General features: G+C 72.3%; 60 protein-coding genes and 3 pseudogenes. 39 read left to right on the forward strand and 24 right to left on the reverse strand.

Annotated features, from left to right (window positions below; genetic code table 11):
- Window positions 1-64: 64 nt before the first annotated feature.
- Complete coding sequence (locus tag ICC28_RS21850; RefSeq protein WP_188290350.1) at window positions 65-484, reverse strand: PRC-barrel domain-containing protein; 420 nt, start codon at window positions 482-484, stop codon at window positions 65-67.
- 933 nt (window positions 485-1417) lie between these two features.
- On the opposite strand from ICC28_RS21850, the gene ICC28_RS21855 reads away from it, so the two are divergent.
- The 12 genes and pseudogenes from ICC28_RS21855 to ICC28_RS21910 all read left to right on the forward strand — a co-directional run bounded on the left by ICC28_RS21855 (window position 1418) and on the right by ICC28_RS21910 (window position 26674).
- Complete coding sequence (locus tag ICC28_RS21855; RefSeq protein ID WP_223189222.1) at window positions 1418-2749, forward strand: alpha/beta hydrolase; 1332 nt, start codon at window positions 1418-1420, stop codon at window positions 2747-2749.
- A 145-nt stretch (window positions 2750-2894) separates the two neighbouring features.
- Window positions 2895-4547 (forward strand): annotated as a pseudogene (locus tag ICC28_RS21860) (glycoside hydrolase 43 family protein); the annotation flags it as partial.
- Window positions 4548-5182: 635 nt separating this feature from the next.
- Entirely contained in the window at window positions 5183-5941 is a 759-nt protein-coding gene (locus ICC28_RS21865; RefSeq protein WP_223189223.1) for a class I SAM-dependent methyltransferase, read from the forward strand.
- Window positions 5942-6022: 81 nt separating this feature from the next.
- Window positions 6023-10162, forward strand: coding sequence for a non-ribosomal peptide synthetase (locus ICC28_RS21870; protein ID WP_188290351.1), 4140 nt, complete (start codon window positions 6023-6025; stop codon window positions 10160-10162).
- A complete protein-coding gene (locus ICC28_RS21875) occupies window positions 10159-16890 on the forward strand; it encodes a type I polyketide synthase (protein WP_188290352.1) in 6732 nt (2243 codons plus the stop codon). Before ICC28_RS21870 ends, ICC28_RS21875 begins: the two co-directional genes overlap by 4 nt.
- Before the next feature lie 56 nt (window positions 16891-16946).
- Window positions 16947-18515 (forward strand): ABC transporter substrate-binding protein, encoded by a 1569-nt coding sequence (locus ICC28_RS21880; RefSeq protein WP_188290353.1) that lies wholly within the window; start codon window positions 16947-16949, stop codon window positions 18513-18515.
- Window positions 18516-18574: 59 nt separating this feature from the next.
- Window positions 18575-19516: an ABC transporter permease gene (locus ICC28_RS21885; protein ID WP_317454058.1), complete on the forward strand. Its 942-nt coding sequence runs from the start codon at window positions 18575-18577 to the stop codon at window positions 19514-19516.
- Window positions 19516-20319, forward strand: coding sequence for an ABC transporter permease (locus ICC28_RS21890; RefSeq protein ID WP_188290355.1), 804 nt, complete (start codon window positions 19516-19518; stop codon window positions 20317-20319). The genes ICC28_RS21885 and ICC28_RS21890 overlap by 1 nt, the downstream gene beginning before the upstream one ends.
- Complete coding sequence (locus ICC28_RS21895) at window positions 20316-21836, forward strand: ABC transporter ATP-binding protein (RefSeq protein ID WP_188290356.1); 1521 nt, start codon at window positions 20316-20318, stop codon at window positions 21834-21836. Before ICC28_RS21890 ends, ICC28_RS21895 begins: the two co-directional genes overlap by 4 nt.
- A gap of 28 nt (window positions 21837-21864) precedes the next feature.
- Complete coding sequence (locus ICC28_RS21900) at window positions 21865-23259, forward strand: class I SAM-dependent methyltransferase (RefSeq protein ID WP_317454059.1); 1395 nt, start codon at window positions 21865-21867, stop codon at window positions 23257-23259.
- Window positions 23256-24671, forward strand: coding sequence for a class I SAM-dependent methyltransferase (locus tag ICC28_RS21905; RefSeq protein ID WP_188290357.1), 1416 nt, complete (start codon window positions 23256-23258; stop codon window positions 24669-24671). The genes ICC28_RS21900 and ICC28_RS21905 overlap by 4 nt, the downstream gene beginning before the upstream one ends.
- The gene (locus ICC28_RS21910) at window positions 24668-26674 is read left to right on the forward strand and encodes a phosphopantetheine-binding protein (protein WP_188290358.1); all 2007 of its coding nucleotides are present in this window, start codon (window positions 24668-24670) and stop codon (window positions 26672-26674) included. The genes ICC28_RS21905 and ICC28_RS21910 overlap by 4 nt, the downstream gene beginning before the upstream one ends.
- Window positions 26675-26852: 178 nt before the next feature.
- On the opposite strand, the gene ICC28_RS21915 is transcribed toward ICC28_RS21910, so the two are convergent.
- The gene (locus tag ICC28_RS21915) at window positions 26853-27776 is read right to left on the reverse strand and encodes an NAD(P)/FAD-dependent oxidoreductase (RefSeq protein WP_188290359.1); all 924 of its coding nucleotides are present in this window, start codon (window positions 27774-27776) and stop codon (window positions 26853-26855) included.
- 227 nt (window positions 27777-28003) lie between these two features.
- Between ICC28_RS21915 and ICC28_RS21920 the strand changes: the two genes are divergently transcribed.
- From ICC28_RS21920 to ICC28_RS21930, 3 genes are read left to right on the forward strand one after another with little or no spacing between them, the layout of a single operon-like run.
- Window positions 28004-29074 carry an aromatic ring-hydroxylating dioxygenase subunit alpha gene (locus ICC28_RS21920; RefSeq protein WP_188290360.1) on the forward strand — a complete coding sequence of 357 codons (1071 nt, stop codon included), beginning with the start codon at window positions 28004-28006 and terminating at the stop codon, window positions 29072-29074.
- A complete protein-coding gene (locus tag ICC28_RS21925) occupies window positions 29071-29226 on the forward strand; it encodes a hypothetical protein (protein WP_188290361.1) in 156 nt (51 codons plus the stop codon). Before ICC28_RS21920 ends, ICC28_RS21925 begins: the two co-directional genes overlap by 4 nt.
- The gene (locus ICC28_RS21930) at window positions 29223-30137 is read left to right on the forward strand and encodes a PDR/VanB family oxidoreductase (RefSeq protein WP_188290362.1); all 915 of its coding nucleotides are present in this window, start codon (window positions 29223-29225) and stop codon (window positions 30135-30137) included. The genes ICC28_RS21925 and ICC28_RS21930 overlap by 4 nt, the downstream gene beginning before the upstream one ends.
- Before the next feature lie 5 nt (window positions 30138-30142).
- On the opposite strand, the gene ICC28_RS21935 is transcribed toward ICC28_RS21930, so the two are convergent.
- From ICC28_RS21935 to ICC28_RS21960, 6 genes are all read right to left on the reverse strand, one after another.
- Window positions 30143-30835, reverse strand: a complete 693-nt coding sequence (locus ICC28_RS21935; protein ID WP_188290363.1) for a GntR family transcriptional regulator — start codon at window positions 30833-30835, stop codon at window positions 30143-30145.
- A 148-nt stretch (window positions 30836-30983) separates the two neighbouring features.
- Window positions 30984-31985 carry a proline racemase family protein gene (locus tag ICC28_RS21940; RefSeq protein WP_188290364.1) on the reverse strand — a complete coding sequence of 334 codons (1002 nt, stop codon included), beginning with the start codon at window positions 31983-31985 and terminating at the stop codon, window positions 30984-30986.
- An 11-nt stretch (window positions 31986-31996) separates the two neighbouring features.
- Window positions 31997-32893, reverse strand: coding sequence for a dihydrodipicolinate synthase family protein (locus ICC28_RS21945; protein ID WP_188290365.1), 897 nt, complete (start codon window positions 32891-32893; stop codon window positions 31997-31999).
- Between the two features lie 76 nt (window positions 32894-32969).
- Complete coding sequence (locus ICC28_RS21950; RefSeq protein WP_188290366.1) at window positions 32970-34328, reverse strand: NAD(P)/FAD-dependent oxidoreductase; 1359 nt, start codon at window positions 34326-34328, stop codon at window positions 32970-32972.
- The gene (locus ICC28_RS21955; RefSeq protein WP_188290367.1) at window positions 34318-34620 is read right to left on the reverse strand and encodes a (2Fe-2S)-binding protein; all 303 of its coding nucleotides are present in this window, start codon (window positions 34618-34620) and stop codon (window positions 34318-34320) included. Before ICC28_RS21955 ends, ICC28_RS21950 begins: the two co-directional genes overlap by 11 nt.
- Window positions 34617-35774: an NAD(P)/FAD-dependent oxidoreductase gene (locus ICC28_RS21960; RefSeq protein WP_188290368.1), complete on the reverse strand. Its 1158-nt coding sequence runs from the start codon at window positions 35772-35774 to the stop codon at window positions 34617-34619. Before ICC28_RS21960 ends, ICC28_RS21955 begins: the two co-directional genes overlap by 4 nt.
- A 91-nt stretch (window positions 35775-35865) precedes the next feature.
- Here ICC28_RS21960 and ICC28_RS21965 point away from each other — a divergent pair, with 91 nt between their 5' ends.
- Complete coding sequence (locus ICC28_RS21965; RefSeq protein ID WP_188290369.1) at window positions 35866-37278, forward strand: aminopeptidase P family protein; 1413 nt, start codon at window positions 35866-35868, stop codon at window positions 37276-37278.
- Between the two features lie 65 nt (window positions 37279-37343).
- On the opposite strand, the gene ICC28_RS21970 is transcribed toward ICC28_RS21965, so the two are convergent.
- Entirely contained in the window at window positions 37344-38015 is a 672-nt protein-coding gene (locus ICC28_RS21970; protein WP_188290370.1) for a hypothetical protein, read from the reverse strand.
- Window positions 38016-38229: 214 nt separating this feature from the next.
- Here ICC28_RS21970 and ICC28_RS21975 point away from each other — a divergent pair, with 214 nt between their 5' ends.
- A complete protein-coding gene (locus tag ICC28_RS21975) occupies window positions 38230-38880 on the forward strand; it encodes a helix-turn-helix domain-containing protein (RefSeq protein WP_188290371.1) in 651 nt (216 codons plus the stop codon).
- Between the two features lie 32 nt (window positions 38881-38912).
- Window positions 38913-39443 (forward strand): toxin-antitoxin system, toxin component, encoded by a 531-nt coding sequence (locus ICC28_RS21980; RefSeq protein ID WP_188290410.1) that lies wholly within the window; start codon window positions 38913-38915, stop codon window positions 39441-39443.
- Window positions 39444-39630: 187 nt separating this feature from the next.
- Here ICC28_RS21980 and ICC28_RS21985 read toward each other — a convergent pair whose 3' ends face one another.
- Window positions 39631-40653: an alpha/beta fold hydrolase gene (locus tag ICC28_RS21985; protein WP_188290372.1), complete on the reverse strand. Its 1023-nt coding sequence runs from the start codon at window positions 40651-40653 to the stop codon at window positions 39631-39633.
- Between the two features lie 220 nt (window positions 40654-40873).
- Here ICC28_RS21985 and ICC28_RS21990 point away from each other — a divergent pair, with 220 nt between their 5' ends.
- Entirely contained in the window at window positions 40874-41110 is a 237-nt protein-coding gene (locus ICC28_RS21990; RefSeq protein ID WP_188290373.1) for a hypothetical protein, read from the forward strand.
- Between the two features lie 59 nt (window positions 41111-41169).
- Here ICC28_RS21990 and ICC28_RS21995 read toward each other — a convergent pair whose 3' ends face one another.
- Together ICC28_RS21995 and ICC28_RS22000 are read right to left on the reverse strand one after the other, a co-directional pair.
- Window positions 41170-41850, reverse strand: a complete 681-nt coding sequence (locus ICC28_RS21995) for a 4'-phosphopantetheinyl transferase (protein ID WP_188290374.1) — start codon at window positions 41848-41850, stop codon at window positions 41170-41172.
- Window positions 41847-42707: a metallophosphoesterase family protein gene (locus ICC28_RS22000; RefSeq protein ID WP_188290375.1), complete on the reverse strand. Its 861-nt coding sequence runs from the start codon at window positions 42705-42707 to the stop codon at window positions 41847-41849. The genes ICC28_RS21995 and ICC28_RS22000 overlap by 4 nt, the downstream gene beginning before the upstream one ends.
- 303 nt (window positions 42708-43010) lie before the next feature.
- On the opposite strand from ICC28_RS22000, the gene ICC28_RS22005 reads away from it, so the two are divergent.
- Window positions 43011-44120, forward strand: coding sequence for an ATP-grasp domain-containing protein (locus tag ICC28_RS22005; RefSeq protein WP_188290376.1), 1110 nt, complete (start codon window positions 43011-43013; stop codon window positions 44118-44120).
- Between the two features lie 81 nt (window positions 44121-44201).
- Here the strand turns inward: ICC28_RS22005 and ICC28_RS22010 are convergent, their stop codons facing one another.
- The 4 genes from ICC28_RS22010 to ICC28_RS22025 all read right to left on the reverse strand — a co-directional run bounded on the left by ICC28_RS22010 (window position 44202) and on the right by ICC28_RS22025 (window position 50475).
- Window positions 44202-45041 carry a sulfotransferase family protein gene (locus tag ICC28_RS22010; protein ID WP_188290377.1) on the reverse strand — a complete coding sequence of 280 codons (840 nt, stop codon included), beginning with the start codon at window positions 45039-45041 and terminating at the stop codon, window positions 44202-44204.
- 207 nt (window positions 45042-45248) lie between these two features.
- Window positions 45249-48311: an alpha-mannosidase gene (locus tag ICC28_RS22015; RefSeq protein WP_188290378.1), complete on the reverse strand. Its 3063-nt coding sequence runs from the start codon at window positions 48309-48311 to the stop codon at window positions 45249-45251.
- A gap of 65 nt (window positions 48312-48376) precedes the next feature.
- A complete protein-coding gene (locus ICC28_RS22020; protein WP_188290379.1) occupies window positions 48377-49714 on the reverse strand; it encodes a 6-phospho-beta-glucosidase in 1338 nt (445 codons plus the stop codon).
- Window positions 49711-50475, reverse strand: coding sequence for a DeoR/GlpR family DNA-binding transcription regulator (locus ICC28_RS22025; protein WP_188290411.1), 765 nt, complete (start codon window positions 50473-50475; stop codon window positions 49711-49713). Before ICC28_RS22025 ends, ICC28_RS22020 begins: the two co-directional genes overlap by 4 nt.
- Before the next feature lie 128 nt (window positions 50476-50603).
- Here ICC28_RS22025 and ICC28_RS22030 point away from each other — a divergent pair, with 128 nt between their 5' ends.
- Genes ICC28_RS22030 through ICC28_RS22060 form a run of 7 tightly spaced genes read left to right on the forward strand, consistent with a single transcriptional unit; the run spans window position 50604 to window position 61369 of the window.
- Window positions 50604-51623, forward strand: a complete 1020-nt coding sequence (locus ICC28_RS22030; RefSeq protein WP_188290380.1) for a carbohydrate kinase family protein — start codon at window positions 50604-50606, stop codon at window positions 51621-51623.
- A gap of 40 nt (window positions 51624-51663) precedes the next feature.
- Entirely contained in the window at window positions 51664-52950 is a 1287-nt protein-coding gene (locus ICC28_RS22035; RefSeq protein ID WP_188290381.1) for an ABC transporter substrate-binding protein, read from the forward strand.
- Complete coding sequence (locus ICC28_RS22040; RefSeq protein WP_188290382.1) at window positions 52950-53903, forward strand: carbohydrate ABC transporter permease; 954 nt, start codon at window positions 52950-52952, stop codon at window positions 53901-53903. The genes ICC28_RS22035 and ICC28_RS22040 overlap by 1 nt, the downstream gene beginning before the upstream one ends.
- Window positions 53904-53917: 14 nt before the next feature.
- On the forward strand, window positions 53918-54772 hold the full coding sequence (locus tag ICC28_RS22045) for a carbohydrate ABC transporter permease (protein WP_188290383.1): 855 nt from the start codon (window positions 53918-53920) through the stop codon (window positions 54770-54772).
- A complete protein-coding gene (locus ICC28_RS22050) occupies window positions 54769-57795 on the forward strand; it encodes a glycoside hydrolase family 2 TIM barrel-domain containing protein (protein WP_188290384.1) in 3027 nt (1008 codons plus the stop codon). The genes ICC28_RS22045 and ICC28_RS22050 overlap by 4 nt, the downstream gene beginning before the upstream one ends.
- 33 nt (window positions 57796-57828) lie before the next feature.
- Complete coding sequence (locus ICC28_RS22055; RefSeq protein WP_188290385.1) at window positions 57829-59670, forward strand: LamG-like jellyroll fold domain-containing protein; 1842 nt, start codon at window positions 57829-57831, stop codon at window positions 59668-59670.
- A gap of 25 nt (window positions 59671-59695) precedes the next feature.
- A complete protein-coding gene (locus tag ICC28_RS22060; protein WP_188290386.1) occupies window positions 59696-61369 on the forward strand; it encodes a PHP domain-containing protein in 1674 nt (557 codons plus the stop codon).
- Between the two features lie 43 nt (window positions 61370-61412).
- On the opposite strand, the gene ICC28_RS22065 is transcribed toward ICC28_RS22060, so the two are convergent.
- From ICC28_RS22065 to ICC28_RS22080, 4 genes are read right to left on the reverse strand one after another with little or no spacing between them, the layout of a single operon-like run.
- On the reverse strand, window positions 61413-61868 hold the full coding sequence (locus tag ICC28_RS22065; RefSeq protein WP_188290387.1) for a MaoC family dehydratase: 456 nt from the start codon (window positions 61866-61868) through the stop codon (window positions 61413-61415).
- An 8-nt stretch (window positions 61869-61876) separates the two neighbouring features.
- On the reverse strand, window positions 61877-63361 hold the full coding sequence (menE, locus tag ICC28_RS22070; RefSeq protein WP_188290388.1) for an o-succinylbenzoate--CoA ligase: 1485 nt from the start codon (window positions 63359-63361) through the stop codon (window positions 61877-61879).
- A gap of 12 nt (window positions 63362-63373) precedes the next feature.
- Complete coding sequence (locus ICC28_RS22075) at window positions 63374-64249, reverse strand: amidohydrolase family protein (protein ID WP_188290389.1); 876 nt, start codon at window positions 64247-64249, stop codon at window positions 63374-63376.
- Complete coding sequence (locus ICC28_RS22080) at window positions 64249-65166, reverse strand: SDR family NAD(P)-dependent oxidoreductase (RefSeq protein WP_317454060.1); 918 nt, start codon at window positions 65164-65166, stop codon at window positions 64249-64251. The genes ICC28_RS22075 and ICC28_RS22080 overlap by 1 nt, the downstream gene beginning before the upstream one ends.
- Before the next feature lie 203 nt (window positions 65167-65369).
- Between ICC28_RS22080 and ICC28_RS22085 the strand changes: the two genes are divergently transcribed.
- From ICC28_RS22085 to ICC28_RS22095, 3 genes are all read left to right on the forward strand, one after another.
- Window positions 65370-65834, forward strand: coding sequence for a MarR family winged helix-turn-helix transcriptional regulator (locus ICC28_RS22085; RefSeq protein WP_223189229.1), 465 nt, complete (start codon window positions 65370-65372; stop codon window positions 65832-65834).
- A 145-nt stretch (window positions 65835-65979) separates the two neighbouring features.
- Window positions 65980-67350: an alpha/beta hydrolase family protein gene (locus ICC28_RS22090; protein ID WP_223189230.1), complete on the forward strand. Its 1371-nt coding sequence runs from the start codon at window positions 65980-65982 to the stop codon at window positions 67348-67350.
- On the forward strand, window positions 67347-68090 hold the full coding sequence (locus ICC28_RS22095; RefSeq protein ID WP_188290391.1) for an IclR family transcriptional regulator: 744 nt from the start codon (window positions 67347-67349) through the stop codon (window positions 68088-68090). Before ICC28_RS22090 ends, ICC28_RS22095 begins: the two co-directional genes overlap by 4 nt.
- A gap of 9 nt (window positions 68091-68099) precedes the next feature.
- Here ICC28_RS22095 and ICC28_RS22100 read toward each other — a convergent pair whose 3' ends face one another.
- Window positions 68100-69866: a sulfatase-like hydrolase/transferase gene (locus ICC28_RS22100; protein ID WP_188290392.1), complete on the reverse strand. Its 1767-nt coding sequence runs from the start codon at window positions 69864-69866 to the stop codon at window positions 68100-68102.
- Window positions 69867-70048: 182 nt separating this feature from the next.
- Here ICC28_RS22100 and ICC28_RS22105 point away from each other — a divergent pair, with 182 nt between their 5' ends.
- Window positions 70049-71344, forward strand: a complete 1296-nt coding sequence (locus ICC28_RS22105) for a sensor histidine kinase (protein ID WP_188290393.1) — start codon at window positions 70049-70051, stop codon at window positions 71342-71344.
- Entirely contained in the window at window positions 71341-72009 is a 669-nt protein-coding gene (locus ICC28_RS22110) for a response regulator (RefSeq protein ID WP_188290394.1), read from the forward strand. Before ICC28_RS22105 ends, ICC28_RS22110 begins: the two co-directional genes overlap by 4 nt.
- A gap of 94 nt (window positions 72010-72103) precedes the next feature.
- Here ICC28_RS22110 and ICC28_RS22115 read toward each other — a convergent pair.
- Window positions 72104-72507, reverse strand: a pseudogene (locus ICC28_RS22115) (VOC family protein).
- 200 nt (window positions 72508-72707) lie between these two features.
- Here ICC28_RS22115 and ICC28_RS22120 point away from each other — a divergent pair.
- A complete protein-coding gene (locus ICC28_RS22120; protein WP_188290395.1) occupies window positions 72708-74810 on the forward strand; it encodes an MMPL family transporter in 2103 nt (700 codons plus the stop codon).
- A 241-nt stretch (window positions 74811-75051) separates the two neighbouring features.
- Window positions 75052-76437, forward strand: a complete 1386-nt coding sequence (locus tag ICC28_RS22125; RefSeq protein ID WP_188290396.1) for a glycoside hydrolase family 16 protein — start codon at window positions 75052-75054, stop codon at window positions 76435-76437.
- Window positions 76438-76671: 234 nt separating this feature from the next.
- Here ICC28_RS22125 and ICC28_RS22130 read toward each other — a convergent pair whose 3' ends face one another.
- Both ICC28_RS22130 and ICC28_RS22135 read right to left on the reverse strand, forming a co-directional pair.
- Entirely contained in the window at window positions 76672-77187 is a 516-nt protein-coding gene (locus ICC28_RS22130; RefSeq protein ID WP_188290397.1) for a hypothetical protein, read from the reverse strand.
- A 180-nt stretch (window positions 77188-77367) separates the two neighbouring features.
- Complete coding sequence (locus ICC28_RS22135) at window positions 77368-78273, reverse strand: helix-turn-helix transcriptional regulator (RefSeq protein WP_188290398.1); 906 nt, start codon at window positions 78271-78273, stop codon at window positions 77368-77370.
- Window positions 78274-78433: 160 nt separating this feature from the next.
- Here ICC28_RS22135 and tkt point away from each other — a divergent pair, with 160 nt between their 5' ends.
- From tkt to ICC28_RS22160, 5 genes and pseudogenes are all read left to right on the forward strand, one after another.
- On the forward strand, window positions 78434-80509 hold the full coding sequence (gene tkt, locus ICC28_RS22140; RefSeq protein WP_188290399.1) for a transketolase: 2076 nt from the start codon (window positions 78434-78436) through the stop codon (window positions 80507-80509).
- 19 nt (window positions 80510-80528) lie between these two features.
- Window positions 80529-81722 carry a transaldolase gene (tal, locus tag ICC28_RS22145; protein ID WP_188290400.1) on the forward strand — a complete coding sequence of 398 codons (1194 nt, stop codon included), beginning with the start codon at window positions 80529-80531 and terminating at the stop codon, window positions 81720-81722.
- Window positions 81719-83272 (forward strand): glucose-6-phosphate dehydrogenase, encoded by a 1554-nt coding sequence (zwf, locus tag ICC28_RS22150; RefSeq protein ID WP_188290401.1) that lies wholly within the window; start codon window positions 81719-81721, stop codon window positions 83270-83272. The genes tal and zwf overlap by 4 nt, the downstream gene beginning before the upstream one ends.
- A complete protein-coding gene (opcA, locus tag ICC28_RS22155) occupies window positions 83269-84204 on the forward strand; it encodes a glucose-6-phosphate dehydrogenase assembly protein OpcA (protein WP_188290402.1) in 936 nt (311 codons plus the stop codon). The genes zwf and opcA overlap by 4 nt, the downstream gene beginning before the upstream one ends.
- Window positions 84197-84544 (forward strand): annotated as a pseudogene (locus tag ICC28_RS22160) (glucose-6-phosphate isomerase); the annotation flags it as partial. The gene opcA and the pseudogene ICC28_RS22160, both read left to right, overlap by 8 nt.

Consider the following 84544-nt stretch of genomic DNA (forward strand, 5'->3'; position numbering starts at 1 on the left):
CGGTGCTCAGTCGGCGTGCAGGGCCTGGCGGCGCAGGGGCGGGCGGGTGCCACGCGGGCGGTGTTCACGGGCGGTAGGGAAAGCGCGGGGGAATGTAGCCGGATCCCCAGAAGGGGGCGTAGCCGTAGTGGCTGTAGACCCGGTCGGAGTATTCGCGCTGGTCGACAAGTTCCGGATCGTACTCGGGCGCGTCGACGACGTCGTCCCGGGTACGGTCGATGCGAACCTGGTCCTCGGTCACGTCGGCCACCGCGTCGACCGGGATGTAGCTCTTCTTTTCGCCGAGGCCGAGGAAACCGCCGTACTCCATGAGGAGGAAGCGGACCTTGCGCTCCTCCTCGTCGATGATCAGGTCGCTCACCTTGCCGAGTTCGTTGCCGGAGCGGTCGGCCACTTTCCGGCCCCGTACATCCTCGTCGGCCGAGGGGATCATCTGTTGCGAATCGGAGAGCCGGGTCAGCACGGGAATGTCGCCGGTGTTCATGGAGCCTCCCTCGGACGCGTGCAGTACCGGCGCGGCCGGACGGTGCTGCCCGGGCACGCCACTCCGCCCCAGTTCCCCGCCACCACCGCCCCATGCGTGGAGTTCGGCATCAACGCTTCCGAGCGTTCGCGGCGGTACCCGCCTCCGGTCCGACGACTGCGTTCGGAATGCCCACCGTTCCGGGGACCGGAGCCCTTCCTTCCTCGTGCGGAAGAGTTTCGGACAATGAGCGGGAGGGTCGATTTCGTTGAATTTCGGAAGCAGCACGCCGAGGGAGGGCCGCTAAACCGGAATCTATCTCCCACATCGCCGGGCTCCGCTTCGAGTTTCGTTGGTATTTCGTGGGCCCTCCCGCTCTGCCTCGGGGTGCCCCATTCGAAGGTCGCTTCAGGGTCGCGCCAAGGATGTCCGTAAGGCGACACATCCGATAATTGACACCCCGCCGGCCCCAACCTACTCTCCGTTCAGTTCGGCGAACGTTGAACGATATACCGAACAATCGTCAGGCGGGCCGGTGGGACGTCCCAAGAGACGATCGCTCCGTCCGGTCCCGGCGTCGGCCAAGAGCCGCCCCGACGTCACTGGACCGCGGACGGTGGCCACCAGCACGCGTCGCTCGCCCGTACCCCTCCGCCGATCGCCGACTTCCGCACCTCGCGCCGGCGCGAACGCAGAAGAGGAATCCCATGGGTAGCCGCACACGCCGTCACACGCCGTCACAAGCCCTCACGCGTTGTCACGTGTCGCCACGCGATGTCATCGCCGCCCGGACCGGACACGCGGTCGTCGCGGCGCGTTACGGCGCCCTCCGGCATGCCCGCACGGCCCCTGGGCCCCTGGGCCCCTGGACCCCTGGACCCCTGGACCCCGGCAGACCTGCCCACCCGGAACCTCCTCCCTCCTTCACCCGCACCGTCCGACAAGGAGCACAGCATGGCCATGAACAGGCGCACCTTCCTAGGACTGGGCGCGGCCGGAGCCGTGGCCGCCGTCCATGCGTACGGCGTCCCTGCCGCAACGGCATCCCCATTAGCCCCGGCGGCCGCGCCGACCCAGCGCTTCGCCATCGGGGTGCGGGAGTACGCCTGGAGCCGCGGCAGCCGCCGGCTGACCACCCGGATCTTCTACCCCGCCACCGGCACCCCGGGCGGCAATCCCGTCGTCAACGCCCCTGTCGCGGGCGGTGTCTTCCCCATCTGCGAGTTCAGCCACGGCCTCGGCGGCAACCCGGAGAGCTACGCGCCGCTGGTCCGCCCCTTGGCCGAGGCCGGATTCGTCGTCCCCGCGCCCGTCTTCCCCACCACGTCCAGCGGCACCCCGGGCAACATCCAGGACGTCTACAACGGAAACCAGTCCAGGGACGTCTCCCAGGTCATCACGAACACCCTCGCCCTCAACACCACGGCCGGCGACCCGCTCGCCGGGCACCTCGACACCACCACCGGCGTCGGTGTCGCGGGACACTCGCTGGGCGGCATGACCACCCACGGGCTGCTGACCGCCTGGCCGGACAGCCGGGTGGTCGCCGCCGTCCCCTTCGCCTGCGTCGACATGGGCGACCCCGGCACCACGGTGCGGGCCAAGGTCCTGTTCGTCCACGGGGATCAGGACCCCATCTGCCAGTACTCCTCCGCACGCCAGGCCTACGGGGAACTGCCCGCGCCCAAGGCGTTCCTCACCCACCGCGGCACGGGCCACGACCAGTACATATGGAGCGGCTACAACCACACCCAGACCGTCGCCACCTATGTGGACTGGATGCGCTGGAGTCTCTACGCCGACACCGCCGCCCGCGACCGTCTCCCCGCCGACGCCACCTCCAACACCAGCACCACCACGTGGGAAGCCGTCCTCACTTCCCTCCCCGCCGGGCCGACGGTCGGTCTCCGTTGCCGGGCCAACAACCGGTACATCTGCGCCGAGAACGCCGGAGCCGACCCGCTCGTCGCCAACCGCACCGCCCTCGGCGACTGGGAACGCTTCGACCTGATCGACCTCGGCGCAGGCACCGTCGCACTGCGCGCCCGCGTCAACGGCCGGTACGTCTGCGCCGAGAACGCCGGCGCAGCCGCCCTCATCGCCAACCGCACCGCCGTCGGACCCTGGGAAACCTTCCAGCGCGTCAACAACACCGACGGCACCATCAGCCTGCGCGCACAGGCCAACAACCAGTACGTCAGCACCGGGACCAGCGGGACCAACCAACTCACCGCCAACCGCACGACCATCGGCCCCGCCGAGTCGTTCGACCTCGTCAACGGCTGACCACCACCCAGCAGACCGGTCGCCTTCCGTACGACGCCATTCCGTGGGAGGCCGTGCTCGTCCGAGGACCGCACACCCTGCCCGAGCCACTCACCTCCTCGGCCCGCCGGCGTTCCGCCCAGCCAACTGAAGGAGACAACCGCCCATGTCCTGGCTCAACCGTCCCCACAGCCGCAGAGGGGTGCTCGCGTCCGCGGCCGGCCTCGCCGCGGCAGCCGCGACACCGCTGGCGCACCCCACGACGGCCCGCGCCGCCACCGCGTCCGCCGCGCACCCCGGGGCAGCCGCGCCGTCCGTCGAGCCCGCCGCCACGCAGATCGCCAACCCCGTCATCTGGCAGGACTTCGCGGACATCGACATCATCCGCGTCGGCGACACCTACTACTACTCCGCCTCCACCATGCACTACTCCCCCGGAGCGCCGATCCTGCGCTCCTACGACCTGGTCAACTGGGAGTTCGCCGGCCACTCCGTACCCCGCCTGGACTTCGGCGCCAAGTACGACCTCAACGGCGGGCGCGGCTACGTCCGCGGCATCTGGGCATCGTCCCTCGCCTACCGCCCCGGCAACCGCACCTTCTACTGGCTGGGCCAGATCGACTTCGCCCGGACGTACATCTACACGGCCTCCACCGTCGAAGGGCCCTGGACCCAGCACACCACCCTGCCCACCTACTTCGACGCCGGGCTCCTCGTCGACACCGACAACACCATGTACGTGGCGTACGGCAACACCCAGATCAGCGTGGCCCAACTCTCCGCGGACGCGCGCACTCAGGTCCGCGCACAGCAGGTCTTCAGCACGCCGTCCAGCATCGGGACCCTGGAAGGCGCCCGCTTCTACAAGATCAACGGGAACTACTACATCTTCCTGACCCGCCCCGCCAACGGCCAGTACATCCTCCGGTCCACCTCCGGGCCCTTCGGCCCGTACACGCTGCGGCAGCTCCTCCTCGACCTGCCCGGCCCCATTCCCGGCGGCGGCGTCCCCCACCAGGGCGGACTCGTGCAGACCCAGAACGGCCAGTGGTACTACATGGCTTTCGTCGACGCCTACCCCGGCGGCCGCGTCCCGGTCCTGGCGCCCATCACCTGGACCGCGGACGGCTGGCCCCAACTGCAACTCGTCAACGGCGCCTGGGGCACCACCTACGCCGCCCCCGACCTGCCCCCGCCACCCCGCGAGGTCGAGCCCCTCACCGGCGTCGACACCTTCGCCGGTACCGCCCTCAAACCGAAGTGGGAGTGGAACCACAACCCCGACCCCACCAAGTACACCGTCGACAACGGACTCACCCTGCGGACCGCCACCGTCACAGGCGACCTCTACTGGGCCCGCAACACCCTCACCCACCGGATCCAGGGCCCCACCTCCACGGCCACCGTCGCACTCGACTACTCCGCGATGCGGGACGGCGACCGCACCGGACTCGCCCTGCTGCGCGACTCCTCGGCCTGGATCGGCATCAAACGCGACAACGGCGCCACCAGAGTGGTGATGGTCAACAACATCACCATGGACAGCAACTGGAACACCACCAGCACCGGCACCGAAGTCGCCGGCACCGCCGTCTCCGGCGGTCGCATATGGCTGCGCGCCACCGCCGACATCCGCCCGGGCGCCGGCCGCCAAGCCCTCTTCTCCTACAGCACCGACGGCGCCAACTACACCCGTCTCGGCCCCGGGTTCACCCTGAAGAACGACTGGCAGTTCTTCATGGGCTACCGCTTCGCCCTCTTCAACCACGCCACTCAGGCCCTCGGCGGCGCCGTACGCATCACCCGCTTCGAACTGGCCGCCCAGGCGACCGACAACCCGACGTCCGTGGTCGGTCTCCGTTGCCGGGCCAACAACCGGTACGTCTGCGCCGAGAACGCCGGAGCCGACCCGCTCGTCGCCAACCGCACCGCCCTCGGCGACTGGGAACGCTTCGACCTGATCGACCTCGGCGCAGGCACCGTCGCACTGCGCGCCCGCGTCAACGGCCGGTACGTCTGCGCCGAGAACGCCGGCGCAGCCGCCCTCATCGCCAACCGCACCGCCGTCGGACCCTGGGAAACCTTCCAGCGCGTCAACAACACCGACGGCACCATCAGCCTGCGCGCACAGGCCAACAACCAGTACGTCAGCACCGGGACCAGCGGGACCAACCAACTCACCGCCAACCGCACGACCATCGGCCCCGCCGAGTCGTTCGACCTCGTCAACGGCTGACCACCACCCAGCAGACCGGTCGAGTCACCCCGATCGCCCCGCGCTCCGGGCGGTCGCGTTCCCTGGCCCACATCCGCCGGATGTGGGCCGGCTTCGTGCTGCGCGCGCTGCGTGCCAGGGCCGCCGGGCTGCGCCTTGAGGAAGTCGGGTCTCACCAAGATCGACGCGTTCGGGGGTTGAACTCTGCAGCACTCTAGATGAAAATGACAATCGTATTTATGTACAGCCCCGGAAGGTTGACCGTGCTGGATCCGTACGAACGCTCCGCCGAGTACCTGGACCTCTTGATGGCCGGAGCCTGGCAGTCCTTTGCTCCGGCGCTGACCGGCCTGCTCCACCAGGTGAAGGCCGATGCCGGACCGGTGGTGGATCTCGGGGCCGGTACCGGCCGTGGGGTCGCCGCCATCTGCGCCGCGCTGCCGGGCGACGCGCCCGTCCTCGCGGTCGAACCCTCCGCCCCCATGCGCGCGGTGCTCCTGGCCCGCGTCCATGACGCCCCTGAACTCCGGGGCCGGGTCACGGTGCTGGCGGAGGACGCCGCACACGTCTCCCTGCCGGACGGTCTGCGAGCGATCGTCGCGCTGAACATGCTGGGCCACCTGCCTCCGGCCGAGCGGCGGGCCCTGTGGACGACGGCCGCGCGGCGGCTCGCTCCCGGCGGCGCCCTCATCGTCAATGTCAGCCCGCCCGTCAGGCCGGAGCGCGTTCCGCGCACCCGGATGGCTACGGCGACCGTGGGCGCACTGCACTACGAGGGGTGGGCGAGCGCGGAGCCCTCGGGCGACGACGAGGTCACCTGGCGGATGGACTACCGCGTGCTGCGGGACGGTCTTCCGCTGTCGGAGGTGACGGTCGACTACCGCTGGTGGGTGGCGAGCGAGAGCGAGCTGGCCGAGGAGGCCTCGGAAGCCGGACTCGTCATGCGACCCGGTGATCCCGCTCTCGGGCTCCACCTCCTCACACGCGAAGGCGAGTAGGGCCCGGCGCCCCGGCATCCGGCGCCTGAACCCTTCCCGCACGCCCCCACGTCATCCACGGATCTACGGAGCGAAGTCCGGATGAGCCAGTTCGTCCCCCCTGCCGAAGACATCCTCGCGAGCACCGTCGAGTGCGTCGCCGAAGTGCTCGGCGTGCAGAGCGACTCGATCACCCCGAGCGCACCCCTGTCGGCCCTGGGCCTGGAATCGTTCACCGCCGTCCGGCTGCGTCGCCGGATCCGTGAGCGCACCGACGCCGACCTCCCCCTCACGGCCTTCCTCGACGGCGCCACCACCGAGGACATCGCGAACCGACTGGCCGCACAGGTACGTGGAGACGCGCCGCCGGACACGAACACCCCTGAGACGACGCAGAGTTCACCGGACGACGACGCCCCGTTCCCGCTGACACCGGTCCAGGCGTCCTACTTCGTCGGCCGGGAGGAAGGGCTGCCGCTCGGCGGCGTCGCCACCTTCTACTACTACGAGTACGACCGCGTCGCCGAGGACCCCGTCGCAGATCTCCAGTGCCTGGAAGCGGCCTGGAACCGGCTGATCGCGCACCACCCGATGCTCCGCATGACCGTGGACGAACGGGGACAGCAGCGCATCCTCACCGACGTCGAGCCCTACCGGATCGGCGTCAGCGACCTTCGCGACGTCGCGCCGGAGGAGACGGACCGGGCGCTGTCCGTACTGCGCAGCGAGCGCTCCCACCAGGTGCGGCCGACCGGCACCTGGCCGCTCTTCGACCTCCATGCGGCACTGCTGCCGGACGGCAGGACACGGCTCCACGTCGGGGTGGACGTCCTCATCACGGATCTCGCGGGCTGGATGCTGCTGATGCGCCAGTGGGGGCGGCTCGTCGCCGACCCGGCCACGCGGCTTCCCCTCCCCACGACGGACTTCGCCCGTGTTCAGCGCGACCGTGCGAGCGATCCGGAATGGGCCGCGCGGCGCAGACAGGACCGTGCCTACTGGTCCGAGCGCGCCGCCGACCTTCCTCCCGCCCCACGGCTGCCCGTGCTGCGCGCGCCGGAGGACACCACGCCACCCCGGTTCGTACGGAAAGGCGCCACTCTCGACGCGCCCACCTGGGCCGCGATCCGTGCCCGCAGCGCGGAAGCCGGAGTGACACCGACCGCCACCCTGCTCGCCGCCTTCGCCGTGGTGCTCGGCCGCTGGGGAGCCGGCGAGCGGATGTGCCTCAACACCACGCTGTTCGACCGGCCCGAGACAGGGGGCGAGGCCGCTGACGTGGTCGGCGACTTCACCACCACCGCGCTCGTGGCCACGCCGCCCTTCACGCCCGGCAGTTGGGACGGGTTCAGCGGCTACGCCAGGGAGGTCAACCGCCGCTTCTGGGAAGACCTGGACCACCGTTCCGTCTCCGGGGTCGAGGTTCTCAGGGACATCGTGTCCGGCCGGGGCTCCGACTCCCCCGCCGCTCCCCGCTGTCCGGTGGTGTTCACCAGCGGGGTGGGCATCAGCGGGGATGCCGAGCCGCCCGCCGCCTGGATCGGCGAGGAGGTCTTCGGCATCTCCCAGACCCCGCAGGTGCTGCTGGACCATATCGTCTGGGACGAGGGCGGAAGGCTGCGCCTCGCCTGGGACTCCGTGGACGGGGCGTTCCCCGACGGATACGTACAGGCCCTGCTGGACGCCCATGTCCGGCTGCTGCGGCAGTTGGCGGAGAGCGCCGCGTGGCAGGACCGCACGCTGGGCTGGGACCCGGCCTTCCGTCCGCAGGAGCCGCTCGCCGTCGCACCGTTCCCGGACACCGGACCGCTGTTGCACTCCCCCGTGCAGGAGGCCGCCCACCGGTACGCGGAGCGGCCCGCCTTGTACGGGCCGTCCGGTGCCGTCACGCACGGCCGGCTCGCGGAGAACGCCGCCGCCACGGCCGCGTATCTCGCCGCGCATCAGGCAGGGCCCGGCGACCTCGTCGCCGTGGCCTGCGAGAAGGGCGTCGCGCAGATCACAGCCGTCCTCGGCGTCAGCGCTTCCGGCGCGGGCTATCTGCCCGTCGAACCGAACTGGCCCGACGCCCGGATCGCGGCCGTCTGCGAACGGGCCGGTGTCCGGCACGCGTTGGTCGGCCGCGGAGTGAAGATCAGCTGGCCGCCGGGCGTCACCGTGCACCGGCTGAACGCCGCGGGCAGGCCCGCGGGCGGTGCCGTCCCCGACACCGCGCCGGATCCGAAGACACCGAGCCCCGACGACCTCGCCTACACGATCTTCACCTCCGGGTCCACGGGCACTCCCAAGGGCGTGGAGATCCAGCACCGGGCGGCCCGGACCACCATCGACGACATCGTGGACCGGTTCGGCATCACCGCCGACGACCGCGTCCTCGCCCTGTCGGCGCTCAGCTTCGACCTCTCCGTCTTCGACATCTACGGCGTCCTGGGCGCGGGCGGCTCCCTGGTGCTGCCCGACCCCGCACGGCAGCGTGACCCGCAGCACTGGCTCGAACAGGCGGGACGTCACGGCGTCACCGTGTGGAACACCGCCCCCGCCCTCCTGGAGATGCTCGTCGAGTACGCGGAGTTCGAGCCGGAAGTCGCCGCCGAGGCCCTGCGTTCCCTCCGCCTGGTGATGCTGTCCGGCGACTGGATCCCGCTGACTCTGCCCGAACGGCTGCGCAGGCTGGCGCCGCAGGCCGAGTTCATGAGCCTGGGAGGCGCGACCGAGGCGTCGATCTGGTCCATCACCTACCCCGTGCGGCACACCGACCCGGGCTGGCGCAGCATTCCCTACGGCCGGGCACTGCGCGGTCAGTCCTTCCACGTCCTCGACGAGCAGGGTGCTCCGTGCCCCGTCGGCGAGGCGGGGGAACTGTTCATCGGAGGCGACGGGCTGGCCCGCGGCTACATCGGCGATCCCGTCCAGACCGCCGAGCGCTTCGCCCCGCACCCGGTTCTCGGGCGCCGCCTCTACCGCACGGGCGACCTGGGCAGGTGGCGGACGGACGGGAACATCGAGTTCCTCGGCCGCGCCGACCGGCAGGTGAAGATCCGGGGACACCGGATCGAGTTGGGCGAGATCGAGTCGGTGCTCGCGCGGCACCCCCGCATCCGGCAGTGCGTCGTCTCCTCCGTTCCGGGGCCGGACGGGCGGCCCCGGCTGGTCGCCCATCTGTCACCGAAGGGGACCGGCCAGGCCCCGTCGGCGGAGGAACTGTCGGGTGCGCTGCGCGAGCGGCTGCCCGAGTACATGGTTCCCAGCCGGTTCGTCGTCCTGGAGCAGTTGCCGGTCACCGCCAACGGCAAGATCGACCATGCCGCACTCGCGAACCCCTACCAGGAGAAGGAACAGGGGCAGGGGCGAGGGCAGGGGCAGGGGCAGGAGCTCGGGAGCAGGGTTCGGCCCTCGGCCGCGCAACCACCGGTCGCCGTCGAGCCGCGGCCCATCAGGGACGTAGACCACGGGCGGACGGAGGCGGGATGGGCGGCCAAGGCGCTCGACGAGGCCGCCGCGCTCGGTCTTGAGGCCGCGATCGTCCTCAGACCCGGTGGGCTCGCCCCCGACCAGGCGCTGGAGGCGACCGCGCACTGGCTGCGCCGGGTGACGGAGCTGGCCGGGCCGGGCCGCCTCGAACCACGGCTCTGTACCGGGGGACTGGCAGAGGTCGTGCACCGTGCCGCCCCCTCGGGCGACGCGGCGACCACCGGGCCGGCCCCCTCGTCCGACACCGCCGTTGCGGTCTCGGCACCCGCCCCGTCCTCGTACGACACCACCCCCGCGGTCTCCGCACCCGTCCCGTCCTCCAACACCACCGCCGCGGTCTCCGCACCCGCTCCGTCCTCGGACACCGCCGCTCCGGTCACGCCCGCCGCGCCCCACGCCGACCCTGAGCGGCACCGGGCCGTGCTCGACGCGGTCACGTCGGTTCTGGCCGACCTGACGGGGAGTCCGGTCGCGGCCGACAGCACGTTCACGGCCCTGGGCGCGACCTCGCTCACTCTGGTCCTGGCGCATCGCAGGCTGCGCGAGAGCGTCGCGCCGCGACTGGAGCTGGCCGACATGCTCGCGCATGCCGGTGTCGGCTCGCTCGCGGCCCGCATCAGCGAACTGCATCTGGCGGCCGAACCCGTCGAGCCGCCGGACGCCGGTGCCGCCCCCGGCACTCCCCCGGACTCCGGTGCCGCCGCCCTGCCGCCGCCACGCCGGGCCTCGCGGGTCGCCGCGCGTGCCCTCGCCCGGGAGACCACCCGATGAACACGTCGCGTACGGAACAGAGTTACGCCCCGGGCGCGGCGGACGGACCGCACGACGACCTGATCGCCGTGACCGCCCTCGACTGCCGCTTTCCGGGCGCCCCGAACACCGAAGCCTTCTGGGACCTCCTCGTGGCGGGGCGCAGCGGGCTGACCCGGCACACCGAGGAGGAACTCGCCGAAAGCGGTCTGCCGAACCGGCTGCGGCGCAATCCGGCGTACGTCCCGGTCAGCGGAGTCATCGACGGGCAGGATCTCTTCGACCCCGAGCCGTTCGGCCTCACCGACTCCGAGGCCGCCCTGATGGATCCCCAGCAGAGGCTGTTCCTTGAAGGGTGCTGGCGGGCGTTGGAGCGGGCCGGGCACGGTGGCGGCGCCGGGGCGGGGGCCGTCGGGGTCTTCGCCGGCAGCGCCCACAGCGACTACCTGACCCGCAACCTCGCCCTCCGGTACGCGGACTCCGCCGCCGACCCGGTGGGCAGCCTCCAGGCCGCGGTCTCCGGCGTGGCCGACTACCTGCCGCTGCACGTCGCCCATCGGCTCGCCCTGACCGGACCGGCACTCGCGGTGGGCACCGCCTGCTCCACCTCCCTCGTGGCGGTCCATCTGGCGGCGCAGTCCCTGCTCGCGGGCGAGTGCGACACGGCGCTCGCGGGAGGCTCCTCACTGATCGTTCCGCAGGGCAGGGGCTATCTCCATGTGCCCGACGGGATCTTCTCGGTGGACGGGCGGGTGCGGACGTTCTCCGCGGAGGGCACCGGGATCGTGCACAGCCAGGGGGTGGGCGTCGCCGTCCTGCGCCGCCTCGCGGACGCCCTGGCCGACGGCGATCCGGTGCTCGCCGTGCTGCACGGCTCCGCGGTGAACAACGACGGAGGGGACCGCACCGGCTTCACGGCACCGTCACCGCGCGGCCAGGCGCTCGCGGTCTCCGAGGCACTCACCGTCGCGGGCGTCACGCCGGACATGGTCAGTTACGTCGAGGCCCATGGCACCGCCACCCGGCTCGGTGACGTGGTCGAACTCGCCGCGCTGCGCAAGGTGTTCGGCGGAAGCGGTCCTGCCTGGTGTGCCCTCGGCTCCGTCAAGAGCAACATCGGGCACGCCAACGCGGCGGCCGGTATAGCCGGTTTCGCCAAGACGGTGCTCGCACTGCACCACGGCGTGCTTCCCGCCTCGCTCGGAGCACTTCCGCTGAATCCGGATCTGGAGCTGGAGCACTCCCCGTTCACCGTCCTGCACGAAGCACGCGAGTGGACCGGGCCGCGCCACGCGGGCGTCAGTTCCTTCGGCATCGGAGGCACCAACTGCCACGTGGTCCTCGGCAGCGCACCCGAGCGGGCCCCCGCTCCCGTCGACGGCCGTCCCCAGCTGGTCCTGCTGTCCGCGCACCGGGGCGAGGCCCTGGAACGCCTGGCCGACGTCACGGCCACCGCCCTGGACCGGCAGGGCACCGACGCGGCCGACGCGGCGTACACGCTGCACACCGGCCGCGGCGAGCTGCCCCACCGGACCGCGGCGGTGCTGGACGGAACCGGCCGCGCACTCGCCTCCGCTCCCCGGCGCACGATCCCGCCGACCCGGCCCAGGATCGTGCTGGCGTTCCCCGGCGGTGGCGCCCAGTACCCGGGCATGGGACGTGAACTGCTGGACGAGGAGCCGGAGTTCGCCCGCACGGTCGAGGAGTGCGCCGCGCTGTTCGACGCGCGGGACGGCGGCACAGGCCCCGGCCTTCGTACGCTGCTCGCCGCCGATCCCGCGGACGAGCGGGCCGTACGCCTGCTGCGGGATCCTGTGTACGGGCTCCCGGCCCTGTTCACCGCCTCACTCGCCACGGCCCGCACCCTGCGCTCCTGGGGCGTCGAGCCCGACGCGCTCGTCGGGCACAGCCTGGGTGAGTACGCCGCCGCCATCGTGGCCGGGGCACTCCGGCTGAGTGATGCCGTGGCCCTCGTCGACGTGCGCTCCCGCGGCATGTCCCGCACGGCGGGCGGTGGTGTGATGCTGAGCGTGGCGCTGCCCGAGGACGAGATCGCGAAGCTGCTCGCCGATCATCCGGACCTGGATCTGGCGGCGGTGAACGCGCCGCGTTCCTGCGTGGTCTCCGGCCCCGTGGCGGCGGTGGCCGCCCTGGAACTGCGTCTGACCGCCGACGGCGTCCACACCGCCCGGCTCCGCCTGGACGCGGCCGCGCACTCCCGCCTCGTCGACCCCGTGCTGCCGGAACTGCGCGCCGCCGCCGAGTCGACCGTGCCCGGCACCCCGGCGGTCCCGCTCGCCACGACGCTCACCGGGCAACTGCTCCTCTCGCCGCCGGGGGCCGAGCACTGGGTGCCCCATCTGCGGTCCGTCGTCCGGTTCTCCGACGCCCTCGTGACCGCGCTCGGCACGGGACCGGCCGCCGTCGTCCAAGTGGGCCCCGGCAGCGGCCTGTTGCAGCTCGTCCGTCAGCACGGCGCGGCGAACGTCGTCGCCACCCTGCCCACCTTCCCCGGACGCGAGGACACCCGCGGCGCACGGGCGGCCCTGCTCGCGACCGCGGGCGAGCTGTGGACGCACGGTGTCCCGCTCGACGCCGACGCCCTGCACCGGCCGGGACGGCGACGCATCGCCCTGCCGGGACTGCCCTTCGAGCGGCGCAGGCTGTGGATCGACGCGCCCGACGAGGCGCGGCCGGGCCGCGCGCCGGTGCCGTACGCGACGGCCGGGTCGGAGGAGCCCTACGAGGACGAGCCGTTCCAGGTACCGGTGTGGCATCGGACGCCGCCCGCCGACGCGCCCGGGCGGCTGGAAGGCCGATGGCTCGTCGCCGGCGCTGCCGACTCGCCGTTGACGAGCGCGGTCCGCGAGGAACTGGCGGCCGCCGGGGCCCGCCCTGTCACCCTGGAGGAGGCCGCCGCCGAGCCGTCGCTGCCCTGCGCGGGGATCGTCATGGTCGACGCGGACGGGGGCGACGCGGACGGGGACGACGCGCACGGCGACCCCGCCGCGCGTGTCACCGATATGGTGCTCCGCTACGCCCGAGTGGCCCAGGCCGCCGCCCCCTGGGCCGGCACCACCTGCTTGCTGCACCTCAGCACGGGCGCCCAGCACGTCGAGAGCGCTGACCGGCCGGTGCCGGGCGGCGCGGCGGGACTCGCCGTGCCGCGCGTCCTCGCCCAGGAGTTCCCCGGGCTGCGCTGGCGTGCCCTCGACCTCCCGGACGGTCCGGTACGCCCTGCGGATGTCCGCAAGGTGGGCGCCGAGGCGCAGGCCCTGGCCGCCGGTGAGCCGAGTGGTGCGGAGGTGGCGTACCGCGGCGGCCACCGCTGGGTCCGCGGCGTCATCCCCTGGCAGCCCCCGGCATCCGAACCGCAGCGGGGCGGCGGGACCGCTGTCGTGATCGGTGGGCTCGGTGACGTGGGCCTGGCCCTCGCGGGTCATCTCGCGCGAGGCGGTTGGCGTGTCGTGGTCACCGGCCGCGCCGGACTGGCTTCCGACCCGGCGCCGGGCAGCCCGCAGGCCGAGCGCGCCGATGCCGTACGGCGACTGCGCGAGGACGGCGTCGTCCTGGACGTACGGGCCGTCGACGCGGCGGATGCCGAGGCCACGGCCGCCCTTCTCCGGGACGTCGCCCAGCAGTACGGCCCGCTCGGCCTCGTGGTCCACGCGGCCGGTGTCGTGGCCTCGGCCGCCGTGGCCCCGCTGCGTGCCGTGGAGGAGGAGACCGTGCGGGCCCACGCCCGGGCGAAGGTGTCGGGAGCCGTGGCGCTGCGGTCCGCCCTGCGCGGACTGCCGGACGACCTGCGCCCCCGGACCGTGCTGCTGATGTCGTCGGCCACCACCTTCGTCGGCGGCCTGGGCCTCGCCCCGTACGCCGCGGCCAACCGCTTCCTCGACGCCCTCGCCGAACGGGAGGACCGGGAGGACGCGGACCGGGAGGACGGGACCCGCTGGATCAGCGTGGCCTGGGACGGCTGGCGGATCGGCCCCGGCGGCACCGAACGGGTCGTCGCCTCGCGGCATTCGATCGGTCTGCGGGACGGCATGCGTTCCGTGGACCGGCTCCTGGTGCTCGCCGAGGAGGGCCGCGCCCCGGCGTGCTTGGCCGTCTCCCCGGCGGATCTGGCCGGCCGTACCGCGGGCGTCCCGACCGTCGCACCGGGCCGGGAGCCGTCGGGCGGCACCCCGGGGCAGGGATCGTCGGCGCCCCACGGCGTCGCCGAGGAACTGCTCGCCGGTGTCTGGTCCGAACTGCTCGGCTTCCCGGTGACCGACCGCGACGCGGACTTCTTCGCGCTCGGCGGGCATTCCCTCCTGGCCACCCGCATGCTGGCGAGACTGCGCGACGAACGAGGTGTCGTCCTGCGTCTGCCGGACCTGCTGGCGCGCCCCACCATCGCGGCACTCGCTCCGCTGATCCCCGTGGGCTCCGCCGTGTCCCCGCGGTCCGGAACGCCGACCGAGCGCAGAGAACCGGCCTCCACGAGCGGCGAGTTCCCGCTGACGCGGGTCCAGCACGCCTACTGGGTCGGCGGCTCGGGCGGCTACCGGCTCGGCGACGTGCCGTGCTCGTTCCACCTGGAGTTCGACTGCCCCGGCCTGGACACGGCACGCTACGAGGAGGCGTGGAACCGGGTGATCGCCCGTCACCCGATGCTCCGCGCGGTCGTCTCCCCCGAGGGCCGCAACCGGATCCTCGACCGGGTGCCCCGCTACCGCATCCGGGTTCAGGACCTGACCGCGCTGAGCGAGGAGCAGCGCGCGCAGAAGCTGGAACGGATCCGCGCGCGCATGGTCCGCCGGGAGCCGCGTCCCGGCCGCTGGCCGCTCGTCGACATCAGGGCGGCCCGCCTGCCCGGGGACGTGGTGCGGCTGTTCGTCAATGTGGACGTGCTGGTGTGCGACACCGCGAGTTACCTGATCTGGGACCGTGAGCTGCGGGCCCTGTACGAGGACCCGCAGCTCCGGCTGCCCCCGGTGACGACGACCTTCGAGGAGTGCGTGGCCGCCCTTGAGCGGCGCGCCGAGTCCCCGGAGCGCGCTCGCGCCGCGGCCTACTGGCGGGAGCGGATCGACAGCGTGCCCGGCGCTCCCGCGCTGCCCCTGCGCACTCCGGAAGCCGATACGCGGCCCCGCTTCGGGCGGCGCAGCGCACGACTGGAACGGGACGACTGGGGCGCGCTCAAGGCGGAGGCGGCCGGGCGCGGTCTGACGCCGACCGCCGTCCTGCTCGCGGCATACGGACATGCCCTGGCCGACTGGTCGGGGCAGGACAGGTTCTCTCTCACACTGACGCTGTTCGACCGGCCGTCCGGCCTGCCCGGCGCGGACGAGGTCGTCGGCGACTTCACCTCCCTGATGCTCCACACGGTGGACCGGTCGGGCGTCACCTCCTTCGCGGATGCCGCTGCCCGTGCCCAGAGTTCCCTCTTCGAGGATCTCGACCACCGGGAGTTCTCCGCCCTGGAGTTGCTCGCGGAGAAGTCCTCCCGTACCGGACGCACCGAGTCCGTGCCCGTCGTGTTCACCAGCGCCCTGGGCCTGTCGGGGCCGCTCGGCGGCGGCCACGACCTGGACTGGGCCGGGACCCAGGTCTACGGAGTGAGCAGCACCCCGCAGACCTGGCTGGACCATCAGGTCCTCGAACAGCACGGAGCGCTGCTGCTCCAGTGGGACGTGCTGGAGAGCGAGTTGCCCGCCGAGGAGGCGGACAGGGCGTTCGCCTCGTACGTCGCCCACCTGCGCCGTCTCGCACAGGGTCCGGCCGCCTGGGAGGAACTCCGGGAGCCGGCGCAGACCGCGCATCCCCCCGCGCAGCCGCCGCGGCGTGGGCCGGCCGGCCGAACCGTCCCCGCCGACCTCGACGCCGCTCTCCTGCTGCGGGAGGGCAACGGCGACCGCCCCCTGTTCCTGGTCCACCCCTCCGGGGGCGACGTCCTCTGCTACGGCGAGCTGGCCGGGCTGCTGACGGACGGGCGTCCCATCGTGGCGCTCACCGACCCGGCGCTGACCGGAGGAGACGGCGACGGGACGATCGCCGGGATGGCCGACCGGTATCTGGCGGCCATCCGCCCGTACCAGCCCGACGGTCCCTACCTTCTGGGCGGTTGGTCCATGGGCGGCACCCTCGCCCACGCCATGGCCTGCGAGCTGGAGCGGCGGGGAGAGCGCACCGAACTCCTCGTGATGATCGACTCCAATGTGCCGGACCGCACCAGGCCGCTCGGCGGAGCGGGGCCCGACGAGGACGAGGCGATCGCGGCCGTGCGCTATCTGCGCTCGCTGGAGGCGTTCCTCGACATGGACCTCGGCCTCGGTACGGACGAGGCCGAGCGGCTGCTCGGCCTGCCCTCCCCCGATGCCCGGTCCGCGGTGGCGGCACGGCTGCGTGCGGCCGGCCTGATCGGACCGCGGGAGAGCGCCGACGTACGGCTGGGGGTCTTCGAGCGTCACCTCCACGCCCTGGGCAGCCACCGGGCGGGCACTCTCGCCTCCCCCGACACCCGGTTGCTGCTGTTCCGCGCCACCGGGCCCTCCCCCGGCAACGCCGGAGTCGGCATGGGCGTCGACGACGCCCTCGACCTCGACTGCCTGGGCTGGCGGCCCCATGTGTCCGGCCCGGTCGAGGAGGTGGCGGTCGACGGCCACCACTACTCACTCCTGACCGGACCGGCGGCGGCCCGCATCGCCGCACTGACCGACCGGACCCTCGCCGACCTGGCGGCCGGTCGGCCCCAACTCCCTTGAGCGTCGGCCCGCTTCCTGCCAACGACCCGGCCACGCCTCCCGACCCGGAAAGAACGATGAGACCCAACACCCTTCCGCGGAAGCCGCATGTCCTGCGCGCGACGCTCGCCACCGCCACCGCCGGGCTCCTGCTGCTCACCGGCTGCTCGTCGTCCGACGACGCCCAGGCCCCGGCGGCGTCCGCCGACCGGCAGCCCGTCGACGGCGGAACCCTCCGCTACGCCGTGTCCGGTTCGCCCGCCACGGCGAGCAACGATCCGCACGGCGGCCTCGGAAACGAGTCCGACGTGCTGCGCTTCGCCCTCACCTACGACGTCCTGACCCTCCCGGGCAAGGACGGCGAGCCCGCACCGCGCCTCGCCACGTCCTGGAAGCCGAACAAGGCCCTGGACCGCTGGACGTTCACGCTCCGCGACGACGCGAAGTTCACCGACGGCCGCCCGGTACGCGCCGACGACGTGCTGTACTCCCTGCGCCGCATCGCCGCCAAGGCCGCCGAGAACTACGGCCGGCTCGCCGACTTCGACATGAAGGCGTCCAGGGCGGACGGCGACCACACCGTGGTCCTGGCCACCCGCGCTCCCATGGCGCAGGCGGCCAACGCGCTCGAGTCCATCAGCTTCGTCGTGCCCGAGGGCACCACGGACAAGGACTTCACCAAGGCGGTCCCGGGCTCCGGCCCCTTCACGGTGCGCTCCTCCGGGGCGCAGACCGCCGTACTGGTCCGCAACGACGGCTGGTGGGGGCCCCGCCCGCATCTGGACCGGCTGGAGATCCAGGCCCTCGCCGACCCGCAGGCCCGCGCCAACGCGGTCCTGTCGGGCCAGGCCGACGTCGCGGGGAGCGTGAGCCCCGCCGCGGTCAAGAGCGCGGGCGACTCCGGACCGCAGGTCATACGGCGCAAGGGCGTCACCGAGTACCCGTTCATCATGCGCACGGACACGGAACCGTTCGACGATCCGAGGGTCAGGGAGGCGTTCCGTCTGGCAACGGACCGTCAGGCCCTCGTGGACACCGTCTTCCTGGGATACGGGGACATCGCCAACGACCTGCCCACCCCGTACGACCCCTCGTACCCCGACGGTCTTCCGCAACGCCGCCGCGACCTCGCGAAGGCCAAGGAGTTGCTCGAGCGGGCGGGCCACGCCGACGGACTGAACGTCACCTTGCACACCACCACCGCGTACCCCGGCATGGACACCGCGGCCACCCTCTACGCGCGCCAGCTCTCGGAGATCGGCGTGCAGGCCGAGGTCAAGGTGGAACCCGCCGACACCTACTGGACGGCCGTGTACGCCAAGAAGGCGTTCTACACGGGCTATTACGGCGGCATCTCCTTCCCCGACCTGGTGCGCGTGAGCCTGCTCTCGGCCTCCCCCACCAACGAAACCGCCTGGAAGAACGAGGAGTTCGACGCCGGCTTCACCCGGGCGATGGGAACGCTCGACACCGACCGCCGCAACGACCTCCTCGCCGGAATCCAGCGGGACCTGTGGAAGGACGGCGGATACGTCGTGTGGGGCACCGGCGACGGCCTCGACCTCGCCGCCCACGGCGTACGGGGACTGCCCACCGGTCCCGGCTTCCAGCGGATGTTCGTCGACCAGGTCTGGATGGCCAAGTGACCCTCCGCCCGTTCCTTCGCCCGTTCCTTCGCCCGTTCCTTCGGACGGTCCTGTTGACCGTGGCGGCGACGGCCGTGGTGTTCGCCGCCACCGCGCTGCTGCCCGGCGACGCGAGCGACGTCCGCGGCGCGGGACGGGCGACGGAGCAGGAACGCGCGGACGAACGGGACCGGCTCGGCCTCGACCGGCCGGCCCTCGTCCGCCATCTCGACTGGCTGTACGGTGCCGTCCGCGGCGATCTCGGCCGGTCCCTGGTCAGCGGCCGCGCCGTGGGCGACCTGCTCGCCGAGCGGCTGCCCGCCACAGCCGTCCTCGTCGCCTGCTCGCTGGCCGTCACGGCGGTGTTCACCGCTCTCGCCCTGGGCGTGACGTTCCTGCGCGGCGGGCGCGGCGGCGCGGCGGCGACCGGGCTCGCGGCGGTACCGCAGTCGGTGCACGCGGCCGTGCTCGGCACGGTCCTCGCCGGGATCCTCGGCTGGCTGCCCGCCGTGTCCCTGCTGCCGCCCGGAGGTTCACCGTTCGACGCGCCGCGGGCGCTGGTGCTGCCCGCGCTCACGCTGGCGTTGCCCTCGGCCGCGTACGCCACCGCACTCCTGCGCGGAACGCTCCTGGACACCCTGCGCCGCCCGCACGTGGACGACGCCCGCATGCGGGGCCTGCCACCCGGCCTCGTGCTCGTCCGGCACGTCCTGCCCTTCCTGCTGGTCCCGGCGCTGCGGGTGACCGCGCTCGTGGCCGGCGGGCTGATGGCGGGCACGGCTGTGGTGGAGACGATGTTCGGCTACCCCGGCACCGGAAGCCTGTTGGTGTCCGCGGTCGCCGTCCGCGACGTACCCGTCGTGCAGGCCGCCGCGCTGGCGCCGGTCGTCGTGCTGCTGCTGTGCATGCTCGTCGCCGATCGCCTCGACGCCCGTGCCGCCGTACGTCCCGCGGGACGGGCCGGGCGCGCGGACGTGGGCGGGAGCCCGGCCGTCCCGGCCGCTGCCGGAGGGAGAGCCTGATGCGCTCCTCGAGGGCCCGTTCGCTCACCCCCGCGGTGGCCGCCGTCGGGGCGACGGCCGTGCTGGTGCTGCTGGGGCGGTACGTCGCCCCGCACGACCCGCACCAGCCGGTCGGCCCGCCCTGGTCCCCGCCGGGCTCCGACGCCCTCCTCGGGACGGACAGCCTCGGCCGCGACGTGCTGTCGCGTGTGCTGTACGGGGGCACCGAACTCCTCGCCGTGTCGCTGCTGGCCGCGGTGGTGGCCGTGATCTGCGGTACCGCGCTCGGCCTGGCCGCCGGGTGGACCGGCGGGCGCGTCGCCCGCTCCGTGTTCTGGCTGTGCGACCTGCTGCTGTCCGTGCCCGCACTGGTCCTCGCCCTCGTCCTCGCCGTCACCCTGCCCGGCGGGACGGCGGTGGTGGTCGCGTCGGTGCTCAGCGGCACACCGCTCACCGCCCGGCTGGTGGCCGGTGAAGCGGCTGACCTGCGCTCCCGCGGCCATGTGCGGGCGGCCCTGGAGCGGGGCGAGACAACGGCGTCCGTTCTCGCCCGCGAGGTGCTGCCGGCCCTGCGTGGCCTGGTGACGGCCGATGCGGGGCTGCGCCTGGTGACCGCGCTGCAGATCGCCTCGGCCCTGGCCGTCCTGGGGCTCGGCCCCCAACCGCCGCAACCGGACTGGGCATTGATGCTCACCGAGAACCTTCCGGGCGCCGCGCTCAATCCGGCGGCGCTGCTCGCACCCGCCGTGCTGCTCGCGGGCTGCGCCTGGGCGCTGGCCGCCGCGGCACACCGGGCGGGGCGGGGAAAGGCGTACGTCGTATGACCTCGGTGAACGGAACCCCGGTGAGCGGGTCACCGCTGCTCACGGCGGACGGAATGACGGTGTGCCGGGGGTCGGACGGCGTCGTCGTCCTGCCGCCCACCGGTCTGCGCGTCGAGTCCGGACAGGTGGTCGTCATCACCGGCCCGTCGGGGTCGGGCAAGACGACACTGCTCCACGCCCTCCTGGACACTCTCCCGCCGGGACTGCGCCGGACAGCCGGAACCGTGCGCTGGCAGGGTACGCCCGTGACACCGGGCCGCCCCGCCCGGACATGGCGTCGTTCCCGGTGCGGCCGACTGGGCCAGGACCCCGGCGCCTCGCTCCATCCGCTGTGGCGCGTCGACCGCCTGATCGGCGAGGACCTCGCGGTAGACCGCGCCGCCAGAGCCTCGCGCGTCGCCGAGCAACTCGATCTGCTCGGCCTGCCGCCCGAAACCGCCGCGCGCCGGGCGGGCGAACTCTCCGGCGGCCAGGCCCAACGGGTCGCGCTGGCCCGCGCGTTGGCCGCGGACCCCCCGCTGCTCGTCCTGGACGAGCCGACGTCGGCCATGGACGCGGAGACGGCGTCCCTGGTGACCCGGGCCGTAGCGGCCCGGCGCGGCACGCCGGGCCGATGCGTGCTCGTGGTGACCCACGACGCGAACCTCTTCGGCGACCTGGCGGATGCAACACTCCGCGTCACGACAGCGCCCCGAAAGGGGCGCGGGGAACTGCGCGACCAGCCACACACAACCCGCAGCCGAATCGCAACCCCCACAGGGGGGTCCGGGGGCACAGCCCCCGGTTTCCTGAAGGGCCGGGATCGGGGAAAGAGAAATGCCCCGCTCACCGCCCGCGGCCTGGCACTGACCACCCCCGACGGAACAGTGCTCCTGGAAGACGGCGAGCTGGACCTGACCGAGGGCAGCGTCACCGCCGTGGTCGGCCCCTCCGGCACCGGCAAGACGACGCTCCTGCACGCACTCGTCGGACGCCGCCCCGCAACCGCCGGAACACTGTCGCTGCACGGCGCGCCGCTGCCCGCGGCCACCGAGCACCGCAGCCGCGACCAGCTGCGTGCCGTCCAGCTCGCCGGACAGAGCGCGGTCGACGAGCTCAACCCGGCCCACCGCGTGGACCGGGCCGTGGCAAGGCCGCTGTCCGTGCTGCACGGTCTGGGCCGGGACGCCGCGCTCGCCGAGGCACGGACGCTCCTCGCGGCCGTCGGACTGCCTCCCGGCAGCGCCGGGCGCCGCCCGCAGCTGCTCTCCGGTGGCCAGCGGCAGCGGGTCGTCCTCGCCCGCGCCCTGGCCGCGCGACCCGACGTCCTGCTGCTGGACGAGCCCACCGCGTCGCTCGATCCCGACACCGGCCGGTCCGTGCTCGATCTGCTCGACCGGATCCGGGAGACGGGCACCGCGATCCTGGCCGTCACCCACGACCCGGCCCTGGCCGCACACGCGGACGCCGTACTGGCGCTGCGCGACGGCCGTCTGATCCCCGTCCCCCACGCCGACCTGTCCGCCGCGCCGGCGTAACCCCGCACGCACCGAACGGAGCCTCCCCGTGCCCGATGAGACCACCGATACGACAGCCGTCGCCGAGCAGCGGATCGCCGCCCTGGCCGCCGCCCACCCCTGGGTGTCCGAGGCCCGCCTCACCCCCGACGGCGTCCTGCTGGTCACACCCCATCCGCGCGCGACGGCCGCGCTGCCCACCCCCGGTCCTCTGGTGGGCGAACACCTCGCGCACTGGGAGGAGGTGTACGAGTGGACGTACGAGACGGCCGAGGGCCGGCATGCCGGTGATCTGGACCTGTCCGGCTGGCGCGCCTCCGACACCGGAGAACCCCTGCCGACCGCCCACATGCGCGACTGGGTCGACCGTACGGTCGGGCTCGTCCTCGCCCAGGGCCCCAACCGTCTCCTCGAACTCGGCTGCGGCACCGGCCTGTTGGCACACCGACTGGCGCCCCGCCTGGAGGGCTATGTCGGTACGGACGTGGCGGCCGTGGCGGTCGACCGCCTGAGCGGCGCCGGCCTGCCCCGCGCCGCCTTCGTCCGCGCGGCCGCCCACGAGACCGAGACACCGCCGGTGCGGCAGGCGATGGAGCAGGTTTTCGGGGCCGGTGTACGACCCGACTGCGTCCTGCTCAACTCCGTCACCCAGTGCTTCCCCGACCTCGCGTACCTGAGCGCCTTCCTGCACAGTGCGCTCACCGTGGTGGAGGACGGCGGGACGGTGATCGTCGGCGACATCCGCCACGCGGGACTCCTTGAGGACCACTTCGGCCGGGTGGAACGGGCCCGCGATCCCGAGGCGGCCGACGCGGACATCGCCGCGCGGGTCGCGTCGGCCGTGGCCGAGGACCGGGAACTCTCCTTCGCCCCCGCGGCCGTGCAGCGGATCCTGGCCGCCCACTCCCGAACCGTCCGGATGAGCGTGCACGCCCGCACGATGGCGTACGACTCGGAACTCACCCGGTACCGCTACGACCTGGTGCTCCACGTCGGCCCCGCCCCGGGCACCGCGGCCGTGTCCGAGACACGCCAACTGCCGTGGCCGGGACGGGGCAGCGAGCCGCTGGCGGTCCTGCTGCGGAAGGCGCTGTCGGCCGGGCCCGTCGTGCTGCACGGCATCCCCAACGCCCTCCTCACCGACGCTCCGGACGCCGTCACGCCCCATGACCTGCGCCAGGCTCTGACCGGCACGGACGCCGCCGTGCTGCTCGACGCGGGCGACCCCCGGATGCTCGCCGTCGCCGCACCGGCCGACCGCGCCACGGCGGCGACCGCCCGCTCGCTCCGGGCACCCGTGGGACGTCTGGCCCACGAGCCGCTGCCCGCGTTCGTACAGCGTCGGCTGCCGGAAGTCCTGCGCGATCACCTGCGCCGCACGCAGCCGGGCACGGTACTGCCGAGGATCGTGGTGGACGACGCGCCCAAGGGGGCGGTCCGATGACATCCGCGCCCCTCGCCGAGGCTCTCTCCACCCTGCCCGAGGTGGGTGCCTGGCAGGTGGTGCCGGGCAGCACCGGCGACACTCTCCTCGTTGCCGGTCCGGCCGACGGCGCGGTGGACGACGCCGTACACGCCGAGGACGAGAAGGCCGTCGCGGCGGCCGCCGCCTCCGGCGACGCGGCCGTCACCGGAACCGATCTCACCGAACTCCCGCCCCTGATGCGCCTGTTGGACGAGACCGCCCTGCTGACCATGGCCCGCGTCCTGGACCGCACCCGCCTCTTCCGTACCCACGCGGGGCGCACGGCCGCCGACGTCGTGACCGCACTGGGCACCGCGCCCCGTCACGCGTGGATCGTACGGCGCTGGCTGCGCACCCTGACCGCCGAAGGGCGGCTCGGCCACGACCCGGCCACGGGCCACTACCGGGAGCTGACCGCACCCGACCGTGCGGAGTACGCCCGCGCCCGCCGCACCCTCGACGAGGCACGCGACGGCATGGGCTACCCCGAGTCCATGACCCGGTTCTTCCTCGCGGCGGCCGACCGGCTCCCGCTGCTCCTGCAGGACCGTACGAGCCTGCACGAGGTGCTCTTCCCGCAGGGAGAGACGGACACCGCCGAGGGCAACTACCGCGACAGCGCGCAGAGTCGATGGGCCAACCACGCCGCCGCCGAGCTGATCGCCCACGAGGCCCGGCGCCGGGAGGGCGGCGGCCGGCCGCTGCGCGTGCTGGAGGCAGGGGCGGGGGTGGGCGGCACGACGGAGGCGGTCCTGAGTGCTCTGGGCTCCACCCCGGTCGACTACCTCTTCACGGATGTGTCCCGGTTCTTCCTCCAGGCCGCACGGGCCCGTTTCGGCACCCAACCCGGGCTGCGCCGGGCCCTGTTCGACATCAACGCCGATCCCGTGGCGCAGGGCCTGACCCCTGCCTCTCACGACGTGATCCTCGCCGCGAACGTCCTGCACAACGCCCGCCACGTGGGCCGCGCACTCGCGGCCCTGCGCGAACTCCTGGCGCCGGACGGCCTGTTGGTGCTCGTCGAGTCCTGCAGGGAGCACTACCAGGCACTCACCTCGATGTACCTGCTGATGTCGCCGCACCCCGACGAGGAGCGCTGGTTCACCGATCTGCGGGCCGGGCAGGACCGGGTGTTCCTCACCGAGGCGGAGTGGGCGGGGCAGCTCGACGCGGCCGGGTTCCGGCCCCTGCCCGTCCTGCCGCCTGCCGGCCACCCCCTGACCGACCTGGGCCAGCACGTCGTCGCGGGCCGCCCCCGCCCGGGCCACGGCCGGCCCGATCCCGACCGGGTCGCACGGGCGCTCGCGCAGTTGCCCGGGGCCACGCGTCCCGTCCGCGTCCACGCCGTGGACCGCGTACCGTCCATCACCACCTCTGGAGCGACCAGTTGACCACCTCCGCCTCGCTTCCCGTCGTCCCCGACGACGTCGTCCGGGCCGTGCGGGGTGTCTGGGCCGACGTCCTCGACACCGACACCGCGTCCGTACCGGACGACGCCAGCTTCCTCAGCCTGGGCGGCGACTCCGTCCTCGCCGTCCGCATGGCAGCGGTGATCCGCAAGCGCCTCGGGGTGAACCTCGCCCTGTCGGACGTACGCGTCGAGCACACCGCGGCCCGTCTCGCGGCGCTCGTCCACGAGCGGGGCACCGCGGGCAGCGGCGTACCGCGCAGCCTGGACCTGGACATCGAACGGCGCGACGATCCGGAGGCGCCCTTCCCACTGCTGCCGCTCCAGCAGGGGTACTTCGTCGGCCAGCAGGACGCCTGGGAGCTGTCCTACCGTTCCGCGCACCACTACGTGGACATCGGCCTGGAGGACATCGACGGCGACGAGATCGTCGAGGCGCTCCAAGACGCGCTGGAGCGCCTGGCGGAGCACCAGTCGATGCTCCGGGCCCGCATCCTGCCCGACGGCACGCAGCGGATCCTCCCGCTCGACGATCCCGACGCCATGCCGCGGCTGCGGACGACCGATCTGGGCACCGCGGGGGAGGAGGAGATCGCCATCAAACTCGCGGAGATACGGCGGGAGATGAGCACCGAGGGCCCCGACCCCGCCGTGGGCTGCGGACTCGACATGCGGCTCACCCTGCTTCCCGGGCAGCGGGCCCGGCTGCACTCCTCCACCAGTCTGCTGATCATCGACGGCTGGTCGTCCGGCGTCTTCTACCGGGACCTTTTCGCCCTCGTCTCCGACTACAACGCCGTCCTCGCCCCGCTGGAGGTCGACTTCGGGGACTACGTCACCAGCCTGCGCGGCCTGTCCGACACCGAGCAGTGGCGTCAGGACCGGGACTGGTGGTGGGACCGTCTCGACTCCTTCCCGCTACCTCCGGCGCTGCCTCTCACGGCAGATCCGGCCGAGGTGCGGCCGGCGTTGATGGGCACGCGGCAGGCCGTGCTCGACGCCGAGCGGTGGGCCGCGCTGCGCGCCCACTGCGCCGAGCACGGTGTCACGCCGTCGGCCGCGATGTTCGCGGTGTTCTCCGCCGCCGTGGCCCGCGCCTGCGGACACCGGCGCTTCCTGCTCAACACCCTTCAACTGAACCGGCTTCCGCTGCATCCGGACGTGCCCCGCCTGGTGGGCGCCTTCTCGTCCACCACGCTCATGCCGGTCGAGCTGCCGGAGAACCCCGCCTTCGCCGATCTGGCCGTCAGCGCTCAGCGGGCCACGGGCGACGCCCTCGCGCACAACCTGATCACCGGGGTGGAGGTCTCCCGTGAGCTGGGCCGCCGCCGCGGCACCCGGCGTCCGGTCGCACCCGTCGTCTTCCAGAGCACCCTCGGCGTGGACGCGGCCCTGGGCAGCGAAGTCCCGCACGAGGCGGGTCCCTTGGGGCGGATCGATCTGCTGAGCCACCACCAGCAGCTGAGAACCCCCCAGGTCGCCCTCGAAGCGCGCTTCTTCGAGCTGCGCGGCGAACTCGTCGTCGTCTTCTCCCTGGTGGAGGAGCTCTTCGCCGCCGAGGACGTGGACCGGATGTTCCAGGACGTGACGCGCACCGTCGAATCCCTCGTGGCGAGGGAGGGCTGGTCGGCACCGGTCATCCTGCCGGCGGAGCTGGACGCGCCGCAGTCGGACAGCGGCGGCACGGGCGGACGGCTGTCCGTCCCGCTGTCACAGGGCGGGACCGACGAGGAGCCGGGAGCTCCGCGTGACGAGCTCGAACTGGCCATCGCGGCCGAGTGGGCCCAGTTGCTCGGATGCGCGGTGACCGACAGAGCGGCGGACTTCTTCGCACTGGGCGGGGATTCGCTCCTTGCGGTCCGCATGCTCGGCGTGCTGGCCCGCCAGGGGGTCGGCAGGGTGACGCCGCGCCGCTTCCTGGAGCACCCCACGGTGGCCGGTCTCGCCGATGCGGTACGTGAGTTGTCGCCGACCGCGCAGGGCTGACGGTCGGACCGCTCGCGGCGGGAGCACCCGGATGCCCCGGATGCTCCCGCCGCGAACCGGACCGGCAGACCGGACCGGCCGACCGGATCAGCGGGCCGGACCGGCCGACCGGACCAGCGGGCCGACTCGGCGGACCGGATCAGCGGGCCGGATCGGCGGACTGGCTCGGCGGACCGGATCAGCTGCCGAGCCCCGCGTCCTGCCGGAACAGCTCCTGCTCCAGCCAGACCGCGGCACGCGCACCGTCGGCAGCCCCCGTGACCACGAACGTCAGCGCGTCCGGCAGCGCCTCCAGCCGGGCGGCGTCGCCGGCGGCGTAGACACCGGGCACGCTCGTGCGCTGGAACTCGTCCACGCGGACGCAGCCGTCGGGCAGTGTCCGGCAGCCGAGCTGTTCGGCGAGCGAGGAGTGCTGGCGGGTCGGCGCACGGTGGTACACGGCCTGCCGCTCGATGACCCGTCCGTCCGCCAGGACGAGGCGGACCTCGCCCTCCTTGCCCTCGATCCGGGAAACCTGTGTCTCGTCGACGGCGATCCCCGCCTCGGCGAGCTTGCCCGCCGCCTGCTCGGGCACCGGATGCCCGTTCGTGCACACCACCACGTCGTCGCTGAACCGGTCGGCCACGTACAACGCCTGCATGACCTGGGGGAATTCGTGACCGAGCACGGCGAGCTTCATTCCCCGGGTCTCCCAGCCATGGCAGAAGGGGCAGTGATAGACACCCCGGCCGAAGAGCTCACTCAGCCCCTCCACCTCCTCCAGCACATCGACCTGGCCGGTGGCGACGATCACCTTGCGGCCCGACACCCGCCCACCGTCCGCGAGCGTCAGCAGGAACCGGCCCTCCTCCGCCTCCGCCGCCGTCACCAGAGCCTCACGGATCTCCACGCTCGGGTACACGGCGAGCTGTTCACGGCCTATGCGGCGCAGCTCCGCCGGGGGAAAGCCGTCCCGGCTGAGGAGCATGTGCATCTCTGCGGCCGGCGCGTTGCGCGGCCTGCCGCTGTCGAGCAGCAGCACCTTGCGCCGCTGGCGGCCGAGCACCAGCGCCGCGTTGAGCCCGGCCGGACCTCCACCGACCACGAGTACGTCGTACGACATCGTTCTCCTCCGCTGTGTCCAAAGGGGCGTTACTGCCAGACAGGCTTACTGATAATAGTTATCACTTCCATTTACGGGGCCGTAACGCCCAACGAAGGGCGATCCCGCACGGCGAGACGCTTCCGCCTGGCAGAAGCCGCCTTGCACGGCGGCCGCAGCCGTCAGGACCCTGTTTCCAACCACGGCACGCGGGGCGACGACGCCCCGCCGACAGGGACGGGAACCCCATGCCTCACATGACCGCCTTCGCCAGGAACCAGTGGTACGTCGCCGCCTACAGTCACGAGGTCGGACGCGAGTTGCTCGGCCGGACGGTTCTCGGGGAGCCGCTCGTCCTCTACCGGACGGCGGAGGACGGGACGCCGGTCGTGCTGCACGACCGGTGTGTGCACCGCAGGTATCCGCTGTCGGAGGCGCCCACCCGGCTGGACGGCGACCGGATCGTGTGCGGGTATCACGGGTTCACCTACGACACGACCGGGACGTGCGTCTACGTGCCGGGGCAGAAGCGCGTTCCCCGCACCGCGCGCGTCGCCTCCTACCCCGTGGTCGAGCTGGACTCGCTGATCTGGGTGTGGATCGGCGACCCGGCGCTGGCCGATCCGCAGACCGTGCCGCGGGCCCGGCACCTGGACTCCCCCGGCTGGGTCACCGTCCGCGGCATGGAACCCATCGACTGCGACTACGGCCTGCTCGTCGACAATCTGCTCGACCTGTCCCACGAGACGTATCTGCACGGCGGTTACATCGGCACCCCCGAGGTCGCCGAGACGCCGATCACCACGGAGGTCGACGAGGGCGCGGGGATCGTACGGGTGAGCCGGCACATGGACGACGCCGCGTGCCCGCCGTTCTACGCCCGGTCGACCGGCATCACGGGCCGGATCATGCGCTGGCAGGACATCGAGTACCACGCGCCCTGCCTCTATCTGCTGCACAGCAGGGTCGCGCCGGTCGGGGTGCTGCCCGAGGCGGACGGCAGCGACCCGGGCGGCTTCCACACCGAGATCACGTACGCGATCACCCCGTCCGGGGACGGCAAGGTGTACGACTTCTGGGCGGTGTCCCGGGACTGGGCGACGGACGACGCCGAGGTCACCGAGTTCCTGCGGGCCAACAACCACACCGTGGTCATGCAGGACGTCGACGCCCTGAACCTGCTGCAGCGCACCCTCGGCACCGAGCGGCACGGCTACCAGGAGCTGAGCATCAACATCGACACCGGCGGTCTGGCGGCCCGCCGCATCCTCGCCCGGCTGGTCGAGGAGGGCGACAAGCCCGTGGAGCAGGTCCTGTGACGGCGCGGACCGGCGAGATCTACCGCATCGACTGGCTGCCGGGCACCGATGTCCTGCACGGCACCTGTCACTGCGGTGCCGAGCACACGGCCGAGGACCCGGTCGAGATGTGGGAGTGGATGCTCGGCCATCCGGAAGGGCACGACTCATGACCGAACTCGTCGTCGAGCACCGGGAGTTCGTCGCCGACGGGGTGATCGCCCTGACCCTGCGGCATCCTCTGGGCGAGCCTCTCCCCGCATGGGAGCCCGGCGCCCACGTCGACCTCCTGCTCGCGCCCGGCCTGGAGCGGCAGTACTCCCTGTGCGGCAACCCGGACGACCGCACCTCCTGGCGGATCGCGGTCCTGCGGGAACCCGACGGACGGGGTGGATCCGCCTTCGTGCACGAGCGGTTGGGGCCGGGCGACAAGGTCCGCATCCGCGGCCCGCGCAACCACTTCGCGCTGCTCCCCGCCCCCGGCCATCTGTTCATCGCGGGCGGCATCGGCATCACCCCGATCCTGCCCATGCTCGCCACGGCGGGCACGGAATGGCGACTGCTCTACGGCGGACGGAGCCGCAACTCCATGGCCTTCCTGGAGGAGTTGGAGCGGTACGGAGACCGGGTGACCGTCGCGCCACAGGACGAGACCGGCCTGCTGGACCTGGCGTCCGCGCTCGACGGTCTTCCGGACGGCACCCTCGTCTACTGCTGCGGTCCGGAACCGCTGCTGGACGCGGTGGAGAAGCGGTGCCCCGCAGGGGTCCTGCACGTCGAGCGGTTTCGGCCGAAGCAGCAACAGCGCGGCGAGGACGGCGAGTTCGACGTCGTCCTCGCGCGCAGCGGTCGTACCGTCACCGTGCCGCCCGGCGTCTCCGTGCTCGACGCCGTACGGGGAACCGGTGTCGAAGTGCTCTACTCCTGTACGGAGGGCACCTGCGGGACCTGCGAGACCGAGGTCGTCGAGGGGGAGCCGGACCACCGGGACTCGGTCCTGACCGCGGCCGAGCGCGAGGCCGGTGAGACCATGCTCATCTGTGTCTCGCGGTGCCGCGGGAAACGGCTCGTGCTGGACCTGTGACGCGCTCAGTGGGCGGCCCACAGGCCCCGTACGTGACCGAGGTGACGGGTCATGACCTCGCGCACCGCCTGTTCGTCCCGGGCCAGCAGGGCGTCGAGCAGCTCCAGGTGCTCCTCGGCGGAGGCGATCAGGCGGCCCGCCTCCACCAGGGCGGTCAGGCCGTAGAGCCGGGAGCGCTTGCGCAGGTCGCCGACGACCTCGACGAGGTGCGCGTTGCCGGCGAGGGCGAGCAGGCCGAGGTGGAAGCGGGTGTCGGCCTCCACGTATCCGATGAGGTCGCCGGCCACCGCGGCCTGCACGATCTCCCGGGCGGCCGGGCGCAGTGCCTCCAGGGAGACGGCGTCGGCGGTGCCGGCCAGCTCGACCACGGTGGGGATCTCGATGAGCGCGCGGATGTGCTTGTACTCGTCGAGTTGCTTCTCGGAGACGACCGTGACCCGGAACCCCTTGTTGGGCACGGTGTCGACCAGCCCTTCCTTGGCCAGGTCCAGCATGGCCTCGCGCACCGGGGTGGCCGAGACGCCGAAGCGGGCGGCGAGCGTCGGGGCCGAGTACACCTCGCCCGGGCGCAGCTCTCCGGCGATCAGCGCGGCCCGCAGGGCGTCGGCGACCCGCTCGCGGTAGCTGCGCTTCTTGCCGCCCAGGCTGGGCAGGGCAGGAGCGGCGGCGGACGGGGCGCCGACGGACTGGGCGGCCATGGGACGTCTCCTAGCTGGTGCAATGCAATGTCACGCGTCACCCGCCATTATTCCCGAGTCGGCGGGCGCCGGGCACCGGACTGCCGAGCACCGGGCTGCCGGGCGCCCACCCGTCGAGCACCCGGCACCGGCACCCGGCACCCGTGGTCTAGAGGACGAACCCCGCCGGGAACGGATCGGCCGGGTCGAGCAGGTACTGCGCGGTACCGGTGATCCAGGCACGACCGGTGAAGCTGGGCAGCACGGCAGGGACGCCGGCCACCTCCGTGGTGCCGAGCAGCCGTCCGGTGAACCGGGTGCCGATGAAGGACTCGTTGACGAACTCGGTGTGCAGCGGGAGTTCGCCGCGGGCGTGCAGCTGGGCCATGCGCGCACTGGTGCCGGTGCCGCAGGGTGAGCGGTCGAACCAGCCGGGGTGGATGGCCATCGCGTGCCGTGAGTGGCGGGCGCTGGCGCCGGGGGCGTAGAGGTGGACGTGGTGGCAGCCGCGGATGGAGGGGTCCTCGGGGTGGACGGGTTCGTCCTCGGCGTTGATCGCCTCCATGAGGGAGAGCCCGGCGCGGAGGATGTCGTCCTTGCGGGAGCGGTCGAAGGGCAGTCCGAACTGCTCCAGCGGCAGGATGGCGTAGAAGTTGCCCCCGTATGCCATGTCGTATGTCACCGTGCGCCCGTCGGGCAGGGTGATCTTGCGGTCGAGGGCGACGGAGAAGGACGGCACGTTCTTCAGGGTGACGGCCTTCGCGGCGCCGTCCTGGACCGCCACCTCGGCGACGACCAGGCCCGCCGGGGTGTCGAGCCGGATGGTGGTGACCGGCTCGACGACCTCGACCATCCCGGTCTCCACCAGCACGGTCGCGACACCGATGGTGCCGTGGCCGCACATCGGCAGATAGCCGGAGACCTCGATGTAGACCACGCCCCAGTCGCAGTCGGGGCGGGTGGGCGGCTGGAGGATCGCACCGCTCATCGCCGCGTGGCCACGCGGCTCGTTCATGAGGAACTGCCGTACGGTGTCGCGGTGTTCGCGGAAATACAGGCGCCGCTCGTTCATGGTGGCGCCCGGGATGGTGCCGATGCCGCCGGTGATCACCCGGGTGGGCATGCCCTCGGTGTGCGAGTCGACGGCGTGCAGGACGAGTTTGCTGCGCATGACCGGTCTCCCTACGCGAGCCCTGCGGCGACGGCCTGTTCGGTGGCGGTGCGTACGGCGGTCTCCTGCTCGGGGAGCAGCGGTACCCGGGGCGGTCGGCAGGGCCCGCCGTGGCGGCCGACGATGTCCATGGACAACTTGATGGCCTGCACGAACTCGACCTTGGAGTCCCACCGCAACAGCGGGTGCAGTTGCTCGTACAGCTTCTTGGCGGTGTCCAGGTCGCCGGCGACGGCCGCGCGGTACAGCTCGACGGTGGACCTCGGCAGCGCGTTCGGGTAACCGGCCACCCAGCCCTTGGCGCCGGCGATCGCGAGTTCCAGCAGGACGTCGTCGGCGCCGATCAACAGGTCGAGTTCCGGCGCGAGTTCGGCGAGCCGGTAGGCGCGGCGGACGTCGCCGGAGAACTCCTTGACGGCGTGGATGTGCCCCTCGGCGTGGAGGCGCGCGAGAAGTTCGGGGACGAGGTCGACCTTGGTGTCGATCGGGTTGTTGTAGGCGACGATCGGGATGTCCGCCTTGGCGACCTCGGCGTAGTGGGCGAGGACGGAGCGTTCGTCGGCGCGGTAGGCGTTCGGCGGCAGCAGCATCACCGAGGCACAGCCCGCGTCGCGCGCCTGCTCGGCCCAGCGGCGGGCCTCCGCGGAGCCGTAGGCGGCGACGCCGGGCATCACGCGCTCGCCACCGACGGCGGCCACGGCCGTCTCGACGACCTTGGCGCGCTCCTCGGGGGTGAGGACCTGGTATTCGCCGAGGGAGCCGTTGGGCACCACGCCGTCGCAGCCGTTCTCGACGAGCCAGGCGCAGTGTTCGGCGAACTTGTCGTGGTTCACGGAGAGGTCGTCGTCGAGCGGGAGGGCCGTGGCGACGAGGACTCCGCGCCAGGGGCGGTTCTGCGTGGCGGTCATCTGGTGGGTCCCATCTGCGTAGAGTGTGACATTTTACTGAATCTGGCCTGGGGGATACGGGTCGGAGCGCCCGCGCTCAGTCGCCCTCCCCCGCCCGCGCCAGCACCCCGAGCGGCACGGGTCGGGCGAACGGCCGCCGGGACGGGGTGGGTTCGCAGCCGGTGAGCCCGGCGACCGCCGGTCCGCACACCCGCCCCTGGCACCAGCCCATCCCGGCGCGCGTCAGCAGCTTCACGGTACGCAGGTCGCCCGCCCCGAGTTCCTCGACGGCCCCGCGGACGGCACCGGCGGTGACCTCCTCGCAGCGGCAGACGACGGTGTCGTCGGTGACCTGGTCGGCCCAGTGCGCGGGGGGCGGGTAGGCGGCGTCCAGGGCCGCCGCCGAACTCCGTAGCCGGGAAAGGGACTTGAGGGCGGCGGCCGCCGGTTCGGGGGCCGTACCGCGCAGGCGGGCGGCGGCGGAGACACCGGCGATGTGCCCCTCGGCCAGGGCGAGGGCCGCGCCGCCGATGCCGGTGGACTCCCCCGCCGCCCACACGCCGGGCACGTCGGTGCGCTGCTCGTCGTCGACGGCGACGGTCGGCCCGTCCAGGCGGCAGCCGAGGCTCTCGGCGAGGTCGGTGTGCGGGAGCATGCCGTGCCCGACGGCCAGGGTGTCGCAGGGGATGTGCCGCTCGGTGCCGGGCCGGACACGGCCGTCGGCGTCGAGGGCGGCGACGGTGACTCCGGTGAGGCGGTCCTCTCCGTGGGCGCGTACGACCGTGTGGCGGGTGTGGAGGCGGACGCGGTGGCGCAGCAGGCGGGCCGCGTATCCGGCGCCCTCGGGGAGCTTGGCGGCCAGGGCCGGGCCGTAGCGTGCGAGGCGCCCCGGGTCGGCCGCCTCGACGAGCGCCGCGACCTCGACGCCCGCCGCCGCGAGCCCGGTCGCCACGGGCAGCAGCAGCGGCCCGGTCCCGGCGACGACGGCTCTGCGGCCCGGCACCACGAGACCGCCCTTGAGCATGGCCTGGGCTCCGCCGGCGGTGACGACTCCGGGGAGGGTCCAGCCGGGGAAGGGCAGCACCCGCTCGTAGCCGCCGGTGGCGAGGAGGACGGCGTCGGCGTGCACGGAGACCGGCTCCTCCTGCTCGGGGCCGAGCAGGGCATGCACGGTGAAGCCGGCGGACTTCCGTTCCACGCACCACACATGATGGTCCGTCAGAAAAACGACGCCGCTTGCGGCCAGTCCGTCCCTGAGCCGCCGCCAGGTCGGCCACTGGTGGTGCAGCGCCTGCGGGCGGCTCGCGCGCAGTGCGGCGGCGGGCTGCCGGTAGAACTGTCCGCCGGCTTCCGCCGCCGAGTCGACGAGGGTGACGCGCAGGCCGCGCGCGTCGGCCGCGAGGGCCGCGGCGAGCCCGGCCGGGCCCGCGCCGAGTACCGCGAGGTCAGTCCTCATGGCCCGTCCCTTCCTGGGTGCGGATCGCGTCCCCAGGGCGCAATGGCACCAGGCAGGCACGCTGGTTGGGGCGGTCGTTGACGGTCACCAGGCAGTCGAAGCAGACGCCGATGCCGCAGAAGACACCGCGCGGCCGGCCCGCACCGCGGGTGGTGCGCCAGGAGGTGACGCCGGCCGCCCAGAGCGCGGCGGCGACGGTCTGACCGGGCAGTGCCTCGATCTCCCGGCCGTCGAGGGTGACCGTGAAGGCGGGTCCGGGGCGGGCCGCGGCCAGGTCCAGCGGTGTTCTCACGCGGCCTCCTCGGGCGCGGGGAAGCGGTCGGGGCGGAAGGGGGCCGGGTCCAGGCCGGGTGTCTTCCCGGTCAGGGCCCGGGCGATCAGGTGGCCGGTGCCGGTGGCGAGCCCGATGCCGGCGCCCTCGTGCCCGCAGGCGTGGAGCAGCCCGGGGACCCGCGGGTCGGGGCCGATGGCGGGCAGATGGTCGGGCAGGTACGGGCGGAATCCGACGTAGGAGCGGATCGCGCGGGCGTCCGCCAGGACGGGGAACAGCCGGGTGGCGCCCGCCGCCAGCGCCCGTACGACCGGCAGCGAGAAGGAGCGGTCGAAGCCGACGCGTTCCCGGCTGGCACCGATCAGCACCGGGCCCGCCGCCGTGCCCTCGACGACCGGTGAGGTCTGCAGGGCGGCCGAGTCGCTGGCGACGTCGGCCACGTAGTCGGCGGCGTACACCTTGTGGCGGACCAGGCGCGGGAGGGGCTCGGTGACGAGGACGAAGCCGCGGCGCGGCAGGACGGGCAGGTGAGTGCCGGCCCGGGCGGCCAGCTCGCCGCCCCAGGTGCCGGCCGCGTTGACGACCGCCGGGGCGTGGATCTCGCCGCGGTCGGTGCGCACGCCCCGCACCGCGCCGTCGGGGCCGCGCAGGACCTCGGTGACGGTGCGGCCGGTGAGCAGGCGGGCGCCGGAGGCGCGGATCAGGTGGGCGGCCGCGAGGGCGGGCATCACCTGGCTGTCCTGCGGGTAGTGGACGCCGCCCGGGAGGCCGGGGGCGAGGTGGGGTTCCAGCTCGTACAGGGCGTCGCCCGCGACCGGTTCGGCGAGGACCCCGACGGCGCGCTGGCCGTCGGCGAACCGCTCCAGCGCGGCGAGCCCGTCCGGGGTGGAGGCCACGACGAGGCCGCCCTTGGCCTCGTACTCGACGGCCTCGCCGAACTCCTCGGCGAGTTCGGCCCACAGGCGGCCCGACAGCAGGGCGAGGTCGAGTTCGGGGCCGGGCTCCTTGTCGGAGACGAGAACGTTCCCCTCACCGGCTCCGGTGGTGCCGCCGGCCACCGGGCCGCGGTCCACCAGCAGGACGTCGAGACCGGCACGGGCCGCGTACAGGGCGCAGGCCGCGCCCACCATCCCCGCCCCGACGACCACGACGTCGCAGGTCAGTCGCTTGTTCACGCCAGTACTATGTCACATGTTCCCTTCTCGGGGAATGCCCGCCACACTGGTCCCGCACAGGGGAACGCCACCACACAGCAGAGGGGCCGACGTGACCAAGGGCCGAAAGAACGGTCTGTACCGAGGAATCTCCGACGAGCTGTCCGCGCTGATGCGGACCGGCTGGGCCGACACCGAGCGCAGGGACCTGGAGCCCGCCGAGCAGGCGCCGTACGCGGCCCGCCGCCGCGCCGCGCTCTCCGCGCTCTTCCCGGGCGAGCGGCTGGTCGTCCCCTCCGGCGGCCTCCGGACCCGCTCCAACGACACCCACTACCCCTTCCGCCCGTACTCGGGCTACGTCCACCTCACGGGCGACCAGGCCCGGGACGGCGCCCTGGTGCTGGAGCCCCGCCCGGAGGGCGGCCACGACGCGCACTGCTACCAGCTCCCGCGCGACAGCCGGGACAGCAACGAGTTCTGGACCGGCTACACCGCCGAACTGTGGATGGGCCGGCGCCGCACCCTGGCCGAGTCCGAGCGCGTCCTCGGCCTGCCGTGCCGGGACATACGCACCATCGCCGAGGACATCGCCCGCGCCTCCGCCGCGCCCACCCGGATCGTCCGCGGCGTCGACCCGGCCCTGGAAGCGGCGCTCGCCACCGACGCGGACCGGGACGAGGACTTCGAGGAGGCCGTGTCCGGGCTGCGCCTGGTCAAGGACGAGTGGGAGATCGGCGAGATGCGTCGCGCCGTCGACGCCACCGTCCGCGGATTCACCGACGTCGTACGGGAGTTGTCGCAGGCCGTCGCCACCTCGGAGCGGTGGATCGAGGGCACCTTCTTCCGCCGGGCCCGGGTCGACGGCAACGACGTCGGCTACGGCTCGATCTGCGCGGCCGGCGAGCACGCCACGATCATGCACTGGCAGGACAACGACGGCCCGGTCCGCCCCGGCGAACTGCTCCTGCTGGACGCGGGCGTGGAGACCCGCACCCTCTACACCGCGGACGTCACCCGCACCCTCCCGATCAGCGGCACCTTCACGCCCCTCCAACGCGAGATCTACGACGCCGTGTTCGAGGCGCAGGAGGCGGGCATGGCCGCGGTCAAGCCCGGTGCACACTACCGCGACTTCCACGAGGCCGCCCAACGGTCGATGACCGAACGGCTGGTGGAGTGGGGGTTCATCGAGGGCCCGGCCGAGCGGGCCTACGAGCTGGGCCTGCAGCGGCGGTTCACGATGGCCGGCACCGGCCACATGCTCGGCCTGGACGTGCACGACTGCGCCAGGGCCCGCAGCGAGGAGTACGTGGACGGCGTGCTGGAACCGGGCATGGTGCTCACCGTCGAGCCCGGCCTGTACTTCCAGCCCGACGATCTGACGGTCCCCGAGCAGTGGCGCGGCATCGGCGTCCGCATCGAGGACGATCTGCTGGTGACGGCGGACGGCCACGAGAACCTGTCGGCGGCGCTGCCGCGTTCGGCCGACGGGGTCGAGGCGTGGATGCGCGAGCACGCCGGCTGAACAGCTTCACGTGCCCCGTCCGTGACGGGGCGCCGTCGGCGACCTGAACGCCGACGGTGCCCCGGTCAGGCCTCGGGGGCGGGCACCACGCTGAGGTGGGCCGCCGCACGTCGCGGGCGCCCCGACCTGCGCGAGGCGTGCGCCGTACGCCGCGCGTCGCGCAGTACGAGCGTCATCCGCGTGTATCCCATCTCCTTCAGGGTGCCGGGCGTCTCGTCCACGATGCGGCAGTCGGTGGCACCCCAGCGCGGGTCCGGGTGCAGCAGCGGGCGGACGGCGCCGTCGTGGGCCACGGCCCGCTCGCCCACCGTGCGGATCCAGTGCGGCAGGCCGTGCCGGTAGGCCGCCTCCATGATCGGGTCCTGGGCGATGTCCCGGCGGATGGCCTGAAGGCCGTGGTCGTGGCCGTGGCGCTCCACGGCGGCCGCGAAGTGGGCCAGCATCGGCAGGCACCAGCTCGACTCGTGCTCGCCGAGGACGGTGCCCGCGTCCGGGTGGAACAGGACGAACCGGAGGAAGTTGTCACCCGGCATGGCCGTCGGATGCGGCCCGACGCCCCGGAAAAGTGACGCGAAAGCGGTGTTGGCCAGGACCACGTCCCATCGGTGGTCGAGGACGACGGACGGGAAGGGCACGGCCTCCAGCAGAGTGGTGTAGTCCTGGAGGTACCCCTGGACCTCGGGGCTCTCGGGGACGGACCGCAGTTCCGATCGCTGCCCTCCTGCCTGATGTGCCATCCGGAGGTCACCCCTCTTGCCTCTGCGGCCCTGACGCGGCGCCCCGATCCTGCTGCCCGGACACGACCGGTGTCAACTATCGTGGCATTTCATGCCGGTTGACGGCTGAAATAGGCCACAGTTGTGGCGAGACCTGGATGTAAGTTCGAACGACCGGCTACTCTCCGGGAAGTTCACGGCAATCGCTTGTGAGAGAGACGTAGGAGTTCTGTCGGTGACGGGTGGCTTCGAAGGTCCGGGCGCCACGGGGACGGCTGCGCTGCCGGCCGTCGTCGCTCGTGTGACCGCACTCGCCGACCGGCTCGGCGTACCGCACGCCGAGGTCTTCGACACCGGCCGTCTGTCCGTCGCCTGCGGCGTTCCCGAACCTGTGGTCAAGGCGCTGCTGAGCGGGCGCCCGGCGGGCGAGCCCGACATCCAGGCCCGCTTCCTGCAGCGGCTGGACCTGCTGCGCCGCACCCGGCTGAAGCCCAACGGACGCAAGTACACCCAGCAGGAGATCGCCGACGGGGCCGGCATGTCGCGCCAGCAGGCCGGCGCGCTCATCAACGGCGACCGGCGCCCCACGATGGAGCACTGCGACGCCATCCAGCGCTTCTTCCGCGTGCACGCCGGGTTCCTCACGGCCGAGGATCCCGAGGCGCTCGCCGGCGCCCTGCAGCGCACCGAGCAGGAACTCCTCCAGCAGCTCGCCGAGCGGGAGGCGGCCGCGGCCGCCGAGGACCCGCTGGAGCGGCTGCTGCAGGACCACGGTGTGCGCGGGATCGCCTGGCGGGCCGCGCAACTACCCACCGACCAGCACCGCGACAAGGTCGCCGAGTGGCTGGACATGCTCCTGGAGAGCGTCAAGCGGCCCGAGTCGTGACCCGGGGGAGAACTGTGAGCATCCGAAGGGAAATGCACCGCCTGTGCGGCGAGTTGGTCGGAGAGCTGGAGCTTCCCGGCCCGGTGCCGCCCGCGGACCTCTACGGCGCGCTGTGCGGGTCGATGGCCAGACGGCGCGGCCGGCCCGTCCACTTCCGTACGGCGGCCTTCCCGGTCGGCACGGCCAGCGGGCTGTGGCTGGACATGCGGGACCAGGATCTCGTCGTCATCGAGGAACGCACCGCCCCCGACCACCAGTTGGTGATCCTCGGCCACGAGCTGTGGCACATGAAAGCCGGTCACCACGGCCACCACGTCGAGGGCGCCGCGGTCGCCGCCCGCCTCCTCCAGGACGACGCCGACCTGGAGGCGACGGTACGCAAGGTGGCCGCCCGCAGCCGCTTCGACCAGGCCGACGAACAGGAGGCCGAGAGCTTCGGCCTCCTCCTGGCCAGCAAGTGCCGCACCTGGCTGGCGGGTTCCTCCCTACGGGCCCCCGTCCAACGGGACCGCCTGGCAGGCCGCATCGAGGCATCCCTCGGCTACCGAGGCTCCCAAACCTGAACCCACCAACCCACACCACCCACCAAGGCCACAGGCCCACCAACGCCCACTGCACCCCGGCCACCGGCCGTGAGGGAGCCGAAGGGCGCGCCGGTGTCGAGGGACCGAGAGCGCGCAGGCGCGAAGCGCTGAGCACGGTCGGTCCCTCGACACCGGCTGAGAGCGCCCGCAGGCGACCGAACAATCATCACGTAGCGCTGCGTTCGCTGGCTTCGCGCAGGTCTCGGTCCGCCGCGCGGTTGCGGGGCGTGTCCCGGCGGCCCTCGCACAGCAGGTCCCGCCAGCGTTCGCGGCTCCAGTCGGCCGGGGCCGTGGTCGCCGTGAACTCCTCTACCAGGGAGACGAAGCGGCCGGGGTCGGTGTGGAAGGGGAAGTGGCCGGCGCCCTCGAAGATCTCCAGTCGGCTGCCGGGCATCGCCTCGTGCGCCCCGAAGGCGTGCCGTACCGGTACGACGCTGTCCCGGTCGCCCCAGAGCAGCATGGTGGGCATGCCCTCGGTGAGGTAGCAGCGGTCGAGCATGGTGACGACCTGGCCGCGCCAGTCGACGACCGCGCGCAGGGTGCGGATGAAGGCGTTGCGGGCGGTCTCGTCGGGGAGCGCGTCGACGAGGGTGAGCAGTTCCGGCGCGTCCTGGCCGAGGTCGGTGTCGAGGAGTTTCATCAGGCCGACGGTCAGTCCGACCTGGAGCCGCATGCCGGGCAGGCGCAGTGCGGACAGCAGCAGGTGGGCGCCGGGTACGGAGACCAGCCGGAGGACGGGGTTGACCTCGCGGCCGACTCCGCCGGCGCTGACCAGGATGAGCCGTTCGGTGCGTTCGGGGAACTGGTAGGCGAACTGCATGGCCACTCCCCCGCCGAGCGAGTGTCCGACCAGGGTGGCGGACTCGATGCCGAGGGTGGTGAGGAGGTCGCGGACCCCGTTGGCGTAGGCGGCGACGGAGTAGTCGGCGCGGGGTTTGTCGGAGGCGCCGTGGCCGAGCAGGTCGGGGGCGATCACGGTGTGGGTGCGGGCGAGGTCGGGGATCAGCTCCGCCCAGGTCGCGGAGGAGTCTCCGATGCCGTGGATGAGGACCAGTGCCGGCCCCTCGCCGGCCATGCGGAAGGCGCGCCGGTATCCGTGCACGACGCGGTACCGCAGCTCCAGTTCGCCATCGCCCACGGGACGCAGCCGTACGGCGCGCACCGGGCGCCGGTGGGGGACGTCGACCACGTGCTCGCCTCCTGGCACAGGGGCCCCGCGGCGGGGGCCGAGGGCCTGTGACTCCAGCGTAGAGGTGCCTTCAACCAGGGGGTTTCGGCCAGGTTTCGCCTCCGCTAAGCGGGCGAACCGGCGGGCGGCCGGGCCCGATTGTCAGTGGTGGGCGGCAAGCTGGAGTCGCGCCCTGTTCTGCGGGGCGGGAGACGACGCCGACTTCGGGGAGAGCCGACCGATGCCCACCGCCGTTCTGACCGACCGTGAGCGTACCGCTGTCCAGGCCTATCTACGGCTGCTGCACACGGTGCGGGCGGCTTTCGATGTCGCTGGCGGGCCGCCGGGAGAGGGGCGGCCGCCCGTGGTGCCGCCCTCGGTGCTCGCGGAGGCGGAGCGGGCGTTGGCGGACGCCGGGCTCGCGGGCAACGAGGAGGAGTTCTTCGGGCTGTTGCGGGGCTGGTGTCCCGAGCCGTGACGAGGCCGGGGGACGGGGGCACGCGGGGGCGGGCCAGAGGCGAGGCCCAGTGACCGGGGTCAGGGGTGCGCGACCGTCACGGCGGTCGCCACCAGCCCTCGCCCCACCTTCCAGCGTCCCTCGAAGTGGTCGAGGCGCCGGCCGCCGACGAGGGGGCCGGGGACGAGGAGTGCGGCGCGGAAGGTGCCGCTGTGGCGGTCGCCGGGGTCGGCGCGGAGTTCGATGTCGGCCTCGGTGAACTCCAGCCACTGCCCGGTGAGCGGGAACCACGCCTTGTAGACGGACTCCTTGGCGCTGAACAGCAGCCGGTCCCAGCGGATCGCGGGGTGGTCGTGGGTCAGTGTCCCGATGCGCTGCCGTTCCCCGGGCAGGGAGACGGCGTCGAGGACGCCGTCCGGGAGCGGCTCGTGGGGTTCGGCGTCGATGCCGAGGGAGGCCAGGTCGGTGGCGCGGACCAGGGCGGCGGCGCAGTAGCCGTCGCAGTGGGTCATGCTGCCCGCCAGTCCGGCCGGCCAGCGCGGGGCGCCCCGGTCGCCGGGCAGGATGGGCTGTGCGGGCACGCCGAGCTTCTCCATGGCGCGGCGGGCGCAGGAGCGTACGACGGCGAACTCGCGGCGTCGCTTCTCGACGGCCCGTGCCACGACGGCCGCCTCCTCCGGGTACAGCGGTGCGGGTCCGGACTCCTCGTCGCTGTACGACTCGACCGTCACCACCGGGTCCGGCAGCAGTTCCTCGATCACTGCGTCCCGTCCTCCCTGGGCAGTATGCGGCGCAGCCGTCCCGGTGGTTCCGGTCGCTTGCGCCATTCGCGGGGGTATCCCACCGACACCTCCTCGAAGCGGACGCCGTCGTGCCAGGTGGTCCGCGGGATGTGGAGGTGGCCGTAGACCATGGTCTCGACGCGGAACCTGGTGTGCCAGTCCGCGGTCAGTCCGGTGCCGCACCACATGGCGAACTCGGGGTACCACAGGATCTCCGTGGGGTGCCGGTCGAGCGGGTAGTGGTTGACCAGGACGGTGGGCAGGTCGTCGGGGAGGGCCGCGAGGCGGCGTTCGGTCTCGGCGACGCGGGCGCGGCACCAGGCCTCGCGGGTGGGATAGGGGTCGGGGTGCAGCAGGTATTCGTCGTTGCACACGATGCCGGTGCCGTGCGCGTAGGTGAGTCCCTGTTCCTTGGTCGTGCAGCCCTTGGGGAGGAAGGAGTAGTCGTAGAGCAGGAAGAGCGGGGCGACGACGACGGGGCCGCCGGGGCCCTCCCAGACGGGGTAGGGGTCCTCGGGGGTGGTCACGCCGAGGTCGCGGCAGAGGGTGACCAGGTAGTCGTAGCGGGCGACGCCGCGCAGGGTGACGGGGTCGCGGGGATGGGTCCACAGTTCGTGGTTTCCGGGGGCCCAGATGACCTTGCTGAACCGTCCGGCGAGAGTCTCCAGCGCCCAGCGGATGTCGGCCACGGTCTCCGCGACGTCGCCGGCGACCAGGAGCCAGTCGTCGTCGGAGTCGGGCCGCATCTTGTCGACGAGGGTGCGGTTCTCCTCGTAGCCGATGTGCAGGTCACTGATGGCCAGCAGCTGTCCGGCACCGCCGACCGTCGACGTCACCTCTCGTCCCCCTCCGAACTCCGAAAGCACCACGAGAACACATTCACGCTACCGGGACAAGGCGGCTTCCCGCCGGAATGGGACCGCTTTCTGTGCGGAACGTGAGCGTTCTGCGACCGGGGTCGTCATGATCGGGGAATCCGTAACACGTACGTTGCACGCGGGGCCTTGGCGGGGCCGTATGATCGCCCCAACACCACCGCCTGAACTTCCCTTCGCACGGGGCGGTTTGGTGTACCTCCCATCCCCCTGGCCGGGCACGGCCTGCTTCGCCGTGCCCGCGAACCGTGAAAGGCGGCCTGCATGGTCTCTCGCGTACGCGTCTGGCTCAACCGCACGTACGCGGAGAACGTGTTCTTCATGGATCAGCTGCGCCGAAATCCCAGCGATCGGGCCGTCGAGATCCATGCCACCCACGGGGACGCCGACTCGCCCGTGCTGGCCGCCGCCGACACCGCGGAGCTGGAGCCGGAGGGCCTGTCCCCGGCGGGTTACGTGGAGTACGCGCTGGACCAGTGCGCACGGCGCGGCATCGACGTGTTCGTGCCGCGGCTGCACCAGGCCGCGGTGGTGGCGCACCGCGCGGAGTTCGAGGCGATCGGCACGGCGCTGATGGCGCCGCCGCCGGAGGCGGTGTCCGTCTTCCACGACAAGGTGATCGCCTACGAGGCGGTCCAGGCGATCGGGGTGCCCGTGCCGCCGTGGTGGCGGGTCCGATCGGCCGACGAACTGATGTGTGCTGTGGCGGAGTTGGAGGCGCGGGGCCACCGGGCGTGCTTCAAGCCGGCGTCCGGGGCGGGCGGGGTGGGCTTCCGCGTGATCACCCGCACCCCCTTCTCACTCATGCATCTCAGCGGGTTCCCGAGCCCCTATGTACCGCTCGACCTGGTACTGGGGGCGCTGAAGGAGGCCGAGGAGGAGGTCGACTGGCTGGTGATGCCGCGGCTGGAGCAGCCGGAGGTGTCGGTGGACTGTCTGACCGGGCCGGACAACCGGGTGCGGATGGCGATCGGCCGCACCAAGAACGGGCGGCGGCGCGGGTTCACGCTGCACGAGCAGTGGATCGAGCCGGCGGTGCGGATCGCCGAGGGATTCGGGCTGCACTATCTGTCCAATGTGCAGTTCCGGATGCTCGGGGACCGGCCGGTGCTGATGGACGTGAACACGCGGCCGGCCGGCGGGCTCCACCAGCTGTCCCTGTGCGGCGTCAACGCCCCTTGGGCGGCGGTGCAGTTGGCGCTCGGGGAGGACCCGGGCGAGGTCGTGCCGCCGTTCCTCGGGCAGGACTACACGGTGGTCTCGGGGCCGCGGCCGCTGCGGCCGGCGTCGTTGCCGCAGCAGCGGGTGGAGGAGCCGCTCCCCGCGATCAACTCCGTTGGGATGGTGGGGGCGGGTCAGGTACTGCCGCTCTAGGTTGACTTCCGGCCGCGGGTTTGCGGGGGCTGGGCGCGCGGTTCCCCGCGCCCCTTCGGGGCGCGCCCAGACCTCCCCCGCTCAGTACCCCCACTCCCGCGCGATCTCCTTCAGGCGCGGCGGGAGGTCGGCGGACGGGTCGGCGGTGCGGGCCGCCTGGATACGGCCGGACTTGATGGTCGGGGACCAGTCGCCGAGCTGGGGACGGAACCGTCCGTGGTCCTTGCTGCCGTAGTCGAGCATCGCGGCCTCCCAGGGGACGCCGAGGTGCTCGCAGATGCCGCGGGTCACCTTCTCGGGCTCGGCGGTGAGGTCCTCGTACGTGATCACATGGACGTTGTCGAGGCCGTGGCGCGCCTCCTCCAGCTTCTCGCTGTACTGCGTGACCTCGGCGAGGATCGCCTCGTGGTCGGGGTTCGCTCGGCGGTCGGTGAGGGAGGCGATGATCGCGCCCGGGTGGCGGAGCAGCAGGATGTAGCGGGCGTTGGGCCAACAGCGGTGCAGTCGCCGCCAGATGAGGGTGTTCGGCGGTGTCTTGTCGACGATGACGTCCTTGCCGCTGCGGGTGAGTTCCAGGTGGAGGACCCGGTCCCACAGGACGTGCTCCAGCTCGTGCTTGTCCAGTTCGAGCGCCTTCATGGCGGCCGCGGTGAACGAGCGGGACAGGTTGACGTGCAGGGTGCGCAGATGCATCTCGTGCGGGGCGCGGATGCGGCTGTGGCTGTTGAGCAGCACACGCAGCAGAGTCGAGCCGGAGCGCACCGACGACAGCACGAACACCGGTGAGTCCACCAGGCGCGGGGCGGGCGGAGCGGTGTAGGAGTCGGCCGCGGTGGGGCGGTCGGCCGCGCTGGGGCGGCTGCGGGGCGCGGGTACGGCGTTCAGGGTGGTCCGGCGCGGTGGACTCACCGCCTCCTTCATCAGCCTCCCCCGCCGCCTCAGTCCCTTTCCGATCGCGTGAATGCGCGGGTCTCCCACGGTTCCACCTCTCTCTCGCGCGCCTGCCGCACGCATCCCAGGGGCAGCAGGCGAACCGCAGGTGACGGGGAAGCGAAGCGCCGTGGTCACGGAACCCTCAATTCCGGCCGTGACCAGGCGCTTTACCGCTTCCTTAAAAATTCCTGGGAGTTACTGTGCAGCCGCCTGCGGTGTCCTGGCCAGCCGCAGGGTCAGAATCTGGAACGGCCGCAACTGCACGCGGACGGCTCCGGCTTCGGTCTCCGCGTCCTCAAGGGGCCGCTCCAGCAGGTCCGTGACCTGCGCGCCGGCCAGCGGGAACCCGGGGTGCAGGAGGCCCTGGGCGCGGCCGCCGCGGGACTCGTAGAGGCGCACGACGACGTCGCCGGAGCGGTCGTCGGCGAGCTTGACGGCCTCGACGGTGATGCCCTCGCCGGTCACGGAGACCACCGGTTCGGGGGCGCCGGCCGCGTCCGCCACGCGCAGCGGCAGGTTGAGGGCGTACCCCTCGGCGACGGCGTCCTCGATGGTCGCGCCGGGCAGCAGCGCGTAGGTGAAGCGGTGGCGGCCCTGGTCGGCCTCGGGGTCGGGGACCCGCGGGGCGCGGACCAGGCTGAGGCGGACCGTGGTGGTCGTACCGCCGTCCTCGCGGACCGTGCGGGAGATGTCGTGGCCGTAGGTGGAGTCGTTGATCACCGCGACGCCGTAGCCGGGTTCGCCGACGTGGACCCAGCGGTGGCCGGAGACCTCGAAGCGGGCCGCCTCCCAGCTGGTGTTGGTGTGGGTGGGGCGCTGGATGTGCCCGAACTGGATCTCTGCGGAGGAGTGCGGGGCCCGGATGTCGATCGGGAAGCCCGCCTTGAGGAACTTCTCGGCCTCGTGCCAGTCGATCTCGGTCTCGAAGTCGATACGGGGGCTGTCGGCGCGCAGGGTGATGGTCTGGGTGATGGTCGAGCCCTTGCCGAAGGCGCGCGTGACCCGGACGGCGCCGACGAGGGAGTCCGCCTCCACGACCGTGATCTCGGTGGCGTCCAGCAGGTCGGTGTAGCGGTTCTTGTAGTGCTTGTCGACGTCCCAGGCGTCCCAGTAGTTGGGCAGGTCGGTGTGCAGTCGCAGGAGGTTGCCCTTGTCGGCGAGGACCTCGCGGCCACCGGCCCGCAGGTCGCGTACGGAGGCGAGCGTGCCGTCCTCCGCCAGTTCGACGCGGACCAGGCCGTTGTCGAGGACCCGGCCGTCGACCGTGACGGGCCGTTCGGGTGCGGCGGCGGCGAGCGGGGCGCTGTGGCCGGCGGGCACCTCCACGTACGCGGGGGCGCCGTCGGCCGTCCGCACCACCTCGGCCCGGTCGTACGGGCTGGTGTTGAACACCCGGCTCCCGCCGCCGCCGAGCGCGGTGACCGCCTCGGTCGTGAGGGTCTCCAACTCCTCTGCGACCCGGGCGTACTCGGCCTCCGCCTCCCGGTGCACCCAGGCGATCGAGGAGCCCGGCAGGATGTCGTGGAACTGGTGCAGCAGCACCGTCTTCCACAGCCGGTCCAGCTTCTCGTACGGGTAGGTGTAGCCCGGCGCGTGCAGGGCCGCCGTCGTGGCCCACAACTCCGCCTCGCGCAGCTTGTGTTCGCTGCGCCGGTTGCCCTGCTTGGTGCGGGCCTGGGTGGTGTAGGTGGCGCGGTGCAGCTCCAGGTAGAGCTCGCCGACCCAGACCGGGGCGTCCGGGTACTCCTCGCGGGCCTTGGCGAAGAACTCGTCGGGGTGCTCGACGACGACCTTGGGCGAGCCCTCCAGGTCGGCCAGCCTGCGCGCCCGTTCCATGATCTCGCGGGTGGGGCCGCCACCGCCGTCGCCCCAGCCGAAGGGGGCGAGGGAGCGGTTGGCGCCGCCCTTCTCGGCGTAGTTGCGGACCGCGCGGGACATCTCCTCGCCGCTGAAGCGGGCGTTGTAGGTGTCGATGGGCGGGAAGTGGGTGAAGATGCGGGTGCCGTCGATGCCCTCCCACCAGAAGGTGTGGTGGGGGAAGGTGTTGGTCTGGTTCCAGGAGATCTTCTGGGTGAGGAACCACTCGTTGCCGGCGAGCTTGGCGAGCTGCGGGTAGGCGGCGTTGTAGCCGAAGGAGTCGGGCAGCCAGACGCCCTTGGTCTCGATGCCGAAGTGCTCGATGAAGAACCGCTTGCCGTGCACGAGCTGGCGGGCGATGGCCTCGCCGCCGGGCAGGTTGCCGTCGGACTCGACCCACATGCCGCCGACCGGCGCCCACTGGCCCTTCTCGACGGACTTCTTGATCCGCTCCCACACCTGCGGGTAGTGGTCGCGCACCCACTCGTACTGCTGGGCCTGCGAGCAGGCGAAGACGAAGTCCTCGTACTCCTCGGCGAGGGCGGTGACGTTGGAGAAGGTGCGGGAGGTCTTGCGCTTGGTCTCGCGGATGGGCCACAGCCAGGCGGAGTCGATGTGGGCGTGGCCGACGCCGGAGACGACGTGGGCGCTGGCGTGGGCGGGCTTGGCGAGCACCGGCCGCAGCGCGTCCCGTACCTGGCCCGCCGAGCCGGAGATGTCGTCCAGGTCGAGCAGGTCCATCGCCCGGTCCAGGGCATGCATGATCTCGTGCCGGCGCGGGTCGTGCTCGCCGAGCTCCAGCATCAGTTCGCGCAGCACCTGGACGTCGAGGTCGAGGTGGAAGACCTCTTCGTCGAGGACGGCGAGGTCGGCGCGCCTGAAGGTGTAGAGGGGCTTGTCGCCGGCGGTCAGGACGTCGCCGAGCGGGGTCGGGCCGGCGAAGTCGTTCGCGAGGATGTCGGGGTTGGAGGCGGCCTCGACCAGGTAGTCGATCCGCTCGCCGCCGGCGGCCGGGTGGGCGACCGGCACGTACTGGTTGAGCGGGTTGACCGCCTTCAGCGGGGTGCCGTCCGCGAGGTGGACCAGGGCCTCGGCCTGGTTGCCGGGCCAGTCGCCCACGAAGCCGAGGTCGATGACCGACTCGACGCGCCGGCCGGCCCACTGCTCGGGCACCTGTCCGCGCATCCGGAACCAGGTGGTGCCCCAGGGCGGGCCCCAGGGGGTGTCCATGGCGAAGGGCGTGTACGGGGCGGCCGCGGCCTCCTCGAAGGGGACCGGCTCCCCCGGCGCCTGCCAGGCCTCCACCTCGAAGGGGACGGTGGCCGCGTAGAGGGCGGGCTTGATGCGCTGGTTGTGGAGGCGCTCGACGCGCTCCTCGATCCGCCGGCGTTCGTCGTGCATGAAAGTCTCCAGTGGGCGTGCGGGGGAAGCGCGTCGGTCGGGAGAAAGCGCTTACCGCGATGAGCTTACTTAAGGTACGCCAGGCCGGGGTGGACCTCGGTGTAGCCCTCCACCAGCCTGCGGGCGACGTTCACGGAGTCGACCAGCGGATGCAGGGCGAAGGCCTTCACGGCGGTGGTCCGGGAACCGGACTCGGCCGCGGCCAGGACCTCGCGCTCGACGGCCTTGACCGAGCAGACGAGCCCGGTGGCGTGGTCGGGGAGCGGGTCGACGGCGACGGGGTGCGCGCCGTTGGCGTCGACGAGGCAGGGGACCTCGATGACGGCGTCGGCGTCGAGGACGGAGAGCGTGCCGCGGTTGCGCACGTTGAGGATCAGCGTGGTGCGCTCGTCCCGGGCGATGGCCCGCATCAGCGCGAGGGCGACCTTCTCGTAGCCGCCGGAGAGGTCGTCGGCCTCGCGTTCGCCGGCGCCCGCGGTCTCCCGGTTCTCGGCCATGTACGTCGCCTCGCGCTCGGCGCGGGTGCGGTCCCAGGCGGTCAGTGCGGAGCGGTCCGGGTTGCCGGTCTCCTCGTAGAAGCGGGCCTGCTGGTCGCGGAGGAAGGCGCCGCGGGTCTGCTCGGCCTCCTGGTAGGCGCGGACGGCCTCGCGGTTGAAGTAGTAGTAGTGCAGGTACTCGTTCGGGATCGCGCCGAGGGACTGGAGCCAGTCGGTGCCGAACAGCCTGCCCTCCTCGAAGGAGCCGAGCAGTGCGGGGTCGGCGAGCAGCCGCGGGAGTTCGTCGCGGCCGGCGACGCGCAGGCCGCGGACCCAGCCGAGGTGGTTGAGGCCGACGTAGTCGATCCAGGCCTCCGTCGGGTTCGCGCCGAGCACCCGGGCGATACGGCGGCCGAGGCCGACCGGTGAGTCGCAGATGCCGATGACCCGGTTGCCGAGGTGGCGGGACATGGCCTCGGTGACCAGGCCGGCGGGGTTGGTGAAGTTGATGACCCAGGCGTCGGGGGCGAGGCGGGCCACGCGCCGGGCGATCTCGACGGCGACGGGGACGGTCCGCAGTCCGTAGGCGATGCCGCCGGCGCCCACCGTCTCCTGGCCGAGGACGCCCTCGGCGAGCGCCACCCGCTCGTCGTTGGCGCGCCCCTCCAGGCCGCCGACACGGATCGCGGAGAAGACGAAGTCGGCGCCGCGCAGGGCCTCGTCGAGGTCGGTGGTGGCCTTGACCCGGGGGGCGTCGAAGACCTGGACGGCCTGTTCGGCGAGCACGCGGGTGACCGCGGAGAGCCGGCGCGGATCCAGGTCGTGCAGGACGACCTCGGTCACCCGGCCCTCGCCGTGGTCCCCCAGCAGCGCCCCGTACACGAGGGGCACGCGGAATCCGCCGCCGCCCAGAATCGTCAGCTTCATGCCTGCGCCTTTCCTGCCACGACGACGTCGACGCCGGCCTCCTCCAGGGAGGAGCGGGTCGCCGCGTCCACGGGAGCGTTCGTCACCACCACGTCCAGGTCCTGCGGACCGCACACCTTCGCCATACCCGTCCCCGGGAACTTCGCCGCGTCGGCGAGCAGGACGACCTGGTCGCTCGCCGCGATCATGGCGCGCTTGACCGGGACCTCGACGACGGTCGTGTCCATCACCTGCCCGCCGGGGCGCACCCCGCTGGTGCCGAGGAAGAGCCAGTCGGCGTGCAGCTGGCGCAGGTTGTCCTCGGTGAGGAAGCCGACCAGGGAGCGGTACTCGCGGCGGACCATGCCGCCGAGCAGGACCAGTTCGATGCCCTCGTCGTCGGCGAGTTCCTCGTAGACCACCAGGTTGCTGGTGATCACGGTGAGGCGGCGGCCGTGCAGCTGCCGGGCCAGCCGGTAGGCGGTGGTGCCGATGTCGAGGAGCACCGACTGGCCGTCGGCGACCATGGCCGCCGCGCGGGCCGCTATCGCGTCCTTCTCGGCGACTCTGATCTCGGCGACCTCGGCGAAGGGCTGGTCGCCCTCGTCCACGACCGCGCCGCCGTGCACCCGGGTGAGCAGTCCGTCCTCCTCCAGCTTGACCAGGTCGCGCCGGATGGTGGCGGGGCTCACGCCGAGCTGCTCGGAGAGGTCGGTCACAGCCGCGGGGCCGCCCGAGCGCAGGGCCCGCAGGATGAGTTGGTGTCGTCGTTCTGCCAGCACGGCGTGAACACTACTCGTCATTCTCAATCAAATCTATGCTCACTTCTGCTCGACTATTGACCAATCTCGCAGAGCGGCGCACGATTCCGTGCACCGAAATCGAACGGTTCTGACGAGAGGGCGCTGCCTTGGACGACGACCGGCCCGACGTGCTGCTGACCGGGCTGCTCTTCTACGACCTCGTCCTGACGGGGCTCGGGAAGCCGCCGACGCCGGGTGAGGAGATCTGGACCTCCGGGATGGGCAGCGGCCCCGGCGGCATCGCGAACCTCGCGGTGGCCGCGTCCCGCTTCGGCCTGCGGACCTCCCTGGCCACGGTCTTCGGCGACGACTTCTACGGCGCCCACTGCCGCGAGGTCCTCGCCGGCCAGGAGCACATCGACCTCTCGCTCTCCCGCACCGCGGCCGGCCGGCCCACCCCGGTCACCGTCTCGCTGGCCTACGGCGACGACCGGGCCCTGGTCACCCACGGCCAGGAGCCCCCGTACTCGCAGGACGCGCTGATGGGCGACCCGCCCGAGGCGCGCACGGCGCTCGTCCACATCGAGGCCGAGCCGCGCGAGTGGATCGGCAAGGCCGCCGCGAACGGCACGCTGATCTACGCCGACGTCGGCTGGGACCCCACCCAGCGGTGGTCGTCCGACCTGCTCGACCAGCTCTCCCTGTGCCACGCCTTCCTCCCCAACGAGACCGAGGCGACCGCCTACACCCGCACCGACAGCGCGGCCGCGGCCCTGCGCGCGCTCGCCGAGCTGGTGCCGGTCGTCGTGGTCACCCGCGGCGGCGACGGAGCGATCGCCGTCGACCAGACCACCGGCGAGTACGCGGAGGTCCCGGCCCTCGACGTCGATGTCCTCGACGCGACCGGCGCCGGAGACGTCTTCGGCGCGAGCTTCGTCACCGCCTGTCTCGGCGGCTGGCCGCTGGCCGAGCGGCTGCGCTTCGCGGCGCTGGCCGCCGGTCTGTCCGTACAGCAGCACGGCGGCGCGCTCGCGGCGCCCGGCTGGTACGGCGTCGACCGGTGGTGGCGCTCGCTCACCGACCCCGAACTCCGGCGCGCGTACGGCTTCCTGGCCGACCGGCTCCCCGCGGACCCGGGACCCCCGGTCCGGCACGCGCCGGTCACTCCCCCCGCACCGCACCACTGACCCCCTCCGAATGGAACGAACCCGAAAGGCGGTGGGAGCTGTGCGGCTCTCACGAAGAGGCCTGCTGCGCGCGGGCCTGGCCGGTACGGCCGCCACGGCGCTCGGCGGACTGGCGTCCGGCTGCGCCGTACCGACCGGCTCCACCGGCCGGAACATGGTGCTCTGGTACTGGAGCGGCGGCCTGAGCGACACGGTCGTCAAGAACGCCAAGGCGCGCTACGACAGCGCCGTGGAGCTCAGGGCCGTCCAGATCGGCGGCTACTACCGCTCCAAGCTGATCACCACGATGGCCGGCAACGCCCACATCCCCGACATCGCCGGGCTCAAGGGCGAGGACATGGCGTCCTACCTGCCCAACGCGGACCAGTTCGTCGACCTGCGCACGCTGGGCGCGGAGAAGTTCAAGAGCCAGTACCTGGAATGGAAGTGGGACCAGGGCATCGCGGACGACGGCTCGATGATCGGCTTCCCGATCGACTGCGGGCCGGTCGCGCACCTCTACCAGTACGACGTGTTCCGCAAGGCCGGACTGCCCTACGAACCCGCCGACGTCTCCGCCGAGTTGAACACCTGGGAGAAGTTCTTCGCCGCCGGTGAGCGGCTGAAGAAGCGGCTCCCGGGCACCGACCTGCTCACCGACATCACCTCCGTCTTCGAGAACGCGGTGAACCAGGGCAGCGAGCGGTACGTCGACAGGGACCGCCACTTCATCGGCGACCGGCAGCACGTGCGCGACGCCTGGGCGCTGGCGGTCGAGGCCAAGCGGCGCGGGATCGTCTCCAACCTGGTCAGCGGCACCCCCGACCAGCTGTCGGCGATCGAGAGCGGCAGGCTGCCCAGCCAACTCGGCGCCTCCTGGGCCACCTTCGACATCAAGAACGGCGTGCCGAAGACCGAGGGCCGCTGGCGGGTTGCCGACATGCCCGTGCGGCCCGCCAACAACGGCGGCTCGTTCCTGTCGATCACCCGGGCGTGCCGGGAGCCCGAGCGGGCCTTCGAGATCATCACCTGGATCCTCAACGCGGCCAACCAGGCCCAGGGTTACCTCGACGCGGGCCTCTTCCCCTCCACACCTGCCTCGTACGGCATGCGGCAACTCCGGGAACCCGACCCCTTCTTCGGCGGCCAGGTCACCACCGACGTCTTCGGACCGGCCGCGCAGAAGATCGCCGTCGCCTACAACAGCCCGTACGACATCGCACTCGGGCAGCCCGTCAAGGACGAGATCAAGAACGTCGGTGTCCTCGGCAAGGACCCCGAGAAGGCCTGGAGTGACGCCATGAGCAAGTGCCGGCGCATCGCGAAGCACCTGGGGGTGAGCTACTGATGGCCGTCCTCGAACAGACCCCGCCCACCGTGGCCCCGGCCACGCCCGTCCGCCCGAAGTCGGCCCTGCGCAAGTACTGGCACCTCTACGCCGCGATCTCCCCGTTCTACCTGCTCTTCCTCTGCTTCGGGCTGATCCCGGTCGGCTTCTCGCTCTACCTGTCCCTCCACCGCTGGGACGGCCTCGGCTCGATGGAGTGGGCGGGCCTGTCGCAGTACCAGTACCTGCTCAGCGACACCGACTTCTGGAACGCGATCGGGAACACGGTCGTCATCTGGGCGCTGGCCACCTTCCCCATGATCTTCCTGGCCATGGTGACGGCCGTGATGCTCAACTCTGCGGTCCGCTTCAAGAGCGTGTACCGCGTCGCCTACTTCCTGCCGAACATCACCTCGGTGGTGGCGCTCGCCATCGTCTTCGGCTCGATCTTCTCCACCAACTTCGGCCTGGTGAACGCCGTGCTCCAGGCGGTGGGCATCGACCAGGTGGCCTGGCTGAACACGCCCTGGGGCATCAAGGTCGCCATCGCCTCCCTGATGACCTGGCAGTGGACCGGCTACAACGCGATCATCTTCCTCGCCGGACTCCAGACCGTCCCGAGCGACCTGTACGAGGCGGCGCGGATGGACGGCGCCGGTCCCGTGCAGACCTTCTTCCGGATCACGCTGCCGCTGCTGCGGCCGACGCTGCTGTTCGTGCTCGTCGTCTCCACGGTCACCGGCCTGCAGAGCTTCTCCGAGCCGCAGGTGCTGCTGCAGACCACCGCCAACGACTCGACGTTCGCGGGCGGTCCGGGCCACGCGGGCCAGACGATGGTCCTCTACTTCTTCCAGCAGACCTTCGACAACAACGACTTCGGGTACGGCGCCGCGGTGGCGTGGGGCATCTTCCTGGTCGTCGTCCTCTTCTCGATCGTCAACTGGCGCCTGGTGCGGCGCCGGGGCGAAGACTAGGAAGGCCGCGCATCATGGCAACCGTCAAGAGAGCATCCGTCAAGGGGTCCCGCCGCAGAGGGATCGCGCTGCACGCCGGGCTGATCGCCGGCACCCTGCTCTCGGCCTTCCCGTTCTACTGGGCCGTGATCATGTCGACGCACTCCACGTCGGAGATCTTCTCCTACCCGCCGAAGCTGCTGCCGGGCACGCACTTCCTGGAGAACGTCCGCGGCCTGTTCGACGCCGTCGACTTCTTCGGCTCGATGGCGAACTCGCTGCTGGTCGCGACGGCGGTGACCTTCCTGGTCCTGTTCTTCGACTCGCTGGCCGCGTTCGTCTTCGCCAAGTTCCGGTTCCCGGGCCGGAAGCTGCTGTTCGCGCTGCTCATGATGATCTTCATGGTGCCTGCGCAGCTGGCGGCCATCCCGCAGTTCGTCATCATGGCGAGGATCGGCTGGATCGGTTCGATGACCGCGCTGATCGTGCCGGCGGCGGCCAACGCGTTCGGCATCTTCTGGATGCGCCAGTACATGCGCAGCGCCATCCACGACGAACTCCTCGACGCCTCCCGGCTGGACGGCGCGAACTTCCTGCGCCAGTACTGGCACGTGGCACTCCCCGTGGTCCGCCCGGGCCTGGCCTTCCTCGGCATCTTCACCTTCATGGGCCAGTGGAACGACTACGCCTGGCCCCTGATCGCCCTCACCAACCCGGACAACGTGACCCTGCAGGTCGCGCTCTCCCAGCTCAACGGCACCCACGGCACCACCGACTACGGCATCGTCATGACCGGCGCCCTGCTCGCCCTGGTCCCGCTGCTGGTCGTCTTCGCGATCGGCGCCCGGCAGATCATCGGCGACCTCGCCAAGGGGGCCGTGCGCGGATGAATCCCCTGCTGGCGCTGCGCCCCTGGGAGGCGCCCGAGCTGACCTCCTGGCGGCGGCTCCCGATGAACTCCGTGGACCGGCGGGCCGGTGCGCTGCGGCTCGACGACACGTGGCGGTTCCAGTTGCTGCCGTCGCCGGACACGCCCGTCGGGGACGGCTGGTCCTCGGCGTACGTGCCGGGCGCCTGGACCCTCCAGGACTCCGGTGACCTTCCGCAGTACACCAACGTGCGGATGCCGTTCGCCGAGGTCCCGCCCCACGTGCCCGAGGCGAACCCGACGGGGGTGTACGAGCGCGAGGTGGAGGTGCCCGTCGCGTGGGCGGGGCGGCGGATCGTGCTCCAGGTCGGTGCGGCCGAGAGCGTGCTGCTGGTGGAGGTGGACGGGCGGCCTGCCGGGATCTCCAAGGACTCCCATCTCGCGGCCGAGTTCGATCTGACGTCCCTGGTGCGGCCCGGCTCCACGGCGACCGTGCGGCTGACCGTCGTGAAGTGGTCCGACGCCTCGCACATCGAGGACCAGGACCAGTGGTGGCACGGCGGCATCACCCGGTCGGTGCTGTTGTACGCGACCGACCCGCTGTATCTGGCGGACGTCACGGTACGGGCCCGCGCGGACGGCGAGCTGCGCGTGGACTGCCAGGTGCGCGGTGACCTGTCGGCCGGGTGGTATGTCACAGGGCACCTGGACGGCCGGCCCCTCGCGCAGGACGCCGACTTCGACCGGCTCAACGCCGAGGAGGAGCGCGTCTCCGCCTTCCTCGGCGAGGCGCGGATCGTGGCCGCCGTCCCCGAGGTGCGCCGGTGGACGGCCGAGACGCCTGAGCTGTACGGCCTCGCCGTCCGGCTGCACCGCGCCGACGGAACGGTCGCCGACACCTCGTACCACCGCATCGGCTTCCGTGACGTCGAGATCGTCGGCCGGGACCTGCTGGTCAACGGTGAGCGGATCTACATCCGGGGCGTGAACCGGCACGACTTCCACCCGCTCACCGGGCGGACGGTCTCCTACGACGACCTGCGCGCCGACCTGGTGCTGCTCAAGCGCTTCGGCTTCAACGCGATCCGCACCGCGCACTACCCCAACGACCCCGCGCTGTACGACCTCGCGGACGAACTCGGCTTCTACGTGGTCGACGAGGCGGACATCGAGTCGCACGACCACGCCCACGAGATCGCCGACGACCCGCGCTATCTGAACGCCTTCGTGGGCCGGGTGTCGCGGATGGTGCTGCGGGACAAGAACCACCCGTCGGTGATCATCTGGTCGCTGGGCAACGAGTCCGACTACGGAGCCAACCACGACGCGGCGGCGGGCTGGCTGCGCCGGCACGATCCGACGCGGCCGGTGCAGTACGAGGGGGCGGCCAAGCTGGACTGGGCGGCGACGGACGACGCCTCCGACCTCGCCTGCCCGATGTACGCGCCGATCGAGGACTGTGTCGCGCACGCGCTCTCCGGCGAGCAGACACGGCCCCTGATCCAGTGCGAGTACTCGCACGCCATGGGCAACAGCAACGGCACCCTGGCCGACACCTGGGCGGCCATCGAGTCCACGCCGGGGCTTCAGGGCGGGTTCATCTGGGAGTTCTGGGACCACGGAATCCTGCAACGCGTGAACGATGGAAGACCGGTCGGGCGTGGGGGCTCCGGGCTGTACGACAACGGTGTCACCGCGCCCGGATACCGATGGGCGTACGGCGGCGACTTCGGCGAGGCGATCCATGACGGCGCGTTCATCGCCGACGGGATCGTCTTCCCGGACCGCACGCCCAAGCCGGTGATGTACGAACACCGGGAGATCGCGGCGCCGGTGCTGTTGCAGTGTTACCGGCACGAGGGGCTGGTGGTCGAGAACCATCAGTGCTTCCGGGGCCTTGACTGGCTCGCCGCCCGCTGGGAGCTGGCGCTCGCCGACGGGCGGACGCTCACCGCCCCGGCCGAGCTGCCGGATCTGCGGCCCGGCGAGACGGCGACGGTGCCGCTGCCCTTCGAGCTGCCGGACGACGGCGGTGAGGCCTGGGTGACGCTGCGGGTGACCACGCGGGACGACGAGCCGTGGGCGCCGCGCGGCACGGAGGTGTGCGCGCCGCAGTTGCGGCTGCGGGGGCCGGTGGCTTTGGAGGATCGTTTCTCCGGAGCCGGAGCCGGAGCCAGAGCCGGAGCCAGGGCCGCTGCCGGTGCTGATGCCAGTGCCGCCGCCGGTGCTGGTGCCGGTGCCAGTGCCAGTGCCGGTGCCAGTGCCGCCGCCGGTCCTGGCGCCTCGGTCGAGGTCGACGACGAGGGGCTCCTCGTCCACCCCCTGCTCACGGCCGCCCCCGCCCTCTCCCTGTGGCGGGCGCCCACCGACAACGACGAGCTGGGCGGCATCGCCGCGCACTGGCGCGCCTGGGGACTGGACTCGCTCGTCCGCAAGGTCGACGACGTGCGGCGGAGCGGCGGAAGCGTGACCGTGCGCGCCGAGTACGCCGGCAGCGGCGGCGTGGTGCGTCACACGCAGGTGTTCACCCCGGTCGAGGGCGCCCTCCTGGTCGAGGAGTCGACCGAGCTGCCCGAGCGGTTCCACGACGTGGCCCGGATCGGCTCCGTGTTCGAGACGGTGCCGGGGCTCGACCTGCTGGAGTGGTTCGGGCAGGGCCCCTGGGAGTCGTACCCGGACCGCAGCGCGGGGGCGCCGGTCGGCCACCATCGCCTGCCCGTGGACGAACTGTTCACCCCGTACCTGCGCCCGCAGGAGAGCGGCGGCCGGCACGGTGTACGGCACTTCACGCTGTCGGCGCCGGACGCCACCGGGCTCGCCGTACACCTGGACGAGCCCCGGCAGGTCTCGGTGACCCGGTACCGCGCCGAGGACCTCGCCGCGGCCGCGCACCACGACGAACTGGTCCCGCTCCCGGGGTGCGTGGTGCACCTCGACGCGGCCCACCGAGGGCTCGGCACCGCCTCGTGCGGGCCGGACACCTCGGCCCCGTACCTCATCCCGCCGGGCGTCCACCGCTGGAGCTGGACGCTGCGCGCCCTCTGAGTCCCCCGGTCCTCACCCTCCTACGGAGCACACGTGTGCACTTCGCCCGAACACGGGTCCGAGCATGCCCAGGCCGGCGCCGGGCGCCGCAACTTCCTGCGGGCCACCGCGCTGCTCGGCGCCGCCGCCACCGCGGGCCTCGCGCTGCCGACGGCGGCCGAGGCGGCAGAGGCGGCAGAGGCGGCCCCGGACGGCCGTCGGCGGCCGGACCCGGACAGCCGACGGTTCACGCTCGCCGTCATGCCGGACACGCAGTACCTCTTCGACGGGCCGAGCATCGACAAGGCCCCCGTCGAGGCCTCGCTGCGCTACCTGCTGGAGCAGGGCAGGGAGGAGAACATCGTCTTCCTGTCCCACCTGGGCGACCTCACCCAGAACGGGGCCGAGGCCGAAGTCTCCGCGGTCAGCGAGGCGTTCGGGCTGCTGGACCGGCGGGGCGTCGGCTACAGCGTGCTGGCCGGCAACCACGACGTGAAGTCGTCGACGACCGACCAGCGCGGTGCGACGCCGTACCTGAAGGCCTTCGGGCCGGACCGCTTCAGGGGCAGGCCCACGTTCGGGGGCGCGTCGGCCGACGGCTACAACACCTTCCACCTGTTCCGGGCGGGCGGCCGGGAGTGGCTGGTCCTCGCGCTGGACTGGCGGCTGTCGGAGCGGGGGTACGCGTGGGCGAAGGACGTTCTCGCCCGCCACCCGCGGACGCCGGTGATCCTCACCACGCACGAGCTGGTCGTCGCGGACGACACCCTCTCCGCCTACGGCCAGCAGCTGTGGAACCGGCTGATCAAGGACCACGACCAGATCTTCCTCACCCTCAACGGCCACTACTGGCCCGCCGCCCGCGCAACCCGCAAGAACGCGGCCGGACATGACGTCCATCTGCATCTGACGAACTACCAGAACCGCTACTTCGGCGGCGCCGCGATGATCCGGCTCTACCGCTTCGACCTGGACCGGAACGTCATCGACGTCGAGACGGTCTCGCCGTGGATCCTGGGCCGGGCCGCCAAGGGGCTCAACGCGCTGGAGCGGCAGGAGATGGAACTCAGCGGCGACGCCGACCGGTTCACGGTCGACATCGACTTCGCCGACCGCTTCTCCGGCTTCGCCCCGGTGCCGGCCCGTCCGGCGCGGCCCGCGTCGCGGATGCTGGTACCGGGCACGGTGGCCTACTGGCGCTTCGAGAGCGCGGTGACCGACACGGTCCGCGACCTGTCCGGCCGCGGCAACGACCTGGACCTCGTCACCGTGGGCGGCGGCACGCTGGGCTGGTCCGCCGACCACCACCCCGACCAGCCGGGCCACGGCAGCCTGGAGTTCCGGGGCCGCAAGTCGCCGCTGACGGGCGCGTATCTGCGTACGGTCGAGGGGGCGCCGCTGAACTCGGCCACCTTCAGGTCGGGTTACACCGTTGAGGCGTTCTACCGGCTGCCCGCCGACTGGGACCCCGCCCGCCACGCCTGGTCCGGCATCCTCGGCCGTACCGGCACGGGCGGTGCCGCGGGCAAGGCCGGCGACGACCCGGACGAGCCGCTGGCCACGCTGTCGCTGTCCAACGACCGTGAACCGCAGTGGGCCGTGCGCCCCCTGAACCAGGAGGGCATCGCCACCAACTGGGGCCAGGAGACACCCCTGGAGACCTGGTGGCACCTCGCGGTCGTCAACGACGGCAGGCACACCACGCTCTACGTCGAGGGCTGCCCGGTGGTCCGCAACCCGAAAGCGGCGGCGGTCGGACTCGCCTCGGTGGGCCTGCCCTGGCTGCTCGGCGGCTACGAGTACGCCGGGCGGATCGACCAGGTCTTCCACGGCCGGCTCGGCGACGTCCGGATCGTCGAACGGGCGCTGCCCGTCACGTCGTTCATGAACCACTGACACCCCCTCACGAAAGAGGCCACCCGTGACCGACCGGCAGCTGCCCGCCTGGGCCGACCCGTCCGTGTCCCCCGCGTCGCTCGACCCGCAGGGCCTGTCCCGGCGCGGACTCCTGCGCGGCGCGGGCCTGTTCGGCGCCGCCTTCGCCCTCGGCGCGGCGGCATCCCCCGCCTCCGCCTCGCCCGCCTCCGCCTCCCCCGGCCGGGACGACCCGCGGCTCGCCTACGTCGTCGGCGACCACCACGTCCACTCCGTGTACAGCCACGACGCCAAGTACACGTTCTCCCAACTCGCCGCCGCGGGCGCGGAGTACGGCCTGGACTGGATGGTGTTCACCGAGCACTCCAACGTCGGGCACGCGGAGTTCGGCGCCCGTCTGGAGCACCGGGAGATCCTCAAGGCCCGTGCCGAGAACCCGCGCCAGCTGATCTTCCAGGGGCTGGAGTGGTACATCCCGGCCGCCGAGCACTGCACGGTCTTCACCGCGCCCGGCCCGCACGAGGTCGACCTGCTCACCCGGTTCGAGAGCGCCTACGACGGCAAGCTGCTCGGCTACACCGACGGTTCGACGGACGGCGCCGACACCGCCCGCAACGAGGCCCACGCCGTCAAGGCGATCCGGTGGCTGGCCGAGCAGCGCCGCACCGGGTACGTCGACGACGTCCTGGTCCTCGCCAACCACCCGATGCGCCTGGGCATCGACTCCCCGCACGAGCTGCGGAACTGGCGGGACGCGGCCCCCGAGATCATGATCGGCATGGAGGGCGCGCCGGGCGCCCAGGGCGCGGCGCTGCCCGGCTGGCGGGGGTCCGCCTCGATCCGCGGCGAGTACGAGAACCAGCCGTCGGCGCAGTCCTGGCCCGGCTATCCGGCGGACGCGTACGTCACCTACGGCGGCTTCGACTGGGCGACCGCGACGGTGGGCGGCCTGTGGGACGCGATGCTGGCGGAGGGGCGGCTGTTCTCGATCACCACCAACTCCGACGCGCACCGCATCGTCTTCGACACCTGGAAGAACGGCGACTGGCCGGCCGGGCAGAACTTCGACAACACCGGCCGGCTGCCCGACCCGGTGAACACCGACACCCCCCAGCCCGGCAGCGACTTCTGGCCCGGCCAGTTCTCCCGCACCCACGTCGGCGTCACCCGCTACGGCTACCGCGCGGTGATGGCGGGCCTGCGCGCGGGCCGGGTCTGGCTGGACCACGGGCATCTGCTGGACGGCCTCGAGGTACGGCTCCGGCGCGCCTGCGACCACGGCCGCGGGGTCACCCTGGGCGGCCGACTGCGCGTCCGCAAGGGCGAGAAGCTCACGCTCGACGTGACCGTGACGTCCACCTCCCGGCCCAACCCGCAAGGAATCCTGCCCGAGTTGGCCCATGTGGACGTCATCCGGGGCGCGGTGCGCGGTGCGGCCGCCGACCGTGACTCCTGGCGGGCGCCCGACACCAGGGTCGTCGCCACGAAGGACGTCGGCGGCCGCAAGGGGACGTACACCCTGCGCATCCCGCTGACCGCCGGGGACGAGTCGTTCTACGTCCGGCTGCGCGGCAGCGACGGCAACCGGCACGGCGCGGGCTACCTGGGTGCCGCGGTCGACCCGCACGGGCCGGTTCCGCACGAGCCGGGCAACGGTGACCCGTGGGCCGACACCTGGTTCTACTCCAACCCCGTCTTCGTCGACGTGGCGGGAGCCTGACCGCGGCGGCGCGCCCTGTCGACCTCGCGCCGGTGCGCGAGGTTCAGGCGTAGAACCGCGACAGGCTCTGCAGCACGGCGACCGGCTTGGCGCCGCCCTCGATCTCGATCGTGCCGTCGACGGTGATCTGCACCCCGCCGGGCACGTCCTCGACCTCGGCGAGCCGGCCGGACAGGCGGATGCGGGAGCCGACCTTGACCGGGGACGGGAAACGCACCTTGTTCAGGCCGTAGTTGACCTTCGTGGTGACGCCCTGGACGTCGAGGAGTTCGGTGAACAGGGGGATGAAGAGGGAGAGGGTGAGGTAGCCGTGGGCGATGGGGGCGCCGAACGGGCCCTCGGCGGCGCGCTGCGGGTCGACGTGGATCCACTGGTGGTCGCCGGTGGCGTCGGCGAAGGTGTCGATGCGCTCCTGGGTGACCTCGATCCACTCGCTGGTGCCGAGGTCGGTGCCCGCGAGCTTCTTCAGTTCGTCGAGGCCGTTGACGGTGATGCTCATGGGGTTCCTTAGCTGTTGCCGTACCGGTTGCGGACACGGGACTTGAGGAGCTTTCCGGAGGCGGTGCGCGGGAGTTCGTCCGCGATCACCACCGATTTCGGGATCTTGTACTTGGCGAGGCGGCCCGCGAGGGAGGCCAGGACCTCGTCGGGGTCGGGCGTGGCGCCCTCGCGGGGGACGACGACCGCGCGCGGCACCTCGCCCCACTTGTCGTCCGGCACGCCGATGACCGCGCACTCGGCGATGTCCGGGTGGGCGAGGAGCAGGTCCTCGATCTCGGCCGGATAGATGTTCTCCCCGCCCGAGATGATCATGTCCTTGATGCGGTCGACGACGAAGACATAGCCCTCCTCGTCGACCCGGGCGGCGTCCCCGCTGCGGAACCAGCCGTTTGTGAAGCAGGTCGCCGTCTCCTCGGGCAGCCCCCAGTAGCCGGACATGACGTGCGGGCCGCGGACCACGATCTCGCCGGTCTCGCCGACGTCGACGGGCGCCAAGTCCGGCCGTACGACCCGTACGTCGCTGAAGAAGTGCGGGACGCCCGCCGAACCCGCCTTGGTGACCGCGTGTTCCGCGTCCAGGAAGAGGGTGCCGGGGGACGCCTCCGTCATGCCGTAGCCCTGGAGGAAGGTCAGGCCGCGTTCCTGGTAGGCGGCGATCAGCGGGGTCGGGACCGGGGAGCCGCCGCAGGTCAGCAGGCGCAGGGAGGACAGATCGGCGTCGGGCCAGCGAGGATGCCGGGCGATCTGCTCGAACATCGTCGGCACCCCGAACATGAAGGTGATCCGGTGCCGTTCGACCAGGTCGAAGGTGGCCGCCGGGTCGAAGGACTCGACCAGGACGCAGGTGCCGCCCTTGAGCAGCACCGGCAGCGTCAGCATGTTCAGGCCCGCCGTGTGGAACAACGGGGCGGAAACCAGGGCGCGTTCGTCGGCGATCAGGTCGGTGTCGACGAGGACGTTGACGGCGTTCCAGGTGAGGTTGCCGTGGGTGAGCATCGCACCCTTGGGGCGGCCGGTCGTGCCGGAGGTGTACATGATGATGCAGGTGTCGTCGGGGACGACCGGCTCGTCGATCGGCTCGTCGGAGGCCGCCGCGAGCGTCTCCTCGTACGCGGCGCCGACCTCGATGCGCACGCCGGTCCCGTCGCCGACTCCCGCGTACGACGGACCGTGGACCAGGGCCTTGGCGCCGGAGTCGGCGAGCTGGTAGTCGATCTCGGGGGCGGCGAGGCGGGTGTTGAGCGGGACGAAGACGGCGCCGAGCGTGCCCGCGGCGAACAGGGTCTCCAGGTAGGAGGGGTGGTTGGGGCCGAGGTAGGCGATTCGGTCGCCGCGCCGGACGCCCCGGGCGCGCAGGGCGTGGGCGAGGCGGGTGGTGCGCTCGTACAGCCGCGCGTAGGTGACGGTGGTGTCGCCGTGGACCAGGGCGGTGCGGTGCGGGGTCTTGCGGGCCCGGCGTGCGGGCCACGACCCCAGTCCCTCGTTGCGCATGGTCACGCCCCTTTACGGTTTCGTCAGCCCGAGCAGACGGGCGGCGTTCTCCTTGAGGATCTTCGGCCGGACCTCGTCCTTGATCGACAGCTTGGCGAAGTCGGCGAGCCAGCGGTCGGGGGTGAGGACGGGGAAGTCGGAGCCGAAGAGGACCTTGTCCTTGAGCAGGGTGTTGGCGTACTGCACGAGCTGCGGCGGGAAGTACTTCGGCGACCAACCGGACAGGTCGATGTGGACACCCGGCTTGTGCGTGGCGACGGCGAGGGCCTCGTCCTGCCACGGGAAGGACGGGTGCGCCAGGATGATCTTCAGATGCGGGAAGTCTGCGGCGACGTCGTCGACGTGGAGGGGGTTGGAGTACTTCAGGCGGATGCCGCCGCCGCCCGGGACCCCGGCGCCGATGCCGGTCTGGCCGGTGTGGAACAGGGCGATGGTGCCGGTCTCCTCGATGACCTCGTAGAGGTCGTAGGCCACGGAGCGGTCGTTGGGGAAGAAGCCCTGGATGCTGGGGTGGAACTTGAAGCCCTTGACCCCGTACTCCTCGACCAGCCGCCTGGCCCGCTTCACGCCCGCCCTGCCGCGGAAGGGGTCGACGGAGGCGAAGGGGATGAGGACGTCCGCGTTGGCAGCAGCGGCCTCGGCGACCTCCTCGTTGGGGACGGGGGGCGTGCCGGTGGCGGACTCGGCGTCCACCGTGAAGATCACGGCGGCCATGTTCCGCTCGCGGTAGTAGGCGGCCGTCTCCTCAAGGGTGGGCTTCCGCTTGCCCTCGACCTTGAAGTAGGCGGAGGAGGCGTCGTGCAGGTCGTCGTCGAGGGAGGCGTGACCCTTGGCGGAGACCTCCGCGTGGGTGTGGACGTCGATGGCGGTCAGGGAGTCGAGGTCCATCACGCCTCCGGGAGCTTCGGCGCGGGGATGCCGACCGTCTGGGGTTCGGCGCCGACCGAGGTGTGCCAGGCGGCGGCCAGCGTTTCGGGGGTCCAGCCGCCGTCGGCGTAGGCGGCGCGGATCTCCTGCGGATGCGACCAGAGTGCCACCTTGTCGCCGCCGATGCCGATGCACTGGCCGGTGACCTGGCGGGCCGCCGCGGAGGCGAGGAAGGGGACGAGGGCCGCGCAGTCCTCGGGGGTGCCGAACCCCTCGCCCTTGCGCAGGAAGTCGGGCAGCGGTGTGCCGTCGCGCAGGGCCTCGACGTACGGGGCGAAGACGGGGATGGTCTCGGTCATCGCGGTCGCGGCGACCGGCACGATCGCGTTGACGGTGATGCCCGCGCGGCCCAGCTCCATGGACCAGGTACGGGCCATGGCGGCGATGCCCGCCTTCGCGGCGGCGTAGTTGGTCTGCCCGAAGTTGCCGCGCTGCCCGGCCGGTGATCCCACGAGGATCAGGCTGCCGCCCTCGCCCTGCTCGCGCATGCGGACGGCGGCGGCGCGGGCGCAGGTGAAGGTGCCCCGCAGATGGGTGGCGACGACGGCGTCGAAGTCGTCGTCGGTCATCTTCCACAGCACCTTGTCGCGCAGGATGCCGGCGTTGGTGACCAGGACGTCCAGCCGTCCGAACTCGGTGACCGCGCGGGCCACGAGCCGGTCGGCGGCCTCGGCCGTGCCGACCGCGACGACCTCGGCGACGGCCGTGCCGCCCGCCTCGGTGATGGACTTCACAGCCTGCTCGGCCACGGCCTCGTCGACGTCGTTGACGACCACGCGGGCGCCGTGGGCGGCGAGGGCGTGCGCGTAGGCGAGGCCGAGGCCCCGGCCGCTGCCGGTGACGACGGCGACCTTGCCGGTGAGATCGATGGTGGGCACGGGCGAGTCCCTTCACGAGGTGATGCGGGGTGATGCGGGGTGAGGCCAGGAGATGCGGGGCGGTGCGGGGTGATGCCAAGCAATGCGGTGCGGTGCGGCGTGATGCGGGGTGACGCAAGTAATGCGCCGGAGATCGAAGCTAAGAGCAATAATTGGCGACGTCAATAGTTGTTCCTGGCCGCATGCTGCGAAAGACTGACCCCATGAAGACGACGGCGATCGACGCGAACGAACCGTGGATGCGTGCGCTGCACGCGGACACGGGCTATCTGCTCTACCGGCTGGGCCTGCGCTCCGGACAGCTGTTCAACGCCTGCCTCCAGGAATCCGGACTGCGCCTGCGCCACTACGCGGTGCTGCGGTTCCTGGCCACCGGCGAGGGCGCCCTCCAGCGGGAGCTGAGCGCCCGGCTCGGCTACGACCCGAGCGCGATCGTCGGCCTGGTCGACGACCTGGAGAAACTGGGCTTCGCCGAGCGCCGTCCCGCCCCCGACGACCGCCGCAGCCGGATCGTCGTCCTGACCGAGGACGGCCGCGGCTTCCTGCGCGACACCGACCAGGCCAGCCGTCGGGTGACGGGTGACCTGCTGGGCCCGCTCGACGCGGACGAGCGCGAGACCCTGCACGCCCTCCTGCTGCGCATCGCCGAGGAGAAGCCGGGGAACTGAGCCTGCGCAAATGACTGACGGCAGACCGCCCCGCGCGAGACCCACGGCAACACTCCGGAACCGTCCACGCCCCTCCCCCACCCTCGGCTTCGCTCGAGCGGGAGGGGACCCCCATCGTGACCCTCGCCCCGGAAGGGACCCCGCGTTGAGAACCTCCGTCGCCCTGACCGCCGTAGCCCTGTGCGCCGCGACCGCGCTTCCCGCGCAGGCCGCCGCGGACGCCCGCCCGCAGAGCCGTCTGGAGGGGCAACTCCCCTCCGGAGCGTCCTACTTGATGGACGTACCCGCCGACTGGAACGGCACCGTGCTGCTCTACAGCCACGGCTACCGGGCCGTCGGCTGGCCCAACCCCGCCGAGAACGCGCCCGATTCGGCGACCCGCGACAAGCTGCTGGACCAGGGGTACGCGCTCATCGGCTCCTCCTACGCCTCCACCGGCTGGGCCGTGACCGACGCCGTACCCGATCAACTGGCCACCCTGGACCTGTTCACCGAACGGTTCGGGGCCGCCCGGCGCACCCTCGCCTGGGGCACCTCCTACGGCGGCCTGGTCACCACCGTCCTCGCCGAGCGGCACGCCGACCGCTTCGACGGCTCCCTGTCGATGTGCGGGCTGGTGCAGGGCGGGGTGGCCAACTGGAACAGCACGCTCGACCCCGTGTTCGCGCTGAGAACCCTGCTCGGCACGGACGTCCCGCTGACCGGTTTCGCCGACCAGGCCGAGGCGCAGAGCGCCGCGCGGACGCTCGCCGACGACGTCACCGCCGCCCAGCGGACGCCCGAGGGCCGCGCCCGTATCGCGCTCGCCGCCGCCCTGCACAACATCCCCGGCCACAACGACCCCGCGCAGAACAAGCCCGCTCCGACGGACTGGGCCGCCCAGCAGGCCAACCAGTACCCGGCCGTCCTCGGACTCGTCCAACTGCCCGCCTTCGGCTGGCGCCAGGAGGCCGAGAGCCGGGCGGGCGGCAACCCCTCCTGGAACACCGGCGTCGACTACACCGCGATGCTCCACCGCTCGCCGCTGTACAAGGAGGTCACCGAGCTGTACAAGGAGGCGGGCGCTTCCCTGCGCGCCGACCTCAAGGCCCTCAACCGCGCCCCGCGGATCTCCGCCGACCCCGCGGCCGTACGGTGGATGCGCGCCACCGGCGTCTTCAACGGCCGCCTCACCAAACCCCAGTTGAACATCCACACCACCGGAGACGCCCTGATTCCGGTCCAGGCCGAGAGCGCCTACCGGCGGGCCGCCGGCGCGGCGGGCTCGGGCGCGCTGCTGCGCCAGGCCTATGTCGACGCCCCCGGCCACTGCACCTTCGGCCCGGGCGAGATGACGGGCGCCCTGCACGCGCTGGAGGACCGCCTCGACACGGGCCGCTGGAACACCTCGCCCGCTGCCCTCAACTCCCGCGCCGAGCAGGCGGATCCGGGAGGCGAGGCACGCTACGTCCCCTACCGTCCCACCTCGTATCCGCGTCCCCACGACCTGGCCCACCCCGGAGACGCCCGGCCATGACCCCCCGCTCCGCGCCCGACCGGCTGCTGTCCGTGCTCGCCGCGTTCGACCACGAGCACCCGGCCCTGAGCCTGACGGACATCAGCCGGCGGGCCGGGCTCAGCCTCAGCACCGCGCACCGGCTCGTGGGCGCCCTGACGCAATGGGGCGCCCTGGAGCGGGACGACTCCGGTGTCTACCACGTCGGGCTGCGGCTGTGGGAGCTCGCGGCGCTCGCCCCGCGCGGGCTCGCGCTGCGGCAGGTCGCGCTGCCGTACCTGGAGGACCTGTACGAAGCGACGCACGAGAACGTGCAGTTGGCGGTCGGCGACGGCACGGAGGTCGTGTACATCGAGTGGCTTTCCGGGCGGTCGGCGGTCGACGTGCACATCCGGGTCGGCGCACGCTGGCCCCTGCACGCCACCGGCGTCGGGCTCGCGCTCCTGGCGCACGACGACCCCGGTTTCCAGAAGGAGTACTGCGCGGGACCGCTGGCCTCGTTCACCCCGTACACGATCACCGAGCCGGCGCGGCTGCGCCGGGTGCTGGCGGAAGTGCGGCGCACCGGGGTCGCGGTGAGCAGCCGTCAGGTCACCGAGGACGCCCTGTCGGTGGCCGCCCCGGTGCGCGATGCGGACGGGCGGGTGGTCGCGGCCGTGTCCGTCGTCGTGCCGCAACGCGGAGCGCAGGTGCCGGTGTTGGCGCCGGCGGTGCGGATCGCGGCGCGGGGGATCTCGCGAGGGCTGGGCTGGCGGCCCTGAGAGGTCGAGTCAGCCCGGTGTCGTGCGGGCCGTGTACGTCACTTCCTCCCCCGCGTGATGGGCGGTGGCCCGGCAGGCGAGTGTCGTGTCGGAGGTGACCCGGGCCGGGGTGAACTGCCAGCGGACCGTGAGCCGTTCGCCCACGGCGAGGCGGGGTGCGGTGACCGGGTCCAGCGCGCGGACGTGCCAGCCGCCCGGGGCCCGCAGGATGAGGCGGAGGGCGGTCCAGGGGCGGGCGGAGCCGTTGGCGAGGGTGGCGGTGACCGTGAACCGGCCGGTCACGTCGAGAGTCAGGCCGAACGGCTCGCGCGGACGGGGCGTCGGCGCCCATGACTGACGCATCAGCCTCACCAGCGCGGCGGTCCGGGCCGGCCGGGCGGCGGCGAGGTCGTGCCGTTCGCCGGGGTCGCGCGCGAGGTCGTACAGCTCCACGTCCCACTGGTCGTCAGGGGCGGTCCGGTCGCCGCCGGGCGCGAACCGCACCGCCTTCAGATCGCCGCGTCTGAGCGCCTCCGCGAGGCGGCGGCCCCGGCCGTGGTCGACGGCGTCGGCGCGCGGGGTGACTCCGCTGTGGTGGCGATAGAAGTACAGGTGGTCGTGGCGGGCCGCGTGCCCGGAACCGCGCAGCAGCGGGGCGAGCGAGAGGCCGTCGACGTCCGTCGGGGCGGGGGCGCCGGCCAGGTCGGCGAGGGTGGGCAGCACGTCGGTGAGCGGGGTGGGCCGGTCGGTGGTGCCGGACGGCACGCGCCGCGGGGACCAGGCGATGAGCGGCACGCGGATGCCGCCCTCGTACAGGTTGCGCTTGTAGCCGCGCAACGGGCCGCTCGCGTCGAAGCGTTCGGGATCGGTGCCGCCCTCCTCGTGCGGGCCGTTGTCGCTGGTGACGAGGACGAGGGTGCGGTGGGCGATACCGAGGTCGGTGAGCCGGTCGACGACCTTGCCGACGAGGGTGTCGAAGGAGGTGACCTGGGCGGCATGCCGCCGGTCGGGGCCGGGCCAGGGGCGGTCGGCGTACTCGCCCTCGTCGGGGACCTGGCTGGGGGCGTGCGGCGCGGTCGGGGTGAGGTGGAGCAGGAACGGCTCGGCGCGGTGCGCGTCGAGGAAGGCCAGCGCCCGCTCCTCGATGAGATCGGGCGCGTAGACCTCGCGGGCGCCGCCGCGGTTGGCGGGGATCTCCTGCCGGGTGCCGTTGTGCCACAGGTAAGCGGGGTAGTAGTCGTGGGCGTGGCGGTGGCCGAGGTAGCCGTAGAACTCCTCGAAGCCGCGGGAGTTGGGGTGGCTCGGCTGGTCCGGCCGCTCGGGGCCGAAGCCCCACTTGCCGATGAGGCCGGTGCGGTAGCCGAGTGCCCGCAGTGCCTCGGCGAAGGTGAAGTCCCTTTCGGTGAGCGCCCCTTGGCCGCCCGGTCCCCATGGGTTCTCCCGCACGGTGGCGTGGCCGCCGTGCAGTCCGGTGAGCAGCGAGCAGCGCGAGGGCGCGCAGACGGGGGCGGTGGCGTAGGCGTCGGTGAAGCGCAGGCCCTCGGCGGCGAGGGCGTCCAGGCGCGGGGTGCGGATGAGTCGCTGGCCGTAGGAGCCGAGTTCGCCGTAGCCGAGGTCGTCGGCGAGGATCACGACGAAGTTGAGCCGGTCCGCACCCGCTTGCGCGGCCGGCACGGCGGGGGCGCGCGGGGCCTCCGAGGGCCGCGGCGCCGCGTCGTCGGCCTCGCACGCCACGGACCCCGTGGCCACGGCCGGCACGGCTGCGGCCGCGGTGAGGAATCGGCGGCGGCTCGGCATACGTGACTCCCGCGGTGGGCGCTGTGTGTCCGAACGTAAGAGGCACTGCCCCGGTCCGTGGTTCCGGCCCCGCGGCATCGGAACGATCACAACCGGAGGGGACGATATCCCTCTCACCGGTGAGGACCCGGCCGCCCGGCCGCCGGAATACTGGAACGTCCCCCGGCCCCGAGGAGCCGCCGATGCCCCCGCCGTCCTGGATCACACCGCTCGTCGCACGACTGCGCACCACCAGCCCCTACGTCGTCGACACCGCCCTCGCCGCGCTCGTGCTGTTCGCCGTCTCCCTGCAGTGGCTCTTCCCCGACGAGGGCGACGACCGGCTGACCTGGCAGGGCTGGCTGCTCGGGGCGGCCACGGCGGTGCCGCTGGTGTGGCGGCGGCGGGCCGCCATGACGACCGCCTGCGTGGTGTCGGCGGCCACCCCCGCCATGGCGGTCTACCACGCGCCCCCGCCGGACGTGAGCTACGGCGGCATGGTCGTCCTGTACACGCTGGCCGCCCGCGGCCCGGCCTGGCAGCGGCGGCTGATGCTGGCGGGCTGGCTGGCCGGGACCACCCTGACCATGCAGCACAAGGAGGACGCCCTCCCCTTCGAGTACGCCTTCCATCTGATGGGCGTCCTGTGCGCCTACGGGCTCGGGGTGCTCGCCCGGGTGCAGCGCGCCTACACCGCCGCGCTGGAGGACCGGGCCCGGCGCCTGGAGCGGGAGCGGGCCGCCGACACCGCGCGGGCCATCGCCCGGGAACGCTCCCGCATCGCCCGTGACATGCACGACATCCTGGCCCACGCGGTGAGCCTCATGGTCGTGCAGGCGGAGGCCGGTCCGGTGGTGGTACGCAGTGATCCGGCGCGCGCGGAAGCCGCGTTCGACGCGATCGCGGAGACCGGACGCGATGCGATGTCCCAGCTCAGAAGGATCCTCGGGGTACTCAAGGAGGACTCCGCCGCGCACCGGCTGCCCCAGCCGGGCCCGGAGGCAGTGACCGCCCTGGTCCGCCAGGTCACCGAATCCACCGGCCTCCAGGTGCGCCTACGGACCACCGGCCACCCGCGCCCGCTGCCCCCCGACACCGGCGTCGCCGCCTACCGCGTCGTCCAGGAAGCCCTCACCAACACCGTCAAGCACGCGTACGCTACCGGCGCCACGGTCGAACTCGACTGGACGGAGGAAGCGTTGACCCTGACGGTCACGGACGACGGAAGAGGCCCGACACCGCCGGGCGACGGGGGCGACCGATTGCGGCAGGGACCTGCCGACCTGGGCCCCGGCGGGCAGGGGGCGACGGGGAGAGACGCGGGCCCGAGCGGGTACGGGCCGGGGGCGCAGAACCTCGGTGGGTACGGGCTGATCGGGATCCGGGAGCGGGCCGCCGCCTGCGGGGGGAGCGCGTATGCCGGGCCCGGTCCGGACGGCGGTTTCCGGGTCGTCGTGCGGCTGCCCGTGGCCGCCGACCGGGAGGCGGCGCTCGGGTGAGCATCCGCGTGGTCGTCGCCGACGACCAGGAACTGGTCCGCAGCGGCTTCAGCATGATCCTGGAGGCGCAGGCGGACATCAAGGTGGTCGCCGAGGCCGGCGACGGCGTCGAGGCGGTGGCCGCGGTGCAGGCGCACGCGCCGGACGTGCTGCTCCTCGACATCCGTATGCCGGAGATGGACGGCCTGGAGGCCGCCCGGCGGGTGTGTTCCCAGTCGGCCTGCAAGGTGGTCATGCTGACCACGTTCGACCTGGACGAGTACGTGTACGAGGCGCTGTACGCGGGGGCCAGCGGCTTCCTCCTCAAGGACGTGCGCCGGGACGACCTGGTGCACGCGGTGCGTGTGGTCGCCGCCGGGGACTCCCTGCTCGCCCCGGCGGTGACCCGCCGTCTGGTCGCCGACATCGTCCACCGCCGTCGGACGGAGGCCGCCGCCGACGTCACGCCCCAGCGCCTGGAGGTCCTGACGGCCCGCGAGGTGGAGACCCTGCGGCTGCTCGCCCGGGGCCTGTCCAACGCGGAGATCGCCACCAGCCTGTTCGTCAGCGAGCACACGGTGAAGACCCACGTCAGCAACGTGCTCGGCAAGTTGGGCCTCCGGGACCGGGTCCAGGCGGTGATCTGCGCGTACGAGACGGGCCTGGTGACACCGGGAGCGTACTAGGTGTATTGATCACGAGCGTTGTTAACGCTGGGCGGGCTTGATCATGCCGGTGAGTCACCGCCGCTTTCCTGCGACCTGATCCGCCGGACAGGCCCTACCCGTCCAGCTCGGTGAAGAGCGTGAGCTGAAGGGCGCCCGGTGCCTCCAGCCGGGAGTTCAGGGAGTTCCACGGTGTGCGGGTCGGCTCGGCGACGACCTCCGCGCCCGCGTCGGCCAACTTCCGTGTGGTGGCGGGGGAGTCGTCGACCTGGAACGCCACCCGGACGTGCCCGGCGACCCGCCGCCCCACCTCGACGTCGTCGATGAAGGCGGCGTGGTTCGGATCGGTCAGTTCCAGTGTGCCCGTCCGGCCTCCAGGATGCTGACCCGGCCTCCGGGTGAGGAGAACGCGGCCCGTTCGGGCAGGCCGAGCACGTCCCGGTAGAAGTGCAGCGCGGCGTCGTAGTCCTCGGCGGTGACCACCAGGCGCAGTTCACGGACGGCGGGTTCGTCGGACATGAGGGCTCCTTGAAGATCGCGGACGTGGTCCTTACAACTCCCCCGCCGATGCCGTTGATTCCTCCCCCGTGAGAGTGAGGGACCCCCGCTCCTCCCCCGCACGGCCGAGGTGCGCAAACCGCTCCCTCCGGCGATCCGGTGACCCCCTGTCCGGCACGAGGCTGAGGGCGATGTCCACCGTCCACTCGCCGGGAGGCCCCGTGCTCTCCACACTCGCCAGGGCGGCGACCCGCCGCCCGCTGACCGTCATCTGCCTCTGGCTGCTGTTCCTGCTGCTCGGCTTCGGGCTCGGTACGGGCGTCTTCGGGCAGCTCTCCGACGATGTGCCCGACGTGCCCGGCACCGAGTCGGAGCTGGCCGAGCAGTACCTCTCCCGGGTCGACCCGACCGGCGAGTCCGTCACCGCGGTGGTCGCGGGCGAGGCGGTCTCCGACGCCGCGCTGCGCGCCGAGGTGGAGCGGGCCGTGGCCGACGTGCGGGAGATCGCCGGGGTGGCCGCCGTCCCCGATCCGTACACCACGCCCGGCCTCACCGCCCGGGACGGACAGGCCCTGATCATCCCGGTCACCTTCGAGGGCGGTCTGGACGACGACGCCGAGGAGAGGGCGACCGACGCCGCCGCCGACCGCATCCGGCAGATCGAGGCGCCCGACGTCCACGTCAGCGGCGGCGAGCTGCTCGGCCGACAGCTCGGCGAACGGGCCCAGGAGGACGTGAAGAACGCCGAGTTGATCTCCCTGCCGGTCGTACTCGCCCTGCTGCTCGTTGTGTTCGGCGGGCTGCGCGCGGCCGGGCTGCCGCTGGTGATCGCGGTGAGCGGGATCGCGGGCGCGTTCCTGGCCCTGTTCGGCTTCAGTCAGTTCACCGACATCTCGGTGCACGCGATCCAGGTCACCACCATGCTGGGCCTCGGACTCGCGGTGGACTACGCCCTGTTGATGCTGGTGCGGTTCCGTGAGGAGCGCCGGAGTACCGAGGACGTCGTCGAGGCCGTGCACCGTACGGTCGCGGCGGCCGGGCGGACCGTGCTGTTCTCCGGGCTCACGGTGGCCGTCAGCCTGACCGGGCTGCTGGTCTTCCCGAGCGTGTTCCTGCGCAGCATGGGTCTGGCCGTGGCCGCCGTGGTGGTCGTCGACATGCTCGCCGCGCTCACCCTTCTCCCGGCGCTGCTGACGAAGCTCGGCGGGAAGATCCCTCCGTCCAAGGCCGGGGCGGGCGGCGAGGAGGGCCGCCTGTTCGCCCGCCTGGCCCGCTTCGCGGCGCGCCGCCGCATCGCCGTCCTCGCCACGGTCGTACCCGCCCTCCTGGTGCTGGCCCTGCCCGTCGCCGGCCTGACCATCAACATCGGCGACGCCAAGCAGCTCCCGACGAGCACGGAGGCCCGGCAGCTCTACGACACCCTCGACGCGCACTTCCCGCCCGGCACCGGGGTCTCCCCGATCACCGTCGTGATGAAGCCCGGCACCGACCCGGCGACCGCCGACCGGCTCCGCGGCCTGGCCGGCGCCGAGGCGCGCGAGCTGCCCGGCGGCGCCACCGTGGTCGAGCTGCGGCCGCCCGGCAGCGTGGACGGCACGGCGGCGACCGATCTGGTCGAGCGGGTACGGGAGGTGCGCGGCGACGAACCGGTCGAGGTCACCGGGGTCGCGGCCCGGCTGGTGGACTTCCGGGAGATGCTCGCCGAGCGGGCGCCCTGGGCGGCCGTGACCGTCCTGGCCGGGATCTTCGTGCTGCTGTTCGCCTTCACCGGCTCGGTGCTGATCCCGCTGCGCACCATCGCGACCACGCTGCTGAGCCTCGGCGCGGCGCTCGGTGTGGTGGTGTGGGTGTTCCAGGACGGCCATCTGGCCGGGCTGCTGGGCGCCGAGGGGCTGGGGGCGCTGAGCCTGACGGCACCCCCGCTGATCGTGGCGATCGCGTTCGGACTCGCCATGGACTACGAGCTGTTCATCCTGGCCCGGATGCGCGAGGCACGCGGGCAGGGCGGCGACGATCAGGAGGCGGTGGTCACCGGCCTGCGCCGGTCCGGGCGTGTGGTCACCTGCGCCGCCCTGCTGCTGGCGGTCGTCTTCGGCGCCTTCATGACCGGCGGCTTCTCGCCCATCCTCCAGATCGGTCTCGGGCTCACGCTCGCGGTGCTGATCGACGCCACCGTCGTACGGATGCTGCTGGTCCCGGCGACGATGGCGCTGCTCGGGAAGCGGGCCTGGTGGGCGCCGCGGCCGCTGCGGCGGGTGCACGACCGGTTCGGGCTGAGCGAGGAACCGGCGGCCGCCGAGGCGCCCGTACCGGCGAAGGTCTGAGGCTCACCGGGATCGCCTGTCGCACCGGTCCGGGCAGTCGCGGCGCGGGGCACCACCGTTCTCGGCGGGGCCCCGCGCCGCAGCGTTCACAGGGTGAACTCCCTTGGGGTGAAAGGGATTCACCTGCTTCGCCTCTTGACGGCCGGGGCATCGGGGAGCACATTGACGGCACTTTGAGAGCGCTCTCAGGAACTCGCAGGACCATCCGCGCACCCCACACCCCGTACCCGAGAGGCACCCCATGAGTGCACCCTCCGGAATACCCGTACGGCACCGCGCCCTGATCGCCGTACTCTCCGTGCTCGGCCTGGCGGCCGTCGCGGCCACCGCCGTCACCCCGTCCGCGAGCGCCGCCGCTCCCCCGCCCCCGTCGGGCTGGACGCAGGTCTTCCTGGACGACTTCACCGGTGCCGCGGGCACCGGCGTCAACACGGCCAACTGGCAGTACGCGACCGGCCGCGGCTATCCCGGCGGCCCCGCCAACTGGGGCACCGGCGAGATCGAGACCATGACGTCGAGCACCAGCAACGTGGCCCTCGACGGCAACGGCAACCTGCGCATCACCCCGCGCCGGGACGCCGCCGGCAACTGGACGTCCGGCCGCATCGAGACCAACCGCGGCGACTTCCAGCCGCCGGCCGGCGGCAAGCTGCGGGTGCAGTCCCGTATCCAGATGCCGAACGTCACGGGCGCCGCGGCCCGCGGCTACTGGCCCGCGTTCTGGATGCTCGGCACGCCCTACCGCGGCAACTACTGGAACTGGCCGGGCGTCGGCGAGATCGACATCCTGGAGAACGTCCAGGGCCTCAACACCGTGTGGGCGACCCTGCACTGCGGCACCAGCCCCGGCGGCCCCTGCAACGAGACGACGGGCCTGGGCGGTTCCAGGTCCTGCCCCGGCACGACCTGTCAGGCGGGCTTCCACACGTACGCGATGGAGTGGGACCGCTCGACGAGCCCGCAGCAGATCCGCTTCTACGTCGACGACATCAACTACCACACCGTGCGCGCCGACCAGGTCGACGCGACGACCTGGAACAACGCCACCAACCACGGCTTCTTCATCATCCTGAACGTGGCGATGGGCGGCGGTTTCGTGGACGCGTTCGGCGGCGGCCCGGACGCCGCGACCGTGCCGGGCCACGCGATGGTCGTCGACTACGTCCAGGTGCTGTCCGCCGGCGGGGGCGGCACCACTCCTCCGCCGACCGGCAACCGTGACGCCTACGGAACCATCCAGGCGGAGTCCTTCGACAGCCAGTCCGGCGTGATCACCGAGACCACCTCCGACACCGGCGGCGGCCGGAACATCGGCGCCCTCGCGGGCGGTGACTGGGCACTCTTCCGGGGTGTCAACTTCGGTTCCACGGCCGCCACCCAGTTCGTCGGCCGGGTCGCGAGCGGTGCCGGTCCCGGTGTGAGCGGCCTGGTCGAGGTCCGCCTGGACAGCCGGAGCAACCCGCCCGTCGGCAGCTTCGCCGTGGCCAACACGGGCGGCTGGCAGAGCTGGCGGACGGTCCCGGCCAACATCAGTGCGGTGACGGGCACGCACGACGTGTATCTGACCTTCACCAGCGGTCAGCCGTCGGACTTCGTGAACGTGAACTGGTTCACCTTCGGACGCTGACAGGGGCGATGAGCCGTCGGTGAACGCCGCATCCGTAGCCGAAGCGCGGGAGTTGTCACACAAGCAGGCCTGTCGTCACCTGCGAGGTGTGGTGCCGGCTCGACTTGACGGCCTCAGCGTCAACGATCTGCTGGGCGGGTGACTCTCCAGTGCGTCTCGGCATGGATTGTTGCTGTTCACGGTTGTTTCCCGGGTCAGCGCTTCGGCTGATCGCCCCGGCTGCACCCCTTAATTTCAGTGGCTTGGGAGGACGCGGGGAGACGGCACTCCTGCCGTCGTGCACGCGGACTGCGGCTCGTCCTCCACGGCCAGTTCCCTGATGATGACCTCAGCCCCCCGATGGCCGTGCCCCGCCGGTGTGACGGTGAAGGTGAAGCACCCCGTCACCAGTGTCTCGCCGGCGAGGAAGACCCCTGGCCCGACGCCCAGTAGCTCTGCCGTCACTATGACGTCAGGACCGTGCCGCTCGATCCTGACCAGGCCCTGAGCCGGCTTTCCACGAGGGAAGACCCGAGCGGCCTCGCTGTCGTCCAGCACACCGTCGGCCGCCGCCCCGACGAGCTCTTCCTGCCGAGTCTCAGCGGCACTCCTCAGATCGGCGCGGGCTTCCGCCTCGGCGCGGTCATCCGCCGTGGCCGCCCAGACCCACAGTCCGATGACGCACACAAGAAGCAGCACGAGCACAGCCAGACAACCGTTGAACAGGCATCCTCCAGCCGTTCCACTCCGCACCCCGTCGCGTCTCCCCATGATCCGAGCATGCCGGTGCCCAGACCGGTTCGGGGGCACGAGTCCAAGCTGTTACGCAGGCGGCTGCGGGGTTCGACAGCGTCCCGAAGGGGCGCGGGGAACTGCGCGACCGGCCACAACGGGCCCGCAGGCGAACAACGACACAGCACCGCACCTCCAGCTGAGCCCTCCGCGGAGCGCTCAGCGCAGCTCCGCCCGGAACGCCGCCGGCGTCAGCTCCGTGTGCTGCTGGAAGAACTTCGAGAAGTTGGCCGCGTCCGGGAAGCCCACCGCCGCCCCCACCCGCCCGATCGGCAGGTCGGTGTGGGCGAGCAGCCGCTTGGCCTCCAGGATCACGCGCTTGTCGATGAAGCCCTTCGGGGTCTCGCCCGTCGCGGCGCGCACCGCGCGGACCAGGGTGCGCCGCGAGTAGCCGAGCTGGTCGGCGTACGCGCTCACGCTGTGGTTCGTGGCGAAGCCCCGCTCGACCGCGTCCCGGAAGAGCGTGAACGTGGTGCCGGCGTCGCGGCGGGACGCCTCCTGGGAGCTGGCGGCGAGGTGGGCGAGGCGGAGCAGGAACGCCGAGAGTGAGTGGCGCAGGACGGCGGTGTGCAGGCTCAGGGGGAGGGTCGTCGTGTCCTCGTACTCGCGGCGGAGCTGGTCGAGCGCCGTCTGGAGGCCGGTGAGCTGCGGTGCGTCGGGGTGGAGCAGGGGCGGCAGGTCGTAGCGGTAGAGGCCGGTCGCCTCCACGGTGGCGCGGGGCAGGAAGCCGGGTTGCATGGTGAGGACGGTTCCCCGGTACTCGCTCGTGGCGGAGAAGCGGTGGATCTGGCCGGGGCGGATCCACAGCAGGTCGCCGGCGCCCGCCTCGTACTCGGCGAAGTCGATCATGTGGCGGACCGGGCCCTCGGTGAACAGCATCACGACGTGGAAGTCGATGCGGTGGACGCGGTCCAAGGGGGCCTCGGTGTGCCAGGTGCGCCCCGGGCCCATCGGACCGACCTGCATCCCGACGCCGAGCACGCTCAGATCCACCGGAAAGGGGAATGTTCTGATGCCGTCCGGGCCCTCGCCGTCTTCGGCACCTCGTGCCGCTCTGCCTGCCATGTCCTTCTTGTACCGCCGCTGCCGCCCGCCCGGTGTCCCACTTTCACCACAGGCTGACACACCCCGACCTTCCCTCATAAAAGTCAGACTTTTAGAGTCGAATGCGTCTCACCAGGGATGACACAAGATTCCATGAACTCTTGAAGAGGACTGGCTTCAGATGAGCACGCAGACACCGGACAGCCTCGTGTGGACCGAACTCGACCGGCGTGCCGTCGACACCGCCCGCCTGCTGGCGGCCGATGCCGTGCAGAAGGTCGGGAACGGCCACCCGGGCACCGCGATGAGCCTTGCGCCCGCCGCGTACACGATCTTTCAGAAGGTGATGCGGCACGACCCGGCCGACCCGGAGTGGACGGGGCGGGACCGCTTCGTCCTCTCCCCCGGACACACCTCGCTGACCCTGTACACCCAGCTCTTCCTCGCCGGGTACGAGGTCGGGCTCGACGACCTCAAGGCGTTCCGCACCCACGGCTCCCGGACGCCCGGCCACCCCGAGTACGGGCACACGGCCGGGGTCGAGACCACCACAGGACCGCTCGGCCAGGGCGTCGCCAACGCCGTCGGCATGGCGATGGCCGCCCGCTACGAGCGCGGCCTGTTCGACCCGGAGGCCCCCGAGGGGGCGTCCCCCTTCGACCACACCATCTGGGCGATCGTCTCCGACGGCGACCTGGAGGAGGGGGTCTCCGCCGAGGCCTCCTCCCTCGCCGGCCACCAGAAGCTCGGCAACCTGGTCTTCGTCTACGACGACAACCACATCTCCATCGAGGGCGACACCGCCACCGCGTTCTCCGAGGACGTGCTGAAGCGGTACGAGGCCTACGGCTGGCACACCCAGCGCGTCGAGCCGACCGAGGACGGCGACGTCGACGTACACGCCCTGTACGCGGCGCTCACGGCCGCCAAGGCGGAGACCGGCCGCCCCTCGATCATCGCCCTGCGCACGATCATCGCCTGGCCCGCCCCGAACGCCCGCAACACCGAGGCCTCGCACGGCTCCGCGCTCGGCGAGGACGAGATCGCCGCCACCAAGCGGCTGCTGGGCTTCGCCCCGGAGCGGACCTTCGAGGTCGCCGACGAGGTGCTGGCGCACAGCCGGCAGGCCCTGGACCGGGGCGCGGAGGCGCACGCCGCCTGGGACAAGCGGATCGCCGAGTGGCGCGCGGCGAACCCGGAGCGCGCCGCGCTCTTCGACCGGATCGTCGCCGGGCAGCTGCCCGAGGGCTGGGAGTCCGCCGTCCCGGTCTTCGAACCCGGCCAGTCCGTCGCCACCCGCGCCGCCTCCGGCAAGGTGCTCCAGGCGCTGGGCGCCGTACTCCCCGAACTGTGGGGCGGCTCCGCCGACCTCGCGGGCTCCAACAACACCACCATCGACAAGACGTCGTCCTTCCTGCCGAAGGGCAACCCGCTGCCGGAGGCCGACCCGTACGGCCGCACCGTCCACTTCGGCATCCGCGAGTTCTCCATGGCCGCGGAGATGAACGGCATCGCCCTGCACGGCAACACCCGCATCTACGGCGGCACCTTCCTGGTGTTCTCCGACTACATGCGCAACGCCGTCCGGATGTCCGCGCTGATGCAGCTCCCCGTCACCTACGTGTGGACGCACGACTCCGTCGGCCTCGGCGAGGACGGCCCCACCCACCAGCCGGTCGAGCACCTCGCCTCGCTGCGCGCCATCCCGGGCCTGAACGTCGTCCGGCCCGCCGACGCCAACGAGACGGCCGTCGCCTGGGCGGAGATCCTGCGCCGGCACGCCACCGACCCGGCCCCGCACGGCCTGGCCCTCACCCGCCAGGGCGTGCCGACCTACGAGCGCAACGAGGAGGCCGCCAAGGGCGGTTACGTCCTGCGCGAGGCGTCCACCGGGACCCCGGACGTGGTCCTGATCGCCACCGGCTCCGAGGTGCAGTTGGCCGTCGCCGCGCGCGAGCTGCTCGAAGCCGAGGGGATCGGTGCCCGCGTGGTGTCGATGCCGTCCGTGGAGTGGTTCGAGCAGCAGCCGCGCGAGTACCGCGAGGCCGTCATTCCGCCGTCCGTGCGAGCGCGTGTCGCCGTCGAGGCCGGGATCGGTCTGACGTGGTACCGGTTCGTGGGTGACGCAGGACGCATCGTCTCCCTCGAACACTTCGGCGCCTCCGCCGACGCCAAGACCCTGTTCGCCGAGTACGGCTTCACCGCCGAGAACGTCGCCGCCGCAGCCCGGGAATCCCTCACCGCCGCGCGTGGTTGATCCGAACGCCAGAAAGAAGATGATCAAAGTGACCGAAGCAACCGCCACCACCGCGGGAGCCCTCAAGCGCCTCTCCGACGAAGGCGTCTCCATCTGGCTGGACGACCTGTCCCGTGAGCGGATCGCCTCCGGCAACCTCGCCGAGGTCGTCGAGACGAAGAACGTCGTCGGTGTCACCACCAACCCGTCCATCTTCCAGGCCGCCATCGGATCCGGCGACGGCTACGAGGAGCAGCTCGCCGATCTCGCCGTGCGCGGTGTCACGGTCGACGAGGCCGTGCGGATGATGACCACGGCCGACGTGCGCGCCGCCGCCGACGTGCTGCGTCCGGTGTACGAGGCGACCGGCGGCCGGGACGGCCGGGTCTCCATCGAGGTCGACCCACGCCTCGCCCACCGGACGGCGGCCACGATCGCCGAGGCCAGGCAGCTGGCCTGGCTGGTCGACCGCCCCAACGTGATGATCAAGATCCCGGCGACGAAGGCGGGCCTGCCGGCCATCACCGCGGTCCTCGCCGAGGGCATCAGCGTCAACGTGACGCTGATCTTCTCCCTGGAGCGCTACCGCGAGGTCATGGACGCGTACCTCGCGGGCCTGGAGCAGGCACAGGCCAAGGGCCTCGACCTCGCCGCCATCCACTCCGTCGCCTCCTTCTTCGTCTCCCGCGTCGACAGCGAGATCGACAAGCGGCTGACCGCTCTCGGCACGGACGAGGCCCTCGCCCTCAAAGGGAAGGCGGCCCTCGCCAACGCCCGCCTGGCCTACCAGGCGTACGAGGAGGTCTTCGCCTCGGACCGCTGGCTGAAGCTGGCCGCCGCCGACGCCAACAAGCAGCGCCCGCTGTGGGCCTCCACCGGCGTGAAGGACCCCGCGTACAAGGACACCCTGTACGTCGACGAGCTGGTCGCGCCCGGCACGGTCAACACCATGCCGGAGGCCACGCTCGACGCCACCGCCGACCACGGCGAGATCACCGGCGACACCGTCACCGGCGGCTACGCCCGGGCGCGCGCCGACCTGGCGGCCGTGGAGGGGCTCGGGATCTCCTACGACGAGGTCGTCAGCCTGCTGGAGGACGAGGGCGTCGCCAAGTTCGAGGCCGCCTGGCAGGAGCTGCTGGACGCGGTCGCCAAGTCGCTGGACGGCAAGTCCCTGGACGGCAAGTCCCTGGACGGCAAGTCCCTGGACGGCGAGGGGGTTGACGCGGAATGACCATCGAGACGAGCACCGAGACGACCGCCGAATGGACCAACCCGCTGCGGGACGCCCGCGACCGCCGGCTCCCGCGCATCGCCGGGCCCTCCGGGCTCGTCATCTTCGGCGTCACCGGCGACCTGTCCCGCAAGAAGCTGATGCCGGCCGTCTACGACCTCGCCAACCGCGGTCTGCTGCCGCCGGGCTTCTCGCTCGTCGGCTTCGCCCGCCGGGAGTGGGAGCACCAGGACTTCGCGCAGGTCGTGCACGACGCGGTCCGCGAGCACTCCCGCACGCCGTTCCGCGAGGAGGTCTGGCAGCAGCTCGCCGAGGGCATGCGGTTCATCCCGGGTGACTTCGACGACGACCGGGCGTTCAAGCAACTGCGCGAGGCCGTCGAGGAGTTGGACGCCTCCCGGGGCACCAGCGGCAACTACGCCTTCTACCTCTCCGTACCGCCGAAGTTCTTCCCCAAGGTCGTCCAGCAGCTGAAGAAGCACGGTCTCGCGGACGCCCCGGAAGGCTCCTGGCGCCGTGCGGTCATCGAGAAGCCGTTCGGCCACGACCTGGGCAGCGCCCGCGAGCTGAACGCGATCGTGCATGACGTGTTCGACCCGGAGCAGGTCTTCCGGATCGACCACTACCTGGGCAAGGAGACCGTCCAGAACATCCTGGCGCTGCGCTTCGCCAACCAGATGTTCGAGCCGATCTGGAACCGGTCCTTCGTCGACCACATCCAGATCACGATGGCCGAGGACATCGGCATCGGCGGGCGCGCGGGCTACTACGACGGCATCGGCTCGGCCCGTGACGTCATCCAGAACCACCTGCTGCAACTGCTGGCGCTCACCGCCATGGAGGAGCCGGCCGCCTTCGACGCCGGTTCACTGCTGATGGAGAAGCTGAAGGTCCTCAAGGCCGTGAAGCTGCCGCAGGACCTCGGCAGGCACACCGTGCGCGGACAGTACGCGCCGAGCTGGCAGGGCGGCGAGAAGGTGCGCGGCTACCTCCAGGAGGACGGCATCGACCCGGCGTCGACGACCGACACGTACGCTGCGATCAAGCTGGAGGTCGACAACCGCCGCTGGGCGGGCGTGCCGTTCTACCTGCGCACCGGCAAGCGGCTCGGGCGGCGGGTGACGGAGATCGCGGTGGTCTTCCAGCAGGCGCCGCACTCCCCCTTCGACCACACGGCCACGGAGGAGCTCGGCAAGAACGCGATCGTCATCCGCGTCCAGCCCGACGAGGGCGTCACGGTCCGCTTCGGCTCCAAGGTGCCCGGCACCTCGATGGAGATCCGGGACGTGACGATGGACTTCGCCTACGGCGAGTCGTTCACGGAGTCCAGCCCGGAGGCGTACGAGCGGCTGATCCTGGATGTGCTGCTCGGCGACGCCAACCTGTTCCCCCGTCACCAGGAAGTGGAAGAGTCCTGGAAGATCCTCGACCCGATCGAGGAGTACTGGGCGCGGCACGGCAAGCCGGCGCAGTACGCCTCGGGCAGCTGGGGACCCGAGGAAGCCGACGAGATGCTCGCACGAGACGGACGGAGCTGGCGCAGGCCATGAAGATCGACCTGACCGACACCACGGCAAGCAAGATCAACAAGGCCCTTGTGCAGGGCCGCCGGGCCATCGGCACCCCCGCCGTGGGCATGGTCCTGACGATGGTCATCGTCACGGACGAGGAGAACGCCTACGACTCGATCAAGGCGGCCGAGGAGGCCTCGCACGAGCACCCCTCGCGCACCCTGGTCGTCATCAAGCGCCACGCCCGCACCCCGCGCGACCGCACCCACTCCCGCCTGGACGCCGAGGTCCGGGTGGGCGCCGACGCGGGCACCGGCGAGACGGTGATCCTGCGGACCTACGGCGAGGTGTCCGACCACGCCGACTCCGTCGTCCTGCCGCTGCTGCTGCCGGACGCGCCGGTCGTCGTGTGGTGGCCGGTGGAGGCGCCCGAGAACCCGGCGAAGGACCCGCTGGGCGCGCTGGCCCAGCGCCGGATCACCGACCTGTACGCGGTGGAGAACCCCTTCGAGGTCCTGGAGACCCGGGTCCGCTCCTACGCGCCCGGCGACACCGACCTCGCCTGGACCCGGCTGACCCCGTGGCGCTCGATGCTGGCCGCCGCCCTGGACCAGGCGCGGGTGCCGATCATCTCGGGGGCGGTGGAGGCCGAGGCCGACAACCCCGCCGCCGAACTGCTCGCGCGCTGGCTGGAGGCGCGCCTGAAGGTGCGGATCGAGCGGATCGTCACCGGCGGCCCGGTGGTCACCGCCGTACGGCTGGGCACGGCCGACGGCGAGATCGTCATCGACCGCCCCGAGGGCCCGCTGGCGACGCTGTCGCTGCCGGGGCAGCCCTCGCGCACGCTGGCGCTGAAGGTCCGCTCCACCTCCGAACTCATCGCCGAGGAGCTCAGGCGCCTCGACGCGGACGAGATGTACGCCGTCGCCCTGCGGGGCGACGTGGCCAAGGAGAACCCCTCTCATGTCTGACTCCCCCAAGCTCACCCGGCGCCCGCAGTGGACCGCCCTGGAGGACCACCGCGCCGGGTGGCACGCCCACCTGCGCGACCTGTTCGCCGCGGACCCCGAGCGCGCCGAGCGGTACGTCGTACGCGTCGGCGATCTGCGCATCGACTACTCCAAGAACCTCGTCACCGACGAGACGCTGGCCCTGCTCCAGGAACTGGCCGCCGCCACGGACGTGTTCGGGCTGCGTGACGCGATGTTCCGCGGCGAGCGGATCAACACCACCGAGGACCGGGCGGTGCTGCACACCGCGCTGCGCGCGCCGCGGGAGGCGGTGGTCGAGGTCGACGGCGAGAACGTCGTC

The organism is Streptomyces sp. TRM68416 (genome assembly GCF_014596915.1).
Lineage (GTDB): Bacteria > Actinomycetota > Actinomycetes > Streptomycetales > Streptomycetaceae > Streptomyces.

Excerpts from the sequence above, each read along its gene's own strand:
- ICC28_RS21850 (WP_188290350.1), bottom strand. The coding sequence starts at position 484 with ATGAACACCGGCGACATTCCCGTGCTGACCCGGCTCTCCGATTCGCAA.
- ICC28_RS21855 (WP_223189222.1), top strand. The coding sequence starts at position 1,418 with ATGGCCATGAACAGGCGCACCTTCCTAGGACTGGGCGCGGCCGGAGCC.
- ICC28_RS21865 (WP_223189223.1), top strand. The coding sequence starts at position 5,183 with ATGTACAGCCCCGGAAGGTTGACCGTGCTGGATCCGTACGAACGCTCC.
- ICC28_RS21870 (WP_188290351.1), top strand. The coding sequence starts at position 6,023 with ATGAGCCAGTTCGTCCCCCCTGCCGAAGACATCCTCGCGAGCACCGTC.
- ICC28_RS21875 (WP_188290352.1), top strand. The coding sequence starts at position 10,159 with ATGAACACGTCGCGTACGGAACAGAGTTACGCCCCGGGCGCGGCGGAC.
- ICC28_RS21880 (WP_188290353.1), top strand. The coding sequence starts at position 16,947 with ATGAGACCCAACACCCTTCCGCGGAAGCCGCATGTCCTGCGCGCGACG.
- ICC28_RS21890 (WP_188290355.1), top strand. The coding sequence starts at position 19,516 with ATGCGCTCCTCGAGGGCCCGTTCGCTCACCCCCGCGGTGGCCGCCGTC.
- ICC28_RS21895 (WP_188290356.1), top strand. The coding sequence starts at position 20,316 with ATGACCTCGGTGAACGGAACCCCGGTGAGCGGGTCACCGCTGCTCACG.
- ICC28_RS21905 (WP_188290357.1), top strand. The coding sequence starts at position 23,256 with ATGACATCCGCGCCCCTCGCCGAGGCTCTCTCCACCCTGCCCGAGGTG.
- ICC28_RS21915 (WP_188290359.1), bottom strand. The coding sequence starts at position 27,776 with ATGTCGTACGACGTACTCGTGGTCGGTGGAGGTCCGGCCGGGCTCAAC.
- ICC28_RS21920 (WP_188290360.1), top strand. The coding sequence starts at position 28,004 with ATGCCTCACATGACCGCCTTCGCCAGGAACCAGTGGTACGTCGCCGCC.
- ICC28_RS21930 (WP_188290362.1), top strand. The coding sequence starts at position 29,223 with ATGACCGAACTCGTCGTCGAGCACCGGGAGTTCGTCGCCGACGGGGTG.
- ICC28_RS21935 (WP_188290363.1), bottom strand. The coding sequence starts at position 30,835 with ATGGCCGCCCAGTCCGTCGGCGCCCCGTCCGCCGCCGCTCCTGCCCTG.
- ICC28_RS21940 (WP_188290364.1), bottom strand. The coding sequence starts at position 31,985 with ATGCGCAGCAAACTCGTCCTGCACGCCGTCGACTCGCACACCGAGGGC.
- ICC28_RS21945 (WP_188290365.1), bottom strand. The coding sequence starts at position 32,893 with ATGACCGCCACGCAGAACCGCCCCTGGCGCGGAGTCCTCGTCGCCACG.
- ICC28_RS21950 (WP_188290366.1), bottom strand. The coding sequence starts at position 34,328 with ATGAGGACTGACCTCGCGGTACTCGGCGCGGGCCCGGCCGGGCTCGCC.
- ICC28_RS21970 (WP_188290370.1), bottom strand. The coding sequence starts at position 38,015 with ATGGCACATCAGGCAGGAGGGCAGCGATCGGAACTGCGGTCCGTCCCC.
- ICC28_RS21980 (WP_188290410.1), top strand. The coding sequence starts at position 38,913 with ATGCACCGCCTGTGCGGCGAGTTGGTCGGAGAGCTGGAGCTTCCCGGC.
- ICC28_RS21990 (WP_188290373.1), top strand. The coding sequence starts at position 40,874 with ATGCCCACCGCCGTTCTGACCGACCGTGAGCGTACCGCTGTCCAGGCC.
- ICC28_RS22005 (WP_188290376.1), top strand. The coding sequence starts at position 43,011 with ATGGTCTCTCGCGTACGCGTCTGGCTCAACCGCACGTACGCGGAGAAC.
- ICC28_RS22010 (WP_188290377.1), bottom strand. The coding sequence starts at position 45,041 with ATGAAGGAGGCGGTGAGTCCACCGCGCCGGACCACCCTGAACGCCGTA.
- ICC28_RS22015 (WP_188290378.1), bottom strand. The coding sequence starts at position 48,311 with ATGCACGACGAACGCCGGCGGATCGAGGAGCGCGTCGAGCGCCTCCAC.
- ICC28_RS22020 (WP_188290379.1), bottom strand. The coding sequence starts at position 49,714 with ATGAAGCTGACGATTCTGGGCGGCGGCGGATTCCGCGTGCCCCTCGTG.
- ICC28_RS22040 (WP_188290382.1), top strand. The coding sequence starts at position 52,950 with ATGGCCGTCCTCGAACAGACCCCGCCCACCGTGGCCCCGGCCACGCCC.
- ICC28_RS22045 (WP_188290383.1), top strand. The coding sequence starts at position 53,918 with ATGGCAACCGTCAAGAGAGCATCCGTCAAGGGGTCCCGCCGCAGAGGG.
- ICC28_RS22050 (WP_188290384.1), top strand. The coding sequence starts at position 54,769 with ATGAATCCCCTGCTGGCGCTGCGCCCCTGGGAGGCGCCCGAGCTGACC.
- ICC28_RS22065 (WP_188290387.1), bottom strand. The coding sequence starts at position 61,868 with ATGAGCATCACCGTCAACGGCCTCGACGAACTGAAGAAGCTCGCGGGC.
- menE (WP_188290388.1), bottom strand. The coding sequence starts at position 63,361 with ATGCGCAACGAGGGACTGGGGTCGTGGCCCGCACGCCGGGCCCGCAAG.
- ICC28_RS22075 (WP_188290389.1), bottom strand. The coding sequence starts at position 64,249 with ATGGACCTCGACTCCCTGACCGCCATCGACGTCCACACCCACGCGGAG.
- ICC28_RS22085 (WP_223189229.1), top strand. The coding sequence starts at position 65,370 with ATGAAGACGACGGCGATCGACGCGAACGAACCGTGGATGCGTGCGCTG.
- ICC28_RS22095 (WP_188290391.1), top strand. The coding sequence starts at position 67,347 with ATGACCCCCCGCTCCGCGCCCGACCGGCTGCTGTCCGTGCTCGCCGCG.
- ICC28_RS22100 (WP_188290392.1), bottom strand. The coding sequence starts at position 69,866 with ATGCCGAGCCGCCGCCGATTCCTCACCGCGGCCGCAGCCGTGCCGGCC.
- ICC28_RS22105 (WP_188290393.1), top strand. The coding sequence starts at position 70,049 with ATGCCCCCGCCGTCCTGGATCACACCGCTCGTCGCACGACTGCGCACC.
- ICC28_RS22125 (WP_188290396.1), top strand. The coding sequence starts at position 75,052 with ATGAGTGCACCCTCCGGAATACCCGTACGGCACCGCGCCCTGATCGCC.
- ICC28_RS22130 (WP_188290397.1), bottom strand. The coding sequence starts at position 77,187 with ATGGGGAGACGCGACGGGGTGCGGAGTGGAACGGCTGGAGGATGCCTG.
- ICC28_RS22135 (WP_188290398.1), bottom strand. The coding sequence starts at position 78,273 with ATGGCAGGCAGAGCGGCACGAGGTGCCGAAGACGGCGAGGGCCCGGAC.
- tkt (WP_188290399.1), top strand. The coding sequence starts at position 78,434 with ATGAGCACGCAGACACCGGACAGCCTCGTGTGGACCGAACTCGACCGG.
- tal (WP_188290400.1), top strand. The coding sequence starts at position 80,529 with ATGATCAAAGTGACCGAAGCAACCGCCACCACCGCGGGAGCCCTCAAG.
- zwf (WP_188290401.1), top strand. The coding sequence starts at position 81,719 with ATGACCATCGAGACGAGCACCGAGACGACCGCCGAATGGACCAACCCG.
- opcA (WP_188290402.1), top strand. The coding sequence starts at position 83,269 with ATGAAGATCGACCTGACCGACACCACGGCAAGCAAGATCAACAAGGCC.